This window comes from Bradyrhizobium sp. Leaf396 (assembly GCF_001424605.1).
GTDB lineage: Bacteria > Pseudomonadota > Alphaproteobacteria > Rhizobiales > Xanthobacteraceae > Bradyrhizobium > Bradyrhizobium japonicum_C.
Map to the genome: position 1 here is coordinate 113745 of NZ_LMQJ01000002.1, position 113836 is coordinate 227580.

General features: G+C 62.7%; 109 protein-coding genes and 1 pseudogene. 62 read left to right on the forward strand and 48 right to left on the reverse strand.

Features of this window, described 5'->3' with window-relative positions; translation table 11 throughout:
- Positions 1-260: 260 nt before the first annotated feature.
- Complete coding sequence (locus ASG57_RS02945; RefSeq protein ID WP_024338497.1) at positions 261-1355, forward strand: HD-GYP domain-containing protein; 1095 nt, start codon at positions 261-263, stop codon at positions 1353-1355.
- Positions 1356-1449: 94 nt separating this feature from the next.
- Here ASG57_RS02945 and ASG57_RS02950 read toward each other — a convergent pair whose 3' ends face one another.
- Complete coding sequence (locus ASG57_RS02950) at positions 1450-3030, reverse strand: AMP-binding protein (protein WP_057195652.1); 1581 nt, start codon at positions 3028-3030, stop codon at positions 1450-1452.
- 217 nt (positions 3031-3247) lie between these two features.
- Entirely contained in the window at positions 3248-3658 is a 411-nt protein-coding gene (locus ASG57_RS02955) for a VOC family protein (RefSeq protein WP_057195653.1), read from the reverse strand.
- 125 nt (positions 3659-3783) lie between these two features.
- On the opposite strand from ASG57_RS02955, the gene ASG57_RS02960 reads away from it, so the two are divergent.
- From ASG57_RS02960 to ASG57_RS02970, 3 genes are all read left to right on the forward strand, one after another.
- Positions 3784-4758, forward strand: a complete 975-nt coding sequence (locus tag ASG57_RS02960) for a Bug family tripartite tricarboxylate transporter substrate binding protein (protein ID WP_024338494.1) — start codon at positions 3784-3786, stop codon at positions 4756-4758.
- An 80-nt stretch (positions 4759-4838) separates the two neighbouring features.
- On the forward strand, positions 4839-5108 hold the full coding sequence (locus ASG57_RS02965; protein WP_057195654.1) for a DUF3551 domain-containing protein: 270 nt from the start codon (positions 4839-4841) through the stop codon (positions 5106-5108).
- Positions 5109-5199: 91 nt separating this feature from the next.
- Positions 5200-5478 (forward strand): DUF3551 domain-containing protein, encoded by a 279-nt coding sequence (locus ASG57_RS02970; RefSeq protein WP_082528881.1) that lies wholly within the window; start codon positions 5200-5202, stop codon positions 5476-5478.
- 12 nt (positions 5479-5490) lie between these two features.
- Here the strand turns inward: ASG57_RS02970 and ASG57_RS02975 are convergent, their stop codons facing one another.
- On the reverse strand, positions 5491-6732 hold the full coding sequence (locus ASG57_RS02975; protein ID WP_057195655.1) for a S1C family serine protease: 1242 nt from the start codon (positions 6730-6732) through the stop codon (positions 5491-5493).
- 195 nt (positions 6733-6927) lie between these two features.
- Here ASG57_RS02975 and ASG57_RS02980 point away from each other — a divergent pair, with 195 nt between their 5' ends.
- The 4 genes from ASG57_RS02980 to ASG57_RS02995 all read left to right on the forward strand — a co-directional run bounded on the left by ASG57_RS02980 (position 6928) and on the right by ASG57_RS02995 (position 9261).
- Positions 6928-7545 carry a hypothetical protein gene (locus tag ASG57_RS02980; RefSeq protein ID WP_057195656.1) on the forward strand — a complete coding sequence of 206 codons (618 nt, stop codon included), beginning with the start codon at positions 6928-6930 and terminating at the stop codon, positions 7543-7545.
- On the forward strand, positions 7532-7906 hold the full coding sequence (locus ASG57_RS02985) for a transcriptional regulator (RefSeq protein WP_024338489.1): 375 nt from the start codon (positions 7532-7534) through the stop codon (positions 7904-7906). The genes ASG57_RS02980 and ASG57_RS02985 overlap by 14 nt, the downstream gene beginning before the upstream one ends.
- 31 nt (positions 7907-7937) lie before the next feature.
- Positions 7938-8678, forward strand: coding sequence for a di-trans,poly-cis-decaprenylcistransferase (locus tag ASG57_RS02990; protein ID WP_024338488.1), 741 nt, complete (start codon positions 7938-7940; stop codon positions 8676-8678).
- Between the two features lie 97 nt (positions 8679-8775).
- A complete protein-coding gene (locus tag ASG57_RS02995; RefSeq protein ID WP_028145878.1) occupies positions 8776-9261 on the forward strand; it encodes a Crp/Fnr family transcriptional regulator in 486 nt (161 codons plus the stop codon).
- On the opposite strand, the gene ASG57_RS03000 is transcribed toward ASG57_RS02995, so the two are convergent.
- Positions 9200-10027, reverse strand: a complete 828-nt coding sequence (locus ASG57_RS03000; protein WP_024338486.1) for a metallophosphoesterase family protein — start codon at positions 10025-10027, stop codon at positions 9200-9202. The two genes, ASG57_RS02995 and ASG57_RS03000, sit on opposite strands and share 62 nt — an antisense overlap.
- 209 nt (positions 10028-10236) lie before the next feature.
- On the opposite strand from ASG57_RS03000, the gene ASG57_RS03005 reads away from it, so the two are divergent.
- From ASG57_RS03005 to ASG57_RS03015, 3 genes are all read left to right on the forward strand, one after another.
- Complete coding sequence (locus tag ASG57_RS03005) at positions 10237-10923, forward strand: DNA-3-methyladenine glycosylase I (protein ID WP_024338485.1); 687 nt, start codon at positions 10237-10239, stop codon at positions 10921-10923.
- A gap of 28 nt (positions 10924-10951) precedes the next feature.
- Complete coding sequence (locus ASG57_RS03010; RefSeq protein ID WP_057195657.1) at positions 10952-11245, forward strand: DUF1330 domain-containing protein; 294 nt, start codon at positions 10952-10954, stop codon at positions 11243-11245.
- Positions 11246-11449: 204 nt separating this feature from the next.
- The gene (locus ASG57_RS03015) at positions 11450-11743 is read left to right on the forward strand and encodes a hypothetical protein (protein ID WP_024338483.1); all 294 of its coding nucleotides are present in this window, start codon (positions 11450-11452) and stop codon (positions 11741-11743) included.
- A gap of 97 nt (positions 11744-11840) precedes the next feature.
- Here ASG57_RS03015 and ASG57_RS03020 read toward each other — a convergent pair whose 3' ends face one another.
- The 3 genes from ASG57_RS03020 to dinB all read right to left on the reverse strand — a co-directional run bounded on the left by ASG57_RS03020 (position 11841) and on the right by dinB (position 15518).
- The gene (locus tag ASG57_RS03020; protein WP_057195658.1) at positions 11841-13253 is read right to left on the reverse strand and encodes a sensor histidine kinase; all 1413 of its coding nucleotides are present in this window, start codon (positions 13251-13253) and stop codon (positions 11841-11843) included.
- A gap of 242 nt (positions 13254-13495) precedes the next feature.
- Complete coding sequence (locus ASG57_RS03025) at positions 13496-14242, reverse strand: DUF421 domain-containing protein (RefSeq protein WP_024338481.1); 747 nt, start codon at positions 14240-14242, stop codon at positions 13496-13498.
- 175 nt (positions 14243-14417) lie between these two features.
- A complete protein-coding gene (gene dinB / locus ASG57_RS03030; RefSeq protein ID WP_024338480.1) occupies positions 14418-15518 on the reverse strand; it encodes a DNA polymerase IV in 1101 nt (366 codons plus the stop codon).
- Between the two features lie 43 nt (positions 15519-15561).
- On the opposite strand from dinB, the gene ASG57_RS03035 reads away from it, so the two are divergent.
- The 3 genes from ASG57_RS03035 to ASG57_RS03045 all read left to right on the forward strand — a co-directional run bounded on the left by ASG57_RS03035 (position 15562) and on the right by ASG57_RS03045 (position 17927).
- Positions 15562-16005 carry a TspO/MBR family protein gene (locus tag ASG57_RS03035; protein WP_028145880.1) on the forward strand — a complete coding sequence of 148 codons (444 nt, stop codon included), beginning with the start codon at positions 15562-15564 and terminating at the stop codon, positions 16003-16005.
- A gap of 95 nt (positions 16006-16100) precedes the next feature.
- On the forward strand, positions 16101-16310 hold the full coding sequence (locus ASG57_RS03040; protein WP_024338478.1) for a hypothetical protein: 210 nt from the start codon (positions 16101-16103) through the stop codon (positions 16308-16310).
- A 255-nt stretch (positions 16311-16565) separates the two neighbouring features.
- A complete protein-coding gene (locus ASG57_RS03045) occupies positions 16566-17927 on the forward strand; it encodes a tyrosine-type recombinase/integrase (protein ID WP_006023603.1) in 1362 nt (453 codons plus the stop codon).
- Between the two features lie 306 nt (positions 17928-18233).
- Here ASG57_RS03045 and ASG57_RS03050 read toward each other — a convergent pair whose 3' ends face one another.
- From ASG57_RS03050 to ASG57_RS03100, 11 genes are all read right to left on the reverse strand, one after another.
- Positions 18234-21338 carry a DEAD/DEAH box helicase gene (locus tag ASG57_RS03050; RefSeq protein WP_006023604.1) on the reverse strand — a complete coding sequence of 1035 codons (3105 nt, stop codon included), beginning with the start codon at positions 21336-21338 and terminating at the stop codon, positions 18234-18236.
- An 11-nt stretch (positions 21339-21349) separates the two neighbouring features.
- Complete coding sequence (locus ASG57_RS03055) at positions 21350-21586, reverse strand: DUF2158 domain-containing protein (protein WP_006023605.1); 237 nt, start codon at positions 21584-21586, stop codon at positions 21350-21352.
- Between the two features lie 277 nt (positions 21587-21863).
- Positions 21864-22304, reverse strand: a complete 441-nt coding sequence (locus ASG57_RS03060) for a ubiquitination-like system serine protease family protein (protein ID WP_006023606.1) — start codon at positions 22302-22304, stop codon at positions 21864-21866.
- Entirely contained in the window at positions 22301-23473 is a 1173-nt protein-coding gene (locus tag ASG57_RS03065; protein WP_006023607.1) for a ThiF family adenylyltransferase, read from the reverse strand. Before ASG57_RS03065 ends, ASG57_RS03060 begins: the two co-directional genes overlap by 4 nt.
- Positions 23448-24194 (reverse strand): multiubiquitin domain-containing protein, encoded by a 747-nt coding sequence (locus tag ASG57_RS03070; RefSeq protein ID WP_006023608.1) that lies wholly within the window; start codon positions 24192-24194, stop codon positions 23448-23450. The genes ASG57_RS03065 and ASG57_RS03070 overlap by 26 nt, the downstream gene beginning before the upstream one ends.
- Positions 24195-24275: 81 nt before the next feature.
- Complete coding sequence (locus ASG57_RS03075; RefSeq protein WP_006023609.1) at positions 24276-27677, reverse strand: UvrD-helicase domain-containing protein; 3402 nt, start codon at positions 27675-27677, stop codon at positions 24276-24278.
- A 1-nt stretch (position 27678) separates the two neighbouring features.
- Entirely contained in the window at positions 27679-28257 is a 579-nt protein-coding gene (locus ASG57_RS03080) for a hypothetical protein (RefSeq protein ID WP_006023610.1), read from the reverse strand.
- Positions 28254-29111 carry a response regulator transcription factor gene (locus ASG57_RS03085; RefSeq protein ID WP_006023611.1) on the reverse strand — a complete coding sequence of 286 codons (858 nt, stop codon included), beginning with the start codon at positions 29109-29111 and terminating at the stop codon, positions 28254-28256. The genes ASG57_RS03080 and ASG57_RS03085 overlap by 4 nt, the downstream gene beginning before the upstream one ends.
- Positions 29108-30187, reverse strand: a complete 1080-nt coding sequence (locus ASG57_RS03090) for a nucleotidyl transferase AbiEii/AbiGii toxin family protein (RefSeq protein WP_006023612.1) — start codon at positions 30185-30187, stop codon at positions 29108-29110. The genes ASG57_RS03085 and ASG57_RS03090 overlap by 4 nt, the downstream gene beginning before the upstream one ends.
- The gene (locus tag ASG57_RS03095) at positions 30184-31014 is read right to left on the reverse strand and encodes a DUF6088 family protein (protein ID WP_006023613.1); all 831 of its coding nucleotides are present in this window, start codon (positions 31012-31014) and stop codon (positions 30184-30186) included. The genes ASG57_RS03090 and ASG57_RS03095 overlap by 4 nt, the downstream gene beginning before the upstream one ends.
- Positions 31015-31089: 75 nt before the next feature.
- Entirely contained in the window at positions 31090-31719 is a 630-nt protein-coding gene (locus tag ASG57_RS03100; protein WP_006023614.1) for a DUF6088 family protein, read from the reverse strand.
- A gap of 256 nt (positions 31720-31975) precedes the next feature.
- Between ASG57_RS03100 and ASG57_RS03105 the strand changes: the two genes are divergently transcribed.
- The 26 genes from ASG57_RS03105 (at position 31976) to ASG57_RS03220 (ending at position 57316) form a co-directional block, all read left to right on the forward strand.
- Complete coding sequence (locus ASG57_RS03105) at positions 31976-33169, forward strand: hypothetical protein (protein ID WP_024338475.1); 1194 nt, start codon at positions 31976-31978, stop codon at positions 33167-33169.
- 151 nt (positions 33170-33320) lie between these two features.
- Positions 33321-34439, forward strand: coding sequence for a DUF3800 domain-containing protein (locus ASG57_RS03110; RefSeq protein ID WP_006022621.1), 1119 nt, complete (start codon positions 33321-33323; stop codon positions 34437-34439).
- A 187-nt stretch (positions 34440-34626) separates the two neighbouring features.
- Positions 34627-36765 (forward strand): ParB/RepB/Spo0J family partition protein, encoded by a 2139-nt coding sequence (locus ASG57_RS03115; protein WP_006022620.1) that lies wholly within the window; start codon positions 34627-34629, stop codon positions 36763-36765.
- Between the two features lie 166 nt (positions 36766-36931).
- Positions 36932-37345, forward strand: coding sequence for a hypothetical protein (locus ASG57_RS03120; RefSeq protein ID WP_006022619.1), 414 nt, complete (start codon positions 36932-36934; stop codon positions 37343-37345).
- A 149-nt stretch (positions 37346-37494) separates the two neighbouring features.
- Positions 37495-41808, forward strand: a complete 4314-nt coding sequence (locus ASG57_RS03125; protein ID WP_006022618.1) for a strawberry notch family protein — start codon at positions 37495-37497, stop codon at positions 41806-41808.
- Positions 41808-42845, forward strand: coding sequence for a DUF7146 domain-containing protein (locus ASG57_RS03130; RefSeq protein ID WP_006022617.1), 1038 nt, complete (start codon positions 41808-41810; stop codon positions 42843-42845). Before ASG57_RS03125 ends, ASG57_RS03130 begins: the two co-directional genes overlap by 1 nt.
- Positions 42846-43153: 308 nt before the next feature.
- Positions 43154-44077, forward strand: a complete 924-nt coding sequence (locus ASG57_RS03135) for a DUF2493 domain-containing protein (protein WP_006022616.1) — start codon at positions 43154-43156, stop codon at positions 44075-44077.
- A 133-nt stretch (positions 44078-44210) separates the two neighbouring features.
- A complete protein-coding gene (locus ASG57_RS03140) occupies positions 44211-44615 on the forward strand; it encodes a hypothetical protein (RefSeq protein ID WP_137903083.1) in 405 nt (134 codons plus the stop codon).
- A gap of 178 nt (positions 44616-44793) precedes the next feature.
- Positions 44794-44961, forward strand: a complete 168-nt coding sequence (locus tag ASG57_RS38555) for a hypothetical protein (protein WP_006022614.1) — start codon at positions 44794-44796, stop codon at positions 44959-44961.
- A 142-nt stretch (positions 44962-45103) separates the two neighbouring features.
- The gene (locus ASG57_RS03145) at positions 45104-45544 is read left to right on the forward strand and encodes a hypothetical protein (RefSeq protein WP_006022613.1); all 441 of its coding nucleotides are present in this window, start codon (positions 45104-45106) and stop codon (positions 45542-45544) included.
- 581 nt (positions 45545-46125) lie between these two features.
- Entirely contained in the window at positions 46126-46449 is a 324-nt protein-coding gene (locus ASG57_RS03150) for a DUF736 domain-containing protein (RefSeq protein WP_006022612.1), read from the forward strand.
- A gap of 184 nt (positions 46450-46633) precedes the next feature.
- Positions 46634-46888 carry a helix-turn-helix domain-containing protein gene (locus tag ASG57_RS03155; protein ID WP_006022611.1) on the forward strand — a complete coding sequence of 85 codons (255 nt, stop codon included), beginning with the start codon at positions 46634-46636 and terminating at the stop codon, positions 46886-46888.
- Between the two features lie 101 nt (positions 46889-46989).
- Positions 46990-47256 carry a DNA -binding domain-containing protein gene (locus tag ASG57_RS03160; RefSeq protein WP_024343455.1) on the forward strand — a complete coding sequence of 89 codons (267 nt, stop codon included), beginning with the start codon at positions 46990-46992 and terminating at the stop codon, positions 47254-47256.
- 111 nt (positions 47257-47367) lie between these two features.
- Positions 47368-47676: a transcriptional regulator domain-containing protein gene (locus ASG57_RS39000; RefSeq protein WP_006022609.1), complete on the forward strand. Its 309-nt coding sequence runs from the start codon at positions 47368-47370 to the stop codon at positions 47674-47676.
- Complete coding sequence (locus tag ASG57_RS03165) at positions 47576-48142, forward strand: DUF2285 domain-containing protein (protein WP_024584489.1); 567 nt, start codon at positions 47576-47578, stop codon at positions 48140-48142. Before ASG57_RS39000 ends, ASG57_RS03165 begins: the two co-directional genes overlap by 101 nt.
- Before the next feature lie 139 nt (positions 48143-48281).
- Complete coding sequence (locus tag ASG57_RS03170; protein WP_006022608.1) at positions 48282-48563, forward strand: helix-turn-helix transcriptional regulator; 282 nt, start codon at positions 48282-48284, stop codon at positions 48561-48563.
- A gap of 18 nt (positions 48564-48581) precedes the next feature.
- Positions 48582-49742 carry a replication initiator protein A gene (locus ASG57_RS03175; protein WP_006022607.1) on the forward strand — a complete coding sequence of 387 codons (1161 nt, stop codon included), beginning with the start codon at positions 48582-48584 and terminating at the stop codon, positions 49740-49742.
- Entirely contained in the window at positions 49739-50377 is a 639-nt protein-coding gene (gene parA, locus ASG57_RS03180; protein ID WP_006022606.1) for a ParA family partition ATPase, read from the forward strand. The genes ASG57_RS03175 and parA overlap by 4 nt, the downstream gene beginning before the upstream one ends.
- Positions 50374-50628, forward strand: a complete 255-nt coding sequence (locus ASG57_RS03185; protein ID WP_006022605.1) for a hypothetical protein — start codon at positions 50374-50376, stop codon at positions 50626-50628. The genes parA and ASG57_RS03185 overlap by 4 nt, the downstream gene beginning before the upstream one ends.
- On the forward strand, positions 50625-51146 hold the full coding sequence (locus ASG57_RS03190) for a DUF2840 domain-containing protein (protein ID WP_006022604.1): 522 nt from the start codon (positions 50625-50627) through the stop codon (positions 51144-51146). The genes ASG57_RS03185 and ASG57_RS03190 overlap by 4 nt, the downstream gene beginning before the upstream one ends.
- Positions 51143-51688, forward strand: a complete 546-nt coding sequence (locus tag ASG57_RS03195) for a S26 family signal peptidase (protein ID WP_006022603.1) — start codon at positions 51143-51145, stop codon at positions 51686-51688. The genes ASG57_RS03190 and ASG57_RS03195 overlap by 4 nt, the downstream gene beginning before the upstream one ends.
- A gap of 70 nt (positions 51689-51758) precedes the next feature.
- Positions 51759-52106, forward strand: coding sequence for a DUF736 domain-containing protein (locus ASG57_RS03200; protein WP_006022602.1), 348 nt, complete (start codon positions 51759-51761; stop codon positions 52104-52106).
- A 3-nt stretch (positions 52107-52109) separates the two neighbouring features.
- Positions 52110-52883: a lytic transglycosylase domain-containing protein gene (locus ASG57_RS03205; protein WP_006022601.1), complete on the forward strand. Its 774-nt coding sequence runs from the start codon at positions 52110-52112 to the stop codon at positions 52881-52883.
- A gap of 244 nt (positions 52884-53127) precedes the next feature.
- Positions 53128-54867 carry a relaxase/mobilization nuclease domain-containing protein gene (locus tag ASG57_RS03210; RefSeq protein ID WP_033965849.1) on the forward strand — a complete coding sequence of 580 codons (1740 nt, stop codon included), beginning with the start codon at positions 53128-53130 and terminating at the stop codon, positions 54865-54867.
- A gap of 24 nt (positions 54868-54891) precedes the next feature.
- Positions 54892-56880 (forward strand): conjugal transfer protein TraG, encoded by a 1989-nt coding sequence (locus tag ASG57_RS03215; protein WP_006022599.1) that lies wholly within the window; start codon positions 54892-54894, stop codon positions 56878-56880.
- Between the two features lie 7 nt (positions 56881-56887).
- On the forward strand, positions 56888-57316 hold the full coding sequence (locus tag ASG57_RS03220) for a hypothetical protein (protein WP_006022598.1): 429 nt from the start codon (positions 56888-56890) through the stop codon (positions 57314-57316).
- Between the two features lie 81 nt (positions 57317-57397).
- Here ASG57_RS03220 and ASG57_RS03225 read toward each other — a convergent pair whose 3' ends face one another.
- The 3 genes from ASG57_RS03225 to ASG57_RS03235 form a co-directional block, all read right to left on the reverse strand.
- Positions 57398-58036, reverse strand: coding sequence for a response regulator transcription factor (locus ASG57_RS03225; RefSeq protein ID WP_006022597.1), 639 nt, complete (start codon positions 58034-58036; stop codon positions 57398-57400).
- Entirely contained in the window at positions 58033-59052 is a 1020-nt protein-coding gene (locus tag ASG57_RS03230) for a sensor histidine kinase (RefSeq protein ID WP_197057830.1), read from the reverse strand. The genes ASG57_RS03225 and ASG57_RS03230 overlap by 4 nt, the downstream gene beginning before the upstream one ends.
- Before the next feature lie 165 nt (positions 59053-59217).
- Positions 59218-59496 (reverse strand): metal/formaldehyde-sensitive transcriptional repressor, encoded by a 279-nt coding sequence (locus tag ASG57_RS03235; protein ID WP_006022595.1) that lies wholly within the window; start codon positions 59494-59496, stop codon positions 59218-59220.
- Positions 59497-59836: 340 nt separating this feature from the next.
- Between ASG57_RS03235 and ASG57_RS37510 the strand changes: the two genes are divergently transcribed.
- The 5 genes from ASG57_RS37510 (at position 59837) to ASG57_RS03260 (ending at position 63489) form a co-directional block, all read left to right on the forward strand.
- Complete coding sequence (locus ASG57_RS37510) at positions 59837-60052, forward strand: hypothetical protein (protein WP_124810155.1); 216 nt, start codon at positions 59837-59839, stop codon at positions 60050-60052.
- Positions 60053-60129: 77 nt separating this feature from the next.
- Entirely contained in the window at positions 60130-60648 is a 519-nt protein-coding gene (gene hisE, locus ASG57_RS36150; RefSeq protein WP_006022593.1) for a phosphoribosyl-ATP diphosphatase, read from the forward strand.
- A gap of 32 nt (positions 60649-60680) precedes the next feature.
- Positions 60681-61052, forward strand: a complete 372-nt coding sequence (locus tag ASG57_RS03250) for an SLOG family protein (protein ID WP_230646592.1) — start codon at positions 60681-60683, stop codon at positions 61050-61052.
- Positions 61053-61098: 46 nt separating this feature from the next.
- The gene (locus ASG57_RS03255) at positions 61099-62865 is read left to right on the forward strand and encodes an NRAMP family divalent metal transporter (protein WP_006022591.1); all 1767 of its coding nucleotides are present in this window, start codon (positions 61099-61101) and stop codon (positions 62863-62865) included.
- A 171-nt stretch (positions 62866-63036) separates the two neighbouring features.
- Positions 63037-63489 (forward strand): hypothetical protein, encoded by a 453-nt coding sequence (locus ASG57_RS03260; RefSeq protein ID WP_006022590.1) that lies wholly within the window; start codon positions 63037-63039, stop codon positions 63487-63489.
- 362 nt (positions 63490-63851) lie between these two features.
- Here ASG57_RS03260 and ASG57_RS03265 read toward each other — a convergent pair whose 3' ends face one another.
- Entirely contained in the window at positions 63852-64058 is a 207-nt protein-coding gene (locus tag ASG57_RS03265) for a hypothetical protein (RefSeq protein WP_006022588.1), read from the reverse strand.
- A 373-nt stretch (positions 64059-64431) separates the two neighbouring features.
- Between ASG57_RS03265 and trbB the strand changes: the two genes are divergently transcribed.
- The 11 genes and pseudogenes from trbB to ASG57_RS36155 all read left to right on the forward strand — a co-directional run bounded on the left by trbB (position 64432) and on the right by ASG57_RS36155 (position 74297).
- Positions 64432-65448, forward strand: a complete 1017-nt coding sequence (gene trbB / locus ASG57_RS03275; protein ID WP_024343194.1) for a P-type conjugative transfer ATPase TrbB — start codon at positions 64432-64434, stop codon at positions 65446-65448.
- Positions 65445-65777 (forward strand): TrbC/VirB2 family type IV secretion system protein, encoded by a 333-nt coding sequence (locus tag ASG57_RS03280; RefSeq protein WP_006022586.1) that lies wholly within the window; start codon positions 65445-65447, stop codon positions 65775-65777. The genes trbB and ASG57_RS03280 overlap by 4 nt, the downstream gene beginning before the upstream one ends.
- The gene (locus ASG57_RS03285; protein WP_006022585.1) at positions 65777-66058 is read left to right on the forward strand and encodes a VirB3 family type IV secretion system protein; all 282 of its coding nucleotides are present in this window, start codon (positions 65777-65779) and stop codon (positions 66056-66058) included. Before ASG57_RS03280 ends, ASG57_RS03285 begins: the two co-directional genes overlap by 1 nt.
- 13 nt (positions 66059-66071) lie before the next feature.
- A pseudogene (trbE, locus tag ASG57_RS03290) lies at positions 66072-68526 on the forward strand (conjugal transfer protein TrbE).
- The gene (gene trbJ, locus ASG57_RS03295) at positions 68523-69284 is read left to right on the forward strand and encodes a P-type conjugative transfer protein TrbJ (RefSeq protein WP_006022583.1); all 762 of its coding nucleotides are present in this window, start codon (positions 68523-68525) and stop codon (positions 69282-69284) included. The pseudogene trbE and the gene trbJ overlap by 4 nt, the downstream one beginning before the upstream one ends.
- A 10-nt stretch (positions 69285-69294) precedes the next feature.
- Complete coding sequence (trbK-alt, locus tag ASG57_RS03300) at positions 69295-69696, forward strand: putative entry exclusion protein TrbK-alt (protein WP_006022582.1); 402 nt, start codon at positions 69295-69297, stop codon at positions 69694-69696.
- A 1-nt stretch (position 69697) separates the two neighbouring features.
- Entirely contained in the window at positions 69698-71053 is a 1356-nt protein-coding gene (trbL, locus tag ASG57_RS03305) for a P-type conjugative transfer protein TrbL (protein WP_006022581.1), read from the forward strand.
- Between the two features lie 2 nt (positions 71054-71055).
- Positions 71056-71739 (forward strand): conjugal transfer protein TrbF, encoded by a 684-nt coding sequence (gene trbF / locus ASG57_RS03310; RefSeq protein ID WP_006022580.1) that lies wholly within the window; start codon positions 71056-71058, stop codon positions 71737-71739.
- On the forward strand, positions 71736-72803 hold the full coding sequence (gene trbG / locus ASG57_RS03315) for a P-type conjugative transfer protein TrbG (RefSeq protein ID WP_006022579.1): 1068 nt from the start codon (positions 71736-71738) through the stop codon (positions 72801-72803). Before trbF ends, trbG begins: the two co-directional genes overlap by 4 nt.
- Positions 72800-74056 (forward strand): TraB/TrbI/VirB10 family type IV secretion system protein, encoded by a 1257-nt coding sequence (locus ASG57_RS03320; protein WP_006022578.1) that lies wholly within the window; start codon positions 72800-72802, stop codon positions 74054-74056. Before trbG ends, ASG57_RS03320 begins: the two co-directional genes overlap by 4 nt.
- 1 nt (position 74057) lies before the next feature.
- The gene (locus ASG57_RS36155; protein ID WP_006022577.1) at positions 74058-74297 is read left to right on the forward strand and encodes a DUF2274 domain-containing protein; all 240 of its coding nucleotides are present in this window, start codon (positions 74058-74060) and stop codon (positions 74295-74297) included.
- On the opposite strand, the gene ASG57_RS03325 is transcribed toward ASG57_RS36155, so the two are convergent.
- From ASG57_RS03325 to mgtA, 6 genes are all read right to left on the reverse strand, one after another.
- Positions 74230-75189 (reverse strand): LysR family transcriptional regulator, encoded by a 960-nt coding sequence (locus tag ASG57_RS03325; RefSeq protein ID WP_057195660.1) that lies wholly within the window; start codon positions 75187-75189, stop codon positions 74230-74232. The genes ASG57_RS36155 and ASG57_RS03325 overlap by 68 nt on opposite strands.
- Before the next feature lie 312 nt (positions 75190-75501).
- Complete coding sequence (locus ASG57_RS03330) at positions 75502-76134, reverse strand: response regulator transcription factor (RefSeq protein WP_006022575.1); 633 nt, start codon at positions 76132-76134, stop codon at positions 75502-75504.
- Positions 76134-77198 carry a sensor histidine kinase gene (locus ASG57_RS03335; protein WP_006022574.1) on the reverse strand — a complete coding sequence of 355 codons (1065 nt, stop codon included), beginning with the start codon at positions 77196-77198 and terminating at the stop codon, positions 76134-76136. Before ASG57_RS03335 ends, ASG57_RS03330 begins: the two co-directional genes overlap by 1 nt.
- A gap of 90 nt (positions 77199-77288) precedes the next feature.
- Complete coding sequence (locus ASG57_RS03340; protein WP_006022573.1) at positions 77289-77987, reverse strand: MgtC/SapB family protein; 699 nt, start codon at positions 77985-77987, stop codon at positions 77289-77291.
- An 87-nt stretch (positions 77988-78074) separates the two neighbouring features.
- Positions 78075-80234 carry a carbohydrate porin gene (locus ASG57_RS03345; protein ID WP_006022572.1) on the reverse strand — a complete coding sequence of 720 codons (2160 nt, stop codon included), beginning with the start codon at positions 80232-80234 and terminating at the stop codon, positions 78075-78077.
- 561 nt (positions 80235-80795) lie between these two features.
- Positions 80796-83510, reverse strand: coding sequence for a magnesium-translocating P-type ATPase (mgtA, locus tag ASG57_RS03350; RefSeq protein WP_006022571.1), 2715 nt, complete (start codon positions 83508-83510; stop codon positions 80796-80798).
- A gap of 969 nt (positions 83511-84479) precedes the next feature.
- Here mgtA and ASG57_RS37515 point away from each other — a divergent pair.
- Positions 84480-84956 (forward strand): hypothetical protein, encoded by a 477-nt coding sequence (locus ASG57_RS37515; protein WP_124810153.1) that lies wholly within the window; start codon positions 84480-84482, stop codon positions 84954-84956.
- 145 nt (positions 84957-85101) lie between these two features.
- Positions 85102-85347, forward strand: a complete 246-nt coding sequence (locus ASG57_RS39905) for a PilZ domain-containing protein (protein WP_080655009.1) — start codon at positions 85102-85104, stop codon at positions 85345-85347.
- Positions 85348-85895: 548 nt separating this feature from the next.
- Here ASG57_RS39905 and ASG57_RS03360 read toward each other — a convergent pair.
- The 3 genes from ASG57_RS03360 to ASG57_RS03375 all read right to left on the reverse strand — a co-directional run bounded on the left by ASG57_RS03360 (position 85896) and on the right by ASG57_RS03375 (position 91697).
- Complete coding sequence (locus tag ASG57_RS03360; RefSeq protein WP_006022566.1) at positions 85896-86591, reverse strand: VIT1/CCC1 transporter family protein; 696 nt, start codon at positions 86589-86591, stop codon at positions 85896-85898.
- Between the two features lie 598 nt (positions 86592-87189).
- The gene (locus ASG57_RS03370) at positions 87190-90420 is read right to left on the reverse strand and encodes an efflux RND transporter permease subunit (protein ID WP_006022564.1); all 3231 of its coding nucleotides are present in this window, start codon (positions 90418-90420) and stop codon (positions 87190-87192) included.
- The gene (locus ASG57_RS03375; protein WP_244490925.1) at positions 90417-91697 is read right to left on the reverse strand and encodes a TolC family protein; all 1281 of its coding nucleotides are present in this window, start codon (positions 91695-91697) and stop codon (positions 90417-90419) included. The genes ASG57_RS03370 and ASG57_RS03375 overlap by 4 nt, the downstream gene beginning before the upstream one ends.
- A gap of 113 nt (positions 91698-91810) precedes the next feature.
- On the opposite strand from ASG57_RS03375, the gene ASG57_RS03380 reads away from it, so the two are divergent.
- Positions 91811-92464: a response regulator transcription factor gene (locus tag ASG57_RS03380; RefSeq protein ID WP_024343199.1), complete on the forward strand. Its 654-nt coding sequence runs from the start codon at positions 91811-91813 to the stop codon at positions 92462-92464.
- On the forward strand, positions 92464-93810 hold the full coding sequence (locus ASG57_RS03385) for a sensor histidine kinase (RefSeq protein WP_006022561.1): 1347 nt from the start codon (positions 92464-92466) through the stop codon (positions 93808-93810). Before ASG57_RS03380 ends, ASG57_RS03385 begins: the two co-directional genes overlap by 1 nt.
- 31 nt (positions 93811-93841) lie before the next feature.
- On the opposite strand, the gene ASG57_RS03390 is transcribed toward ASG57_RS03385, so the two are convergent.
- From ASG57_RS03390 to ASG57_RS03445, 12 genes are all read right to left on the reverse strand, one after another.
- Positions 93842-94288: a tetratricopeptide repeat protein gene (locus ASG57_RS03390; RefSeq protein WP_209612057.1), complete on the reverse strand. Its 447-nt coding sequence runs from the start codon at positions 94286-94288 to the stop codon at positions 93842-93844.
- Positions 94289-95617: 1329 nt separating this feature from the next.
- Positions 95618-97063 (reverse strand): NAD-dependent succinate-semialdehyde dehydrogenase, encoded by a 1446-nt coding sequence (locus ASG57_RS03395; RefSeq protein WP_057195705.1) that lies wholly within the window; start codon positions 97061-97063, stop codon positions 95618-95620.
- Positions 97064-97081: 18 nt separating this feature from the next.
- Entirely contained in the window at positions 97082-97456 is a 375-nt protein-coding gene (locus ASG57_RS03400; protein ID WP_057195661.1) for a dehydroquinate synthase/iron-containing alcohol dehydrogenase family protein, read from the reverse strand.
- 13 nt (positions 97457-97469) lie between these two features.
- Positions 97470-98744 carry a 4-aminobutyrate--2-oxoglutarate transaminase gene (locus tag ASG57_RS03405; RefSeq protein ID WP_057195662.1) on the reverse strand — a complete coding sequence of 425 codons (1275 nt, stop codon included), beginning with the start codon at positions 98742-98744 and terminating at the stop codon, positions 97470-97472.
- A gap of 63 nt (positions 98745-98807) precedes the next feature.
- Positions 98808-99812 (reverse strand): ABC transporter permease, encoded by a 1005-nt coding sequence (locus tag ASG57_RS03410; protein ID WP_057195706.1) that lies wholly within the window; start codon positions 99810-99812, stop codon positions 98808-98810.
- Positions 99813-99847: 35 nt separating this feature from the next.
- On the reverse strand, positions 99848-101365 hold the full coding sequence (locus ASG57_RS03415) for a sugar ABC transporter ATP-binding protein (protein ID WP_057195707.1): 1518 nt from the start codon (positions 101363-101365) through the stop codon (positions 99848-99850).
- A 63-nt stretch (positions 101366-101428) separates the two neighbouring features.
- Positions 101429-102493, reverse strand: coding sequence for a TMAO reductase system periplasmic protein TorT (torT, locus tag ASG57_RS03420; protein WP_057195663.1), 1065 nt, complete (start codon positions 102491-102493; stop codon positions 101429-101431).
- A 58-nt stretch (positions 102494-102551) separates the two neighbouring features.
- Positions 102552-103523, reverse strand: a complete 972-nt coding sequence (locus ASG57_RS03425) for a 5-oxoprolinase subunit C family protein (RefSeq protein WP_057195664.1) — start codon at positions 103521-103523, stop codon at positions 102552-102554.
- Positions 103513-104388, reverse strand: coding sequence for a 5-oxoprolinase subunit B family protein (locus ASG57_RS03430; protein WP_057195665.1), 876 nt, complete (start codon positions 104386-104388; stop codon positions 103513-103515). The genes ASG57_RS03425 and ASG57_RS03430 overlap by 11 nt, the downstream gene beginning before the upstream one ends.
- Positions 104388-105770, reverse strand: a complete 1383-nt coding sequence (locus tag ASG57_RS03435; RefSeq protein ID WP_057195666.1) for an acetyl-CoA carboxylase biotin carboxylase subunit — start codon at positions 105768-105770, stop codon at positions 104388-104390. The genes ASG57_RS03430 and ASG57_RS03435 overlap by 1 nt, the downstream gene beginning before the upstream one ends.
- Entirely contained in the window at positions 105767-106012 is a 246-nt protein-coding gene (locus tag ASG57_RS03440) for an acetyl-CoA carboxylase (RefSeq protein ID WP_057195667.1), read from the reverse strand. The genes ASG57_RS03435 and ASG57_RS03440 overlap by 4 nt, the downstream gene beginning before the upstream one ends.
- Complete coding sequence (locus tag ASG57_RS03445) at positions 106009-106806, reverse strand: 5-oxoprolinase subunit PxpA (RefSeq protein WP_057195708.1); 798 nt, start codon at positions 106804-106806, stop codon at positions 106009-106011. Before ASG57_RS03445 ends, ASG57_RS03440 begins: the two co-directional genes overlap by 4 nt.
- A gap of 276 nt (positions 106807-107082) precedes the next feature.
- Here ASG57_RS03445 and ASG57_RS03450 point away from each other — a divergent pair, with 276 nt between their 5' ends.
- The gene (locus tag ASG57_RS03450) at positions 107083-107988 is read left to right on the forward strand and encodes a LysR family transcriptional regulator (RefSeq protein ID WP_057195668.1); all 906 of its coding nucleotides are present in this window, start codon (positions 107083-107085) and stop codon (positions 107986-107988) included.
- Positions 107989-108054: 66 nt separating this feature from the next.
- Positions 108055-108720, forward strand: a complete 666-nt coding sequence (locus ASG57_RS38920; RefSeq protein WP_210169286.1) for a hypothetical protein — start codon at positions 108055-108057, stop codon at positions 108718-108720.
- A 317-nt stretch (positions 108721-109037) separates the two neighbouring features.
- Here ASG57_RS38920 and ASG57_RS03460 read toward each other — a convergent pair whose 3' ends face one another.
- From ASG57_RS03460 to ASG57_RS03480, 5 genes are all read right to left on the reverse strand, one after another.
- Positions 109038-110105, reverse strand: a complete 1068-nt coding sequence (locus ASG57_RS03460) for an ABC transporter ATP-binding protein (RefSeq protein WP_057195670.1) — start codon at positions 110103-110105, stop codon at positions 109038-109040.
- A 20-nt stretch (positions 110106-110125) separates the two neighbouring features.
- On the reverse strand, positions 110126-110794 hold the full coding sequence (locus tag ASG57_RS03465) for a pyroglutamyl-peptidase I (RefSeq protein ID WP_063996981.1): 669 nt from the start codon (positions 110792-110794) through the stop codon (positions 110126-110128).
- Between the two features lie 4 nt (positions 110795-110798).
- On the reverse strand, positions 110799-111686 hold the full coding sequence (locus ASG57_RS03470; protein WP_210169287.1) for an ABC transporter permease: 888 nt from the start codon (positions 111684-111686) through the stop codon (positions 110799-110801).
- A complete protein-coding gene (locus ASG57_RS03475; protein WP_162250033.1) occupies positions 111674-112489 on the reverse strand; it encodes an ABC transporter permease in 816 nt (271 codons plus the stop codon). The genes ASG57_RS03470 and ASG57_RS03475 overlap by 13 nt, the downstream gene beginning before the upstream one ends.
- A gap of 77 nt (positions 112490-112566) precedes the next feature.
- Positions 112567-113736: an ABC transporter substrate-binding protein gene (locus ASG57_RS03480; RefSeq protein ID WP_057195674.1), complete on the reverse strand. Its 1170-nt coding sequence runs from the start codon at positions 113734-113736 to the stop codon at positions 112567-112569.
- Positions 113737-113836: the final 100 nt, after the last annotated feature.

The window sequence follows — 113836 nt, forward strand, 5'->3', positions numbered from 1 at the left end:
TACTGGGTCGCCCGGTCAAGCCGGGCGACGACAGCGGAGGGTGTGCCGAGAGCATCCAAAATTCCCCTTTGTTATCAGTGCCAGTTCTACTGTGCATGGGGTTGTTTTCGCGCCTTGGTTCGGACCCCCTGCTGCGGGACCAGAATTCCCTAAAATTGAGCACAATCCCCCAAGGTTCCATTGAGCACGCCTCTTAAGACCCGGAGAACCTGATCCGTCTTAGGCTGCTGGCAAATCCCGTCCCGTGCCTTGGGGAAGTCATGAACGCCGCAGCCAAACCCGCCGCCAAACGTCGGCTTCTTCTCGCCTCCGATCGCAGCGACGGAAGCAGCGAGCTCGCCAGCATTCTGACGGCGGTCGGCGACGTCTCCACGGTGAAGACGGAAGACATCCCCGCCCAGCCGGCGCGCGATCTCTCCGGCCTCGTCGTCGACATCAACCTGCGCTCGCCCGATAGCGTGCAGCGGGTTCGCAACAAGCTGCGCGGCGATGCCTACCGTTCGATGCCGCGGCTGTTCGTGCTCGCGGACGCCCTGCATCATGGCACCATGCAGGCCTGGGCGCTGGGGGCCACCGATACCATCTCGCGGCCGCTTCAGGCCGAGGCCATCCTGCAGCGCATTCGCGCCGCCTTCCCGGACACCGCCGCCTATGACGCGACCGATCGCGGCAAGACGCTCAACCGCGGCGTCGAGGCGGCGCACGCGGTGCTCACCAAGATGTTCGAGAAGCTGCCGCTCGGGGTGCCGCTGACCTTCGACGACGTCATTGCAGCCGAGAGCAAGATCCTGAAGGCGATCAAGCATTCCTCGCTGCGCGAATGGCTCACCACGGTCGGTTGCCACCATGTCGGCAGCTATCGTCATTGCCTGTTCGTCACCGGCTTCGCGGTCGCCTTCGCCCAGCATCTCGGCATGCGCGAGGACGACCAGCGCCGCCTGACCCGCGCCGCGCTGCTGCACGATGTCGGCAAGGCCTTCGTTCCGGCCTGGCTGCTCGACAAGCCGGGCAAGCTCACCGACGAGGAGATGGCCGAGGTCCGCCAGCATCCGCGGCGCGGCTATGAGGCGCTTGCCGAGCAAGGCGGTTTCCCGCCGGAAATGCTCGACGTCGTGCTGCATCATCACGAATTCCTCGACGGCTCCGGCTATCCGAACGGCCTGTCGTCGAACCAGATCAGCGACATCGTGCGCCTCACCACGATCGTCGATATCTACGCCGCGCTGGTGGAGAAGCGCGCCTACCGCATGCCCTTCACCCACTCTCGCGCCTTCACGATGATGGAAGGCATGGGCGGCAAGCTCGATCAGCAGCTGCTGCAGGCGTTCCGGCCGGTGGCACTGGGATCGTTCTGACAATCTAATCCGTCATTCCGGGGCGCACGAAGCGCGAACCCGGAATCTCGAGGTTCCGGGTTCGATGCTTCGCATCGCCCCGGAACGACTGTGGCTACCCCAGCATCTTCCGAAGCTCCGCCTTCGCCACCTTCTCCAGCGTGGAACGGGGCATGTCGTCGACGAGCCTGATCTCGCGCGGCACCTTGAAGTCGGCGAGGCCTGCGCGGCAGGCCGCCATCACACGATCATGCAGATCCGGCGCAGCGCCCGCGACGCCGCCCTGCGGGATGATGAAGACGACAGGCACCTCGTCCAGCATCGGATGCGTCTTCGCCACCACGGCCGCCTCGCGCACGCCAGGCACCACCGCGATCACCTGCTCGATCTCGGAGGCCGCGACGTTCTCGCCGCCGACCTTCAGCATGTCCTTGGCGCGGTCGCCGAACTTGATGAAGCCGTTCTGAAGCCGCTCGACCCGATCGCCCGTGAGGAAGAAGCCGTGCTCGTCAAAGCTCTCGCGCGTCGCCTTCTCGTTGTGCAGGTACTCGGCGAACAGCGACAGACCGGGAATTCCCTTGATCGCGAGATTGCCGGTGCCGCCGACTTCCGTCGGCCGGCCGTCGTCGTCGGTGATGCGGATCTGATATTCCGGCGCGGCCCGGCCGATCGACATCGGGATGTTGGGCTGGTCGATCTCGCCGACGATGCCGTGGGTGATGGTTTCGGTCATGCCCCACCAGCCGATCATCTTGATGCCGAAGGCGGCGAAGGCCGGCGGCTCGTTGATCGCCGTGCCCCACAGCCGGAACTTGTGGTCGTTCGGGATCTCCTGCTCGAGCAGCGCTTTCATGCAGAACGGAATCGTGGAGGTCCAGGTCGCGCCGTGCTCGCGCGCGACGCTCCAGAACCGGCTGGCGGAGAAGCGCGGTTGGATCACGCAAGTCGCCCCGACCCACAGCGTCGCCAGCATGGAATAGGCCAGCGCATTGGTGTGGAACAGCGGCAGATAGGTCTGGTGCACGTCGCTCGCATGCAGATCCTCATGCGCGGCATTGATCTTGGCGCCCCACAGCGCATTGGCATGGGTCCACAGCACCGCCTTCGGCCGCGACGTCGTTCCCGACGTGTATTGCACGCTGCACGGCGCCAGCGGATCAGTCGCGCGCCTGGGTCGGTCGGCGCTGTCGGCGAACAGGGATTCGAAACTGTCACCGCGCGAGACCGCTTGCGCCGGCGCAGCGCCTGCGTCATGCGCGATCACCGCCATCCATCGGATGTTGCGGCAGTTCTGCGCAACGAGGTCCGCATAGGACGGCTGCGTGATCGCGGCGACCGCGCCGCAATGATCGGCAAAGTACTCGATCTCGGCCGGCGCCGACCGCGTGTTGGTGGTGACCGCGATCGCCCCTAATTCGACACAGGCAAACCAGGCCAGCATCGCCTCGATGCAATTGTCGAGATGAATGAGCACGTATTGGCCCGGATTGACGCCGCGCCTGGCCAGCCCCGCCGCGAGCGCACCGACCCGCTCGTGAAATTCGCCGTAGCTCCAGCGTCGCGCCGGCGCGTCGAACGGAGCCCAGATCAGGAACGGATGATCACGCCGGACCTCGGCGCGCAGCTTGAGCAGCCAGGGCACGTCGAGCCCGTCGAACGGGCTCACGATTCCGGCGGCGGTCTGTTGAACTGGCATGGCTCCTCCCGGTGCGGCCCTGCATCTTGCTGCGGGCTGTCTATCGATTATTGCGTCTTCCTGCCACCGGATGGCCCGGGGCGCAATCGCGGGGCACACCCTATCTCCCCCGTCATTGCGAGGAGCCCTTGCGACGAAGCAATCCAGCCTCGCTCAGCGAAGACAGTCTGGATTGCTTCGCTACGCTCGCAATGACGGTGGGTGGCGCCAGAGTGCCTCAACCCTCGTATGACGATATCTCGATCAAGCTGCCATCCGGATCGCGGCAATAGACCGAGCGCAGCGTGCCGCGGGCGCCTTGCCTCGGGCCCGGCCCGGCCTCGATCGCAACGCCATGTGCCTGCAAATGCGCCACCACCTCATCCGGTGTCGCGGAGGTGAGGAAGCACAGATCCTCGCTGCCGGCAGTCGGGTGGCCGGCGGTGAACCAGTCCACCTTGTCGGCATCGCGTTGCCGGACGTTGATCCTCTGGTTACCGAACTCGAGGAAAGTGCGCGGCGCTTTGCCGCCGCCGGGGTCGAACAGCTTGACTTCCATGCCGAGAATCTTGCGGTACCACTCAGCGGTCACCGCGACATCGCTGACATTGATCACGAGATGATCCAGGGCATGAACCTTGATCGGCATGTCTCATCCTTTCGTCATGACGCGCCCGCGCGCACTTTCCGCCCGCGGCGAGCTTTGTTACAACCGCATCGACGCGACCTTCAAGCCAATCGGCCTTCAAGAACAACACTGGGAGAACCCTCGAGATGATCACTCGCCGTACCGCGCTGGGCCTGCTTGCCGCCAGTCCGCTTGCAGCCACCCCGCTGTCGAAGGCCCTGGCCGCCGATTATCCGGCCCGTCCGGTGAAATGGGTGGTCGGCTATCCGCCGGGCGGGGCCACCGACATCCTGGCGCGGCTGATCGGCCAGCGGCTCTCGGAAAGGCTCGGCCAGCAATTCGTGGTCGAGAACAAGCCTGGCGCCGGGAACAATATCGCGACCGAATCGGTCATCAACGCCGAGCCGGACGGCTACACGCTGCAGCTGGTCAACCCCGCCAACTACATCAACGCCTCGCTCTACAAGAACCTCAAGTTCAACTTCGTGCAGGATATGGCGCCGGTCGCCTCGTTCCAGCGCGTGCCGAACGTGATGACCGTGAACAAGGACGTGCCGGCGAAGACTGTCGCCGAGTTCATCGAGTACGTGAAGGCCAACCCCGGCAAGGTGAACATGGCCTCGTCCGGCAACGGCACCTCGGTGCATCTGTCCGGCGAGATGTTCATGGCCATGACCGGCTGCAAGATGCAGCACGTGCCCTATCGCGGCGCCGCTCCCGCGCTCACCGACATGCTCGCCGGCCAAGTGCAGGTGATCTTCGACAACATGCCGTCGGTCATCCAGCACGTCCGCTCCGGCGCGTTGCGCGCCATCGGCGTCACCACCACGGAACGCTCGCCGCAGCTGCCCGACGTGCAGCCGATCGCCGACACCGTGAAGGGCTACGAGGCGAGCGCGCTGTTCGGCATGGGGGCGCCGAAGAACACGCCGAAGGAGATCATCGCCAAGCTCAATGCCGAGGTCAACGCGGTGATCAAGGAGCCCGACATGGCCAAGCGTCTGGTGGAGCTCGGCGGCGAGCCGCGGGCGCAGACGCCCGAGGCGTTCGGCGCGGAGATCAAGGCCGAGACCGAGAAGTGGCGGAAGGTCGTCGAGTTCGCGGGCTTGAAGGTCGAGTAGGCCGGATAGCAACCTGGCGGCCTTGCCGGCGTTCTCCGGAGGAGACTTCATTCGTGGAGCGTCCGGCAAGGAGCACGCAGATGCGCAAGGCAATGCTCGCAATGATCGCACTGGCTGGATTGGGAGTCGGCAGCCTCGCCGGCACCGATCCAGCCGCGGCCTATGATTATCCCTGGTGTGCCCAGGGAAGAGGCTACGGTTACCCCGGTGAATGCGCCTACCGGACCCTGCAACAATGTCAGGCGAGCGTGTCCGGGCGCCTGCTGACCTGCGGGATCAATCCGCGCGCGGCGTACAACCAGCAGCGGCCGGTGCGCCGGCATCGGCATGATTACTACGCGCCCTATTAGGGAGGCGACTGGCTCCACGATCCGGAGAAAGTGACTTGACGCGACCTGGCAAACGGGGACGCTCTATCCTCGTTGCACTGAAGGACGGCTCGTGAGCAGGATTCAATGCGCTCTGGCGGCGCTGGCCGCCATCTGTCTGCCAGCCTTTGCCGGCCTTACGCCGACCGCGGCCCGCGATTATCCCTGGTGTGCTCAGGGCGGCGAGTACGACTATCCCGGCGAATGCGCCTACAGCACCTACGAGCAATGCCAGGCCAGCGTGTCGGGCCGGCTGCTGTTCTGCGGTCGCAATCCTCGTTTCGCTTACGGGCTGAATCGGCCGCCTCAGCCGCGGCCGCACCGGCACGTGCGGGCCGTCGCGCCATACTGAGGGAATCACGGCCTACCGCTTGGCATCGGCTTGTCCCGTGCCATTGCATGAGATCAGCATTGTGTAGGCCCGGGCGTTGGCAGCGATCTCGGTGGTTTTCAGTTCGCCCTTCGGCTCTGCGGTCTGGTAGGGCACTACGGAATTGTCGAGGAAGTCACGCAGCGCGCCCGTCTTGATGGCGAAGTTGATGTTCTCGGGGATATTACCGGTAGCGACTGCAATCCGCAGATTGTCGAGTTTTCCCGTGACCACGCCGACGATCTGGCCGGTGGTGTCGAACAGCGGGCCTCCGCTGTTGCCGGGCTGCACGGGCGCGCTGATCTGCAGGAAACGCGAATCGTTCCGCATGCCACTGAGCGAACTCACGATCCCGGTGGTCACGGTGAAGTCAGAGCTCAGCAGTCCGCGGTAGGGAAAGCCGATCGCGACGACCGAGTCGCCAGAGCGTATCGAGCGGTCGCGGATTCGAGCAAAATCTCTGAACGTCGCCGTCGACGGCGCCTGCAGGAGGGCGAGATCGTTGATTGCATCGATCGATACAACGCGCAACGCAACCGCGGCCTCGCCGGTCAGATTGCCCTTGAGGTCGCTGCAGCCGTCGATCACGTGATGGTTCGTGACGACGTGTCCATTGCCGCTGACCACGAACCCAGTACCACTCCTGGACTTGCCGGACTTGCTGGCCGGCGGTGACGCCGCCTTGTCCGCCGTGGCCGCAGGCTTCGCACTGCCCTTTGCGAAATCTCCCGCCTTGTTGAGCCCATCGGCTTTCACCCGCGTGACGCAATTCGCCAGCGCAGCGACCAAGGGCGCCGTCGATGTCAGCACGAATTGGAGCGGCTTGCTGCCATTGGTCGTCACCACCATCAGGCTTGCCTTCTGGAAGGTGCGAGCGACGCTGGGGGGCAGGATGGTCGTCACCATGTTGGGTGCATTGGAGGTCGCGAACAGTCTGGCCTGCTCCTGCCCATCGAAGATGAAGTCGATGGGCGCCGTATCGCCCTTGTTGAAGCGAAAGCTGGGGCTGGCAAAGCTTAGCAGCCATGAGCCTGCCGCATTCTGCGCAACGACGAGACTCACCCCGTTGGCGTAAGGTGCCGTCGCCGCGCAATGGGAGAAGGCGCCCGTCTCATCATTGCTGAAAGCGCCGCCGATCCAGTTGCCGACATTGACGGTTCCGAACGGACCCGCCGCGTTGGCCGCGGAGACACTCACCTGCAAAACGAACGCAACCACAAACGATCTCAGCCACATACCAGCCCCCAGAACGCCCTTGGGTTCATCTTATCCGTCAGGGCGGGGTACGCGCAACCTGCAGTTGTTACTGCAATTTCGATCCGGCCGGCGCGACATTCGGCCTTGCCTTTGCTTTGCCGCGCCATATACTTTGCATTACAAAGTAACCTGCATCCCGCAATGCCGGGGGCGGAACGAGGTTTGGCATTGCCAATGCGCGATCTCGACAAGGCACTTTCCGACATCGTTGCGATCCGCAGCCAGATCGCTGCGGGCACTGCATTCCGCGGGTACGGCCCGGCGACCATGGCGGCGACCGGCGCCGTCGCGCTCATCACCGCGGTCCTGCAATTCTGGCTCTTGGATGATCCCACCGGCGAGCCGCTCGGCTTCTTTCTCGGCTGGTTCGTTGCGGCCGCGCTCTCGGCACTGATGATCGGGATCGAGATGCGCGCGCGCTCGCGCCGTCACCATTCAGGCCTTGCCGATGCCATGATCCATCAGGCGGTCGAGCAGTTCCTGCCGGCCGGCGTTGCCGGCGTGCTGCTCGCGGTCGTGACGTGGAAGTTCGCCAGCGAGACGTTGTGGCTGCTCCCGGGACTGTGGCAGATCCTGGTTTCGCTCGGCATTTTTGCCTCGATCCGCTCGTTGCCGCGCACCGTCGCGCTCGCCGGCGCCTGGTATTTCCTGTCCGGCTTCGCGGTCGTGGTGCTCGCGAGCCAAACCCACACGCTGTCGCCATGGACCATGGGGCTGCCCTTCGTGATCGGGCAGGCGGTGATGGCGGCCATCCTGCATGTCGCGTCCGGAGATGACGATGCCGAAGACTGACAGCGCGCCCTTCTCTTACGAAGGACTCGATCGCGTGATCCACGAGAAGGCGAGGCTCGGCCTGTTGACCTCGCTGATGGCGCATCCCAAGGGGCTTGCCTTCGGCGATCTCAAGCAGCTCTGCGGCCTGACCGACGGCAATCTCAGCCGGCACCTCGCCGTGCTCCAGGAGGCCGGTCTGGTCGAGGTGACCAAGGGCTACGAGGGCAACCGACCGCACACGACCTGCCGCCTGACCAAGGCCGGCCGCCGGCGCTTCCTCGACTATCTCGCCGTGCTTGAGCGGCTGGTGCGCGACGCAGCGAAAGCCGCCGGCCGCGAGGCGCCGCCGCTCGGGCGCCTCGGCATCGCATCGACCTGATCATCCCCCTTTTTTGCCCGGAGACTTTGTAATGCAAAGTGAAACAACGTCCCGCCACGAGAAGCTTCATGTCGGCATCATCATGGACGGTAACGGCAGATGGGCGACGCGGCGCGGCCTGTCGCGCGTGCGCGGCCATGAGGCGGGCGTCGAGACCATCCGCCGGATCGTCGAGGCAGCACCCAAGCAGGGCATCGGCGCACTGACGCTTTACGCGTTCTCCACCGACAATTGGCGCAGGCCGAAGGCCGAGGTCGCCGCGCTGATGACCTTGCTGCGCTTCTACCTCGCCAACGAGGTGCAGAGCCTGGTCAAGAACGGCGTGCGTCTCACCGTTATCGGCCGCCGCGATCGCTTGCCTGAGGGCATCGCCACCGCGATCACCCGCGCGGAGGAGGCCACCGCCGATGGTGGCACGCTGCATTTGCGCATCGCCGTCGATTATTCCGCGCGCGACGCCATCCTCAATGCCGCGGCAAAGGCGGCTGCGCTCACCAGCCTCACCCGCGAAGCCTTCTCCCAGCTCGTCACCGGCGAGGCCGGCCTGCGCGATGTCGATCTCATCATCCGCACGTCCGGCGAGAAGCGTCTATCGGACTTCCTGCTCTGGGAGGGTGCCTATGCCGAGCTGCACTTCACCGAGCGGATGTGGCCCGAATTCGACGCAGGTGATCTTGCCGAGGCGCTCGCCGCCTTCCATGGCCGCGAGCGCCGCTTCGGCGGCCTGCGGGCGATCGTGCCGGAGGAGGTGCCTTCGCTCTCTCGGGTGTGATGTCGCGGCCGCCGCGGCCACGTTGATTTGCCGCGTGGCACGGATCGTGCTCTAGTCTCTCGCGATGGAGTGTCCGCAGCGATGGGAGCTTCGCAAGATGCGCGCGGTTCTGGATTATTGCACCGGCGGAACGGAACGGCAGCTTGCCGCCGGCACGACAATCGTCGCAGAGGGCGGCACCACCGGCCATCTCTACGTGCTGATGCAAGGCAGGCTCGAGGTGCTCAAGGGCGAGATGGTGGTCGCCACCGTCACCGAACCCGGCGCCGTGCTGGGTGAAATGTCCGTGCTGCTCGGCCAGCCGCATACGGCAACGGTGCGAGCCTGCTCCGACGCAGTCGTCTACGAATTCGAGGATGCCGCCGCCTTCCTCGAGAGGGAGCCGGGTGTGGCGCTGCTGATCGCGAAGATGCTGGCGCAGCGCCTCAATGCCGCCAATACCTACCTCGCCGATCTCAAGCGCCAATATGCTGGCCACGGCACGCATCTGGCCATGGTCGGGGAAGTGCTTCAAAGCATGATCAACCTGCCGCCGCTTGAGGTCTCGCCAGGCTCGGATCGGCAATCCGATCCAAGAATGTGAGCCAGGCCGGAGGCGCCTCGATGGCAGCGGCGGGGCGCTGTAGCGGAGCATTCAGGTCGATCCATTGCGCCTCACCCGCCGCAAGCCAGAACGCCTTGTCCGCGTCGAGGTCCAGCACGATGTAGGTCGGGGGGCGGCCGGGTTGCAGTCCGGTGTTGAAGACCCATGTCTGGCCCAGCCGGTCGAACCACGATCCATCGCCGATGAAGGGCGATTGATGCACATGACCCGAGATCACCATGGACGGCTGATATTGCTTGATCCACTGCACCAGCTCGACGTCGCCGAAGAAGCGCTTGCCGCCCCAGCTTGTCGGCGAACCCGCCGGCGGCGCATGATGCGCCCAGATCCAGCGCTGCTTCCGGCCTGCGGCGGCATCGCGCAACTGCTCGACAAGCCGTTGCTTGACGAGCGGTCCGTCCCACCACGGGCACACCGTGAAGCTTGTGTCGCCGATGCTGAAGCTGTCGCCGTCGCAGGCAATGCCGAGCTCGCGCATCTCCGAGATCCAGCGCGATACCTTCTCGCCCTCCGCGTTGCGCCCGTCGAGGTCGTGATTGCCGGAGCAGAGGATCACGCGGGTCGTCGCGGCGAGAAGCGCAAGGTATTTCTTCACCACCAGGATTTGGGCGCGGAAATCCACGATCGAGCCGATGTCGAGCGCATCGCCGGCGAAGATCACGAGGTCGAATTGCGGCGCCGCGCTGACCAGCCAGTCGAGCTGAGGCAGCGAATAGTGCAGGTCGGCCACGACCAGGCAGCGCATTGGAGAACCGTCCGCGAGCGATCGAGAATGTCCGGGAATTTCAAACGACACAAAGCAAGAAGCAGACCAATACGACTGCTCGCTTCCTCATTCCACCGCGCGACAGCATGCTTGGACGCGTGGCACAGGCAAGGCTCAGGCAGTGCGAGGGCTGGACCGGATCGCCGAACTCTGATGTCCTTGCATACCCTCAACCGCTCGTGCCCCCAATGACTCCCTTCAAGACCATTCGCGCCCGCGCCGAGAAACGAAAGGGCGGGCCCAAGGCGCTCGAGAAACTGCTGCCGGCAAAGCCTGACCTCAAGCGGTTGGCGAGGCTCGGCGATGACCGCATCCTCGCCGAAATGACCAAGCGGGTGTTCTGCGCCGGTTTTGCCTGGAGCGTGATTGATTCCAGATGGGACGGCTTTGAAGACGCCTTCCTGCATTTCCAACCCGCCACGCTCACCTTCCAGCCCGAAGACTATTGGGAGGGCCTGCTGGCCGACGCGCGGATCGTACGCAACGGCGCCAAGATCATGTCCGTGCGCGACAACGCCGCCTTCGTGCAGGACATCGCGAAGGAGCACGGCAGCTTCGGCAAGTTTCTGGCGAAGTGGCCGTCGTCCGACGAGATCGGCCTGCTCGATCTGCTCACCAGGCGCGGCAGCCGGCTGGGAGGCAACACCGGCCAGATGTTGCTGCGCTTCGTCGGCTGGGACGGTTTCGTGACGTCCAAGGACGTCGTGGCGTGCCTGCGCAATGCAGGTCTCGATATCGCTGAAGAGGTCAAGTCGAAGGGCGATCTCGCCAAGGTGCAGGCGCAGTTCAACGCCTGGGCCGAGGAGACCGGCCTGCCTTACACTTATCTTTCGCGCATCTGCGCGCTGTCCGTCGGCGAGGTCAAAGGCAAGTAGCAGTCGATGTAAACCAAGGAGAACGAGAATGGCAAAAGCCTATTGGGTTGCCACGTATCGCGCGATCAAGGATCCCGAGTCCATGGCGGCTTATGCCAAGCTGTCGCGCCCGGCCATCGAAGCGGCTGGTGGCCGCGTGCTTGCGCGGGGAATGCCGGCCGCTGCCTTCGAGCTTGGCCAAATGGAGCGCGTGGTTCTCATCGAGTTCGACAGCGTCGAGAGCGCCAAGGCGGCGTATGCGAGCCCGGCCTATCAGAAGGCACACGATCTGCTCGGAGACGGCGCCGACCGCGACATTCGGGTCGTCGAAGCTGCTGAATAGCGCGACATCGGCGAATCATGGGCATCCTGTGGCGATCCCGTGCCTTGAACGCGGCAGATGGCGCGCCCTTATCACGAAATACATTTCCCAGGAACATTTGTGCGCAGCACCTGTTCGGGAGGTGAGCCAGGCAGATACCGTCGCAGGGAACACCGTCCTGGCTCGGCTTAATGGAAACCCGCCACGACAGAAACGGAGCAGCTCATGAAGCTCACATCCGAACAGGTGAAGCAGACCGTCAACCAGCTCGGCGCTCAGGTGCTGCCCGACGAGCATCCCGCGATGCCGCAGCTCAACAGCATGTTCGGCGAGCACACCTTCTTCGTCGACGAGATGGGACTCAAGGTCCTCGAGCCGACGGGATCGCCCGATACCGAACGCCACAGCGGCGAGGTCGTCAGCCTGGCCGATTGGGGCGATTCCGATTTGACGCGCCTGATGGCACACGAGCCCGAGCCGACTGGCGTGATCGTTGTGTTCGAGCACGTGCGGCATTGAGCGGCCCGGCGAATCGCTCTCAATGGTGGCGGGGTCCGAGAATCCGTCACCGTCAGCCGTGCGGCGCGCGCTGAGGGCTCCAACGTAGCTGCCGGGATCATGCCTGGAGCGGGATCTCGATGGCGATCCGGGTCCCCGGATGCTTCGTGCGCTCGAGCCGCAGCCGGCCGTTCAACGATGAGGCGACCAGATTGAAGGCGATGTGGAGCCCGAGGCCGGAATGACCACTGTCCCGACTTGTCGTGACGAACGGATCGAAGATGCGCGCCTGCAATTCGTCCGGGATGCCGACGCCATCATCAGAGCAGACCAGACGGACTGATTTCGGGTCCGGCTGGCTGACTGTGAGGATAAACCTGCCGCCTCTTTTGCCGGGATACGCATGCCCTGCCGTATTCAGGGCGAGATTGCTGATCACCTGAGCAAGCGCTCCGGGGTAGCTGTTGAGCCTGATGCCCGCTGGGCACTGGACCTCGACCGCCAGGCCATTGTGCGACAGCAGCGGCCCGAGCCTGGACATCAACTCCGAGAGCCAATCCTTGAGTTCGAACTCGCGCCGGTCCTCATCGGCTTGATGGACGGCGACCTGCCTGAAGCTGTGCACCATCTCGGATGCGCGATGCAGATTTTCGAAGGTCAGATCGAGACCTTGCCTGAGCCGGTCGATCCCTTTCGTCAGGTCGGAGCGCCGGACGGATGCTCCGCCCAGTGCATCTGCCATCGTCTGCAGATCGGTCTGCATGGTGGTGGAGGTCGTCAGGGCGAGGCCGAGCGGCGTGCTGACCTCGTGAGCGACTCCAGCGACCAATTGCCCGAGCGAGGCGAGTTTCTCCGTCTGCACGAGTTGCTCCTGGGTCGCGCGCAGATCGCGCAGCGATTTCTCGGAGCGTTCCTTCTCCCGCTGCAGCGCTTCGGAGGTTTGGAATTGCTTCCGCGCCCGGTACTCGCGCGCGGCCACGGCGTAGAGCGACAATGCGTAGGCGTTGCCGACGAGGGTATGATTGATGAATCTCAGGCCCGCCGGCATCGTCAACGCGAACGACTCGGCGACCAGCAGCGCAACCCATGACAGCAGGCAGAAGATCGCAAGCGAGCCGATCCGCAATGGCAGCATGGTCGAGACGAACAGGATGATCATCATCATGCCGGGCGCGGCAAAGGTGAAGCCGGACGGCAGCACGAGATAAATGCTCGGCAGGATGCAGCCGGGAATGACGCAATAGACGAGAAAGATCGTCTCGGCCCACGGCTTCATCCATCGTCGCGACAACAGCGCCGTCAACGGCAGCAGCACGAACAGCGCCGTGCCGCCACGGATGGCCAGCGTCGTCGGAACCACTTCGGGGTAGAGCACCCAATCCCAGAGCGTGTAGCCCGCATAGGTGGCGGCGCCGAGCAGCATCGCGATCTGCGTCCAGCCGAGGCTGCCTCGGACGTATTGGTCGACAAACCGCCGCTCCTCGATGCGGTCTTCGAAGCGCAGCCCGAGGCGGATCAATAAGCCAAGCATTCCAGCTCAATCGCGAAAACGTCGTGATGGGTGTCTGTACGACAGGATTGCAGCTGCGTCGCGGATAAAGATGTCGCGTCGGTTGGTCTCTCGGGCCTCGTTAAGGCACCGCATCGCCGCCGAGAGGGGGGCTGCGGCCGTCCCAAGCAGCCCTCACGCGGTCGGCGACCAGGCCGGTACCATGGGGACGTCAAAGTACGAAGAGCCGACATCGTGGTCGGCCGAAATGTCTTCAAACTAGATCAGGCAAGCTCCTTCGCCTTGCTCGAGCGACCGGAAGCGGGTTCAGCCTTGTCGTATGTGATCACGCTGATATCACCGCTGCTTTCGAGACAGGCGAGTTTCACCATGTTGAGGTCTTCTACGCCCTGCGTCCTGAGCAACGATTTCAACTCATCTTCCGTCACCAGTTCTTTGCGCATATTACGGCGCAGCATTCGACCCCTCTCGACCAGTTTGACCTTGGGAGAGGTTGTCAGGATCTCCAAGGCGGGCACATGATAGGCGAGCCATTGCAGGCCGTAGCTCCAGAACATGACCGTGGAGATCAGGATCGCCGCTTCGGTGACCGATTCGTTGCGCCCTAGTGCATCCGTCGTCGCCTCGACGATGAGGACAACCACGAGTAGGTCCGGGATGCCGACGGCACCGGACTGTCTGTTGAGGAAGAGGCGAAGGATGAAAAAGAGCAGGAAATAGATCAGCGTCCCCCGCAACACGACTTCGGCGATGGAATTCTGCGGAATGAGAATGGAGGACCAGTCGATCATTGCGGGATCTCGGCATGTGTCGGCCGAACTGCCGGAGCAGGCTTGTAACAGCGCGAGGACGCGCTGGGTTCCCTGCGCCACGAGGCCACACAGCGCGGTCAAAGACCTGCCATTGCTGCGTTCTGCGGGCTTGGTCCTGCCGCCTCTCGCCGCGGTTGCTGCGGCCGTTGCAAGTCCAACGATCGCGACAATGGTGAACAGGACGACCACCGCCTCCATGCTCAGCTGAACAGGGAGAGTGCCGGCACAGATCACTGCTTCGGCGGAGTAGAGCGACGTGAGATGAATGAACCGGATCAGCGGCGGCGCGGCGTCCGCTCTTTGCGCGGAGTGGCTGTTGTGGATGTCAGACCTCGCGCCTGCCGCGTCCGCCGAAAGGACGCGCCAGCCCGGTTCAGATGCCCAGCGTCAGCTGCGGTTCCGGAGCGTCGCCGGCCTTGAGCGAAGACAGCGAGACCCCGAGCAGCCGGACGCGCTTGGGCAGCGGCATCTCGGCTTCGAGCAGGCCGCAGGCCAGCCGCTCCAGCTCGTCCCGGCCTGCGACGGCCGCTGCGACGGACCTGCTGCGCGTGATGATCTCGAAGTCGGCAAACTTGATCTTCAAGGTCACGGTGCGGCCGCGATTGCCGGTCGCCTCGCAGTGACGCCAGACCTTGTCGACGAGAGGCCTGAGCTCTCCGACCAGCGCATCAAGTTCGGCGAGATCGACGGAGAACGTGTTCTCCGCGCCGATGGATTTGCGGATCCGATTGGCGCGGACTGGCCGCTCGTCGACGCCGCGTGAGATCCAGTAATAATAGGCGCCCGACTTGCCGAAGGTCGCGTTCATGAACTCCAGTGTCTGGTTGCGCATGTCGAGGCCGGTGAACATGCCTAGCGCGTTCATCTTCGCGGCAGTGGCGGGGCCTATGCCATGAAACTTGCCGACCGGGAGCGTCTCGACGAAGGCCGGTCCCATCTCCGGCGAGATCACGAACTGGCCGTTGGGCTTGCGATGGTCCGACGCGAGCTTGGCCAGGAACTTGTTGTAGGAGATGCCGGCCGACGCGTTGAGACCTGTCTCGGCCTTGATCTTCTCGCGGATGCGCAGGGCGATGTCCCGCGCCAGAGGAATGCCTTGGAGATTTTCCGTCACGTCCAGATACGCTTCGTCGAGCGACAGCGGCTCGATGAGCGGTGTGTGCTCGGCAAAGATGTCGCGGATCTGCCGGCTGATGGCCTTGTAGACCTCGAAGCGCGGCTTGACGAAGATCAGATCGGGGCATTGCCGCTTCGCCGTCACGGACGGCATGGCGGAGCGCACACCGAACCTGCGGGCCTCGTAGCTCGCGGCCGCGACGACGCCGCGTTGCGCGGAGCCTCCGACGGCGACCGGCTTTCCGCGCAGCTCCGGATTGTCGCGCTGCTCCACCGACGCATAGAAGGCATCCATGTCGATATGGATGATCTTGCGCACCCGCGAGGCTTTGCCGGTCACCCTGTCGGATTCGCTCATGGAAAGATGATACAATCGGGTGAAGAGAAGCGCGAGGTGATGGATGTTTCACTTGTTGGTCTTCGTGGCAGGCGTGGTCGGCATCGGTTGGCTCATCGGCGCAACCAATCTGCCTGGGGAATGGTATGCCGGTCTTGCCAAGCCGGGCTTCGTGCCGCCGAACTGGGTGTTCCCGATAACCTGGACGATTCTCTACGTTCTGATCGCGATTGCGGGCTGGCGGACATTTCGTCGCGAGCCCCGGGGCAAGGCGATGCTGGCTTGGGCCGCGCAAATGGCGCTCAATTTCGTCTGGTCGCCGGTCATGTTCACCATGCACCAGATCGGGGCCGCGCTCGTCATCCTCATCTGCCTGCTCGTCGCGATCGTGACTTACATCAGTCTCGAGCTGTCACGCGACCGTCTGGCCGCCGCCTTGTTCGTGCCCTACGCCGCCTGGGTAGCGTTTGCCGGCGTGCTCAATGCGGCGATCTTGCGTTTGAACTGAGACGTTGAGTCTCGACCGATTCAAGAAACAATCTCGGGCTTGTGAGTGGCAAGCATGGACACGCGATCCAATATGAGCCGGCGGGAGGACAGCCCATGCAATACAGCTCCGAGCTCATTCACACCATGCGTCAAGCGCTGGAAACCGTGATGGCAAGCGTTCCGGCCCATCAATCCGTGTTCGGCCTTAAGGCGGCCGTCGCCGAATACATCCTGCACGCCGCCGCACACGGCCAGACGTCATATGACGGACTGGTGACGGCCGCGTCCGACCAGCTCCACGTGATCATTGCGATGCTGACGTGAGGGCCGGCGCCTGAACGGCTGGCAACTGGCGCACCCGACACGATTCGAACGTGTGACCTTTGCCTTCGGAGCAATTTAGCCTGCCTATCCTAAATGCACGACAGGGCACGCTACAATGCGATATGTAACTGAAGATACTAGACAATTCGTATTTCCGCGCCGAACTGTCTATCCAGAATTTCGCTCCGATATCCATCCGGTTGCTTCCGTGGTGCTTCCGCGGAAGCAGCCCCTCACTAGCGAGGGGAACACCTCATGGCAAAGCTGACCAAGCGGATCGTGGACGCTGCCGATGTTCGCGAGAAGGACTATTTTATCTGGGACGACGAACTGCCCGGTTTCGGCCTCCGCGTGTTCGCCTCCGGCAAGCGCAGCTACCTCATCCAATATCGCGCTGTTGGACGCACGCGACGCTACACCATCGGCCTGCATGGCGTGTGGACGCCGGAGACAGCCCGGCAAGAAGCGAAGGTCCAACTCGGGCGCGTCGCGCGCGGCGACAACCCTTCCGAAGAACGTCAGCTCGATCACAAGGCCATCACGGTCAAGGAGCTTTGCGCCCTCTATACCGCTGATCTGAACGCGGGCCTCATTCTGGGTAAGGGCGGGCGACCGAAAAAGCCCACCACCATCGTCACCGACACTGGCCGTATCGAGCGGCACATCATCCCGCTGATCGGCGCGCGCCGGGTCAAGGATCTCACCAAGGCCGACATCAACAAGGTCTTGAAGGACATCATGGCCGGCAAGACGCGCGTCGCCGTCAAGACGAAAAAGCTGCGAGGAAAGGCCATTGTTCGTGGTGGCGCGGGCACCGCCACGCGCACCGTCGGCCTATTGGGCGGAATCCTCACCTACGCTGTCGATGCTGGGATTATAGAGGTCAATCCGGCGCACGGCATCAAGAAGCCCAAGGACAATGTTCGGAATCGTAGGCTGACCGAGGCGGAGTATCGCACCCTCGGGCAAATGCTTCGCGATGCCGCGGCGAACGAAAAATACGCCATGACCGTGGACATCATCCGGCAGATCGCGCTCACCGGCTGCCGCCGCTCGGAAATGATCTCGCTAATGTGGATCGAAGCTGACACCGACGCGAGCTGCATGCGCCTGGTGGACAGCAAGGAAGGTGAGTCCATTCGTCCAATCGGATTGCCCGTCGTCGAGTATCTGGAGGAACGGCGCAAGACCGCAGCGGGCACCTATGTCTTCCCAGGTCAGGGCGAGGACCATGCGTTCGGCAGCTTCCCGAACCATTGGGAACAGATTTTCAGCGACAGTCCGCTCGCCGGCGTCACCCCGCATGTCCTGCGTCACAGCTTTGCCAGCATCGCCAACGATCTCGGTTTCACCGAGGTGACCATCGCGGCGCTCGTCGGCCACTCCAAGGGCTCGGTGACGAGCAAATACATTCACACGCTCGACACTGCGCTCATCATGGCCGCCGACACGATCTCCGGTTACATCCAAGGGCTACTCGAGGGGATCGAATTCAAACAGACGGCCTACGCATTGGATCGTGATTCTCGTCGAGCTGCGCTTGACCTCTTCCTGACCAAAGCGGTTGGAGAGCCGGGGAACGAAGCCGAGGACGAGGAGCGTCGCTTGGCAGCTTGAGGCTTGCGATCAGCCACTGGTCGGCGAGCAATTCATCGCCGCCCACGATGCAGTCGAAAAAGCTTTTTGAAGAAATCGACGATCTTCGGTTTGGCGCCATCGGCGACCAGGTCATTTGCTCCGAACCGGCAGACCATCCTGACACTCCTGCACACCGAGCGCAGCCGTAGCGGCGCGTTGTCTCGTTCGACCGCTTGATCGCCCGCTGCCGCATTGGCTCCGCCAGCATTGGAGACTTTCTGAGGCAGGAACGTCTCGCAGAGGGGGCATCTGACGCAATCGCCTCACGCCCCCGTTGCGCGCAATTTAGGGCACATATACTTCAAGGATCGGGGCGGAAGGCGCCACCGCTTCGGCCCGACGCTTGGCAACGCGCTTCGCCGCATCGCGGACAAGTGCAAGCTTGCGCCTGTCCTTGTCCACGCATGCCAGAATTTGGTCATCAGTTGCGGCGTCGATCTGTTCGGGCTCACAGAGCTGCGCGGCGGCCAAGCGGCAATAGTCGCCCCGCAGCAAATCGGCTCCAGCGAATTGGGCGAGGTCGACGGCGGCGCTGGGCACGCCATATGTCAACCGGATCGCCAGACGTCTCACACGGTCACCGAGATCGAGCGTGGGGTGCAGGATCTCGGCGACGCGAGCCGCGACCGGCATCAGATCGCAAGTCCGCGCTGCGACCGCGCGTATGGGGCCGGCGGCGCCGCCAAACGCACCACCGAACTGCGTCAGCACGCGCTCGATCTCGCTCATGGCACGACCGGACACGAACAAAAGACAAGCGACCGCCTTCTTCGCACGCAGGGTCGCCTGATGATCTTCTGTTGTCCCGCGCTGAAGCGCGTTCAGGACGTGCCACGGCACATTCTGCCTCTGCAGCTCGTTGGGCCATAGCTGAGGCTCTTTCTGCGTGCTTTTTCGGTTGATCGGAAAAAGGAGTTGATCGACCTCGACCGTCGTTTGAGCTGCGGCAATCAGGACGGGATCGCTGATTTCTTGGGGCTGAAGCGAGCCGAGGCAATCTACGAGCGCGACGATGGACCCGACCTCTGCCGCGCTTTCGCCAGCGAGACGGCCCAGCTTGGTCAATTCATACGCGCCTGTAGCGTTCTTCTGCACCAGGCCGTGGCGTTCCAAATCCGCTAGGGCCGAAAGCAGATCCGGCCGGCTCCACTGCCACGCGCTATGGGCGCGCCGGGCTTGGAACGCGCCGAAGCTCGATTCCAGAAATTCGACAATCTCCTCGCTCGGCACGCCTTCGCCGGCCGCTCGTTGTGCCGCGACTAGGACGCGGATAATCAGGGAGCGTGGGTCGGTTGTACCGTCGAGGAAGCGGGACACCAAGTCTTCCGGCTCCGCGGTCACGTATCGCGACCACAGATCATGCTCGGCGCGCGGATCGAGCGCCAGCAGATACGAAGCTCCCTTCTCGGCGAAGCCAAGCCTTCCCGCGCGACCGACTAGGTTCTTGTATTCGGCTACCGAATAGGGCTCGTCGCCGGGATGATTCAAGCCGGCGATGATGACCGATGACGCGGGCGTGTTCACGCCCATCGCCAGCGTCGTCGTGGCTGCGATGACGCGCAGGCCCGAGCCGCTACGGCGAAATTCTTCCTCGATGACGCGCCGCTCTTCGCGGTCGAGATCCGAGTTGTGGAAAGCGACGCCGCGCCCCAGCGCGCTCCGCAAGTCGGCGCTGGCCTGCGAGGGATCGCCGCCGGGCATCTGCGTCAGCGCCTCGGCAGCCGGAGGCAATCCGAGCGACTCTGCGAGATAGTTGGCGCAGCCGCGGGCTTCGCCCTTGGTTTCGCGAAACACGATCACCTGCTGGCCTTCGGCGACAAGCTTGCGCACCAGCGGGATGATCCAATCCTGGCTGGATCCTTTGCCGCCGACAAGACGCCGAACGAGCGGCCCCTCAACCTGCTCATTGCCATTCTCCGGGTCAAGAAAGCGGAAATGCCCGGTGCCGAGCAACAAGCCCTCCTCAAGCGGAACGGGCCGCTCCGTGCGCCGCAAGAGCCGCGCGCCGAGCCATTGCTCAAGGCCGTTCGTGTCCCCGATCACAGCCGAAAGCGCGATCAGTTGGGGCTCGATCCCCTCACGCCGGCGCATCCGGATGAGCGTCAAAATGAACTCCAGATTCGCGCCGCGGCCACGGTCGGCGATCATCTGCGCTTCGTCGATCACGATCGCGCCGACCTGCGCCAGCACATGAGGGAATGTCAGCGCGATCGCGGCGAACTTCTCATAGGTCAGGAGACCGACATCGTATTGGCCCCGCAGCAGAGGCGCGATGTCGTCCGTCTCGCCCGTCGCTTCCACCGTGCGGACCCCGAAACCGCCATAGACGCTCTCGAAGTGCCGCCGCTTGTCTGCCACAAGGGCCTTAAGCGGCAGCAGAAACAAAGCCCGTTTGCGATCCAGCACGTTCCGGAGCGCCGCGAGCTCGCCCACCATCGTCTTGCCCGAGGATGTCGGGGCCGACACCACCAGGTTCTCGCCGTCCAGCACGCCGAAGTCGGTGATGGCGGAGATCTGAAGCGCATTCAAGGACGGGATCGCTCCAGCCCAGGCGGTGACAAGCGCGTCGGGGAAACCGGCCGACGAGAGGCTGGCAAGATCGGACGTCACCTTGGCAGGCAGACGCGCCGGGAAGGCCGCCCGATACTTAGCGCCCGGCACGAACACGGGCCACGCGACATCGCCGTCGATGCTCCCGCGCATGGTCGGGTTCTGCTCTTTGCCGCCCTGCAGCGCGGCCGCCCGGACGCGGCTCGTGACATGCTCGAGGAGGCGGTAGAGCGAGAGCTTGCCGCCGCTCACGACTTCCTCGGCGCCACATAGCGCCTCAAGCAGAAAGTGGGTCAGAAAGCCGTGCCCGAACCGGCGGTGCTCATAGGCGGGCTCGGTCGCCGCGGAGGCGGTGAAGATGATCCGACCAGCGCCGCCAAGCTGAGCCAGGCGCGCTTCGGCGGACAAAAGGCTGCGCGGCTTCGCATCGACGTGCAGAACCTTCGCCCCAATGCCGCCGGAAAAACAACAGTCGAGGAACAGGATCAGGCGCTTTGCCGGTATCCGCGAGAACCATTCCTGCAACAGCTCGAGCGGGATCGCGGAGCCGGCGAGATCATCTGGATTCGCGTCGTGGGTGACGAGCTCATGTGTCTCCGACCCATGGCCGGAGAACGCGATCACCACCGTATCCTCGGGGCCGCAGCCGGCCAGGTCGGCAAATGCGTCCTCAATCCGCTGCCGCGTGGCCTCCGCATCTGCCAGCAAGACTGTGCTGCCGCCCAGCGTGTCGAAGAACAGTGCCTCCAGCGCCGTCGCGTCGCGACGCGCGCAGGTCAGCTCATCAATGCCGGTCGAGCTATAACGGTCGATGCCGATGAACAGGCCGCGAAACGGCATGAGGCACCACGCTACGCCCGAACGACGCCGACGGAGAACGCGGCTCGTGGCTTCTCAGCCTTCTCCAGCACGACCGGCGCGAACGTGTCTTTCCGCGCGACCTGCTTGTTGCCCACCTTCTCGAACCAGACACACCAGACGGCATCCTCCTCCAGCATGGCCGTCTTCCCGACCTGCTCGACCGTCATGATCGGCCCGCCTGACTTCACCCGCACAAGATCGCCGGGCTTGAATTCGGTAGCATCCATTCTCCACGCTCCTTCTCGATGCCTATCTGTCCTCGCCAGGCACCGGAGGAGGTCGCAAGAAGCTCGCCCACGTCCCCACCACCATGAGTGGAGACGCGCACGTGCTAGGAGATCGCCCCATGCCTAACATCAATATATGGTGTGTCGGTCATTCCTTGCACAAGGATTTCGGCGAAGACCGTGTAAGCTCCTGATAGATGTTCTTGATTTGTCTCTTAGGGCTGCGCTGCGTTCCGAAGCGGGATAGCCCGACGGCAACCTGCCGTCGGGCCTATCGTCACGATCTGCCAGATAGCCAACGCCAGGCGCGGCGCCAGAAGCCGGGAGCCGCCTTGACGGGAGCGGGCTGAACGGCAAGTTCGATCGCTGGCGTCTGCCCGTAGAAGCGCGCTTTGGCAGCGCGGTCACGACGACGCTCGGCTTCGACCTGCTCGTCACTCCAGGGGCCGGCCTCGATCACCTTGCTGCGGTCGATCACATAGTGTGACCGGCATTTCAGCGTCCAATTGCCGATCGACGGCCGAAGGGAGACGGTCTCGCCATCGAACGTCATCTTCCAGTCCGTCGGCGTGAAGGGGGCGACGACCTCCTCGCCGCAACCGCAGCAGCAGCTGTGGGCTGATGTGGCATATTCCATCGAAACATAGAGAATGCCTGCCTCAAGGCGCTCAGGGATGTGTTCGACGAAACGATGTTCGAGTCGCTTGTGCCGTATCACGCGAGATCCCCGTTGATCAGCATGTTGCCGTCGGTGGTGTAGGTGCAGTGATGCTCGCGCTCGAGGTCGCGGTAGAAGCCGCGAATCTTCTTCCACTTGACGACCGCGAGGACAGCATTCAGGGCGTTGAGATCCGCGACCTGGATGTTGGAGGCGTAGATGTCCTTGGCGCCGCCGCCGACGAAGGAAATGCGCTGCCGCGCGTGATCGCGCTTCTCCGGCGTACTGGCGGTGACGCGCAGGATGCCGCCCAGCGACCCCTCGTCGAGCTCGAGCCCCATGCCAACATCGACGAACGCGGCGCCGATCGCCTCGAGCTTCTCTACGATCAGCCGCTTAGCGTCACCCGCATCGAGGGACAGGAACGCGAAGGTGACGCCGTCGAGAAGGTGAATGTTGTCGACGCCGAGCGCGACATCGTGCGCCACGATGTTCCGGTGCATCCGGCTGTAGATGCGCTTCAGGTATTCGACCTTCTTGGGCGCTTCCCGCAATTCCTCCAGGCTCGGAGCGCCCGGCGCGCGAAACGCGTTATGGGTCAGGAACTCGTCGCTGTCGAACAGCCGGATTTCCCGGACAGGCGTCTTGGCGACGAAATCCAGGATGTAGCCGCCGGTCCCCCCGACGCCGATGATGGCGACCCGCTCGTTGACGAGTCGCTCGGTCAGGACGCCGATCCCGACACGGTCGGAGGCGGTCTCGACATAGTTGAAGACGCTGTCCTCCTCCTCTTCCGGTTCGCGGAAGGTGCGAGGCGTCGCGCCGGACTTCAGCACTGCGGCCGGGCCCGCGAGGATATTCGCGTAGCTCGTCATCTTGTGGTGGTAGTCCGAGTAGCCGCCGTCTGGCTTGCTGGAGAAGCTGTGCGTCGCCTTCAGGCCGTGGCCGAGATCGAAGGCGCCGGCCGCATGCGAGATGCCCTGGATGGGCCTGCCGTCGGCGTGGCACGGGAAATCGCCGTCCCAGTGGATGACATGGGTGTCGGGCGGGCGCGTCTGATCTCCGGCCAGCGTGAGGCTGGAGATGAGGGTGCCGATGCGCACCTCCCGGCGCGCATCGACATACGGCACCTCGCGCATAACGAGATACCCGCCCTGCTGCTGGACGAAGTAGCCTTCGTCCCGCAGCCGCTTGAGGTCCGGATTACGACTGAACAGTGCGCGTGACATTGAACACCGTGCCCTTCTTCTTGACGTCGACGGAGCCGCCAACCCCGAGCTCACCGGCGGGCGGCGTCGACGCCGCGTGCCGATAGGTCATCGAGAAGACGACGTTGGGTTCGTGCTGGCCCGGGAAGGCGAGCTGGACGATCTGTTCGAACGTCACCGTGCGGGCGTTCACCGTGCGCGGCCGCGAATTGACGATGATCTCGAACGTCAGCCGCGCGGTGATGAACCGCTCGATGCCGGGCTGGACCAGATCGATCAGCTCGCCATGCTCGATCAGGCGATCTTCACCGCCGGGAACCTCGAGGAAGACGGCCTCCCCCTCGCCGGGCTTGGCGAGGCCGTAGAGCACCGTGCCGCTGATGACCGGCTTGCCCCAGAGCAGCTCGTGGTCGTTGAGGGTCAGCTTGAAGTCGCGGTCGGTCTGGAAGGCGATGAACCGCTCGGCGCCGCGCTCACGCAGGTCGAACGGCTCGTTGAGCCTCACATCCTCGAAATCGCCCGAGGGCAGGATCGCGATGAGGCTGTAACCGTCCCGCGGGTCGAGTGCCGCGGCTTCCAGCAACTGGCGGCCGAGCGGCACGGGATCGCTCACCACACGGGACTGGAAGTTGAGATCGCCCTGCGCGAGGAGAAAGCGATACCCCCGCGCCGGACGCAACGCCCGGCCTTCGCGCAGGGCGTTGCCGAGATCGTCGTAATCAAGAAGTTCTTCGGTGTTCATAAGATTGGGTCCTTAGGTTCGGCCGAGGCAGCGCCGCGGCTCTAAGGGTCCAATCGGAGCGAGGGAGGCCGACCGGTAAGGTCAGACGAACTTTTTTTGCAAGGGGCCGTCGGGGGTCTGCCCGCAGATGAAGAAGGCCGGGCAGTTCGGGCAGGTGCGCGACGAAACCTCGGCCGGAAACCGTCCGGCGCGGATGTCGCCGAGAAACTTTGCGAGCTTGTCCTTGCGCCCCTTCAGCTCCCGATCGGACAAGGCAAGCGCATGTGCCTCGCCGTCGGAAAGATGGACGAGCTCTGCGACCGCGCCGGGAAAGGACTGCCTGACCGCCAGCATCAGCGCCGCCGCGCCGACATCCTTGCCCTCGGCCGACCGCATGTGACCCGTGCGAATGCGGCGCACGGCGCGGATGCCGTCCGGCCGCACCAGCACCTCGTCCGGCCGAACGATGATCTCCTCGCCGCCGAAACTGAGGCTGAGCGCGACCGGCGCTTCGGGGACTGCTTCGGCGCGGTTCGCCAGGAAGAAGCGCAGCATTGCCAGCGCCAGATCGCGGAATTCCGCGCGATAGCCGTGCTCGCCGAGCCCCTCGCCGGCGAGCGCCGCATCGATGCGATCTTGCAGCGCCTGCTCGGACACGGGTCCATCCGACGCGATCACCGCCTCGACCACCACGCGAACCGCCTCATGCAGATGCATGAAGGCGGTCGCGGTTCGCCGGCCGCCGACCTGCAGGACATGCGTGTAGAAGAAGCGACGCGGGCAGGATTCATAAAGAGCGATCTGCGGGGCGCCTAACCGCAGCCGTCCGTCGACCACCAAATCGATATCCCGAGCTTCCGCGGCCACGGGAAGCGGCCGTGCCGGCACGAGCGAACGGCGTGTTAAGGTCGCCCCGAGACGGTCGAGGAATGGCGAAAGCGGTCGGTTGTGGCCGTTACTCTTCTCGGTCGGCGCATAAAGGATCAGGCGATCGCGGGCGCGCGACTGCGCCACGTAAAATAGGCACTCCTGCTCCTCGGCCTGACCTGCGCGGAATGCCTCCAGCGCACTGCCCTCCGCCCCCGCGATCATCCCGTCGGGCGCCGGACAGGGCGGCGCCGGCGGCGTGCGTGGGATCGTGTCGCTGTTAAGCCCAGGAATATGGACGCCACCGAACTCTAGGCCCTTGGCGCCATGGATGGTCATCAGCCGCACGGCGTCGAGATGCTGGGCGGCCGCCGGCAATTGGCGCAGGTCGCGGTCGTCGCCGAGCCGCACGAGCCTGCGCACACGATCGAGCAGGCGCGTGATGGGCAGCCCGCGTCCGGCCGGTTGTACCCGCACAAAGTTGAGGAATTGCCAGATCGCGATGCCCCGTGTGCGGTCGGCGAGATCCTCCGACGCGCCCAGGCGCGCGGCGATGCGTGTGCGATCGAGCAACAGCGTCGCGAGCACGGTCCAGGGCGAGGCCGTCTGATCGAAACCATCGAGCGCAGTCGCGAGCTTGGCAACGGTCTGCCGCCCCCTGTCGCTCAAACCGGGGATCGCCTCGCCATGCCGCAGCCAGCCCGCCGGCGCGTGCTCGGCCGCCCGCAGATGGTCGAAGACCGCGACCACATCGGCAAAGGAGGTGGCGAAGTCTCGCCAGCAGGCAATGCGCACCAGGCCCATGGCGCGCCGATCGACCAGGATCGAGAGGAGAGCCAGGAGATCCTTGACCTCACCCCGCTCGAACAGACTTCCCAGGAAGAGGACCGGCACGCCGAGCCGTTCCAGGTCCTGCCCGATCGTCGACAGCTTTTCGTTGCCGGTGCACAGGACCGCCTGGTCACGATAGGCGTAGCCGTCACGCCGCAGCTCCTCGATAGCGTCGGCCAGGGCGACCTGCTGCTGCTCGGCGCGCTGGACCGTGCGCAACTCGGGCCTATGTCCATTGGCGTCGCGGTCCGCGTCGAGGCCACTATCCGCATCGCCGGCGCGCATCGTGATCGCGAAACTGGAGAAGCTGGCGACAATCTCCGGCACCGAACGATAATTACGCTTCAATCGACCGCGATTGCCACCGGCGAAGTCCTCCTTGCCGAACCGGGTTATGTTGAAGGATGAGGCACCGCGAAACCGGTAGATCGACTGCTTGGCGTCGCCGACCATCCAGAGATTGCGGCCGTCGGGCCGCAGTGCGCTCAGCAGCCGCACGCTGCTGCGGTTCACGTCCTGATACTCATCCACCAGGACATGATCATATTGCGCCTGCAGCGCCGCGCAGATGGCCGCCTCCTTTTCGAGCAGTTGCACCGGCAAGGCGACAAGATCGCCGAAGTCGATGCAATGCGCGTTGCGCTTGAGCTGTTCGTAGGCCGCGTAGACGCGGGCAACCTCGCCGGCGCGTTCCGCCGCCTCGCGCGCATCCGAGTCCTGGGCTTTCGCCTGCATGGCGTCGGCGAGCGCGGCGTAGGTTTCGGCGTCGACCACCTCATCCTTCGCCCGCGATACGGCGGCCAACATGTCGGCAATGATCTGGGTCGGATCGTAAAGATTGCGGTAGTACGCGAGCCTAAGCCGCGGGAACTCCCCCTCGAGGAGTTCGACCGCTTCGGTCCGGTCCATCATCCGCGGGTCCTTCGGCAGGCCGAGCTCCGCATGGAAACGACGGATGATATCGAGGCCGAAGGCATGGAACGTGCCGATCCACATCGCGGCCGCAGCCTCGGGCCGCTTGCGCGCGATCCGCTCGGCCATCTCGCCCGCTGCCTTGTTCGAAAAGGTCAACAGCAGTATGCGCCGTGGATCGACGCCCTCGCCTAGAAGGCCCTCGACGCGCGCGATCAGCGTCTGCGTCTTGCCGGTGCCAGGCCCCGCCTCAAGCAGATAGGCTTCGCCGCGATGCGCCGCAGCGGCCGCTTGCAGCGGATTGAGCGGCCGTTCGACATGCGCCGCAGTCGCGGCGGGAGGCACGGGCGGCAGCAGCAAAGCATCGAACAACTGCTGCGCGACGACCTCGAACGGCGCGCCGAGCTTCGCGGCGATGGCGGACGCGGCGAGCCCTTGGTCGACATGGAGCGCCCGCGCGACGGTGCGCGGAAGCAGCAGTTCGCGCGCGAACAGGTCCATCTGGACTTCGCGGCGTTGCCGGCGTCCATAATCGACAACCCGATCCATTCCGACTGGTGAGGGCTCGGCCGGGCGTGCCGGATCAATCATCGGCGCCGCTTCGCCACCAGGATCGTCGCCCAGCTCGACATGGCCGATCTCATGCGCCACGAGGAAAGCTTGCTCGAACGGAGAGCCCATATTCTCGTGAAGAATCAGATCGTCGGCGGCGACGAAAGTCGCGCGGCCGCCATTGAGGACGGCTGCGCCGGCGGCAGTCCGTTCGACATCAATCCCCCGCCGCTTGGCCTCGGCGACAGCAAAGTCATAGGGCGACCAGGGATCGGCGCCGGATGCAACGAGGCGAGCGTGAAGCTCGGCGGCGACTTGCCTGGCGAGCTCCACACTGTCCATGTCAGTCCGCCTCCGCCAACAGCCGGGCGCGCTTCTCGGCCGGGACGCCGGCATCGATCAGCACTTGCTCGAAGGTGACCTGCTCGCCGGCCACCGGTTTGCTGTCGGCCTTATAGCTGCGCGCGACAATCAGGTGCGCTGGCCCCCAGGACGACTCCAACTGTGCGACAGAGCTGCGCATCGCATCCGCCAATATCGCCAGGAAGCGTCGCGGGATACTGACGAGAGAGACCCGCCGTTCGCGCAGTGCGGTCACGACCTGCCGGGGCACGTCCAGACGCTGCGCGACGGCGCGCCAGTCATCGACCGTCAGCGCCGCGAAAGGGTCGGCTGCTGCCGCCGGCATAACCTTCGCGTGTTGCGACCAGGCAGCGTCGATCAGCGCCCGATCGGTAGCAGAGAGGGGTGCGGCATCTTCATAAGCCTCGCGGCTGAGTTCGCGCGAGAGGTCGATGAGCTCCCCGGCATATTCCGGGTATAGCCGCAGATAGCGTTCCAAGGTCGACCGGCCAGGCTCGCTCTCGACCGCGAACGCGTCGAGCACGGCCTCGCGGGATGGACGTCCGCCGCCGGGGCTCACCGCTCGTCTCCGTCGGCCATGGCAGCTCGCAGGGCGGCGAAGGCCTTGTCGCGGTAGGTTCGGACGGTCTTTTCGGAGCGGCCCAAAGCCTTGGCGATGGTCATGACGTCCGGCTCCTTGGAGTCGATGGGGAAGCCCTGTCTCAACATGTGAATGATCCTGCTTTGTTCTGTCGGTAGAGCTTCAATCGCTGCATCCAGGCGCGACCGGTAAGACGGGTCGTCGAAATCCGACACGGCGAAGGGATCGTGGGTCCCTGCGGCCGCCTCGACCTCCGGTGACAGTTCTCCGCTCTCCTCGTCATATTCGAGGGGCTGGGAACGGTTTTCGTCGCGCCAGGCCTTTTCCTGCGCATCGCGCCGCAGGCTCGCTAGCGCGCCATCGAAGCGCACCTCGAAGTAGTCGACCTTTTCGTCGTAGGCGGCGCGGTCCGCCGAAAAGAGCTCGACGAACCGGCCGAACACCTTGTCGCGCACGACCCCGCGCGTCAGCGATTCCGTCTTTCCATCGGAGCTTTCCGCCCTGGGCAAACTGCGCAGCACCCGTTCGGTCAAGATCCGATAGAGGCGCTCGAACCACACCTCGTTGTTGTCGCGACGGCTCGCGCGAATGAAGTAAACGAGACATTCGCTCGGGACGTAGCCCGGGTCCGAGCGCTTGGTGATTTCCGCCCTGGCGATCAAGCCATCACGCGGCAGGACTGCCAATTCGGCGATGAGGGCTTCTATCTTCGGGTCGCGCTCGTAGAGTTCGCCGCTGAGGCGGCGTTTGCGCAGCGGGGTTACGATCGCTTCGCCCGCGCCACGCGCGTCTGCCTTTTGCCCGGTGTCGAAAGCTCCCTCCAACTGGTTCATCGCGCGGCCCCGCCTCCCGTATCGCCCTTCTTGTTGAGACGCGTCTCGAGCGAGCCGATGCTGTCGAGCACCGCCTCGAAATCCGGTGGATCGCCAAAGATCATGCCCTGCATGGCCCTGTAGTCGACGCGCAGTTGCTCGATCATCGCGTCATGCGGGGCGAGTGCAAACGAGCCAGGCGCAGCGCTCGCGAGATCGAAGTCCGGTCGATTGAAGAACATCCGGGCGTGCGCGACGCAATCCGCACCGAGCGCCGGATCAGCGATGGCGGCGGCGCCGACGCGGGCCGCGGCGAGCTGGTGCAGGTCATAATAGTGACGGGAAACGCGTTGGCCGCCCCCGCGCAGCTCGCCGCGCTTGTCGAACCAGCGCCGCAGCCCATGGAGGATGACAACCTTGTCCCAGAAGGTACGTTCCGGATCGACCGTGCGGACGGCCGGCACGGTCAGGTCGAGCGCCGGCAGATCATCATCGACATAGGGTTTGATCGGCACTTCGCTGTTCGGATCGAGCGCGGATTTCGCGCCCGACTCGATCTTGATCGCTGCCCGCACATAATCCGATCGCGGCGTCGCCGCGGGATACCAGATCAGAAGCGTCTGCCCGTCGGGATCAGCGTCATCGGCTTCCACTCGGGCCGCGCCGGCATCGAGGCCGGCAGCCTGAAGCCGGTCCTGCAGGATCTGCGTCAACTCAGCCCGCAGCGGGCCGTTGATGTAGGCTTGGCAGGCGTCCTTGATCGCATCGAGGCGCGCCCGGCGCTTTTTGCTACTCAGCGCTTCGAGCTCCTCGATGGTCGCCGGCTCGCCGATGTCGTCCCGAAACACCGTGACATCAATGTCTTCGGAGAAGCGATTGATCAAACCAAACCCTTTGGACAGGGAGGTTCCACCTTTGAAGAGGAGGCGGGGTCCGCCCTCTTTCAAGCCATTGAACAAGGCATCCAGCGTCCAGCAGACCCAGAAGTCCTTCTCGATATTCTGAGACGCCGTGCCGAGGCGTAGCGCCGTCGTATCGAAGGCGCTCAACATCGCGTCCGACCCGGCCGCGAGAACCTCGTCGAAAGCCGGATTCATGTCTTCACCGCCCGGGCTGCACCGCGCTTGGCAGTTTGTGCCTTCTGCGGGGAGAGCGGCTTTCGCTTGGGCCGGGCGACGGCAGCATGACGCTGATCATCGGCATCGTCCGCCGTTCTTTGTTGATGACGATCATGATCAGCATCATCACGATCATCATCGACGTGCCGACGACGAACGCCGGCGTCGCTTTCAACGAGCGGCTTGAGAAACACCCACATCCATGTCGGAAGAGCTGTCATACCGGCAGTGAGATCCGCTTTGAGGGGCGGTCCCACCGTGGGATCTTCGAAAAGATTGGCGAGCTTGCGCCTAACCTGATCACTTTCTCCTTCACGAACCAGGAGATCGCGCAGCCAGTGAAGCGCTTGGACGACGCGCATCGCTGGTCGTCCGGCCCAGAATAGCTTGCTGGCCGCGGTTGGACGGAAGGTGATCGTTACGTTGCCGAGCTTGATCGCGCGGCGCCGAGCGTCGGTGTGCACCACGATTTTGGCGGGGACGGCGTCAGTTAGGCCCAGATCGTTCGCCGCGGTCATGCCGTCGACAAGCATCCGGGTTTGGTCACGTCGCCCGACGGCGTCGATGACTGAGCGCGGATCAGGCGGATTGGGTTTCTGGGTGAGTTTGTTGAAGCCAGGCTGATCGTAGAGCCCACGATCAATCCGCCTAAGGATTTCGACCTTCGTCAGCCGCTGCAACGCCTTATCGACCGCGTCCCGCGAGGCGAGATCGACGAAGTCACTGGGCGTCCAGACCTTGCGTGGCGCATCCGCACGGATGCGCTCGAGCATGGCTTTCTTCAGATCGGGCGAGTCGGTGTTCATGTCCGAAAATTGTAGTCCTTTTTCGGACGCGAACCAAGTGGATTGTCCGAAATAAATATACAAATTTCGGACAATCTAAATAGGTAGGCCGCCCACCTGAGAATGGCTCCTTCGGCCGTATGCAACTTTGCCGACCGTCCTGGCGAGCCAGCTCGGTAGCTGGGGCGCGACCGCGACGAGTTCGCCGAACGTGGAAGACGGCAACTTGCGCTTCAACGTCATCAAGGCGGCTTCTGCCTTTTCCGGCCCCAGCCAGGCGAGCGCTCGCACCGCCTGTCCGGCGGGCCGATCGGCCAGCGCCAACTGCCAGCGCGGCGCATGCCGCAGCTCGACGACCTGCTGGCCCAGATTCATCGTCCGGCTACGGCCCGATGTCAGATAGACCGACCGGACCGGCACCTGTGTCGTGAGGCCGAGCGCGTTAGCGGCCGCGGCACCGTTCGACACGATGGTTTCGCCGCGCTGGAGCGCGAGGGCTTCGACGGCCTTCTCGACGGAGGGCGCGCGGACGCCGAACCGACTCGAAACCGGGCGCAGATAGACGCCGCGCCCGGCACGCATCAGCCGGCCACGTTCAGCCAGTCGCGACAAGGCTTGATCCACCGCGGCGCGATTGCCGAGATGGAGCAGGCTCTTCGCCGCGATCGGAGCGCCCTCGGGCAAGCCCTCGGTGTGCGCCAGAATCTGTTCGGTCAGTCGTTGCACGGCACTTCTCCTGTCAGAAATATATGCGGTTTTCTGACAGTTTTCAATCTCCCCCAAACCGACTGGAAGGGCCAGCGATTGAGAGGGGGCCTGGAGGGGAAAGCCTTCCCCTGCGGCCGAGCCCAGGGTCTCGGCCGACCCCTTCTGCGGGGAGACCCCGCAACGCCCTCATTAGAGTGAGAGTGTGGACCGGATTTCCGTGACGGGTTGAGGGTCGGGAGAGAGTCTTCCGGCGCCCGTCATGGAGTTTGATCCCATGAACATGCAGGTTCTCGATGCCCGGCGCGACGTGAGTGGCGGCTGGAAGGTGGACATCAACCGCGGCGAGCGCATCGGTCGGGTTTCCTCGGAGTGGTTCTCGCGACCCGACGACGAGCGCTATCTCTCGCTCGCCGAACTCGGCCGGACCGTCCGCGAGCGCACCGAGCGCAGCCGAACGCGCGTTGTCGAATCCGCGCTTATCCATGTCGAAGCCAGCCGCACCGATCCCGAACGGCTTGCCCTGATCCTACCAGGCGCCGACAAGCCCATCGCTCCGACGCACTGGAGTTTCGGTCAGCTCGCGAGCCAGGTCGGCGCGCCGGCCGCCTATCTGCGGCAGCTCCCCGCCGCGCTCGCCGGCATCAACCTGCAATATGGGCTGACCGCCCACCGCGCCGAGCAGATCAAGACCCTCGAGACCGACGACGGCCGCGTCGAGCTGCGCGCCGTGACCGGCCCCGACTACGGCCGGATCTACGACCACGAGCTGGTCGAAGCCGTGCAGCGCATCGCCGGCAACGGCACCGGCGACACCCGTTGGAAAGTGCCCGGTGTCCTCGACTGGTCGACCGGCGTCTATAATCCGCGCGTCGACATCACCAAGGACACCACGACGCTCTACGCTTCCGATCGCGACGTCTTCCTTTTCCTCGTCGACGATCTGAATCCGATCGAAGCCGGCAAGCTCGCGGATGGATCGCCCGATCTCTATTTCAGGGGCTTCTATGCCTGGAACAGCGAAGTGGGCGCCAAGACCCTTGGTATCGCGTCCTTCTATCTCAGGGCCGTGTGCCAGAATCGCAATTTGTGGGGCGTCGAAGATTTCGAGGAGATCTCCATCCGCCATTCCAAATACGCCGCTTCGCGCTTCGCCCATGAGGCGGCGCCGGCCTTGCTCAGCTTCGCGGACTCCTCACCGCAGCCGTTCATCACCGGCATCAAGGCGGCGCGCGAACGCATCGTCGCGCACAAGGACGAAGAGCGCACCGAATTCCTGCGCCGCCGCGGCTTCTCGAAAGCCGAGACGGGCAAAATCATCGACGCGGTGCTGGCCGAGGAAGGCCGCCCGCCGGAAAGCATCTTCGATTTCGTCCAGGGCATCACCGCCGTCGCGCGCGACAAGCCCCACCAGGACGCGCGGCTCGAGCTCGAAGGCAAGGCCAAGAAGCTGCTCGATCGCGCCGCCTGATCCCCGCAATGCCGGAGATGCGGTTGTCCGTGTCTCCGGCTTTGCGTCCCCTAGCCATACTGTTTCCGGGCTGTCTTGTGGCCCAGATCCAGGTCACCTATTCAGTGGTGCGGCATGGAGCACAATCGCCAAACGAGCGACTGGATACAGAATGCTAGAGCAGGCGCCTGCGGAATATTACATCGATGAAAGCGGCAATACCGGCGACCTGAGCACGGTCAAAATCGACTCCTACTTCGTCGAACAGCGCATGTTCGCCTTGGCTGCATTCGGCTGCACGCTCGACCAGGACTTCACCGATAAATTGGGCGCACTAAAAAAGGCGCACCGCATCCAGTCGTCGGAGCTCAAATCAAAACAGGCTTATGACAAGCCGCGCTTCATCTTTGATCTTCTGGACCTCCTTGAGACGCGCCGCGCCCCAATCTTTATCGAGCTTGTCGACAAGCACTTCTTCGTTGTCGTGAACATCATCGAGCGAATGGTGGTGCCCTATGTGGGGGAATGCGACACTCAACCTGGCGCCCTTTGGATGAAGGGCGTTATGGCGAACTACATGGCGCTATATGCACCTCCCGAGCTGGCTCACGCCTTTGCCGCATGTTGCCAAAGCAGAGACCACGCGGAAATACGCGAACTTTACAAGCAAATAATTCGGTGGGCGCAGGGAAGCGGAGTTCCGCCTACTGACGTGGCGGCGGGGATCATCCGTTTTGCGCGCGACAGCTTGAAGGACTTCCGCAAGCTGCCGAAAGCCAAGGCCGTCGAGCGGGCATTACCGATTCCCGACAAGAATCCCGCCGGGAAGCTGCTCTGGGTTCTGCCGAACCTGACATCGTTCACCAACATCTACGCCCGGATCAATCGCTTCGCGCGAAAGCAGGTTTCCGGCGTGACGCTGTTCCACGACGAGCAATTGCAGTTCGGAGACATTCTTCTGCACAACAAGAAGCTCGCAGAGGACCTGGCGCAGCTTGGCGTGAAATTGCCCCTGCAGACGGCCGACTTCGAATTCTCGCAGGCGGCCGACCTGCAATTCCAGCGATCGCACGATTCTATCGGCATTCAGGTCGCCGACGTCCTCGCCGGTTTCATCGCGCGATATGTACAGGACGCTGTGTGGGGCGGCGCCCCCATGCATCCTGACAAGGTAGCGATTTTCCGCCGCCTCGTCGCAACAGGCGACCGCAGCTTGGGTTCGGGTGTCAACTTCGTCGCGCCCGACAACATGATCCGCTTCCTCGGCATCGAACCGCGCTCGAATTTCTAGGGCGGCATCAAGCCGTCATGGGCGAATACGAAGGACTGGCGCGGGATCATCGCCGGTTCTGGCAGTGACCTTACCGATGGCGTTTGATGGTGTCGCTGCCCTCCTAGAGTGAGAGGGCGGTGCTTCGCTTCGTGACGGGTTTAGGGTCGAGAGAGAGGCTTTCGGCGCCCGTCGCGGAGTAAGTCTCATGGCAACTGCCATTCAGAAGATCACCCTGTCGTCGGCGCAGGACATCCCCTTCAACAAGCTGGTGCTGAGCCAGTCGAACGTCCGCCGCGTCAAGGCTGGCGTCTCGATCGACGAGCTGGCCGAGTCGATCACCCGGCGCGGTCTCATCCAGTCCCTCCACGTCCGGCCGGTGCTCGATGCCGACGGCCAGGAAACCGGCATGTACGAAGTGCCGGCGGGCGGGCGTCGCTTCCGCGCGCTGCAGCTCCTCGTCAAGCAGAAGCGCCTCACCAAGACCTCCAAGGTGCCGTGCGTGGTGTCGGACGCCAATGCCGACATCCTCGTCGACGAGGTGTCGCTGGCCGAGAATATCGAACGCGCCCCGCTGCATCCTCTCGACCAGTTCCGCGCGTTCCAGGCGATGCGCGAGAAGGGCATGACCGAGGAGGCGATTGCGGCTGCATTCTTCGCGTCCGTCCAGGTCGTGAAGCAGCGGCTTCGCCTCGCGGCCGTCTCGCCGTCATTGCTCGATATCTATGCCGAGGACGGCATCACGCTCGAACAGCTCATGGCCTTCACCGTCACCAACGATCATGCGCGTCAGGAGCAGGTCTGGGAGTCGGTTCGCAATAGCTGGCAGAGGGAACCCTACCAGATCCGGCGCATGCTGACCGAGACCGCCGTCCGCGCATCCGACAAGCGGGCCGTATTCGTCGGCATCGATGCCTATGAAACCAACGGCGGCTGCGTGCTGCGCGATCTCTTCCAGGATGACGACGGCGGCTGGCTGCAGGATCCTGCGCTGCTCGATCGCCTGGTCGCCGACAAGCTGAAAGCCTCCGCCGAAGCGATCGCCGGCGAAGGCTGGAAATGGATCGAGGTGGCGATGAGCTTCCCCTATGGCGCCACCCACGGCCTGCGCGAGATCGTGGGCACGCCGCTCGACCTGACGGCTGACGAACAGGCGACCATCGAGGCGCTCAACGCCGAGTGCGCCAAGCTGGAGGCCGAATATGAGAACGCCGACGAGTTGCCGGACGAGATCGATCAGCGCCTTGGCGAAATCGAAACCGCGCTCGCCAGCTTCGACGAGCGGCCGGTCCACTACGAACCCGCCGACATCGCGATCGCCGGGGTCTTCGTCAGCCTGGACGCCGACGGCACGCTGTCGATCGACCGCGGCTATGTCCGACCCGAGGACGAGATCGCCAACCAGGCGGGCGATGGCGAGGGTGAAGAGCAGGATGGCGGCGACGATGACGCTGACTATCCGGCGTCGCCTTCGGTCCAGCGCGCGGTCATCACCATCTGCGGCAAACCTGCCGAGCCCGAGGAGGAGGACGAGGACGACACGATCAAGCCGCTCCCCGATCGACTGATCACGGAGCTGACCGCCGATCGCACCCTCGCGCTCCGCGACAAGCTCGCCACCGATCCCTCGGTCGCCTTCGTCGCCGTCCTGCACAAGTTCTGCCAGGACGTGTTCTACGGCGGCAGCCAGTACGGCTTCGCGATGGAGGTCAGCGTGCGGGGCACGACCTTCCATTCGCAGCCCGAAGGGCTTCGTGACAGCGTCTATGCCAAGGCGATCGAGGCCCGGCACGATAGCTGGCGCAAACGGCTCCCGGCCAAAGTCGCTGATCTCTGGGATGGGCTGGCCGCACTGACTGGCCCCGAACAGGCCGAACTCTTCGCCCATTGCGCTTCGTTCGGCGTCAATGCGCTTTATGAGCGGGCCGATCGCTACGGTGGCCGTGTCTCGGCGCATAGTGTCGAACAGCGCATCGCCGAAGCCGATCGCCTGTCGCTGGCGGTCGGGCTCGACATGGCCGAAGCCGGGTGGCGGCCGACCGTCGCCAACTATCTCGGCCGCGTCACCAAGCCCCGCATCCTCGAAGCGGTGCGTGAAGGCGCCGGCGAGCGCGCCGCCCAACTCATCGCACATCTGAAGAAGGGCGACATGGCGACCGAAGCCGAACGTCTCCTCGCCGAGACGGGCTGGCTGCCCGAACCGCTGCGCAATTCCGGCGCCGATGCCGAAAGCACCGAGGCGGACTCTGGCGAGGGCGACGAGGCGTTGCCGGACTTCCTCGACGGCGATGACGAGGAGACCAACACCGATGATGAGGAGGAACGGCACCTCGCCGCCGCGGAGTGACGGCGGTCCTCATCTGACTTGACGAGCCCGGCGTCCCTTCGGGGGCGTCGGGCTTTTTTCATGCGCGCCGATCGAGAGGGAGAGTTTGGCCCGGACGTGGCGAGCCGGACATGGAGGAGAGAGCGCCTGCCGGCTCTCCCGTTCCCTGCTCTCCGGGAGTGGCCTCATGGCCGACTATTTCACCCATTTCTCATGCCTGCTCGATGTCGGCACGCCCGAGACCGCAGCCCGCGCGCTCGATCTCTACAACCAACTGTCCGAGGACGGAGCATCCGAGGAACCGCCGTCCGATGGCTTCCTCCTGTCCATCCAGCCCGAGCATGGCGGCTCCAAACTCTGGATGCGCGACGATGTCACCGGCGATCCCGAACGGCTGATCCAGTTCGTCATACGCTGCGCCGCCGAATTCCACCTCACCGGCCGATGGGGCTTTCAGTACGCCAACACCTGCTCCCGGCCGCGTCTCGATGGCTTCGGTGGCGGCGCGCATGTCCTCGATCTCGCGACCGGCGAAACTGTGGCGTGGATCTATACCAACGGTTGGCTCGCCGAGGTGATCGATGGCGGCGATGGTGCCTGACATCATCGAGACCATTGTCTGTCGCTTGATGGCGCGGCCGGGCCGCGCCCCTTGAGAGCGAGAGGAAGGCCGGGACGGGTTTGAGCCCGTCCGGTCCGAGAGAGAGCGCCGGCGGGCTTTCCCGCTCCGCTCTCCCGAGGACGTCTCCCATGAATGCTCACACCCTTGCGGCGGCGCTGCCGACCGCCGCCGATCAGCCGACCGACGCTGCCGCCATCCATGCCGCGGCACTTCTCCTCCTTCCTCACATCGAGCGCGGCGAGCGCATCGACGCCGCGGTCTTGCGCACCGCCATGGAGACCGCCTTCGGCGCGTCCGATACTGCCGGCGCCTGGGACTGGAAGGACGCCTATGACGCCTGCGAAGCCGCAACCGTCCTCATGCTCCGCAAATACGGAAAGGCGCTTTTGCGCAAAGCCGGGTCTCCGGCTGCGGCGGTTCCTCTGTTCGGCAAGATCGCGGGACTTCTGCCCACCCACACGCGCCGCTCCGAGGAGGCGCAGGCCTTCCAGCAATTCTCGACGCCGATCCCGCTCGGCCTGGCCGCGATCACTGCGGCCGCCATCACACCCGCCGATCGCGTGCTCGAACCATCGGCCGGCACCGGCCTGCTCGCCATCCTCGCCGAGATCGCCGGCGGCACGCTTGTCCTCAACGAACTCGCCGAAACCCGGGCCGCACTCATCTCCTCCCTCTTTCCGGCCATTCCCGTGACCCGCTTCGACGCAGCCCAGATCGACGATCATCTCGACCCGGCGACCGTCCCAACAATCGTGGTGATGAACCCGCCATTCTCGGTCCTCGCCAATGTCGAGGGGCGTGTCGCCGACGCAGCCTATCGCCATCTCGCATCCGCGCTCGCGCGGCTCGCCGATGGCGGGCGCCTGGTCGCGATCACCGGCGCGAATTTCGGCCCCGACATACCGGCCTGGCGCGACGCCTTCGTCCGCCTGCAGGAGAGGGGCCGCGTCGTGTTCACCGCCGCCGTCCATGGCTCAGTCTATGCCAAGCACGGCACGACCGTCGAAACCCGGCTGACCGTGATCGACAAGATCCCGGCCGACGAGCCATCCGCATTTCCGGCGTCCCCCGGCACCGCTCCCGACATCGCCACGCTGATGACGTGGATCGCCGAGCATGTGCCGCCGCGCCTGGCTGTCGCGCCTGCTGTTCAGGTCATGCCGACCGGCGCCACGCCGCGCACCGTTCGCGGCTATCTCGCGCGCACCGCGGCGACATCGGCGACCCGCGTGGGCCTCGCCGATCCCGAGGGCGTGCCGCTCGCCTATGAGACCGTCGACTGGACCCCGGCCGAGGGCGCCCGCCTCAGCGACGCGATCTACGAGCAATACGGATTGCAGACGATCCGTATTCCCGGCTCTCAGGCCCATCCCACCAAGCTCGTGCAATCCGCCGCCATGGCCTCGGTCGCCCCGCCCAAGCCGAGCTATCGGCCGACGCTGCCAGCGACCATCATGGACTCGCTCTCAGACTCCCAGCTCGAAACCCTGATCTTCGCGGGCGAAGCCCATTCCGATTTTCTCGCAGGTTCCTGGACCATCGACGACACTTTCGATGTCGTGGCGGCCGCCGCCGATGATGCAAACGGCGTCGTCCGCTTCCGCCGCGGCTTCTTCATCGGCGACGGCACCGGCGTCGGAAAGGGGCGCGAGTCGGCCAGCATCGTGCTCGACAACTGGATGCAGGGCCGGCGCAAGGCGGTCTGGATCTCCAAATCCGACAAGCTGATTGAGGATGCGCAGCGCGACTGGTCCGCACTCGGCATGGAGCGCCTGCTGGTCACGCCGCTCTCGCGCTTCCCGCGGGGCAAGCCGATCGCTCTGCCGGAAGGCGTCCTATTTACAACCTATGCCACGCTGCGTTCCGACGACCGCGGCGAGAAGGTTTCGCGGGTCAAGCAGATCGTCGAATGGTTGGGCTCCGATTTCGACGGAGTGATCATTTTCGACGAGGCGCACGCGATGCAGAACGCTGGCGGCGGCAAGGGAGAACGGGGCGATGTCACGCCCTCGCAGCAAGGGCGCGCGGGGCTTCGCCTGCAGCACGCCTTGCCCAATGCCCGCGTCGTCTATGTCTCCGCCACCGGCGCCACCACGGTCCAGAACCTTGCCTACGCGCAGCGCCTCGGTCTGTGGGGTGGCGACGATTTTCCCTTCTCGACCCGCGCCGAGTTTGTCGAGGCGATCGAGGCCGGCGGCGTCGCGGCGATGGAGGTGCTTGCCCGCGACCTTCGCGCGCTCGGCCTCTACACCGCCCGATCGCTGTCGTTCGACGGCGTCGAATATGAGCTGGTCGAGCACGAGCTGACCGCCGAGCAGCGGCGCATCTACGATGCTTATGCCGGCGCCTTCGCCATCATCCACAACCATCTCGATGCGGCCATGCAGGCGGCCAACATCACCGGCTCGACCGGGACGTTGAACCGCCAGGCCAAATCCGCCGCGCGCTCCGCCTTCGAAAGCGCCAAGCAGCGTTTCTTCGGTCATCTGCTAACATCGATGAAGACGCCGACGTTGATCCGCTCGATCGCGGCGGACCTGGAGGCCGGGCATTCCGCGGTCATCCAGATCGTCTCGACCGGCGAGGCGCTGATGGAACGGCGCTTGGCCGAAGTTCCGACCGAGGAGTGGAATGACATTCGCGTCGACATCACGCCCCGCGAATATGTCCTCGATTATCTCGCCCATTCCTTCCCGGTGCAGCTCTACGAGCCCTTCAGCGACGGCGAGGGCAATATGTCCTCGCGTCCGGTCTTTCGCGACGGCCAGCCGGTCGAGAGCCGCGAGGCGGTCGCCCGCCGCACCGAGCTGATCGAGAAACTCGCGAGCCTTCCGCCGGTGCCGGGCGCGCTCGACCAGATCGTCCAGCATTTCGGCGCGGACGTGGTGGCCGAAGTCACCGGCCGCTCGCGTCGTATCGTGCGCAAGGGACAGCGCCTTGTGGTCGAGACCCGCGCGGCGTCCGCCAATCTCGCCGAGACCCAGGCCTTCATGGACGACATGAAGCGCGTGCTCGTGTTCAGCGATGCCGGCGGTACGGGCCGCAGCTACCATGCGGAGCTGTCGGCACGGAACACGCGGCTTCGCGTCCACTATCTGCTTGAGCCGGGCTGGAAAGCCGACGCCGCGATCCAAGGCCTCGGCCGCACCCACCGCACCAACCAGGCGCAGCCGCCGCTCTTCCGTCCGATCGCGACCAATGTGAAGGCGGAGAAGCGCTTCCTATCGACCATCGCGCGCCGGCTCGACACGCTGGGCGCGATCACGCGCGGACAGCGCCAGACCGGCGGCCAGGGCCTGTTCCGACCCGAGGACAATCTGGAGAGCCACTATGCGCGCGATGCGCTTCGCCAGCTCTACATCCTGATCGTCCGCGGCAAGATCGAAGGGTGCTCGCTCCAGCGGTTCGAGGACACGACCGGCCTGAAGCTGATGGACGACAACGGCATCAAGGACGAGCTCCCGCCGATCACAACCTTTCTCAACCGCCTGCTCGCGCTCACCATCGACCTGCAGGACGTCCTGTTCGCCGCCTTCGAGCAGCTTCTGACCGCCAAGGTCGAGGGCGCGATCGCCGCCGGCATCTACGACATCGGACTGGAGACGCTGCGCGCGGAGAGCTTCGTCGTCACCGATCGCCAGACCATCTACACCCATCCCGGCACCGGCGCGGAAACCAGCCTGCTGACCATCCAACAGCGCGAGCGCAACCGGCCGATGACCGCCGAGGAGGCGATGGCTTGGCTCGACGATCCGGTCGCCAAGTTGCTGGTCAACGAGCGCTCCCACCGCGCCGCGGTTCAGCTTCCAGCGCCTTCGCTGATGCTCGACGACGGGGAGATCGAACGCCGCGTGCGGCTGATCCGGCCGATGGAGCAGCATCACGCCTCCATCCGCATGATGGACGAAAGCCATTGGATCGCCGCCAGTCGCGCCGAGTTCACCGCCGCCTGGAACGCCGAGATCGCGGAGGTGCCAGCCTATTCCGATTCCACGATCCACATCGTCGCTGGCCTGCTGCTGCCGATCTGGAAGCGGCTGCCCAACGAGTCGAGCCGTGTCTATCGGCTCCAGACCGATGACGGGGAACGGATCATCGGCCGCCGCGTGTCGCCCGCATGGGTCGCCAACGCCACGACAGTCGGAACGACGAACCTGTCCGCCGACCATGCCTATGCCGCGCTCATCGAGGGCAAGACAATCCTCGATCTCGCCGAAGGCCTCCAACTCCGTCGCGTGCGCGTCATGGGCGCCGATCGCATCGAACTCTCCGGCTTCACCGACGCGATGCGCGAGCGCCTGCGCGCCTTTGGCCTCTTCAGCGAGATCATCTCGTGGAAGCTCCGCTTCTTCGTGCCCGTCGGCGCGGACGGCGCGACCATCATCGGCAAGCTGATCGGCACCTACCCGATCCAGCGCGTCGGCGAGCGGGAGGCAGCGTGATGGCCCGTCTCGACGCATCCGATCTCGCGCAACGTCTCGGCCGACAGGCCGAGGCGGTGTGCCGCCATTATCTCAGCAATGGCCACCGTCAGGGCAACTACTGGCAGGTGGGCGACGCCCGTAACACTAAGGGCCGCTCGATGTACGTCCGGCTCAAGGACTCGCCCAAAGGCCCCGCCGGGAAATGGACTGACGCCGCTACCGGCGAGCATGGAGACCTCCTCGACGTCATCCGCGAGAGCTGCGGCCTCATCGACTTCAAGGATGTCGCCGACGAGGCTCGGCTCTTCCTCAGCATGCCACCACCAGCGCCGGAACCCTCCGCCTTCCAGCCGCTGGCGCCCGCACCACATGGATCGCCCGAAGCCGCACGGCGCCTCATCCGCATGTCGCAGCCGATTGCGGGCACAATCGTCGCGGCGTATCTCCGGCAACGCGGCATTACGGATCTCCGTGGAGCCGGAAATCTGTATTTCCACCCGCACTGCTATTATCGCCCGGACGAGCATGCGCCGACCGAGACTTGGCCGGCCATGATCGCCGCTGTCACTGACCTCGACGGCATGATCACCGGGGCGCATCGCACCTGGCTCGACTCACGACGCCACGACAAGGCGCCATTCGAAACCCCGCGCCGGGCGATGGGCGATCTCCTCGGCAACGCGGTCCGCTTTGGCGCTGGTGGCGAAGTGATGGCAGCCGGCGAAGGCATCGAGACGGTCCTTTCAATCCGCCAGGTCGTGCCCAACATGCCGATGGTGGCGGCGCTCTCCGCGGCACATCTCGCCGCCATCCTGTTCCCGGACACGCTGCGGCGGCTCTACATCCTGCGCGATGACGATCCGGCAGGCGATGGTGCGCGTGACAGCCTGATCGAACGGGCGAACGCGGCCGGGATCGAGGCGATCGTGATCTCTCCACAGCTCGGGGACTTCAACGAGGATCTCCGCACCCTCGGCATCGCGACATTGCGCAGTCAGACTCGGGTACAGCTCGGGCCGCAGGACGTCGCACGCTTCATGGCGCTGGCGGCATAGCCGGTAAGGAAGCGGCAGCGGCCCCGCCGCCGTACTCGCTCAGACGCAGCGGATCGGAGAGGACCGCGCCTCGGCCTTCGAGAGGGCGATCGGCCCACAGGCAGGCCGGCCCGGCAATGGCTGCGGCCGACTATTTTCCGGCGCGGCCCCAAGGGGCCGCTTTCCATCGCGAAACAAAATAGCCGGCCTCCGCCATCCTCCGCTGACGCTCCGGCCCTCGCTCGCGCTCCGGGTGCAGGGCCGCCCCGCCGGTGTGCTTCGTCGCCATGAAGGCCGCGACGGTCGCGGTCCATCCGACGGAGCATCCGATGCGCGATCTCGACGACTACGAACCGCACCACGAATCCTCACCGACTGACCACGTCCTCAACGAATTGCAGCTCCACGGCTACCGGCCTTTCGCCGACGAACCCGATCAGCGGCTTCTGCCGGACGGCAACGCGGTCGCGGGCGCGGTCGCCGACATCTTCGACGCCCTGATCGTGACCCTGGAGGACACGCGCCTCGAACCCGACCTCGACGATCTCCTCTGGTCGACCGTGAACGTCTTTCATCGCGCCGCCGAACGGATCAACCGCGAGCTCGACGACAACGAGCAGGCCCAAAAGCGCTCCCAACGCGAACAGGACGGCAGCGAGGTGAAGTCGGTCGATCTCGAGCGCCTGATCGCCGAGGGCAAGACACAGGTCGAACGCCAGACCGCCTTCGAACTGATGCGCGACCAGGCCGCCGAGCACTACGAACGCCAGGTCGGCAAAGCCTGGCTCCCGCGGTCAGGATCGAAGGTCAATCATCGCAACCTCACCTCGGCGATGATCGACAGCCGCGACTTCATCATGGCGAAGAAGCGTGCCGAGCAGGAAGTGCTCCTGCCGCCTGGACCGAAGATCGCCGTCACCGGCGGGCTCGATTTCGACAACCATCACCTCATCTGGGCCAAGCTCGACCAGGTTCACGAGAAGCACCCCGACATGGTGCTGATCCACGGCAAGTCGCCGAAGGGTGCCGAGAAGATCGCTTCTCTCTGGGCCAGGAATCGCAATGTCCCACAGATCGGCTTTGCACCCGACTGGACGAAGCACGGCCGGGCAGCACCCTTCAAACGCAATGACGAGATGCTGCAAATCCTGCCGAAGGGCGTGCTGCACTTCCCCGGCACCGGCATCAATGACAACCTCGCCGACAAAGCCAAGAAGCTCGGCATCCCGGTGTGGAAATTCGGCGGCGCGTAAGCGCCGCCGCATCGGGCACCTGCTAAACGGCCAAGCCTATGGCATAACGCAACGAATGCAGCGACTGAAGCCACTCCCGAAACCGGCACGTTCGGACGCCGTTCTCGCTGCGGTTTTCCTGGAGAATGCCACCGTGAAGGCTGCAGCCGCCGAATGGGCGGCGGATCAAGGATTCGACAATCAAGCCCTTCATGCGATTGCAATTGCCATCGAACTCCTCCTCAAATCCTATCTGCTTAACGTCGCGACCGATGATGTTTGGAACCGCGCGAACATCGGGCACGATCTCGCCAAGGCACTCCATTATTCGGCTCAAGCCGGCTTGGTGCCTCCTTCACGCATCGAGTGGATTATCAGCCACCTCCATCCGCATTTTCAGCGTGGCGGGTTTCAGCGCGAGCCGTCGAGGAAATGGCCACCAGGCTTTGCGGATGACGCAGGTGAGGTCGCACGGCAGCTCGCGCAGACAGTACGGCTTCACCAACGTCACGGCCACATCGACTCGGCTTCCAGCCCGGAGAAGACCACTCCCCGCTGAATGGCGCTGGTCCTTGGTCCAGCCGATGGCCTGACGCCATCAACCCGTAAAGGGTCGGACTACGCATAGCGTGCCGCCGCGCCGGCGTTGCCTGCGCGGTGATTGCGGCCATCGGCCGAACACATCGGGCGCCTGTCAGCGGGGGGATGGTCCTCCGCTCGAAACAGGAGCCGGATCGATGTCCTTCCCCGACGCACACGCCTTCGCCTTCAGCCTCGCCACCACGCTGATGGCCGTCATCGTCATCTTCCGCGCGGGCGACGGCACTCTCTCGGTGACACCCGCAAACGAATACGACGGCGACGTCTCGGAGATCGTCCACGAGGTCGATCCCTTCGCGCCATGACGGCGCGCCACCCTTCCAGGCGACGCGGAGACCCCTGCGGTTTCCGCTCCCGACGGAGCACAGCTTTTGCTATGCTCCCGAATGCGCCGTGGTGGTGGTGGAAGGCGCGACCGTCAGAATTTGCTCTTTCGGAGACACCACCATGATTATCCTCGGCATTGTCCTATCCTTCGCAGCCATCGGCATCTTGTGCTGGTTGCTGTTCACGCTCGCGGTGTTCGCACTGCCATTCTTCGCGGGCGTGACCGCCGGCACCTGGGCCTATGACACTGGCGCGGGCTGGCTCGGCGCCATCCTTATCGGCATGCTCGGCGCCGGCCTGACGTTGGGCGTGGGGCAGCTCTTGCTTGGAATTGTCCGCCCGCTCTGGGCACGCCTGCTGATCGCGCTGGCATTTGTCGCACCCGCGGCGATCGCCGGCTTCCACGCCACGCATGGCATCGTGAAACACACCATGCCGTCGGAGACCTGGCAGCTCGTGTTCTCCGTCATCGGTGCGGTCGCGGTCGGCGTCACCGCGTTCGCGCGCGTCGCTGGGATGGCAAGCACCGGCCCGTCCAGCCAGGGCATTGCACCAGCCTGACACCACGACGGAACCGTCGCCGGGACGACCAGTCGGGGGTTTCAGCCCTCAGCGTTGTGCAGTTGGAGAGGGAGCCGCGTCACCGGAACCTGACTGAAGCCCATCGTGCGGCCGCCTCAACAGCGCCCGGATTTCTGCTCGGCGCCTCTGTGCGCGGGAACGGTGCAACACGAAGTCGAGGGCGTCATCTCCACTGGCCGACTTCGAAACGAAAGCTCGACCCTCGCCTGTACAAGGGGAGGACGGGTCGCAGATGATCTTCAGCTTGCGCCGTCTGCTGGTTGCGACCGGGTCGCCATGATCTTCCGTTCCTGATTGTCTCCAGACCGCTCCGAACGGCCTCTCCAATGGCCTGATCTGACCGAAGGACGGCTGCGCCTCGACCGCCTATGCCGCAACGGCGCGTCCCGACTTTCTTCCCCTGCCGGCCAAGGCCGTCATTCCTCGCGAAACAACAAAGTCGTTCCTGCCATCCTCCGCGTTGCTCCGGTCGCAAGCGATGCGGCGTCGGTCGCCTCCGGCCTGTCGATCGCCATCGAGGCCGCAATGGAGCGGTCCCGAAAACGAAACGGAGACTTACAATGGCGACCATCGGCACCTTCAAGAAGACCGGCTCGAACGAGTTCACCGGCGAAATCGTAACCCTCAGCGTCCAAGCCAAGGGCGTGCGCATCGTCCCCGACACCCGCGCCACCGGCGAGAACGCCCCCAGCCACCGGGTTCTGGTCGGCCGCGCGGAAATCGGCGCCGCCTGGTCCAAGCGCTCCAACGAGGGCCGCGACTATCTGGGCCTCAAGCTCGACGATCCGAGCTTCAACGCCCCCATCTACGCCAACCTCTTCGACGACGAGGACGGCGACACCCACTCGCTGATCTGGTCCCGCCCGACCCGCCGCGGCGACTGAGCCCCGAGCAAGGCCCCGGCCGAACAGGCCGGGGCCTTTCCACTGCTAGCGCGAATCACTTCGGCCGCCCGGCGAGGGCACCGCCAGCCCTGAGACGCCGATTACCCTCGCAATGGGCGCAAAGAACGACTATTATAGTCGTAGTTCTGGCAAGCGTGTGTCCGTCGGTGGGAGGTGATCATGCATGATCACCGCCCGACAATCGCGGGCCGCACGCGCGTTGCTGGGGTGGACACAGGAGACGCTCGCTGACAAGGCCCGGACATCGCTAACCGCGCTCAAGCGCCTTGAGTCCGAAAGTGGATTAGAGGTGTACGAGTCGACGCGCGATCAGGTGCGAAGGGCGCTTGAAACAGCCGGTATCGTCCTGCTTTCCACCGACAAGGGCGAAGGAGTGCTGCTGCTCCATGAGCGGGACGACCGGCCGACGAGGCGTTAGCAGCGCCGTGATCGCGTGGCGCACACCATCCATCGCACGTTGTCACAGTAATGCCGGGCACGAGTGTTAACGAATGCTTTCCGCGCGAATATAGTCGCCTGATGGAATCCGCGATGCCGCCGTTTCTCGATGCGCCTCCGATCAGCCAGACCCTCACGGCCTATGACCGCGAGCATATGGTTCTCTATCTGCGCCTGCTCGATTCCTCGCGCGACGGAGCTGATTGGCGCGAAGCCGTCCAGATTCTCTTTGGCCTCGATACGGCACGTGAGCCGCAGCGGTGCCGCCAGGTCCATGACACGCATCTCGCCCGCGCGCAGTGGATGACCGAGCACGGCTATCGAGACTTGGTCCGCTCCGCACAGTGATCGCCGCGATGCCGTTTCGGCACCACCCTTTGCCGGCCCTCTGACTTCCACTGAACAACCCAGCCGGGAATCCTGACTCTCCCACAAATTCAAAGACTAGGGAGGATCGCGATGACACCAGATGCTTCCGGCTGGCGTTCATCGGAACGCTATGCGCACGTCGCCGACATGACCGCGTCCGACGTCGCGTGGGAATGGCTGCGCCGCAACGAAACCTACGACAGGGATTTTCAAGCGCTCGGCGACAGCGAAAGTGATCTGCGCACGCTGACCGACGGGATCGGGCAGCGGTGGGGGTTGCGATTTCCCCGTAGACCCGATGCAGGCACCTCCCGAAGCGCAGGTGATCTGGCTTCCCCAGGAAGACACAAGCGCCATCGTTCTTGGCCCACCTCCGGATATTCCGTCCGCAAGCGCTGATCCCCAACCGACGATCGACGCCGCCGTAAGCGTCGATGTCGGCAGCGAGACCCATCTGGTTCTCGATCTCGGAAACGGTCAGCGCGTAGCGCTTGTTCATCCGTCCGAGACACGACCCGCCAAATCTCTTGGCGCCTTCATCCCGCTCGGCCTGGAAGGCTTCGACCGGCTCCAATCGGTCGCCCGCTTGCTCTCCGCCCTCCATGGCCGCGCCATACCGCCCGACACCCGACTGACACGGCAGCAACGTGCTCGGCTGTGCCGGATGCTGCAGGCCTTCGACGGTCATCGCGCGGGCGCGACCCAGCAAGAAATTGCGCAGGTCATATTTCGGATCGGCGCTCTCGGTCGCGACGACTGGCAGGCATCTTCCGCCCGCCACGCCACCAAAGCCCTGCTTCGAGATGCCCGCGCGATGATGGTGGGTGGGTATCGCACGTTGCTTCGTCATCGGCGGCAACTTTAGCCGATCTCCATCCGACTCTTGGTGGGCGAATTTAGGCCCCCCTGAATTCGCCCTGCATCTCGCCGGCCCTGCTTCGCCAACGTGGCCTTCGTTACCCGCCGCTTCCCGGCGGCCCCAACGAACCCACGGAGGCCCTCCCATGCGACCTGATCTCGCCGTTCTCCCGCCGCGCTACCTGCGCACCAAGGAAGCCGCCGAATTCCTCAGCCTATCGGCCCGCACCCTCGAAAAGCATCGGACTTACGGAACGGGTCCGGCCTATCGCAAGCTCGGCGGTCGCGTCGTTTATGCGGTCGACGATCTTGAGGCCTGGGCCGAGCGCGGCGCCGTCACCTCCACCTCCGATCCGCGCGGCAGCGTGCTTCCGGCCAAGCGCCATACGCCTGCGCCGCCGGCACATGCCGGACGATACGCGCGCTGATCGCCCCCGGATTCCCGAATGGCGGCGCGACACCAGTCCCTCTCGGAGCGCGGGCAGCTCGATCTGTTCCGTGCGCTCCCCGGCGAGTTCGCAGCACGAGACGCACAGGATCTCATGGCCTATCCGTTTTTCTCCCTCTCCAAATCGCACCGCGTCGCGCCGATCGACTTCGCCGCCGGCAATGTGTCGATCCGCGTCGAGGCCGTGCCCGATCACGGCATGGCGACCATTTGGGACGCCGACATCCTGATCTGGGCGGCGAGCCAGATCGTCGAGGCGCGTGACGCCGGCCTGCGCACGTCGCGCCTGATGGTCGCCACGCCCTATGAAATTCTCAAATTCATCGGCCGCGGCACGTCCTTACGCGACTATCAGCGCTTGAAGGCCGCGCTCGATCGTCTGCAATCCACGACGGTCTGCACCTCGATCCGCCAATCCGCCGAGGGCCGGCGTCATCGCTTCTCGTGGATCAACGAGTGGAAGGAGCGCACCAACCGCAACGGCAAGCCGGACGGGATCGAGATGATCGTCCCGGACTGGTTTTATCAGGCCGTTCTCGACGATGCGCTCGTGCTGACGATCGACCGGGCCTATTTCGATCTCACAGGCGGGCTCGATCGCTGGCTCTATCGCCTGGTGCGCAAGCACGGCGGGCGCCAGCGCAATGGCTGGCGATTCGACTTTCGCCACCTCCACCAGAAATCCGGCGCGTTGTCACCGTACAAACGCTTCGCCTTCGAGCTGCGCGACATCATCCGTCGCCAGCCGCTTCCCGGCTACACGCTGTTCCTCGAGATCGAGGCCGGCGGCCGAACGTTGCTCGCTTTCGAGCGGACGCCGCCCTGTGGAAAAGCTGTGAAAGGCTTCGTGCCATCGGGAACCCGAAAGCGCGTGCCATCAGGAACCGGCCCCTCGTGCCAACGGGAACCGAAACACGGCCTAACCCACGACAGCAGAACCGAAAATCGCCTCGCTAACTTAGAATCTAACAGAGAATCTAACTTTGAAGAGCGCGCGCGAGAGGTGGAAAACCTCGTCCGGCAGGCCGCGAACGCGCTAAGCGCCGCTGGCAAGCGGCGCACCAGCAGCGCCGCTCTTACCAACGCTGGCGCGGCGAGAAACGGGACCTCCGGCCCTCCGCAGCTTCCCTTCGGTCCACGCCCGGGAGGCCGCCGATGATCGTGGCCTTCCTCAACCAGAAGGGCGGCGTCGGCAAGACGACGCTGGCGCTGCACCTAGCCGGCGAATGGGCCGGTAGGGGAAAGCGGGTCACGCTCGTCGATGCGGACCCCCAGGGTTCGGCGCTCGACTGGTCGCAGCAACGCGCCCGCGAGCACGCGCCGCGCCTGTTCGGCGTCGTCGGCCTGGCGCGCGACACGCTCCACCGTGAGGCGCCCGAGCTGGCGCGCGATGTCGATCATGTGGTGATCGACGGGCCGCCGCGCGTCGCCGGGCTGATGCGATCCGCGCTGCTCGCCGCCGACCTCGTGCTGATCCCCGTGCAGCCGTCGCCGCTCGATGGTTGGGCCTCGGCCGAGATGCTGGCGCTCCTGTCGGAGGCGCGCATCTATCGGCCGGAGCTTCGCGCTCGCTTCGTCCTCAATCGCTGCGGCGCGCGCACCGTGATCGCCCGCGAGACGGCCGAGACGCTCGCCGACCACGATCCGCCAGTGCTGCGCACGGCGATCGGACAGCGCGTCATCTACGCCGACGCCGCGCAATCGGGCCGGCTCGCTTTCGAGATCGACGACGACGGACCCGCCGCGCGCGAGATCGCGGCGCTCGTCACCGAGCTCGAAAGGATCTCACCATGAGCGAGCGATCCGAACGGCGCGGCTTTGCGGCACGTCCGACCAATCAAGAGGCCTGGATCAAGGCCGCAGATGCCACCGCGCCGCGCGCGCCGGACGATGAAGCCTTCACCGCCCGCATGACGATCGACGTCACGCCCGCCTTACGTGGACGGATCAAGATCGCTGCCTTCCGGCGCGGCGTTACCGTTGCCGACATGCTGCGCGAGATGCTCGCGCGCGAATTCCCACACATCGAAGGAGACCCCTCATGACCGGCGCCGCGGCCCCCCGCGCGCGCGGCGGCCCGACGCCGACCGCACGCCACCAAGACAATCTCACCCATGTCGAACTGACCTGGGTTGAGAAGAAGATCGAGAACTGGATCCGCTTCGGCACGCACGCCCACGAACAGATTCTCGATCGCCGTCGGCGTGTCCTGTCTTTTCGCCCCGGCGCGGTCTTCGCCTTCGTGCGCTGGGCCTCGAATGACTTCGGAACGATCATCTCGCGCATCGACGTCGTGCGCTCGGTTGCGCGCGGCGAGACGTACCAGACGCTGCCTTTCGTTCGTCCTGGCGGCGAAATCCTGCTGAAGGTCGAGAGCTGGCCCAGGGTCGAGCGCGTGCTGCAGGCGATCGACGCCATCGAGCGCATCGGCATCGATCCCGAAGCGGTTTCGCCCGATCATTGGCGTCACGTCCACAACCGGCTCGCTGCTGGACACGAGCCGCGCACCTACACGCTCGACCATCATCGCGCATTCCTGCTGCGCCGAAAGGCCGAGTCGTGAGCCGCGCCGGACTTCTCCTGGCGACGACGCTCGCCGCGCTCAGCGTCGGCTATCCCGGCCTCACGCCGATGCCCATCAAGCTGATCTGGAACGCATCGGCGAGCGCGCCCATCGGGTTCTATTCGATCGACTTCGACGGGCCGCTCGACGTTACCGATCTCGTTGCGGTCGATGCGCCCGAGCCGCTCGCGACATTCCTCGCCGAGCGCGGCTACCTGCCCAAGGGCGTGCCGCTGATGAAGCGCATCCTCGCCGTCTCCGGGCAGACCGTTTGCCGTTCGAACCTCACTATCACCGTCGATGGTGTGGAGGTCGGTGCGGCACTGGAGCGCGATCGCGCAGGCCGCGATCTTCCCGTCTGGCAAGGCTGCCGCCGGGTCCAGACTGGCGAAGTCTTCCTCATGAACTGGCAGGTCCGCGACAGCCTCGACGGCCGCTACTTCGGCCTGATCTCGACCGACCAGATCATCGGCCGTGCCGTCCCACTGTGGACCGATGAAGACGGCACCGGCCGCTTCGAATGGCGTGCGCCGACACGCTGACCGCCTTCCCATTCGGCGGGAGCGGTGCTCGCCGATGGCTGTCCCAATCCCCACCGCGAAGGAGACTGACATGCCCCAGATTGGCGAATTCACGCGCGACGAGACCGGCTTCGTCGGGCATCTGACGACGCTGGTTTTGAACCAGGACGTCATAATCATCGCAGCCGAACCGACCGAGGTTGAGAACGCACCGCAGTATCGCGTGCATGTCTTCGACGGCATGAACAATGAGCCGGGCGCGGAGATCGGCGCCGGATGGAAACGCTCCGGAGAGAAGGCCGGCGAATACGTCGCGCTGCTGATCGACGATCCGACATTCCCGCACCCGATCCGCGCCAACATGTTCCGCGACGACGATGGCGGCTCGGCCTGGTCGCTGCATTGGTCGCGTCCGCGCGATCGCGGCGAGAAGGACTGAGCGATGCTTGGCTCTCGTCAACCGAGGAGCCGTTCGATTGCGTCCGGGCCGCGCTGCGCTGCCCGGCGCATGGCTCTCCTCCTCCTTTCCGGCCTTAGCCTCGCGAGCATCATGCCGGCGATCACGATGGCGCAGGACTTGGGCGCCGATCGACCGTCGCCACGCGATCCCTATGGCGATCATATCGCCGAGGCTTCGCGGCGCTTCGGCGTTCCGATCGCATGGATCAGGGCGGTGATGCGTGCCGAAAGTGCAGGCGATCCACGCGCCCTTTCGCCGAAGGGCGCGATGGGCCTGATGCAGATCATGCCGCCCACTTGGGCAGGCTTGCGCCTTCGCCACCGTCTCGGCGCTGATCCTTATGATCCGCATGACAACATCATCGCCGGCGCCGGCTACATCCGCGAGCTGTTCGATCGCTACGGATCGCCCGGCTGGATCGCGGCCTACAATGCCGGTCCTGGTCGTTACGAGGACTCGCTGAAGGGCCGGGCGCTGCCCGCGGAAACGCGCGCCTATGTCGCCATCGTCGCGCCGTCGGTGACCAGCGGCGATGCGACTTGGCCGATCGTGGCCGCCGCGGCCGATGCACTCGCCTGGACACGCGCGCCGCTGTTCATCGCGCAAGCTGAGCGCATATCGATACCCGTTCCCGTACCGGCCGAGCGCGCTTCCGATGCCGCGATGACGACATCGTCCGTGCGCGATGTTTCCGCCATCGAGCCGCAGTCGGGCGGGCTGTTTGTCCCGCGTTCGGGCCAAAGGAATGCGCCATGAGCAGCCCGGTTCCTGATCGCACGATAGCGTGCTCAAGCGCGTCATGGTGTGCGTTGAGGGTAGAGGCAGGCAACACGACCGGACGATGGCAGGATAAAAGGCCGCGAGGTGCGGCTTGGGTCGGTTGTGGTTTTTCAATAGGTTATGAGGCGATTTCGCGATGTGCGGGATTTCCCCGCACCTCACGACTACGCCGATTTTCCTGCGATTTCCTGTGCTTGGCGCGATGTGCGAGGCATCAGCCATGACCGGCGACAGTGATTTCCGCATCCGGCCGGGCCGCATCCGCTCGACCCGTGCGCAGCAGGCTCGTCCCTTCATCGCGCAGGCTCTCGCCGCGGCGAAGAAGGCCGGGGCCGGCGTCTCACGCTCCGGCCGGATCGTGTCCGGCAACCGCTCGCGCTTCGGGCGGGGCCAGCGTGCGAGCATCCAGGCGAACCGGCTGCTCACCGCGCGAACGCGCGGCGCTGTCATCAAGGCGCGCGTCGTGCGCCAGACATCGCGCTCGGCGCCGCTCGCGACCCACCTCAATTATCTGCGCCGCGAAGGCGTGACCCGCGATGGGGAGAAGGCCCATCTCTTCGGTCCCGGGGGCGACGACGCCGATCCGAAGGCCTTTGCGGAACGGTGCCAGGACGACCGCCACCATTTCCGGTTCATCGTCTCGCCCGACGATGCGCCCGACATGGCCGACCTGCGGTCCTTCACCCGCGATCTCGTCACGCAGATGGAAAAGGATCTCGACACCCGCCTCGATTGGGTGGCGGTCGACCACTGGAACACCGAGCATCCCCATGTCCACCTGATCGTGCGCGGGGTCCGTGACGACGGGCAGGACCTCGTCATCTCACGCGACTACATCAAGGAAGGAATGCGCGACCGCGCGCGTGACCTCATCACGCAGGAATTAGGGCCGCGCACCGACCTCGACATCCAGCGCAGCCTGAAACGCCAGGTCGATGCCGAGCGCTTCACGCAGCTTGACCGCCAGCTTATCCGCGATGGCCATGCCACGGGCGTCATCGAGACGGCGATCGATCCGAACGTCCGGCTCGACGAATTTCATGCGCTGAAGGTCGGACGGCTCCGCAAGCTGGAAACACTCGGCCTCGCCGAGCAGGTCGGCCCCGGTCAATGGGCGATCGACACGAAGGCCGAGGCGACTCTGCGTGAACTCGGCGAGCGCGGCGACATCATCAAACGCATGCACCGGGCTTTGACGGATCGCGGCATCGAACGCGGCTCGGCGGGCTATGTGCTCGCGGCCGAAAGCCTCGATGCGCCCGTGATCGGCCGATTGGTCGATCGCGGTCTTGATGACGAGCTGAAGGGCTCCGCCTACGCCGTGGTCGACGGCGTCGACGGCCGCACCCATCACATCAAGCTGCCCGATCTCGAAGCCGCCGGTGACAGCGCGGCGGGTTCGATCGTCGAGTTGCGTGCGTTCGATGATGCACAGGGACAGCGCCGGGTCGCAATCGCCGTCCGCTCCGATCTCGATATCGATCGTCAGGTCACGGCAACCGGCGCGACTTGGCTCGATCGGCAGAACATCGCGCGCGAACCTGCCGCCCTGTCCGAGGCCGGCTTCGGCGCCGAGGTACGGCAGGCGCTGGATCGACGCGCGGATCATCTGGTCGGACAGGGCTTCGGCGAGCGACACGGCCAGCGTGTCACCTTCAATCGCGGGCTGATCGACACGCTGCGCCGTCGCGAGCTGGAAGCGGCCGGCGAAAAACTCTCCGCCGAAACAGGCCAGCCGTTCAATCGCGCGGGAAGCGGCGAGTATGTTGCCGGCACCTACCGCCAGCGTTTGGCACTCGCCTCCGGCCGCTTTGCCATGCTGGACGACGGCCTCGGCTTCCAACTCGTGCCCTGGTCACCCTCTCTGGAAAAGCACCTCGGCAAGCATGTTTCCGGCGTCGCCCGCGATGATGGCGGCATCGACTGGAGCTTTGGCCGCAAACGAGGGCTCGGCCTCTAACCTCTCTCCGAAAGGACCGTTCCAATGTCCGCCACGAAGATCCTATGGGGCCAGATCCTCACCGTTTTCCTGATCGTCCTCGCCACCACTTGGGGCGCAACGGAATGGGTGGCTTGGCGATTGGCGTTCCAGCCGGAGTTGGGCGCGCCGTGGTTCACGCTGTTCGGCTTTCCTTTCTATCTGCCACCCTCCTTCTTCTGGTGGTGGTACGGCTTCGACGCCTACGCACCCGCGATCTTCGTCGAAGGCGCTTTCATCGCGGCGTCCGGTGGCTTCATCTCGATCGCCGTCGCCATCGGCATGTCGGTCTGGCGTGCACGCGAGGCCAAGAAGGTCGAGACCTATGGCTCGGCGCGTTGGGCCGAGAAGAAGGAGGTGGAGACGGCCGGCCTTCTCGGTCCCGATGGTGTCGTGCTGGGACGCTACGAGCACGCTTATCTGCGCCATGATGGGCCTGAACATGTTCTGTGCTTCGCGCCCACCCGAAGCGGCAAGGGTGTTGGCCTCGTTGTGCCCTCGCTGTTGACCTGGCCGGGCTCGGCGATTGTTCACGACATCAAGGGCGAGAACTGGCAGCTCACCGCCGGCTTCCGCGCCAGGCACGGCCGCGTGCTGCTCTTTGACCCGACCAACACAAAATCCGCTGCCTACAATCCTCTGCTCGAGGTGCGCCGCGGCGAATGGGAGGTTCGCGACGTCCAGAACATCGCCGACATCCTGGTCGACCCAGAAGGGTCGTTGGACAAGCGGAACCATTGGGAAAAGACGAGCCATGCGCTGCTAGTCGGCGCGATCCTCCACGTCCTCTATGCGGAAAAGGACAAGACTCTGGCCGGCGTCGCGGCGTTCCTCTCTGATCCGAAGCGACCAATTGAATCCACCCTCGATGCGATGATGAAGACGGCGCATCTCGGCGACGCCGGACCGCATCCCGTGATCGCCAGCGCCGCACGCGAGCTCCTCAACAAATCCGACAACGAACGCTCAGGCGTGCTCTCTACCGCCATGTCGTTCCTGGGACTCTATCGCGATCCCGTCGTCGCCGAAGTGACGCGGCGCTGTGACTGGCGGATCTCCGATATCGTGGGCGGAAAATACCCGGCAACACTCTATCTCGTCGTGCCACCATCCGACATCAACCGCACCAAACCGCTTATCCGACTGATCCTCAATCAAATCGGCCGACGCCTGACCGAGGATCTGCAAGCAAAGGGCGAACGCCATCGTCTCCTGCTGATGTTGGACGAGTTTCCGGCGCTGGGGAGGCTCGACTTCTTTGAGTCAGCACTGGCCTTCATGGCCGGCTACGGTCTGAAGAGCTTCCTGATCGCGCAATCCCTAAACCAGATCGAAAAGGCCTACGGGGCGAACAATTCGATCCTCGACAATTGCCATGTGCGCGTCAGCTTCGCGACCAACGACGAGCGTACCGCCAAGCGCGTTTCGGACGCCCTCGGCACCGCCACCGAGATGAAGGCCATGAAGAACTATGCCGGCCACCGGCTGTCCCCCTGGCTTGGCCATCTGATGGTTTCGCGCTCGGAAACAGCTCGGCCACTGCTCACACCTGGCGAAATCATGCAGCTCCCTCCCACCGACGAGATCGTCATGGCGGCGGGCACGCCGCCGATTCGTGCGAAGAAGGCGCGCTATTACGAGGATGCTCGGTTCAAGGAACGCCTGCTGCCGCCGCCCGCGCTCACAACGTCGCAGCAAGGACAGCCCGACGATTGGACCACGCACCAGTTGCCAGCCCGACCACAGATTGCCGAGGCCACCTTGCTAGCGCAGCCCGCCGATGAAGATCCAACCGAGTCGGAACGCCGCCAGCAACCGGAACTCAATCGGGTGAACCCCGTCGAGAAGAAAGTGCCAATCGACAACCCGTTCGAGATCGATACCGATCGGGACGAGTCTGACGACGATGCCGTGCGCACCAGCCGTATGAACCGGCTCATGCAGGGCGTCGCGCGCCAGGTCTCGCTCGACCCCGGTGACGGCATGGAGCTGTGAGACGCCCGTGACGAAACCACCCCGCAAGCAACGCCTCTCCGTCTATCTCGACCCCTCTGTCATGAACCGGCTCGCAGATCACGCCGCGCGCCGCGACCATTCGCGATCGTTGGTCGCGGAGGCGGCGATCGAGTCATTCCTCTCACCCGATGCCGCCGAACGCCAGGAGGCCGTCATCACGAAACGCCTCGACCAGCTCGACCGACGCATGTCGCGGATGGAGCGCGATATCGGAATATCGGTCGAGATGCTCGCAGTCTTCGTGCGCTTCTGGGTGACCACCACACCGAGTTTGCCAGAACCTGCTGCGCAGGCCGCGCGCGCCAAAGCTGGCGAACGCTATGATCAGTTTGTCACAGCTCTCGGCCGCCGTCTCGCGAAGGGCCCGAAGCTTCATCAGGAGATTTCTGAGGACGTTGATGGCGAGGCAGAATAGCTCGTCAGATCGCGCACGCTCCTGCGTGAGCCCAAGCTGCTCTCCAAGGCCGCATTGAAGTCAGCAATAATCGACTGCCTCTCAATCCCTTATTCTTTCCAATCTCTCGGACATCCGCCCGAGTTCAAGCAAGGATGCCGCCTCCATCTTCCGCATGATCTGCGCCCGACACACCTTCACCGTGATTTCGCTGAGTGCAAACTTCGCAGCAATTTGCTTTGTGAGTTTTCCATCAAGTATCATGTCCATAACTTGGCGCTCGCGAACAGAAAGCGAATCGTACCGCGCGCGAAGATCAGCTGTCATTGTCTTCTCGTTTCGTCGGATTTGCGAAGTCTGGAGACCGAGATAGATCGCATCAAGTAGGTCTTGGTCCCTAAACGGCTTGGTCAGAAATTCGATCGCGCCAAACTTCATAGCCCGGACCGACATCGGGATATCCCCGTGCGCCGTAATGAACACGACCGGGATCTCCACACGCGTTCTGAAAAGCTCTTGTTGGAAATCCAAGCCGTTCTGACCCGGCATTCTAACGTCCAATACCAAGCAAATCGGCGTATCAGGAATCGACCACGCCAAAAACTCGTGCGTAGACGCAAAGGTGTGAATATCAAGTCCGACAGAACTCAGGAGATTTCTGAGCGCTTCACGCACGGAAAGATCATCGTCGACGACGGCTACCGTGCCGCCCACAACGACGGGCTGTTTCGACTGTCTCATAGTATTTTCTCCCTGTCGCCAGGCAGAGTAAAACAAAAGGTAGCGCCGCGCGGATTGGTCGGCTCAGCCCAAATATTACCGCCGTGAGATTCAATAATTGATCGGCATATTGAAAGTCCAATTCCCATGCCATCGCTCTTGGTGGAGTGAAAGGCATCGAAAAGATGCCTTACGAAGCCAGGATCGATACCGCCTCCCGTGTCTTCTATCGTGATCATCACGCCGGACGCGCTTGATTTAGCGGAGTTTATTCGAATCTCACGAACACTGCTCTGCAGCGTACCCATCGCATCTATCGCGTTCACGAGAAGGTTGAGTGCAACCTGTTGAAGTTGAATACGATCACCGAAGATCATGGGCAGATCACTCGACAGGTTCGTATAAACGGAAACTCGGCTTTCTCGGAAACGGCTTTGCAAAAGCCCCAGCACCTCTCTGATTACGACGTTGATCTCAATCCAGGACCTCTTTGGTTCTGCACGCATAGACAGCGCTTGGACGCGCTTGATGATTTCACTTGCTCGGTTTGCGTCGCTGACGATGCTATCTATCGAAGACGCGGCTTTTTCTAGGTTCGCGGGATCTCCGTGAATCCAGCGTGTACATGCATTGGCGTTGGTCACGATTGCGGCGAGCGGCTGATTGACCTCATGGGCGATTGAGGCAGCGATCTCGCCGAGAGTCGTGATCCGAGCGACGTGCGCAAGGCGGGTCTGCGCCTGTTCGGCCGCCACACGAGCGGTCTCCATCTTGACAGCGAGATAGGTCGTTGCCGCGATCGCCAGCAGGCTGATCGAGGTGTTGACGACTCCGGTTCCGAAGCTTCCACTCGGCGTCAGGATGTAGCTCGCGATCGTCAACGCGATGCATATTCCAGAGACCGTGCCCATGCCCCGCGTGTGGCTGAAGCGAGCCGACAATAGAACGACAATCACATAAAACGTCGCAGCGGATATCTCGTAAGGGGTTATGGTGTCGATGATGAAGATGCCGATAGTGAGGATGCCGATCAGCAAGGGAAGCGTTCCAGACCTAACGAGGCGCCATAGCCCATCGATGAACGTCAGTAGTTCCCTTGAACGGGTGCCGAGCGGGTATCGATGCGTCAAGTTTGCCTCGTGATCTATAGGATCGACGTGGGCAGGCTGATTGACTGGTGTTTTTTGTGGAGCCATCGCAGTTCACTTGATGTAGGTGTGCAAAACGTCGACTAATTCGAGCGCGGCATTACGTTCAGCTTCTGTGGGCGTGCGGTTCGCATCGACCATATGCGCTTGAATGTGCCCATTGACGACTTCGGCCATGATTCCGTTGATCGCACCGCGCGTGGCCGTGACTATCCGCATCACGTCGCCGCAACTCTCATCCGCGATGAGGGCCCGTTCAATCGCATCGACCTGACCTCGAAGGCGTCGGACCCTATTCAGCAGCTTCTGCTTCTCAGCCACCGCATGCGCCATCGCGTCCCTCCGCTATACCCGGGTATAGTTGTAATATACCCCCCAGAGTATATATGAATGTCGCGCGAAGTGAAGACCGGCAGGGTTGTTCGCGTCGTGGTCCAGTTCGTCGTGAATTGGATCCGGATTGGCACAGCAGAGGATCATATGAACCCGCGATCTAGCAACGACCCCTCGGAGGGAGATAGTAGGCGTCAGTCACCTGCTATCGACGCTCCGCTGGGTTGCATCATCGCTCGGGTCGGTTCTGCCGACGTAACTGCGCCAGCACTTCGACGCTGAGCACCGTCCGTCCAGGCCACCCGGGTTCGAGCAACTGCTTGAACAGACGGAGGTGGCCATGGCCGCTCATCTCAACATCGACACACGTCGGGCGCCACCGGTGGTCGCCCATGATGATATTCAATTCGCCGGGGTGTTTCCCGGCTTGAAATTGGGCGCTCGCAACTTGGCGAGACCAAAGCTTCTTGCCCATTGGCATCAGGAATCCGATGGCCGGCTGATTGGGGGCTGGCAATTGGAGACATCCGCCACTCTGAAGAATCCTGACGATTGATCATAGCGACACACGGCAATGCCGTGCGCAGCGTAGCGCTGCTGTTGGCAGCAAAGTTCAAACGAAGGGATTAACTAATGAATGCAGTGGTGGCTTTGCTGCCTGCGCGCCCCGCAGGCACTAATACGACTTGCGCGAATACTATCTTCGCCAACGATTTAGAGCAGCTCTACAACGCGCTGAATGATGTGACATTGACGGAGCATGCTCGCACGGCAGAGCTGATGAATGCCGGATTGCGGAAGATCTCGCAGAAGGTTGTCGAGGAGGCTGCCGAGGTCGCTCTCGAGGCGGTGAGGAAGCGGACCCAAAAGACGGTCAGCGAAAGTGCCGATCTTCTCTATCACTTGGTCGTTCTGTGGCACGCACTCAATATTGAACCCAGCGAAGTCTGGGCCGAGATGCGGCGCCGCGTGGAAAGCATGGGCATTGCCGAAAAGCTTCCTAAGCCGCGTCGGGGAACGACTGATCCCGCCCCGGTCAACGACAGCTCGGAAGGAAATCGCGTACCTGCGCCCTGCATCACCGCCAACTCGCGCGCACCAGCACCGTGTCCCGAAGAGCAGCCCGAAAGGACACGGCCATGCGCCTCCTAGTCTGTGGAGGACGTCACTTCGAGGACGCCGAGATGGTGCATCACGAACTAACTGCACTGCATTGGCGAAAGCCAATCAGCGTTGTGGTCCACGGCAGCATTGCAGGCGTCGGCATCATCGCTGAGGCGTGGGCGCGTCGCCATGGGATCGCTGTGGTGCGTTACCCGCCAAATTGGGAGTTTTACGGCAAGAAGGCCGAAGGGCTGCGCTGCGATTTCATGCTGACAGACAGCCGACCCGACTTTGTCGTGGCTTTCCCAGGGGGGCGCCACACCGCCGATCTCGTCCAACGGGCAATCAACGTCGGGCTCGCCGTGCTCGCCATTCCGCCCAACACGGCTGGAGCTTGCCCAGTCGCAAAGCATCCGCCGCAGCGGGGCCAGCCAACAACCGCTTCGCTCTGATCCAGTGAATTCACCCAAAAACGAGCAAAACTCAACGGAGTTTGAAATGTCCGATACCTCTGCGACATCGCTTGAACAAATCGAATTGGCCTCAAGCGCGCCCGCTGTCCTGGATAGCGCGCATATTGGCGACATCCACGGCGCGTTCGGCACCATCCGGCAGCACGACACCGGTGTACGAAAGACTTGGCGGGCTAGGCTGGCGACCTTGATGGCAATCGTCGGCCCGGGACTGATTGTCATGGTCGGCGACAATGATGCCGGCGCTTTTGGAACCTATACGCAGGCAGGTCAGAACTACGGCACCTCTCTGCTGTGGACGTTGATGCTCTTGATCCCGGTGATTTACGTGAATCAGGAGATGGTGTCACGGCTAGGTGCTGTGACGGGCGTTGGCCATGCACGACTGATATTCGAACGTTTCGGAAAGTTCTGGGGTGCCTTCAGCCTTATAGACCTAGTTCTTCTCAACGGACTAACCATTGTAACCGAGTTCATCGGCATCGTATTCGCACTCCAATATTTTGGTTTGCCAAGAGTTCCGGGACTGATTGTCGCGGCGGTGCTCATAGTGGCCGCCGTCAGCACCGGAAGTTTCAAGCGGTTTGAACGCTTCGCGATGGTTTTGGTCTTTGGCAGTCTGTTGCTAATACCTGTGCTCCTCGCCATCCATCCACCAATCGGTGAGATCGCCCATGGACTGCTCGTGCCGCAATGGCCCGCTCACTCCGACATGGCGGCAGTCATGCTGCTTGTCATTGGCATCGTTGGCACGACCGTCGCACCTTGGCAGCTCTTTTTCCAACAAAGCTATGTTGTCGATAAGCGGATCACGCCCGCCTTCAACGGCTACGAGAAAGTCGATCTTTGCCTCGGGATCCTCCTGGTAGTAATCGGCGCCGTTGCCATGATGGCGTTCTGTGCCGCATTGTTTGCCGGACGGCCGGAATTCGGCAATTTCACGGATACAGGTGCGGTGCTTACGGCGCTGGACAAATATGTGGGTCCATATTCGGCGACGATTTTTGCAATCGCTCTTTTGGATGCTTGCCTCATCGGCGCAGCAGCCGTCTCGCTCTCGACGTCTTATGCGATCGCCGACGTCCTCAGGGTGAGGCACTCATTGCATCGCAAAGTCACGGATGCCATCGGATTCTACGTTGCTTACGGGATTCTCATATTCATTGCCGCAGGCCTTGTTGCCTTCGCAAGTGATGCGCTGCTGGGCCTCTTTGTCAGTGCCGTGCAGGCTCTCGCTGGCGTGCTGCTACCAAGTGCCACGGTCTTCCTGCTCCTCCTTTGCAACGACAAGGCGGTTGTCGGCCCCTGGTCCAACGGTCCTAAGCTCAATGTATTCACCGGAGCAATAATCTGGTCCCTTGTGTTGCTCTCGATCATCCTCACCGTGGCGACCGTCTTCCCAGATGTGGCTGACAGCACAATTCTGAAAATACTGATTGGCGGCTCTTTGCTGGGGCTTTGCGGGTTCGTCTTTTCGTTCGCAGCACGCAAGCGTAGTTATGACGTGCCCGCTGCCGCATATGGCAACGATCAAGATCACCGCTTCGCCAAGATGACGATGCTCGAGCGCCGGAACTGGCGCATGCCGCCGCTTAATCGGCTGCCTGCCCTGCATATGACGTTGATGACGAAGGTCTGGATGGGCGTGCTACGCGGCTATCTTCTGATTGCTGTCGCGCTGATCGGCTTCAAGGTCTTCGTCGCCGCGACCGGCGTCGAGGTCAGCATCCCCCAGATCGGCGGAACGCCAACCAGCAACGACGCTGCTACAAGCAATACCGGCTCGAAGTAGCACGCAAGAAGGCGGGTGACGACGTTGACGCACGGGCGCGAGCACCGACATGTCCGCAATAGCCTCGCGGACGTTGCTATACCCCGCGTCGTCGCCTGCCAACCAAAACGAAAAGGAAACAATCTGAATAGACAAAACTCTTTTGTTCTAACTAGCTGATGGGGGCGCCTCATGTCTGAACAATTCAAGACTCTTCCCGAACGCATCCAGGCGCTTTCCGATGCAACTTCTTGTAGTTCTTTTTCGCTGACCTCAGTCGAGCAGACCAAGGGCTTTCAGATTATCGCTTTTGTCGACAGCTGTTTCGGCGATTCTCAATGCGAGATCGATGCTTGCGGATTGATCGCCGCTATGCTGATCGCTTTTGCCAAAGCGCGCAGCGATCCGTTCACGTTTCATTATTTTGCAACGCGTGCTCTCCATGACGGACTAGAACGTTGCATCGCTATCCTTGTCCAACGCGGCGAAAGGCTGCCCGTTGTCGCCTATGCGCTCATCGCAAATTATATCCGCTGGACGGCTCGACGCCGAGAGATGGCTTTAGCCGCGGCGTTTGAGCGTCTGCGCCTTTATCCGACACTTCCAAACATGTTGATCTGGCCGCCGAAGCGCACGCCAGGATAGCGTGCCAGCGCCTGAGATTCATCGAACAAAAAAAAGCCGTGGCAGATTTTCTCAAAGGAGACGCAAAACAATGAGTAATCAACTATCGCATTGGCCTCCGCCACTTCGGATCCGCCTTCTGCTTTTTGTGGTGTCTCGCATCGAACACTTTCTCCTCTTAAGGTGTCCGAAAGGTCGCATCAGGCGATTGGGATTGGCTTGGGTCGACCAGATTCATGCGCGCGTGCGCAAAAAGCTCAGCCGTGCAGAGCTACCCGAAACGCGTTGATGTTTCTTCCGCGTTCGATCGCGCGTCAAATAGCCTTGAATCAGCGCTGAATGGTGAGGAAGCCTACAAATCTCTTTCCGCGCCGATCGGTCCGTCACCGTGATCTATAATCGACGAGGGCTTCATTGCGCCGCGCCGGTGTTAAACTGTCAAGGAGGGCGTTGGCCTTCTCAATTACCTTGCTGCCGATCTCGCGCTGTTGCCCTTGATTGGCTTTTCGGGCGCCCTCGGCGAACACCGATTCCGCGGGGAGTACCGCCGCAGCAAATGCGGCGGCGGCCAAAACCGATCTAAGAAACATAGGCTACTCTACTCGGCTGGGGTTCATGGCTGCAAAGATGCTATCGTACGTACCGTCCCGTTCAGCCTAACGCCGTGCATGATCCCGATTAAGAAGGATCTCACCCCCCGGATGATCTCCGCGATCGAGGATGTCCATCACCTCCACAACAAATGCATTGAGCGGTCATTGTGCGAGGATCAGACGCTTGCGCAGAGCCGGTCAAGCTCCGCGAGCGTATTGGCGTATCGTGCGTCCGACACCGCCGTTCTCCTGTATTTGCACGCTACACTACTACGTCGATGAATCTTTGTTGAATCGCCCCGAAATCTGGCCCCTTTAATCATCCCCGTCTGGGGAAGGACTGTATCGGCCCCGATAGAAACGGGGCACTATGACAGCATCACACCACAATTCGGAAGGCCTCGCGCGCGGCGCAAGGATGCTGCGCACTGCGCTCGGTCCTGCAATCGCGCGCTATCTTGATGACGCCAGCATCGTCGAGGTGATGCTCAATCCCGATGGGCGCCTCTGGATCGACCGACTCTCCGAAGGACTTTCCGATACCGGTGAGCGGCTGTCACCAGCGGACGGCGAACGTATCGTTCGCTTGGTTGCGCACCATGTCGGAGCCGAGGTTCATGCTGGTGCTCCTCGGGTATCCGCAGAGTTGCCTGAAACCGGCGAGCGGTTCGAAGGCCTGCTGCCACCCGTCGTCGCTGCCCCCGCATTCGCGATCCGTAAGCCCGCTGTCGCGGTGTTCACGCTCGACGACTACGTCGCGGCCGGCATCATGTCAGCGACGCAGGCCGAGATACTCCGCCGGAGTGTCTCCTCACGCGCCAACATCCTCGTCGCCGGCGGGACATCCACCGGCAAGACGACGCTGACAAACGCGTTGCTCGCCGAAGTTGCGAAGACCGCCGATCGCGTCGTCCTCATCGAAGACACCCGCGAACTGCAATGCGCCGCGCCGAACCTCGTGGCGATGCGAACAAAAGATGGCGTTGCCTCACTTTCCGATCTCGTTCGCTCTTCGCTGCGTCTGCGGCCCGATCGCATACCCGTTGGCGAAGTGCGCGGCGCCGAAGCGCTCGAACTGCTCAAGGCCTGGGGCACCGGCCATCCTGGCGGGGTCGGCACCATCCACGCCGGCAGCGCGATCGGCGCACTGCGCCGCATGGAGCAGCTCATTCAGGAGGCAGTCGTCACGGTCCCGCGCGCATTGATCGCGGAAACGATCGACCTCGTTGCCGTCCTCTCCGGTCGCGGGTCCGCGCGGCGACTCTCCGAACTCTCGCGCGTCGAAGGCCTCGGTCTCGACGGCGACTACCGCATCGCGCCGGCCACCACGGATGGCGACGGCAGCTCGAGCTTGTTCGTCCCAGCACCTGAAGGAGAAAGCCTGTGATCCAACGCCTGCGGCGCGCGCGCCATCATCTCGTCTTGACCGTTTCCATCGCCACTCTGTCGGCGGTGATGGCAGCCCCCGCTCACGCTTCCGGTTCGTCGATGCCGTGGGAACAGCCTCTCCAACAGATCCTGCAGTCGATTGAAGGTCCCGTGGCGAAAATCATGGCGGTGATCATCATCATCGTTACCGGCCTGACGCTGGCCTTCGGCGATACCTCCGGCGGCTTCCGCAGGTTGATCCAGATCGTGTTTGGTCTCTCGATTGCCTTCGCCGCGTCGAGCTTCTTCCTGTCGTTCTTCTCGTTCGGCGGCGGGGCGCTGGTCTGATGACGGGCGCTGTCGATCAGGGCGGCGACGTCCCAGGCTATACCGTCCCCGTTCACCGGGCACTGACCGAGCCGATCCTGCTCGGCGGCGCCCCACGGGCTATCGCCATCATGAACGGGACGCTCGCTGGCGCGGTCGGCCTAGGGCTTCGCCTCTGGCTGGTGGGGATCGCGATCTGGGCGATCGGCCACGTCACCGCGGTGTGGGCTGCCAAGCGCGATCCGCTCTTCGTCGACGTTGTGCGCCGCCATCTGCGCGTCCCCGCACACCTTTCGGTCTGAGGGGAGCGCGGCCATGATGAACCTTGCCGAATATCGCAATCGCAACAGCCGCCTGGCCGACTTCCTCCCCTGGGTCGCGCTGGTGGGCTCCGGCATCGTCCTCAACAAGGACGGCAGCTTTCAGCGCACCGCGCGGTTTCGCGGCCCCGATCTCGACAGCGCCGTACAGGCTGAGCTAGTCGCCATCGCCGGCCGCCTCAACAATGCGTTCCGTCGCCTTGGATCAGGCTGGGCAATCTTCGTCGAGGCGCAGCGGCAAGCTTCGAACCTCTATCCCGACAGCCGCTTTCCCGATCCCGCCTCGGCGCTGGTCGACGCCGAGCGCAAAGCGGATTTCGAGGAAGCTGGCGCACATTTCGAGTCGAGCTATTTCCTGACCTTCACCTATCTGCCGCCGGCCGAGGACGCCGCGCGCGCGGAATCCTGGCTCTATGAAGGCCGGGAAAAGTCGGGCCTCGACCCCAACGAGGTGATGACCGGGTTCGCCGATCGCACCGATCGCATCCTGCGCCTGGTCGAAGCCTTCATGCCCGAATGCCGCTGGCTTGATGACGCGGAGACGCTCACCTATCTCCACGGCTGCGTCTCGACCAAACGGCACCGTGTCCGCGTCCCCGAAACGCCGATCTATCTCGACGCGCTGCTCGCCGACCAGCCGCTCACCGGCGGGCTCGAGCCGCGCCTTGGCGCGTCGCATCTGCGCATCCTCACCGTCACAGGCTTTCCAACGGCGACGACACCTGGCCTGCTCGACGAGCTGAACCGTCTCGCATTTCCGTATCGTTGGTCGACGCGGGCGATCCTGCTCGACAAGACCGACGCGACCAAGCTGCTGACCAAGATCCGCCGGCAATGGTTCGCCAAGCGCAAGTCGATCGCCGCGATCCTCAAGGAGGTAATGACCAACGAGGCGTCCGTCCTCGTGGACACCGACGCCGCGAACAAGGCCGCCGATGCCGACATGGCGCTCCAGGAACTCGGCGCCGACTATGCCGGGATGGCCTACGTCACCGCGACGGTGACGGTGTGGGACGAGGATCCGCGCGCTGCCGACGAGAAGCTGCGCCTCGTCGAGAAGGTCATTCAGGGCCGCGACTTCACTGCCATGGCCGAGACGATCAACGCGGTGGACGCCTGGCTCGGATCATTGCCCGGCCACGTCTATGCGAACGTCCGCCAGCCGCCGATCTCCACGCTCAATCTCGCCCACATGATCCCGCTGTCGGCGGTGTGGGCGGGGCCGGAACGGGACGAGCATTTTGCAGCGCCCCCACTGCTCTTCGGCAAGACCGAAGGCTCCACCCCGTTCCGGCTTTCGCTTCACGTCGGCGACGTCGGCCACACGCTGATCGTTGGCCCGACCGGCGCGGGCAAGTCGGTCCTGCTGGCGCTGATGGCGCTGCAGTTCCGACGCTATGCTCGCGCCCAAGTCTTCGCCTTCGACTTCGGCGGCTCGATCCGCGCGGCGGCGCTCGGCATGGGCGGCGCTCGGCATGGGCGGCGATTGGCATGACCTCGGCGGCGATCTCAGTGACGGCGCGACCGATAACGTCAGCCTTCAACCGCTCGCCCGCGTTCACGACGTGCCCGAGCGCGCCTGGGCGGGCGACTGGATCGTATCGATCCTGACCCGCGAGGGCGTGGCGATCACGCCCGAGGTGAAGGAGCATATCTGGACGGCGCTGACCTCGCTGGCATCGGCGCCCGTCGAGGAGCGCACGATCACCGGCCTGGTCGTGCTGCTCCAGTCGAACGATCTCAAACAGGCGCTCAGGCCCTATTGCGTCGGCGGTCCCTACGGCCGGCTGCTCGACGCTGAACGCGAGTATCTTGGCTCGGCGTTCGTTCAAGCGTTCGAGACTGAGGGGCTGATCGGCACCGGCGCGGCGCCGGCGGTTCTCTCCTATCTCTTCCATCGGATCGAAGATCGGCTCGACGGTTCGCCGACTCTTCTCATTATCGACGAAGGCTGGCTGGCGCTGGACGATGACGGTTTCGCCGGCCAGCTCCGCGAATGGCTGAAGACGCTGCGCAAGAAGAACGCCAGCGTCATCTTCGCCACGCAATCGCTCAGCGACATCGACGGCTCGGCCATCGCGCCTGCCATCATCGAAAGCTGCCAGACCCGGCTTCTGCTGCCGAACGAGCGCGCGATCGAGCCGCAGATCACGGCGATCTATCGGCGCTTCGGCCTCAACGACCGCCAGATCGAGATCATCGCGCGGGCAATGCCCAAGCGCGACTATTACTGCCAGTCGCGGCGCGGCAACCGCCTCTTCGAGCTCGGTCTGTCCGATGTCGCGCTCGCTCTGTGCGCCGCGTCATCGAAGACCGACCAGGCGGCCATTGCCCGCATCGTCGCCGAACACGGCCGCGACGGCTTCCTCGCCGCATGGCTCGATCACCGTGAGGTCGGTTGGGCCGCCGATCTCATCCCCACGCTCACCAACAAGGAGACGTCCCAATGAAACTGCGCAATTCCCGCGCAGCGCGTTTTGCTGCCGCGCTGCTGACCGCTCCCGTCGCGCTCGCGCCCATGCTGGCGACGCCCGCTCACGCCATCATCGTATTCGATCCCTCGAACTATGCGCAGAACGTGCTCACGGCGGCGCGATCGCTTCAGCAGATCACCAACCAGATCACCTCGCTTCAGAACGAAGCGCAAATGCTGATCAACCAGGCACGCAACCTTGCGAGCCTGCCGTTCTCGTCGCTGCAACAGCTTCAGCAGTCCGTCCAGCGCACGCAGCAGCTTCTCAACCAGGCGCAGAATATCGCCTACGACGTCCAGCAGATCGACCGGATGTTCCAGCAGAAGTACGGGAACGTCTCGCTGTCCGCTTCGGATCAGCAACTCGTCACCGATGCCCGCTCGCGCTGGCAGAACACGGTCGGCGGCCTGCAGGACGCAATGCGGGTGCAGGCGGGCGTCGTCGGCAACATCGACACCAATCGCACGCAGATGTCGGCGCTGATCGGCCAGAGCCAGGGCGCGACCGGCGCGCTGCAGGCGACGCAGGCCGGCAACCAACTCCTTGCGCTCCAGGCGCAGCAACTCGCGGATCTCACCGCCGTCGTGGCGGCCAACGGCCGGGCGCAGGCCTTGCAGTCGGCCGAGCAGGCCGCCGCCGCCGAACAGGGCCGCGAGCAGCGCCGGCGTTTCCTGACGCCGGGCTCGGGCTACCAGCCCGGCAATGCCCGCATGTTCCCGAACAGCGGCAACTGAGGCTGGCACGATGGACGGCAAGACCCTCGCTCGCGTCGGCGCCATCGTCTTCGTCGCGGTCGCCATCACGGCGACCGCGATCGAGATGAACCGCAAGGACGTTTCGACGGACGTCCTCGCGACGCAGGGCCGTCCGGTCACAACATCGGATCCTCTCGCCGCCGAATTGCTTCGTTGTTCCGAGATCGGCGAGGCCGGCACGCGCGATCCCAATTGCCTGAAGGCATGGGCAGAGAACCGGCGCCGCTTCCTCGGCCAGCCGGCCCCCGTTTCATCACCATCGCCGGTTGCGCCGACCACGCTGTTTCCAAGCGCGCCCGCGTCGGCCGCTCCCATCCACAAAGACAGTGCGCCAGCGGACGTGACCGGGCCTGCGATGCAGGCCGAGCCCGCTCAGCCAGAGGTTCGCTGACATGGGCGGCACCGGTGTCATCGACCATTTCCTCGAGGTCTTCACTCGCTACATCGACGGAGGATTCGGGCTGCTCGGCGGCGAAGTCGGTTTCATCGCCACCACCTTGATCGTCATCGACGTCACGCTCGCCGCGCTTTTCTGGTCATGGGGCGCCGACGACGACATCATGGCGAGGCTGGTCAAGAAGACGCTCTTCGTCGGTGTCTTCGCCTACCTGATCTCCAACTGGAACAATCTCGCCCGCATCGTCTTCGAGAGCTTCGCGGGCCTCGGCCTGAAGGCTTCGGGAACGGGCTTTGCCGTGAGCGATCTCATGCGCCCCGGCAAGGTGGCGCAGACTGGTCTCGATGCCGGCCGGCCGCTGCTCGACTCCATCTCCAGCCTGATGGGCTACTGGTCGTTCTTCGAGAACTTCATCCAGATCGCCTGCATGTTTTTCGCCTGGGCGCTGGTGCTGCTGGCGTTCTTCATCCTGGCGATCCAGCTCTTCGTCACCCTGATCGAGTTCAAGCTGACCACGCTCGCCGGCTTCGTCCTCATTCCCTTCGGCCTGTTCGGCAAATCGGCGTTCATGGCCGAGCGCGTGCTCGGCAACGTCATCTCCTCCGGCATCAAGGTGCTGGTGCTCGCCGTCATCATCGGCATCGGCTCGACGCTGTTCTCCGAGTTCACCTCGGGCTTCAACGGCGCAACGCCATCGATCGACGATGCCATGGCGATCGTGCTTGCCGCGCTGTCGCTGCTTGGTCTCGGCATCTTCGGTCCCGGCATCGCTAACGGCCTCATCTCCGGTGGCCCGCAGCTCGGCGCCGGCGCGGCCATTGGCACTGGTCTTGCCGCCGGCGGCGTTGTCGCAGCAGGCGCGGCCGCTGCCGGCGCCGTCGTGACAGGCGGCGCTGCACTTGCTGGCGGCGCTGCCGCCGCCGCGCGTGGCGGTGCAGCCCTCGCCGGTGGCGCCTCCACCGCCTACAGCCTCGGCGCGGCCGGCCAGGCCGGCGCATCCGGCGTCGCGTCGGGTCTTGGCAGTGTTGCCAGCACCGGCGCGAAGGCGGCCGTCTCACCGCTGAAGCGCGCAGCCGGTCGTGCCGCCGACAGCCTGAAGCAGAGCTATCAGGCCGGTGGCCAGGCCGCGACGGAGATCGCCACCGGCGCATCCGGTGCTGCGACGACCGCCACCGCGGAGGCCGCATCTCCCGGAGCTGCGTCTTCCACCAGCGACGGGCCGCCGGCCTGGGCGAAACGCATGAAGCGCTCGCAGCAGATGTCCCATGGCGTTCAGGCCGCCGCCCACGCCGTGCGTAGCGGCGACAGCCATGGCGGCGGCTCCTCCGTCAACCTCTCCGAAAGCGACTGACCATGTTCAAGCGACCATCCACCCACTACGGCAAAGCCCCTCAGCCCGAGACTCCCTATCAGCGCGCCGCTCAGGTCTGGGACGATCGCATCGGCTCCGCCCGCGTGCAGGCCCGTAACTGGCGCTACATGGCCTTCGGATCATTGGCCCTCGCGGGCGGCCTTTCGGCCGCGCTGGTCTGGCAGTCCGCCAACGGCTCGATCGTGCCTTGGGTAGTGCAGGTCGACCGGCTCGGCCAGGCGCAGGCGATCGCGCCGGCGACCGCCGACTATCAGCCAAACGATCCGCAAATCGCCTTCTACCTCGCGCGCTTCATCGAGCAGGTCCGCTCGATCCCGTCCGACGCCATCATCGTGCGGCAGAACTGGCTGCGCGCCTACGACTTCACGACACAGGGTGGCGCGCTCGCGCTGAACGATTATGCGCGCGCCAACGACCCCTTCACCAAGGTCGGCAAGCAGCAGATCGCGATCGAAGTGTCGTCGGTGATCCGCGCCTCGCCGTCGAGCTTCCGCATCGCCTGGATCGAGCGACGCTATCAGGACGGCTCACTGGCCTCCACCGAACGCTGGTCCGCGATCCTCACCGTCGTCGTGCAGCCCCCACGCGACGCCGACACGCTGCGGAAGAACCCACTCGGAATCTACATCAACGCCATCAACTGGTCGAAGGAGCTTGGACAATGACGCCCGCACTCCGCAAAGCCGCCCCTTGGAGTGCAGGGCTCCCGGCTTTGCTCATCCACGTAGTTCCGGTTTTCCGCAAATCCGCTTTGCCGGGAATCTTGCTCGCCGGTTCGGCGCTGGCAGGGTGCGCCACTCACACCCCGCCGCCGGAGATTTCCTACGACAATGCGGTGCCGGCTGTGCAGACCTCCGATCCGCCAGCGCCCGTCCGGGTGGTGGAGCTTCCCAAACCGCTCCCGCTGCCTGGTCAGTTGAAGCCCATCGGCAAGGACGGCAAGCCCGAGCCGGAACCGTCCGATCCCGCCGCGCGCGTCAACCAGGCCAATGCCGCAGCGCGCGTCCAGCCCGTCCGCAACGGCTTCATCAACTCGATGCAGGTCTATCCCTTCGTCGATGGCGCGCTCTATCAGGTCTACGCCTCGCCGGGGCAGATCACCGACATCGCGCTTCAGCCCGGCGAGCAGCTCGTCGGCTCCGGTCCTGTCGCCGCTGGCGACACAGTGCGCTGGATCATCGGCGATACCGAGAGCGGCGTTGGCGCGGCCAAGCAGGTCCATATCCTCGTGAAGCCAACGCGGGCCGAGCTGATGACCAATCTCGTCATCAACACCGACCGGCGCACCTATCACATGGAGCTGCGCGCGACGCCATCGACCTATATGGCATCGGTGTCTTGGCAATATCCGCAGGACCAGCTCATCGCGCTGCGCCGCCAGAACAGCCAAGCCGAGGCCGCGCAGCCGGTGTCGGGCGGCATCGATCTCGCCCGTGTCAATTTCCGCTACGAGGTGACCGGCGACCGCGCACCGTGGCGGCCGCTGCGCGCCTTCGATGACGGCAAGCAGGTGTTCATCGAATTCCCCCGCGGCATCGGACAGGGCGAGATGCCGCCCTTGTTCGTGGTCGGACCGGAGGGCGACACCTCCGAGCTGGTGAACTATCGCGTGCGCGGCAACTACATGATCGTCGATCGACTGTTCGCCGCCGCCGAACTGCGGTTCGGCGCGGGCAAGAACCAGAAGCGTGTCCGCATCTCCCGCACCGACGGGAGGCCGGCATCGTGAGCGACGAACGCGATCCCGAAAAGGAGGAAGGCCGGACGCCCGGTTCGGCGCCCCAGCCTCAGCCGACCGACGACGACGCTCGGCCGCTGACCGGCGAGCCGGCCGCGACCATGCGGCTGCGCGCCGAGCCGCCGCGTGTGACCCGCCTGTCCCGCAAGGTGCTGGCCGGTCTGGGTCTTGCGGCAAGCCTCGGTGTCGGTGGGGCGCTGATCTATGCGCTCCAGACTCGTCACAGCGGCCAGGGTCAGGAGCTTTACTCTACGGACAACCGCTCGACACCGGACGGTCTGGCTGGATTGCCGAAGGATTATTCCGGCGTCCCGAAGCTCGGCCCGCCGCTGCCCGGCGACCTCGGTCGCCCGATCCTCAACGCGCAGAACGGTGGCACAGTGCCGCCGATCGGCGCACCGGCATCAGGTCCGACGGGACCGAGCCCCGAGGAACAGCGCCGGGCGCAGGAACTGGAGGCGGCTCGGACCGCACGGCTGTTCGCATCCACCGAGACTCGGCCCGCTACGGCTGGAGCTTCGACACAGCCGACTGCGACCGCCACGCCGTCGGCCGATCTCGCCAGCCTCGGCCTTGCGCCGCAGCCAGCGACACCCTCCGCGCAGGATCGTCAGCTCGCATTCCTCAATCAGACGCCCGACAAGCGCACTGTCTCGCCGGATCGCGTTGCCGCGCCAGCGTCGAAGAACGTCCTGCAGGCCGGCGCCGTCATCGCGGCCGCGCTCATCACCGGCATCCGCTCCGACCTGCCGGGTCAGATCACCGCACAGGTGACGGAGAACATCTATGACAGCCCGACCGGCAAGATCCTGCTTGTGCCACAGGGCACGCGCGTTATCGGCCAGTATGACAGTGGCGTCGGCTTCGGTCAGAGGCGCATACTTCTCGTCTGGAACCGGCTGATCTTCCCCAATGGCCGCTCCATCGTTCTGGAGCGTCAGCCTGGTGCGGACGCCGAGGGCTATGCGGGCCTTGAGGATGGCGTCGACTATCACTGGGGCGAACTGTTCAAGGCCGCTGCACTTTCCACGATTCTGAGCATCGGTGCGGAGGCGGGCTCGTCTGGCCAGGACAGCGATATTGTGCGGGCGCTGCGACAGGGTGCCTCCAATAGCGTCAGTCAAACCGGCCAGCAGATCGTCCAGCGCCAGCTCAACATCGCACCGACCCTCACCATCCGGCCAGGCTTGCCCGTCCGCGTCATCGTCACCCGCGATCTCGTTCTCGAACCCTACGGAGGCTGACATGACCAAGCTGAAATTGGGAGCGATCGTCGACGACAAACCGGTGAAGGTCACGGTGGAGTTACCGGCAAGCCTGCATCGCGACCTAACGGCCTACGCAGAAATTCTCGGCCGCGAAGCGAGGCAACCGCCGGCCGATCCCGTTCGCCTCATCGCTCCGATGCTGGAGCGGTTCATAGCCACGGATCGGGGATTTGCGAAAGCGAGGAAGTCAAAAGAACTGCCGAAACCGTCTGAATGATTGTGGCGGCAGCCGAGCGCGACATTGAACGCGCAAGACTGAGGAGGCGGCGCCAGGCCGGGTTATCATTCCGCGGCGACCACACCGCGCAGAACGGCAGAACCTCGCCGGCAAGCTGCCGATAGGCAGTTCCCGGAAACTGAGCCGCCGTCCCGGCCTCGCTCATGACCGTGACGCCTTGGCCGATCGCCACAAGCGACAGGAGATTGTCCCTCCCGACGTATTGGGTATCGATTTCTGGGTGACGCCCAAGATCGGCGAGGCGTTGAACCAAATAGTCGTGAATTTCCGATCCAGGGGCACCGTCACTTACAATGAATCTCTCGTCCACAAGATCACGCCAGCCAAGCTCCGATTTCTCAGAGAGAGGATGATCGCTGGGAAGTACGGCGAATACTCGCTCGGACCAAAGTTGCTCTGTTTCACAGTCCGACCACTGTGTGGTTCCCGTGATAAAAGCCACATCGAGTTGAAGTCGCCGGATCGAGGCAACGTGATCCGCAGGATCGCCGTCAAAAAATTCGACCCGTACACTTGCATGCTCCTTGCCGTAGGCTCCCAGCAGATCGGACAGGAATCCAGACGCGAGCGACGAAAAGATGCCGACCTTGATATGCCCCCGCTCGGAGCGACCTATGGCGGCCACATCCTTCGCGCCGCAGTCGATCTGTTGAAGTGCTTTGCGTGCTCGACGCACAAACTGCTGTCCTGCCAACGTCAGGCAGACGCCGCCGTTGTGCCTCTGAAATAGGGAAGCGCCGAGTTCGTCTTCGAGATCGCGAACGCGACGGCTGATCGCCGATTCCTGTATTCCCAAGGCCAAGGCCGCCTTTCGGAAGCTGCCATATTCGGCCGCCGCAAGAAAATACCAGATCTGGCGGAATTCAAGCATCGGTCAATTGCGACCGAGATCTATTCGAAATGATTCCTGGCCTCGCGACGGTCCATCGTCCGCTCGTTGCGAGCATCGCTCTGTAAGCACCATCTACCACGACCATCGCGCCCCGACCGCAGCTAAGGCAAGACCTCCCGATTCTCACCCTAGAATAGACGGCTACAGACGCTCATTGGCCGATGATCTTATATAGATTCGATATACCAACGTATCTTCGAAATATACCGTGTTCTGAAAGGGGGGGGGGTGGCACGCCCGCGCAGATCGCGCACCAGTTCGCGGTGCAGGGGCTCTCCTCTCAGTCGAGATTCAAACGCTCAAACTGTCCGACATTCTAACAAGGTCAATAATCGTCTTGGCCTGCATCTTCTGCATGAGATGGCTACGGCGAACCTTCACCGTGATCTCGCTAACATTCAGGTCGGCGGCGATTTGTTTATTGAGGAGGCCCTTTACAACGAGCTTGAAAACGTCTCGTTCGCCGGGCGTCAATGTCTCCCAACGCGCATTCAAATCCAGCGAACGCGCTTCGCTCTCGCGCCTTCGCCGGTCTTTTTCGATCGCTTGTTGGATAGCATCCAGCAGGTCTTGGTCGCGAAACGGCTTGGTCAAGAACTCGAAGGCGCCATTCTTGATGGCGTTCACGCCCATCGTGATGTCCCCATGTCCCGTGATGAATATCGTCGGCAGATGAATGCCGTATTCAGGCATTTGCCGATGAAAATCGATCCCGCTTTGTCCGGGCATTCTCACATCGAGCAGCAGGCAGCCGGGCGCGTCCGGCATGGAGCTTTCCAGAAATTCGGCAACCGAGCTATACGAGCGCACCTGTAGCCCAACGGATGCGAGCAAATCTTCGAGCGCGGCGCGAACGGACCGATCGTCATCGATGACATAGACGATGGGCTGCGGCCGCGAATCCGCCGTCGGTTCATTTTTCATCAGGCTGCCTCCATGTGGCGCGGCAGGCGCACCTCAAATACGGTCCCGCCTCCAGGGACTGGAGCCGCGGAAATCTGTCCGCCATTCGCTTCAACGATCGTCTGACTGATGGTAAGGCCAAGACCCATGCCTCCCTCTTTCGTCGTCCAGAAGGCGTCAAAGAGGTGCTCACGAGCTCCCGGCGCCAGACCGGTGCCGGAATCGGCCACCGCGAGAACGATCGCATCCCGTCCATCCTGCGAGGCGGCAATTCGCAGACGACGCTCGGGCAATGCGCGGTCCGACATCGCCTCGGTCGCATTGAGGACGAGATTGCTGATGACCTGCTGGATCTGGACCCGATCGGCAAAAACGCGAGGTAGGCCGTCATGCAGGTCCAGTTGCAAGGCGACGCCGCCACGCTCGATCTCGCCGCGCGACAAGGTCGCGATTTCCATGACAGCTTCCCTGAGGTCGAATGGTTGTCGGCGCGGCGCCTCGCCCTTCGAAAGGGCGCGAATGCGCGCGATGACCTGGCTTGCCCGGTTGGCATCGCTGACGATGCGGTCGAGCGCGAGGCGGGCCTTGTCGAGATTTGGCGGCTCCTGGGCAAGCCATCGGGTGCACGCGCCGCCGCTGGCGACGACGGCAGCCAGGGGCTGGTTGACTTCGTGCGCGATCGACGCCGACAGTTGACCGAGCGTCGTGACCCGCGCAATTCGCAAAAGCCGATCGCGCGCCTCCAGCGCCTCGGCCTTCGCAGCCACCATCCTTAAACTGAGATAGGTTGTAACGCCGATCGCAACGATACTAATCCCGGTATTGACGATGCCGACCTCATACGCACCGGAGTGGGTCAAGAAAAAACTGATCAGGGTCAGCGCGACACAAATGCAAGCGAGGGCCACTACAGCCGTGCCAGACAAGATGCGTGTCGCAACGAGAATGACCGCTGTGTAGAATACGGCCGCTGCGATGGCGTAGTCCGTGACCGTATCGGCGATAAAAATGCCGGCCATCGCAACGCCCATCGCGATCAACGTCAGCGCCGATCCGGGACGTATATCATTGGCGATCTTGAGCATTGTTCACCTTCTCGATCAACTTACCTACTTTCAATATTCTTCCCTGGAGAATCTACTCCGCCGTGTACCTAGATAACTATTGCTTCTCGGTCACTCGCCTGGCTCGAACCGCCACCGAGCAGATGTTACCAGCGGCTCCAGACTGAGACGACCGATAATCTGTTCCAAAAGGCGATCCTGCCGAGTGTCGGCTCGCACTGTCGCGCTCACCTGGACTCGGTTTGTGTCCTCGATATTCGTGCTTTCGAGGTCGCGGATGTGCAGCGCACCGGCGAGATCGCGAAGAAGAAGCGCCCGAACATGCGCCTCAGCCTCTCCATGGCAGATGATGCTGATCGCATATGCGCTGTCCAACGGGCTTGCGGCGAATGACTGGCGCTCAACGAGGCGCACGAGCGGGCGCAGAACTGCGTTGACGGCGATGACGAACGTCGTCGCAATCAATGCATGAAAGAAAAATCCGGCCCCACACAGCGCGCCGATCGCGGCGGAGCACCACAGCGTCGCGGCGGTGTTGAGCCCGCGCACATTCAACCCTTCCTTGAAGATGATGCCGGCGCCCATAAAGCCGATGCCGGAAACAATCTGGGCCGCAACGCGCGTCGGGCTCGCCTCGCCGGGGAACAGCCCGGCAAAGAGGACGAAGATGGCCGCGCCGAGCGCGACGAGGGTATTGGTTCGCAGCCCGGCCAGGCGCTGGCGCCATTGCCGTTCGAAGCCGATCAAGCCGCCAAGAAGGAATGCGCCCCCGAGCGTGAGTGCGGTGTGGCCAAGGCTTTGCCAATCCATCTGAATGTGTTCCCATCTCGTTGCGTCGGTCGCGCCCTCCCGAGGCGCAAGCCCGCGCTATTGCTGGAATTGCCACTCCACTCGCTGTCAGAATTCGGCGTGGGCGCGAAGCGACAGAATCGAGGCTGGTCCGCGGTCGGCGTTGTAGGCGGGGTTTGCAACAAACTGATAGTCGAAGGTGACGGTGCTCCAGCCGTTGACCCGCAAGGCGTAATACGCCTCGACGATCGACTCGTGGCCGTAGCGCAGTCTCCCATCACCGATCAGCAACCCCGTGCCTCCGGCGGCGAGGAAGTTACGATGTGCACTCGAGAGGCCGTTGACCGCAGCACCGACTCCGATCGTGTCCGCAGGCCGTCCCCATGCAGAACCCTTTAGGGAGAAACCACCGGAAATGCTGCGGTCGATGTCCGTGAAGGAGAGGATTTCGGTGCGGCCGTCGTTCCAGCTTGCACGGGCGAAAAGCCCGAGGTCAGCTGTCAAAGCCTGTTCGATATTTCCATAAAAGCCATACTTATTCTGATTGCGGCGCAGGGCCGTCATCGCATCGTTGATATCTGTTTGAGGGCTCGCTTGCGCGAGGTTGATAGCGTCGCGATACGCGCCGGTGTAACCACGGTTGATGAAAGCGCCGATCCGAACCTTACCCGGCTGCCCGAACAGGCTGTGCCGTTCCTCGAACTCGACGGCGCCACCGCCGCCCCCATTGAAGACCAAAACATCACTGTTCGGCTCCCTGGGCACTTGGAAGGCCCCGGCTCGCACAGCCCAATCCTTACGATTCAGCTCGATGACCGCACCGCGCGTCATGCCGGGAAGGTCGGCGGGGAAGTCATAGGCCCCCGACGACCAGATTGCCCAATTCATGAAATCCGCGCGCGGATCCTTGGCATAGGCATTCGCGTCGAAGAAATCGCCAACCGCGAAACGACCAACCGTGACAGTGACGCGATCGATATCGCGTCGCCCCGCCAGTTGCAGGGGGCCGTCTGCGACATCCTCCTGCTCGCCACCAAGACCGAATGTCTGCTGAAGATAGTAGCGCTGTGGCCGAAATTTCGGAAATTCAGCGCCGCCTTTTTGCGCTTCTCCATTTGGAAAGCCTGCGAGTCCGAGCGTCCCGTTCAGCCCGAAGCCTTGGGCTAGCTCGGGATTGAAATAGAACGCACCACCGTCCCAAAGCCTCACGCCAAGAAATGCGTCCGCGGTCCACGTCTCACGAACTTGCCCACCACCGGGCAGGCTGGCGCTGGAAGCGTAGGGGGAACGAATCGCGGGATAGCCTTGGGCGATGAATGTGGTCTGGCCATGAATATTCCAGTCCGGCGACATTTCGACAGTTGCCGGTGGTCTTGGGAGTGTCGAGGCCACATCGCCCAGTCGGTAGTTCAGGCCAAGCGTGAACCTCTGGGTTCGGGGGCGGACGGACACATCGCGCAGTCCGGCACCATCGAGTCGATAGGTCGAGGAAGCCAGATCGAGGTAGTCGTACTGGACGCGTGCCGTCCATGGTCCGCCCAAGGCCATTTCGACACCTGCGCCTGCCGTCCACCCAGCGTGCCAGCGCCCCAGTTTTGACAAAACGCTGCCGTCATCGCCATTGATGTCGACGTTCGTTCGTGTCCAAGCGAGGCCTCCCGTTGCATAGGGGAGGAATGGGCCAAAAGCATAGCCGATCCTGCCACGCACCGTCCCCACGACATCCAGGGATGTGTTGAAGGGAGCCGGTATCCGTCGCGTCTCATCGGGCGGGCTCACAAAAGTGACATCGGCTTCCGCGCCGAGCACCCAACGATCGCTGGCCTGAAAGTTGTAGCCTCCCTGAAAGCCGCCGATCATTCCTGTCACCGTAGGCGGCAGGCCAACGGACTGATTCAAGACGGGGTTCGTTCCCGGGCCAAGGCTGCCAGCCCCGAAACCGGTGTGTCCGCCAAAATAGACGCCCGACCAGTCGGGCCCGCCCGATTCCACCTTATTGTCACGCGAGGCCCCCGGTGCCTTCGTTGGCATCGCCAGGATGGGTTGCGGTCCACTAGTGTTGAGCCGTGCCGCATCCGGATGGCCGGGAGTCGTTTGAAGTTCTTGCGCGTGCGCTTTGGTTACCTGAAGAACCGCTACAAGACCGAGCGCCAGCAAGTAGAAAGCGATCACCATCAGTCGGCAAAAAAGAACCCGACGACGCCTGAAAACCTTCAGTCCGGTGGTGATAGTGAAATTGGGAAGTCCGTGGGTCGTAAAATAAGTCATGGGCTACTCCTGGCGTCGGGTTGCGAGAGCGCCCGGCGCCAATAGCCGCGAGCTGCCCTCCTAGTTTTCTCGTGAATTCAAGCGGCGCGAGTTGTTGGTCGCGCCGCGACTAGATGGGTCGTCCATTTGAAGCTCCTTGCTGATCGAAGTCCGGTTCAGGTCCGGGCCTCGTGCTTTGGTTCCATGCAAGCGATCGTTTTGCGCTTGTGTGGCTCACCAGCGGCAACGCCGCATTCGCGATATCGCCGCTCTGTTCAACCGTGCGCCGCAACGCAGCAGGAATCTGAGCTTGAAACCGTCCAGCAGACGGCGACGAGCAAGGTGAACGGCCGCATGCGTCACGAACATCGCCAAAACCGCCAAAGCCCAACACAAACGTCTGTCCAACCGATTCCGAAGCGACGACCTGGCATCGCCCGGCTCGCGATTGTGGGGCGGACGCGGCGCTTGTCGCCTCGGCGGTGGCGGCCCTTGTCGCGGGCAGTCTCCAGCCTGCGGCGGCGCAAATCTCAGGATCAACGGTGATGTGGACATGATCAGGACCTCTCATGCGCTTGGCCGTCAGAACCATTGTCCGAACCGGCGGATGTAGACGGTCTTCATCAGTTGAGCGACGAGGCAGTAGCAGAGCAGCGTTCCGGCCAGCCACGGGAAGTAGGCGATAGGCAGGGGCTGCAATCCGATGGCTGCTCCCAGCGGAGAGAACGGCAAATAGATCCCCAGTACGCAGATGACGCTCGACATCAGCAAGACCGGCAAAGCCGCTGTGCTGTTGACGAAGGGAATCTTCTGGGTACGCAGCATATGGACCACGAGCGTTTGAGAAAGCAGGCCCTCGATGAACCAGCCCGACTGAAAGAGCGATTGATGCTCCGGGCTATTGGCGGCAAAGACGAACCACATCAGAGCGAACGTCGTGATGTCGAAGATCGAGGACGTCGGCCCGATCCAGATCATGAAACGACCGATATTCTTGGCATCCCACTTCCGCGGTTTGCTGAGAAACTCCTTGTCCATGTGATCCCAAGGCAGCGCCAATTGGGAAATGTCGTACATCAGGTTTTGCACGAGCAAATGGATCGACAGCATCGGCAGGAACGGAATGAATGCGCTCGCCACCAGCACTGAAAACACGTTTCCGAAGTTCGAGCTGGCGGTCATGTTGAGGTATTTCATGATGTTGCCGAAGGTTTCGCGCCCCTTCAGCACACCCTCCTCAAGAACCATCAGGCTCTTCTCGAGCAGGATGATATCGGCCGACTCCTTCGCAATATCGGCGCCGCTATCGACGGAAATGCCGACATCGGCATCGCGCAGCGCCGGGGCGTCATTGATGCCGTCACCGAGAAATCCGACGGTATGACCGTTAGCCTGAAGCGCCTGCAATACACGCGACTTCTGGAGCGGAGTGAGCTTCGCGAAGATCGTCCGCTCCTCGACCAAAACGCGAAGCGCGGTGTCGTCCAATTTTTCTATGTCGCGCCCGAGTACGGCTTGGCCCGGTTCAAGTCCTACTTCACGGCAGATCTTGGCACTCACGACCGCATTGTCGCCCGTAAGAACCTTGACCTTGACGCCATGCTCCGCGAGCGCAGCGATTGCTGGTCCAGCCGTCTCCTTTGGCGGGTCGAGAAAAGTAAGGAACCCCTGAATCGTGAGATCGGCTTCGTCCGCGATGGCATAATGCGTCTTGGCCTCGGACGCCACAAACCCTCGGGTGGCGACGACCAGCACACGGAATCCGTCCTCGTTGTACGCCCGAGCCATCGCAGCCAGATTCTTGCGCTCAACGTCACCAAGGCGGATCAGATCTTTGCCTCTTCTGACGTGCGTAGAGATCGACAGCATCTCCTCAACCGCGCCCTTGCAGATGAGCAAGTGATCTCCGTCCTCGCCCTCGACGACCACTGAGAGTCGGCGGCGCACGAAGTCGAACGGAAGTTCATCGACTTTTCGGTAGCTCGCGGCCGTGTTCGTGATGGCTGGCTCCGCCCCGGCGAATCGCACGACGGCCTGATCCATCAGGTTCTTCACGCCGCTCTGGTGGTAGCTGTTCAACCAGCCCAACCGGAGAACGTCAGCGTTGGGTTGCCCGGTAACGTCGACGTGGTGCTCCAGAATGATCTTGTCCTGAGTCAGCGTGCCGGTCTTGTCCGTGCAGAGAACATCCATCGCGCCGAAGTTCTGAATGGCGTTGAGTCGCTTCACGACGACTTTGCGCCGCGCCATCGCTACGGCGCCCTTCGCGAGGTTCGAGGAAACGATCATCGGCAGCATTTCGGGGGTAAGTCCGACGGCGACGGCAAGGCCGAACAACAGCGCTTCCACCCAGTCGCCTTTGGTCAGGCCGTTGATGACAAAGACGACAGGAACCATGACGAGCATGAAGCGGATGAGCAGCCAGCTCACACTGTTGATGCCGCGATCGAACGCCGTTTGAGCGCGCGATCCGACGATCGCCTTGGCTAACGATCCGAAATAGGTGCGAGCACCCGTGGCAACGACAAGCGCGGTCGCCGTGCCGCTCACGACGTTGGTGCCCATGAAGCAGACGTTGGGCATGTCGAGCGCGTTCATTTCGCTGGACGCTACGCTCGCCGCGGACTTCTCGGCGACAGACCCGAGCGTGTCATACTTCTCAACAGGGATGGCCTCACCGGTGAGCACTGCCTGGCTCACAAACAGATCGCGGGATTCGATCAGCCTCACGTCTGCCGGGATCATATCCCCTGCTGAAAGACGCACGATGTCGCCGGCGACGATCTCTCGCATCGGGATTTCGAATGCTTCGGGATTTGACGTTGCCGATCCTCGACGAAGAACCGTCGCCGTCGTGCGGACCATCGCCTTCAGAGCTTCGGCCGCAGCGCTCGATCGGTACTCCTGAACGAAGCGCATCAAGGCGCTGGCAAGCACCATCACGATGATGATGGTGACTTTTGTCGGATCCGCATCCTCGCCATGTTGAAGCCGAAGCCAGATGTCCGTTACAGCGCTGATCCCAGCCAGGATCAGCAGCACTGCAATGAACGGATTCTTGAAAGCGCCAAAAAACTGAACAACCGCTGGCAGGCGTCGCTCTTGCGCAACCTCATTGGGGCCGTCTTTTGCCAGCCGTTCGATCGCATCTCGGGCAATCAGGCCGTTGCGGTCGCCTTTGACGTTTTCGAAGGTGTCATCCAACCCATTCTGGGCTTCACGGACCGCCTTCATCGACAGCTTGCGTTCGTCTTTTCCGCGCGGCTTGAGAGCCGCCTTGAGGATGGGGGCATTCATTGGATGAATCTCCTGCCGCAAGCGCCGAGACCATGCGCCTCTCGGCACGGTCTTCGGCGCTTGGGGTCTTGGTCGGCTGAGGGGATAATGAAACCGATGCATCTTCACGACGCTCGGCATTCGGACCGCGCTTGAGCAGCGCAGCCGCTCTTCACCAGGGAGGGTCCGCACCTTCGCGCGACCGTGCGATTCTGCGCGAGTACGGATTGCCGCCCCGGCGGGGGTGAAGCCCGTCCAGGCCGGCGGACACCAGAACCATCGCCGTGCTGGCCTTATGCAGCGTGAGGGAATGCATCACACGCCTCACGCCGCAAAGCGACCATGCTGGTAAACTGCAAGAAGGAGTCCGGCGCGCTCGATCAATCGGCGCAACCCGCCGCCCGTGTCTGGTTCGGCGTCAAGCATCCAGATGCATTCGAGCCGACCGGTCTCGCCATTGACACGCCACGCCGCGACCAGTCGAGTCCGGTTCGTGCGGGGAGACTTCGTGAAAGGACGGTCACGCTCGCATCGCGGGTCGGCGAATGCGGGATTGCGTTTCGGCGAGGCGATCCGCGAAACGCGGAGCGAAGCCGGCAGAGTAAAAAATTGGAGAGTCATGTCTCACCTCCGTGACGAGCCGCTCGGCCGTCACAGGCGAGACTGATGATTCAGACTCGCGAGAACGACCTGAGCGGCACGCTTGCTCGACTACTGTCGCTTGGCATTGCTCGTTGATCCTCATGCGTCGGCAGCGGGTTGGAGCCGCTAGATGACATTGGCTGGATATCACCGTCATTCCTTGAGTGACAGTGTCTTGCGGGGTTGATCCGATATACAAAACAATATCCGGGATATACCATCGTATATTGTAAGGTCTTCGGCGATAACTACCTGCGCAATATCAAGCCGCTTAGACTCACCGGACACGGGCGCGTCGACTTCACTAGCGATGTGATCGCTCTGATTTATTTCGATCCGAGGTCTAGTGTGGGTATCGATATGGTTCTTGTCGAGCGCATCGTCGCGCGAAGCCCTCGTCTTCGGCGATTGCTTTATTCGTTGTCCTTAACCTTTCTGAAAGCGGCGTTTCGGTTTCGCCGCACGGGCTTGGATGCCTTTGCCCGACCGACATTGCGTTTATCGCAGTGTCTCTTTCGTACTGCCTCTTCGCGGATACGACGTCGTTATGCAGCCGAGCCGAAAATGACGTCGGACTCGCGCTTTGTGCTCCGTCGCCTTTCTCTCAAACTTTTGATCGTGCTGATCTTTGCCGGTGCTCAAAGCCCGCTGCCCTGGGGATTCGGGAAAGCGCTTACGATGATGCTGTTTATGAGCGCGGCTATCAGCTGTGCCTTGGCCCTCATGAACCACCAACGATTCAGATTGGGAGTCTTGAGCTACTGGGACGAATCTTTGGCCTTTGTCCTGCTCGGCCAAACCGCGCGGATGGTGTTTCTACGTTGAAGTATTGCGAGTGCGCTATGCCGGGGGCTCTCGTCTTCAAAATACTCGCCAATAACCTGCCACGCGATACGGGAATCGCGAAGGTGGCCGTCGAGGCGAGACGCGGGGCAGCGACAACCGCCTGCGGCGTCGTTTGGTATTGGTTATGACGGAGCGTCGCACCACTCGCCGTCGCCGCACGCTGTTGACGGGGAAGATCATTCTCAATCAGCGATCGTCCGTGATAAGTTGCGTCGTCCGAAACTTGTCGGACACAGGCGCCTGCCTCGAAGTTCCTGCTGCCCTGAACATTCCGGATGCCTTCGAGCTGAAAATAGAACCTGGCGGCGCTTGCTCACAGTGTCGAATAGTCTGGCGGAGCGCTACGCGCATCGGCGTGGCGTTCGATTGACACAAAGCTAGAACGCGCCTTCACTTTCAAGGGCGAGTGTAAAGGCGCTGGCCCGAGATACTGGCCGCGCGCACGGCGCTGCAGGCGTGACGGCTGATATGGCCGGACGGCAGGCTACAGAAATAACAAGGACAATGTGTGGGGGAAAGAGCCAATCTCACAAGGAGAATGGCGCGCCGTACTGGATAAAAGTGCGAACGCATATGTGATTGAATCTGCGATTAATTTATTTTGGGGCATCGTGATCCTCTCATCTTTCAGCGTTCGCCGGCTGCCGCCAATAGCCCCACCCAAACGGGTGCGCCGAACCGAACGCGGAGCTGATATCGGACCAAGTACAAGGTATCCGGTATTTTGCTTCTCCCGGGTCTATGAGGAAATGACTAGCTCTTTCCAAATCTGGGCCGCGTACGCAGTGGCTCTCTCCTAGTCCTGAAGTCCGCGGCATGTGTGATTGGGTACCGCTGGAATACATCGCAGAAAATCCCATTCTGCAGCGATGCAAATATCGAGTGCAAAATCGATTAAAAAATAGAGAGCTCCGCGAACTAGACGGCTCGACCGATGAGGGCACCAATGGTCGCAGTTGAGGCCATGGCGACTGCTCCCCAAAACACGACCCGAAGAGTGGGTTTCCATATGCTGGCGCCGCCAGCGCGAGCGCCGATCGCTCCGAGAACGCCAAGTCCGATGAGGCAGGCAATGGAGACGGTCCAGGTGGCGGTCCAGGCCGGCGACAGGAGAGCGACGGCCAGCGGCAAAGTCGCGCCAGATGCGAAGGTGACCGCCGAAGTGAAAGCCGCTTGAACTGGCTTCGCCATCACATGACTGGTCAGTCCGAGTTCATCCCGCGCATGGGCCCCGAAGGCGTCCTTTGCCATCATCTGCTCGGCGACCTGTCGCGCCAGTTCGGGCGTTACACCACGCTGCTCGTAGATCGCGGCGAGTTCGGCCAGCTCCGCTTCAGGTTGCGTGGCAAGTTCGCGGCGCTCACGCGCCATGTCGGCTTCTTCCGTATCGGCCTGGGAACTGACCGACACATATTCGCCTGCAGCCATCGACATTGCTCCGGCGACGAGCCCCGCTACGCCAGCAACCAGAATTTCGTGGGAAGCGGCGGTCGCGGCGGCAACACCGACGATCAGACTCGATGTTGAAATCAGCCCGTCATTGGCGCCTAGCACCGCTGCGCGAAGCCAACCTATTCGTTCGATCAGATGGTTCTCTTTATGAAGGGCTCGCATGGAACATGGTCCTGAATTACATTTCTAAGGCTTTGTAACGCGGCGCTGAGCACATAGGAAAAGGCGCCTTGCCTTCGAGATCGATCTGGAAACTTGGCCGGTCAGGCTGATCAATGATGCTATCTTCCGATGAAACGCCTACCGTTCCATCGCCACATACGCTGTAGTCCAAAGCCGCATTCAACTTCAATCGCCGGAGTGTTGTCCAGGCCTCTCAACGTGACTTCATTTGCCCTGACACTCATCACCAGATGATATCGTCCGTGGTGCGACATGTAGACCTGATGGAGGCATTTTCCGCTGCTACAAAACGTAAGGCGGTCGCCACATCTGAGTTCATGAAGATGAAGAGCGATGAGACGAACGTTCCCAACGTCAATGAAGCGGCTGAAGCCACGCGTTGTTGTCAATTCATCGCCACATACCTTCCTGTATTTTTGAAGGCCTGCCCGCACTTCCGCCGGCAGGTTTTGCACGTAGAAAGGACTGGGTTGATTGTCATGGACAGGAGAACTTGCGAGCGAGAGGGCCGGCGAGACAAAGAAAAGTGACGTCATAGCGGCTAAGATTGCCACGTCACGGAGCCGATTCGATCTTTTCATGCTGAAACCTCCACTTCCAACGGCTGTTTCTCTCGTTCGACGACGGCTGCGGAGCGGCGCTCCATCCATCGGTAGATCGCCGGCAACAGCAGCAGCGTCAGAACGGTGGACGACAGGACGCCGCCGATGACGACAGTGGCGAGCGGTCGTTGCACCTCCGCTCCCGCGCCCTGTGAAATCGCCATCGGTACGAAGCCGATTCCCGCGACCATGGCGGTCGACAATACCGGACGGAGCCGATCCGTGGCGGCTTGCCGGACTGCCTCGATAACAGGCAGCTTCCGCCGCAACGCATTGATATGATCGATCAGAACGAGACCATTCAGCATCGCGATGCCGGAGACCGCGATAAAGCCGATCGCGGCGGTGATCGAGAATGGCATGTCACGTAGCCAGAGTGCCAGCACGCCACCGGTGATCGCAAACGGAATACCGGTATAGACGACGGCGGCATGACGGACGCTCCCCAACGCCGAATAAACGAGCAAGAAGATCATCAGCAGCGCCGCCGGCACGACGATCATCAGACGGGCTCGGGCCGCTTCTAGCTGACGGAACTGGCCTCCGAACTCGATGCGATAGGATTCAGGCAGCGCAAGCTTGCCGTCGAGGCGTGCACGCGCTGCGGTCACATAACCTTCGATGTCGCTGGTGTTGAGATTGACCATCAAGGCGGCGCGGCGCTTACCATTGTCGTGCAGGATCGGTTCGACCGTTCTCATCTCGCGCAGACTTGCAACGCGGTCCAGCGGCACAAGGCCGGACGCGCCGACGCGCAATGGAAGGGAGAGGATCGATTTTGTGTCCGCGCGTAAGGACTCGGGCATACGAACGACGATCGCGTGTCGATGCTCTCCGTCCGCGATGAAGCCGACCTCGTCCCCACCGATCGCTGACGCAATGGCACGGTTGACCTCGGCGGTTCCCAGCCCCAACCGCACCATCGCGTCGTGATTGATCTCGACCACCACACTGTGGGTGCGGCTGGCCGCTTCGAATGCGGCATTGGCGGTGCCGGGCACGCCTTGCAATTCCTCTCGCGCCTGCGCGGCGAGCCGCTCAAGCACGTCGTAGTCGTCTCCGAATATCTTGACCGACAGATCCGCCCGCGTGCCCTCCAACATTTCGTTGAAGCGCATCTCGATAGGCTGCGCGAAAAGGAATGACTGCTCCGGCGCCAGCGCAGTGGCAGCCTTTTCGATCGCCGCAACCAGCTCGCTCTTGTTGCGCGGCATGTCCGGACCTTGCGGCCATTGGTCGAGCGGCTTGTAGAAGATGTAGAGGTCGTTCTCATTCGGCGGCATCGGGTCGGTCGCAACCGCGCTGGTGCCGATGCGGGAGAAGGTTCGGGTCACTTGCGGAAAGCGACGCAAAATTTCACGCTCGGTTTGCTGCTCGATCTCAAGGCTACGGTCGAGCGACATCCCCACGGGCTTGTAGACCATCGCCGTGATGGAGCCCTCATCGAGGCGTGGCGTAAACTGCGAGCCAAGGGTCAGGAATATCCTCAATGCCACGGCCAACAGGACTGCCGATGGAACGAGAAGGGCAGCGGGATGACGGAGGGCGAAGTCCAGGACGGGACGGTAGCCCCGGATCACGAGGCCGGCGAAGCCACCGTTATGCGTGATGTGGTTGTCGGCGGTTATCTCCGGGAGAGAATCTTCCTTTTCACTGACGCTCGGCTGACGCACCTTCTCGCCTCGTAGCAGCCGGGCGCACAGCGCCGGCACTAGCGTAAAGGTAACGATCAGCGCCGCTGCCAGCGCCAGCATCACGGCTTGCGCCATCGGCTGAAACAGCTTCCCCTCGACGCCGCCCAGGCTGAGTACCGGCACATAAACCAGCGCGATGATGGCCATGCCGAAGAACACGGGCCGCGCCACGCCCCCCGCAGCGTTGATGACGATGCGACGGCGTTCATCGGCCGTCAGCTCGCGCCCCTTGAGGCGCTGTGCCTCGCCCATCAGACGCAATGTGTTTTCCACGACGACGATCGCGCCATCTACGACCAGGCCGAAGTCGAGCGCGCCGAGGCTCATCAGATTGCCCGATATACCGAGCGCATGCATGCCCGAGATCATCATGAGAAAGGCCAGCGGGATGACCGACGCGACGATAAATGCCGCGCGCCAGTTGCCGACCACGATCAGCAATACGACGGCGACCAGCAACGCTCCCTCGCCAAGGTTGCGCTCGACCGTCGCGATGGTGCGATCCACCAATTCTGAACGATCGTACTGAACCTGAAGGATCATGCCTTTGGGCAGCGCGGCGCGCAGGTTCGGCAATTGCGCATCGACGCGCCGGGCAACGTCCCGGCTGTTCTGCCCGACCAGCATCATCACTGTGCCGAGCACGGTTTCCTTGCCGTTGGTGGTCGCGGCGCCATCGCGTGGAGCATGGCCGATGGTCACGGTCGCCAGATCCGCTACAGTCAGCGGCCGCACGCCACCTGCGAATTTCACGGGTAATGCGCGGATCATCTCCGCCGTCGTGACACGCGCTTCGGTTCGGACGGTGAAGCGTTGGCCGTTCTTGGTGATGGTCCCGCCGCCGGCATTGGCGACGTTGGCGCCAACAGCCTGGGCAAGCTCGCTCGGCGTGATGCCCGCTGTCGTGAGCTTCTTCAGATCAGGCTCGATGACAAACTGACGTTCGAGGCCGCCGTTGGAATTGACGTCGGCGACCCCCTCGATCGCGCGCAGCATCGGGCGCACGATATATTCCTGAGCCTCGAACAACTCCATCAGTTGTTGCCGCTCGTCCAAATCGGACGGCGGTTGCGCCCATTCGAGTGTGTAGTACCAGATTTCGCCAAGCCCGGTGGTGATCGGAGCGAGGCGCGGCGATGATCCGGCTGGCAGCATGTCGCGCACTGCGGAAAGCCGCTCGTTGACGAATTGGCGTGCGCGAAGCTGGTCCGTGCCGTCCTGATAGATGAGCGTGACCTGTGACAGTCCGGTCTTGGTGAGCGATCGCATTTCCCGCAGGCCCGGCTGACCACCCATGCTGCGCTCGATGGGCAGCGTCACAAGACGCTCGATTTCCTCTGGCGCCAGGGCAGGAACAGTCGTGTTGATCTGCACCTGCACGCCTGTGATGTCGGGAATGACATCGATTTGCAGATTCACGAAAGACCAGATTCCAAGACCAGCGATCAGCAAAGCGATGATCATCACCGTGGCTGGTCGACCGGTTGTCCATTCCAGAATCCGCCGCGTCATCGGGACACGCCGTCGAAGCTGCGGCCGCCATTGAGCGCCCGAAGTTGAAGCATCGCTTCCATAGCCTCACGTCGCGTGTCGAGCAGAGCCGACAGCGCGTCCAGATACTGGCGCTGCATCTCGACGTAAGTTGCGATCGGGATCGCTCCCTGGCGATAACTATCGGCGGCGGCGGTAGCTGCGGCCGCAAATTTCTCGGTGGCCCCGGCTGGCCAGCCCGCAAGGGCTCGACGCTTCGCCTCGTAGTAGGCTGCCTGTTCGTAAACCTGCCTCGCGATCCGTCGGTTGGCGGCGAGCAGGGCCGCATCGCCCTGGGATTGACGGCTCAACTCCTGTGCGAGGCCAGCAGCCTGGCTATTCCAAAGCGGCAACGTCGTCGTCAGCCGTATGCCGAAATTGGTCTCGCGGCTGTCTGACTTCGCGCGATTGAAGTAGGGACCGACTGAGACGTTCGGCACACGCGCTGCTTGTGCGAGGTCAACGCGCAACCCTTGCTGCTGCAATTGCGCGCGCAGCGACTGAATCTCGAAATTGTTGATGCCAGCTTGTTGCGCCATGCGCTCGACCGACGGAAGGCCGGGCAGCGTGATATCGGGCGGAGCAATGCGGAGCCGCGCTTTGAGCGGCGCGCCGCGAAGTTGATTCAGTTCGTAGACGATCGTGCTGGTCTCGGAATCAGCCATCGCGGCATTTCGCTCCGCCGTGATGGCACCCGCATCCAGAATGGCCGTGTCCAGCGTGGTGGCGATGCCCGCCGGATCCCGCTGCTCCACAACGCGTGCAAGCTCGCGCATCCGCGCGGCAACGTCGCGTGCCGCGGCGGCTTTCCGCTCGGCCGCGAACAAGGCATATCCCAAAGAGCGTGCCCGGCTTGCGAGCGTTGCGTCGAATTGCGCAAGACCGAGCCGCGCCAGCGCGATCTGATGCTCGGCGATGGCGCGACGGAGCGCCCCGCGTCCGGCAAAGTCGAGCGGCTGCATAATCGACAAGCCATATGTCGGCCCGGCGCCTTTCGGTGCACCTGTCAGGCCGTCGGCCATCCGGCGTTCGCCTAACTCGAATGCAGCTTCAGGGTCCGGCAGGCGATCAGCCGCGTCGCGCTCAACACCTGCAAGCCCGATCTGCTGGAAATAAAAGCGTCGTTCGGGGTTACTTGCCACGACGGAATTGGCAAGTGCATCAATCGACAGCACGGCGGCCTGCTGAGCGAAGGCTGGGGTCACCAAGATAATTGTTGATATGCGAACGATTATCAGGAGCAATTTTAACATTGGCACGAGTCTCAACACTGACTTCTAGACGCCTGATTGCCACGCTAGTCTGAACACAAGCTGTCAGCGTAAATGCAGGTTGATCCAGTATCGGACTGCAGCAATCAGGAGACATGACCATTCGCATTCTTCTTGTCGAAGACGATCAGGACATTGGCGCCCGCCTGAAGGAAGGGTTGGCCAGCTTTGGCTTTGTCGTTGAGCATGTGGAAGATGGTGAGCACGCCCTTTCCTTCGCGCTGCAAGAAGAATTCGACGCGATCGTTCTCGATCTCGGTTTACCCGGCCTGTCAGGCATCGAGGTCTTACGGAGGTTGCGACGTACCGGGGCCGCCACACCGGTCCTGATCCTGACGGCGCGCAGCAGCTGGACTGAGAAGGTGGAAGGTCTCAATGCAGGGGCTGATGACTATGTGGCGAAGCCGTTTCACGTCGACGAAGTCGCAGCTCGCCTGCGCGCGCTGATGCGGCGCGTCGCGGGCCAAGCCACCTCCGAATTGCGCCACGGAGATATCGTGCTTGACCCCGTTGCCGGCACCGCCAATGTTGCGGGCCAGCCGATCGAATTGACGGCACAGGAATTTCGCCTGCTCCACCTCTTCCTGCATCGCGTCGGCCGCGTCGTGACGCAAGCCGAGTTGCTCGACCATCTCTACGGCCTGAATGAGGAACGCAGCTCGAATACGATCGAGGTCTATGTCGGTCGGCTGCGACGCAAAATCGGCCGCGATACCATCAGGACCCTGCGCGGTCTGGGCTACAGGTTCGGCTGATGGTCAGAAGTCTGCGCGCCCGGCTGCTGGTTGGCGTTATTCTCACGACCGTGACAGGTATCGCTGTCGCTGGCGTTTCGATTTCCGCGCTGTTCCGGGCGCACGTCACGGAGCTTGTCAATGCCGAGCTGATCGGTCATCTCGACGAGCTCGAAGGTCTGTTGGCCCGCACGGCCGACGGACATGTCGCTCTGGCACAAAGGCTCAGTGATCCGCGCTTCGCGCAGCCCGGGACTGGCTATTACTGGCAGGTGAGCGATCGCAACGGCATCGTCCTACAATCAGCCTCCCTCGAACCGCAACGGCGTTTTCCGCCACCCGCGCGGGGGGCGGATCGGCAGCTTACTCGCTCAGTCGAAGCTGGCCCGGCTGGTGAGCCGATGATCGCATATGAGCGACCGTGGCAGACCGCTGAAAACGGTTACGTGCTTCAAATTGGCGCCGACCAGCGGATCGTCGATGATGTACTGAGACATTTTAATCAGGCGCTGGCCCTGTCACTCGGCACACTGGCAATAGCCCTAATTGGGGCCGGCACGTTGCAGGCCTGGTTTGGTCTGCGTCCCATGCGCCGTCTGCGCGACGCGCTGGGCGACATTCGCGCGGGCAAAGCAGAAACCCTGCCTGGTGACTTCCCGTCCGAAGTTCGGCCGCTGGTCGATGATCTCAACGCTCTGATCGACGCCAATACCCAGATGGTTCGCCGCGCCCGCACGCAGGCGGGCAATCTCGCGCATGGCCTGAAGACACCATTGGCCGTGCTGACGGACGAAGCGCGCCGGCTGCTCGCGAGAGGTGATACCGAGGGCGCCGCGGTCCTGACTCAGCAAACAGGGCGGATGCAGCGCCAGATTGATTTCCAGCTTGCCCGAGCCCGTGCCGCAGCCAACGCCGGCCTGCCTGGCGTCATCACGCAGGTCGAACCTGCCTTCGCATCAATAGCCGCGGCGATGCGGCGGCTCTATGCTCATCGTGAGCTGACGATCGTCCATACAGCCGAGACGGAATTGCTTGCCGCCGTCGATCCCAACGACCTTGACGAGATGGTCGCCAACCTGGTCGATAATGCCTGCAAGTGGGCTCGTGGTGTTGTCTCGATCAAGGCTACGCGCGATACCCCGACGGGGCAGCTCCTTATTACGATCGTTGATGACGGGCCAGGCATCCCGGCTGATGCACTAAACCGCGCGTTCGCCCCAGGCGAGCGGCTCGACGAGGCCAAACCGGGAAGCGGGCTCGGACTCGCAATCGTCCGCGATCTCGCCACACTGCACGGCGGCTCTGTCGAACTATCCAATGGCAGAAATGGAGGCCTTCACGCGGAGTTGCGGCTCCCATCAGCCTGACAAGTTCAACGGCGTCTAGGTTGGGCGAGTTTCATCGTGGCCGCGTCGTCCGCGCACCATTCGACCTGAGCGATTCGGCGCGCTCGAAATCAGCATCCGCGCCGCTCTGATCTCCAGCGTTCGCTTTCATCGTTCCGCGTTCGAACAAGAAGGTCGGATTCTTCGGATCAGCCTTGATGACCAGATCATAATCCGCGATGGCACGATCAAAGAGTCCTTTACGCCCGAGTGCCTTCCCGCGATTATAATAGGCACCGAGGTAGTCAGTCCTCAGTTGTACGGCGCGATCGAAATCAGAAATCGCGCGATCAAGCTCTCCCTTGCTCATTAAAGCAACGCCTCGGTTGTTGAGCGCGACATAGTAGTCGGGGGACAAACGAAGTGCTCGATCGTAATCCTCCATGGCACGGTCGATATCTCCACTCGACCGCAGCGCGACACCGCGATTGTTATAAGCCGCCGCCAACTGGGTGATCATCCGCTCGCCTGCCTGGATAACCGCTGTGCATCCCCGGATCGAGCGATCGGGTACGATTTCGGCCGCATGCACGCACGAGTCCCAATCCTCGTCGCTCAAAGCTGATGTGGGCGACGAGTTAATTGCAAAGTACGCAATAAATATCGTTGTGCTCAATAACGTAAGAGCACAACGCTTCCAGCGGGTGGTTCGCGCTAGGATCGATGCAGTTCGTGTTCTCGTATACAGCGGCGTAATGCAAATGAGCAAAGAGTAGCCTCAAGTACGTGCATTATATTATTCCCAGTTTGTTCTCTAACAATCCTGTCTGAATTTTCCCTGACAATCGACGTTTGAGACATCCGATCTGGTCGCTTCCCGAACGAGAGTACACCCGTCGAGTGCTATAGAGATTACCAAGCGAGCGCCGTGCGTGCCATCCGACAGGGACAGATCCAAGACTCCCGGACTAAGCCTCAGTCTGGTAGCATGAAGACATCAGCGGTGTTTGATGTACTAGCAGCGGCAATCGACGGGACGGGATGGATCCGGACTCGGTCACGGGAGGGCAACGAGGAGCCGCTATCCGGAAGAAATCGTCCTGCAAGAATTGAACATCGCGCTCTGCGGCGCTGCCAACTTGAATGACCTCTGAAATATCTGGAGGTCAATACGGCGAATTGCTCTGCAACGGCGCTCCGCAAATATGCAAGATATCAACCTAATATTAAGTTGGCGCGCCATTCAGAATAAAACCACGAACTCATATGCCATTGAAATTGCTATATAATTGTTTGACGTGCATAAGCTGAAGCCACCGCTGGTGATGTACTGAAGGACCGTGATCGACCGTCGCAGGCTCGACCAGGTGGCCATGCAAGCGGCTTACAGTTCAGCTGTCAGGATGAGGCCTCCTGCGTTCCGTCGTTGAAGAGGGCTCGGCCATTGGCACTGGTGGCCAATACAGTGCTGTCGTCCGCTCGCGGACTGCGAGCTCTTTTCCGAGAGAGGCGGTGGTACAAAGAGGGTTGCGACCTTGCTGTGGATGCTCACACCATCAGCTTTTGTCGCGATTTGCAGGTTGAACATCGTGCGGAATACGCTGGTGGTTCTGATTGCTTTGGCAAAACGTCCCGAGGGACGAGTGACTCCCGATGAGCTCGATGACGAAGTGGCACGGCTCATCGCAGAGTCAGACGAAAAACTCGAGAATCCGGAACAGTCGAGCCGATAAAACAGGCCTTTGCCGGCTGGCCGCCCGACTGCCCTAGTCGTTTCCCAGCGTCATCGAGCATCCCGCTCTGCACCGATCGTGGCAGCCCCTTTGATTCCTGTTCGGGGGTTGCGGTGTCAAATGCTCAGGCAGAGATATTTGATCTCAAGATATTCATCGATGCCGTATTTCGACCCCTCACGGCCGAGCCCGGAAGATTTGATGCCGCCAAAGGGCACTTCTGCGGTCGAGATCAGACCGGTGTTGATGCCGACCATGCCGTATTCGAGCGCTTCGGCCACTTTGAAAATGCGCGACAGGTCACGCGCGTAGAGATAAGACGCCAGACCGAACTCCGTGTCATTCGCCATGGCGATCGCCTCGTCGTCGGTATCGAAGGCAATCAGCGGAGCGACGGGTCCGAAGGTTTCCTCCTTGAGGATCTTCATTCCGGGCTTGATGTCGGCAAGCACGGTCGGTTGGAAGAAAGTTCCTCCCTTCGTCGAACGGCGGCCACCGGTAACGACGCGCGCCCCCTTCGACAGCGCGTCCGCGACATGCTCCTCAACCTTGGCGAGGCCCTCGGAATCGATCAATGGTCCGATGCTGACGCCGTCCTCAATGCCGTTGCCGACCCTGAGCTTAGCCGTTGCGGCGGCCAGCTTTTCGGCGAAGGCATCAAGAACGGAACGCTGGACATAGATGCGGTTGGCGCAGACGCAGGTCTGTCCGGAATTACGATATTTCGCGATCAGCGCTCCTTCGACTGCCTGGTCGAGGTTCGCATCATCGAACACCAGAAACGGCGCGTTGCCGCCCAGCTCTAGGGACAGCTTTTTGATGTCGTGTGCGCATTGACGCATCAGGATACGGCCAACTTCGGTCGAACCGGTAAAGGTCAGCTTCCGAACCTTCGGATTGGTGCAAAGCTCGAGCCCCATCCCGGACGCATCCATCCCGGTCACAACGCTGAGGAGGCCTGCGGGCAAGCCTGCCCGCTCGGCGAGAACCGCCATCGCAAGCGCGGAAAGCGGCGTCTTCTCCGCCGGCCGTGCGACCATGGCGCAGCCGGAGGCGAGCGCCGGACCAATCTTGCGCGCAATCATCGCGTTCGGAAAATTCCACGGCGTGATCGAGCCGACGACGCCGATCGGCTGCTTCAGTACGATCACGCGCTTGTCTGCCTGGTGGCCGGGGATGACGTCACCATAGACGCGCCTTGCTTCCTCGGCGAACCACTGGATGAAACTTGCGCCGTAGGCGATCTCGCCGCGCGCCTCGGCGAGCGGCTTGCCCATTTCGGCGGTGAGGATGCGGGCGAGATCCTCCGTGTTTTCCAGCATCAAAGCCTGCCAGCGCAGCAGGATCGCACAGCGTTCCTTGACGGCGCGCGCCGCCCAAGACTTCTGCGCGTCGTAGGCGACATCGATCGCCGCCCGAATCTCCTCCGCGCCCAGGTCGGCCACTTCGGCGATCAACTCGCCCGTGGCCGGATTGATGACCGGAAACATCTTCCGCCCTTCGACCCATTTCCCGGCAAGAAAGGCGCGGCGCTCCAGGAGGCTTGGATCACGTAGATTAATCGTCATGGCTGGGTTCTCTCAATAAGCGGCGCGATAGATGGCCAGGGCATCCTCTTGCGTGACAGGGCGAGGATTGTTGACCAGAAGTCTGGTCTGATTCATCGCGTCCGAGGCGAGACGAGGCAAGAAGTGCTCGGGGATGTCCATGGCGCGAAGAGTTTGCTGCAACCCGCAGACGCGCGACAGCGCGGCAAGCTCGCCGCAAAAGGCGGCCGCCCTCTCCTGTCCTTCGAGCCTCGCCAGATCCGGGAAAACAAAAGGAGCAAGTTCAAAGTAAGGCTGGGGAGCGGTGATCGTATTGAAACGCAGGACATGCGGAAGCACCAGGGCATTCGAAAGCCCGTGAGGGATGTGGCTAGGTCCGAAGGACACCTGAAGGTTCACTGGTGGCATGGCAGTGATACACTCATGCTTCAGCGTGTCTGATGGCGATCTCAAGTATGTCGAGCGCCTCGTGCATCACGCTGTCCTCGATAGTAATCGGTGAAAGAAACCGGATGACATTACCGTAAACGCCACAGGTCAGTAGGATTAGCCCCTTCTCAAGGGCCTTCAGCCTGACGGCCGCGGCGAACTTTTCCGAAGGCACTCCTTTCACCGGATCGTTGAATTCGATCGCGTTCATGAACCCGGGCCCGCGAATGTCGGCGATCTCGGGCACGTCCTCGCGCAGCGATTCGAGCCGTTGCTTCAGTCGTGCGCCAAGCAAATTGGCGCGGTCGCACAGCTTCTCTTCCTCGACGACGTCAAGCACAGCATGCGCGGCGGCAATGCCGACGGGATTGCCGCCATAGGTGCCGCCAAGCCCGCCTGGGCCCGGCGCATCCATTAGCTCGGCGCGGCCGGTAACTGCCGCGAGCGGAAATCCGCCACCAAGGCTCTTTGCCATCGTGGTGATATCGGCCACGACGCCGTGGCGTTCCATGGCAAACATTCGACCGGTACGCGCAAATCCGGTCTGCACTTCGTCGGCGATCAACAAGATACCGCGCTGGTCGCAGATTTTGCGCAGCGCCACCAGGAAGTCACGCGGCGCCTCATAGAATCCACCCTCCCCCTGAACCGGTTCGACGATGACGGCCGCGACCCGGGCGGGGTCCACGTCGGCCTTGAACAATCTCTCGAGTGCAGCGAGCGAGTCGGCTACCGAGATGCCGTGCAATGCCACCGGGAACGGAACATGGAAGACATCCCCCGGCATCGAGCCGAAGCCGACCTTGTAGGGGGCGACCTTCCCCGTCAGCGCCATGCCCATGAACGTGCGGCCGTGGAAGCCGCCCGAGAAGGCGATGACCGCCGACCGCCCTGTGGCGGCTCTCGCAACCTTGACGGCATTTTCGACGGCTTCGGCACCGGTGGTCACAAAGATCGTCTTCTTGGCGAACGATCCGGGCACAAGCTGGTTCAGGCGCTCGGCCAAACGCACGTAGTTCTCGTAGGGGACGACCTGATGGCACGTATGCGTGAACTGATCGAGCTGTGCCTTGGCTGCGGCGATGACCTTGGGATGGCAGTGGCCGGTATTCAGCACGGCAATGCCCGACGCGAAATCGATGTACCGGCGGCCTTCGGCGTCCCAGATCTCGGAATTGCGCGCGCGTGCCGCATAGATCTGCGTCGTCACTCCGACCCCGCGTGAAATGGCTTCGCTGCGCCGTGCGGCGATTGATGCATTGCTCAAGTTCAGTCTCCTGGTATGTGCGGCGATCTCGAACCTGGACGACCGTCCGGACGCCCCCTTGTGTTAGCGGTCCCCGACCAGCAGGCGGTAGCGGATCTGGTCGAGGATGACGGCCAGCACCAGCAGCGAGCCCAGCAGCACCATCTGCATGTACGAGCCGATCTGGGCAATGTTCATCCCGTTCTGCAGCAGCGTGATAAAGAACGCGCCCAGAACCACGTTCTCCACGCGGCCGACGCCACCGCGCAACGAAACCCCGGCGATTACGCAAGCCGCAATCGACTCGAGCGCGATCTTGCCGCCGAGATTAGTTTCTCCCGATCCGACGCGCGCGGTAAGAAGCAGGCCGGCGATCGACGCCAGCAGCGCGCACAAAACGTAAGCGATGAACAACACACTTTTGGTATTGACGCCGGACAGGTGCGCCGCCTTCACGTTGCCGCCGACCGCGTAAATGTGCTTGCCGAGCCGAGTCCGGTTCATGAACATCCAGGCCACAATCGAAGCTACGACTGCGACCGCCACGGGAATGGGGATATCGAAGACGCGGCCAAACCCGAGAACGTCGCCGAACTGATACGGGATTCCGGACACTGGCACGCCCCCGGTCAGAAACAGTGCGACACCGGCACCGATCGACTGCACGCCGAGCGTCATGATGAAGGGAGAGACGCCGAACTGCGCCACGCCGATTCCGTTAAGGCAGCCAACGGCCAATCCGGCGCCCAGGCCGGCGCATATTCCCAGAATGACAACCAACCAAACCATACCCGGCATGAGGGGCGTCAACGCCACCATCGCGATCGCAGACACTACGGAGGTCAGCGCAATGGCAGTGCCGACCGACAAATCGAAGCCTCCTGTCACCAGCGCCAGCATCTGCCCGATCGAAACCAGGATCAGATACACGGCCTGGCGCGCGACATTGGTTAAGTTCTGCAGCGCCAGAAACTCCCGCGATATCAACGTGAAGGCAATCAGCGTCGCGACCAGGAAGAACGGCAGCACGCCGACCCGCACGAAAACATAGGTGACCGCCGAAACAATGACGTTCGAGCGGCGAGGCATCGTGCTCTCTTCGATCCCCGACGTGCTCTGAATGCTCACGCTGAGCCCTCCGTTTCGGCAAAGAAGTATTTCAGGACGGTTTCTTCAGAGATCTCCGCCCCCTGAAGCTGGGCGGAAATCTTGCCCTTGGCGAACACGACCAGGCGATGGGCCAGGTTCATGACCTCCGCCAGGTCGGACGAAATGACCACCACGGCCTTGCCCGCCTCGGCGAGCTCCTTCATGAGTTGATAAAGCGCCACGCGGGTCGACATGTCGACACCCACGGTCGGCTCATCGAAGATGTAAACGTCACGTGGCTCGCCGAATCCCTTACCGAACAGGACCTTTTGCTGATTTCCGCCCGACAGCTTGGACACCGCACGATCCATTGCCCCCTTCGCGACTCCTACTTTTTCAGCAATAGAATCGGTCAGCGTCCGGCTGCGGCGCGAGGATACAATGCCCATCCGCCCGACGACGTCCGGCCGGTCGAGCAGGCCGAGTTCGATGTTCTCTCGTGCAGTCGCTGTCATCTGCAGCCCATCGGTCTTGCGATCGGACGGCAGGAAAAAGACGCCACCGTTCAGGAGATCACGCGTCGAGTTGTGGGTGAAGTCGCGGCCCTTCAAGGTGACAGACCCCGCGGTAATTGGCTGCAGGCCGAGTGCTGCCCGCCAGATTCGGGACTTGCCGCTTCCTACGAGGCCTGCAACCCCGAGCACTTCGCCACTGCGTATGTCCAGATCGACTCCATGCACCCCGGCTGTGTGGATTCCGCGGAGCGTCATCACCGCCGGTTCGTCCGGCCGACGCTCGATCCTGGGATAGATCATGTCGATCGGACGGCCGGTCATCAGTTCGATCAGCTTGTGTTCCGAGATGCCCTTGGCCGGAACCGTGGCGATCAGTCGACCGTCGCGCAGCACGCTGATCCTGTCGGCGATCTTTTCGAATTCATGAATGCGGTGCGAAATATAGATGATGCCAACTCCGGCGGCGGATGCCTTGCCGATAAACGCGAACAGCTTTTCGGTCTCGCGTTCGGTCAATGACGCGGTCGGCTCGTCCAGGATAAGAACGCGCGCGTTGCAGAGGAACGCCTTCGCAATCTCGACCATCTGCTGCTGGGCGCGGGATAGGCTGGAAGCCGGACGGTGAACATCGATGTCGAAGTCAAGATCCCCGAACAGCTTGCGCGCACCAGCGATCATGGCGGAACGATCGATAATCGGACCGCGCATGAGTTCGCGGCCAAGATAGAGATTTTCGAAGACCTTCAATGTTGGAACGAGTGAGAATTCCTGGAATACCGTGCCGATGCCGGCATTCGTCGCGTCGAGGACGGAGTGAAATTGAACTTCCTCGCCGTCGAGGCTGATCGAGCCGGCGCTTGGGCGGTAGACCCCGGAGAGGATCGAGATCAGGGTCGATTTCCCGGCGCCGTTCTCACCGAACAGGACGTGGACCTCACCCCGCTCCACCTTCAGGTGAACGCCGCTCAGCGCTTTGACGCCGGGAAACTCTTTCGAGATTCCCGTCATCTCAACGAGAGGTGCTGCTGCGGCGCTCATTATCTCTGCCTCGATCATCCGGCTGTGTTCGGCTGAGCACGGCCGGATGCTAATTGCGTGGGATCAGTTGCTGAAGACCGGCTTGAAGCCCTCGGGCGGCAGGATGTTCACCTGCGGCACCGTGTTGATGTTGGAGGGATCAACCACGAAGATCTTCGGGCCCACATGCTTGACGTAGTCCTTGCCCTCCAGGAGGCGGACCGCCTGGTCGACGGCAATACGGCCCTGGATCACCATTGAATCGGCGGGTGCGGCAAGAATGAAGCCGCGCTTGATGCCCTCGTAGACTCCGGGTGTCATGTAGAAGGCCAGGAGATCGACCTTGCCCTTCAAGCCGCGCTCACGGATCACGCCCTGTGCGGCTTCAGCGGTCACCGCCGTTCCGACTACATAGCGAATGCTCGGATCGGCCTGCAGCGCATCTTCAACGAGCTTCTGCTGCACTTCCTTGCCGGTGTCGCCGTATTTCGGCTGCAACACCTTGATGGCCGAGCCCTTGACCGCGTCGAGGAAGCCCTTGTTGGCGGCTTCGACCCAGCCGGCACCCGCCGGTCCCGGGAACCAGCCCACCGTCACCTCAGGCGAACCCGAGGGATGCTTCTTGGCGAGATACGCACCCGCCTCCGCGCCCATGGTGTAGAACGAGACCAGCGACTTGGCCGAGATGTCAGGAGACGAAATTCCGTTGATGACGTCGATGACCGGAATCTTCTTCTTGGCGATCTCGCCAATCACCTTGTTCAATCCGTCGGCGGAAATCGCGCCGATGATGACTGCGTCGGTGCCGCTCGCTACGCAATCCTCGATCTGCGAGATCTGCTTGTTGAGCTCGGTATATCCGCCGGCTTCCACCAGGTTCATCTTTACGCCGAGCCGCTTGCTCTCTTCGGCAACACCATAGTCCACGCCGAGCCAGTAGGCGTCCTTCATGTGCGGGAAGGAGACACACACCTTCCAGGGCTTGGAAGCCTTCTCGAGCGGAATGTACTTCACGTCGACGGACTTCCCGTCGGACGAAAAGGGCGGCTCGATCTTCGCCGCATCGTAAGGAAACCAATCCGCAGCGCACGCCGCGCCGGCAAACAGCGTTGCCGACGACGCCAATAGCAGTCGTACAAGGTACTTCATCTCAACTCCCCTTCTATGATTCTAACCGTCGTATCGACTCGCTCCACGCCCCTGAAAGTCAGGCGAGAACGCTTCGAATTTTTTCCAACAACTGGGCCCGCTCGGCCCGAGCACGGAGCGCGCTGTCCATGTCGACTTCGACAAAGCGCGTCGGCATATTCGGCTGAAGCTGCCCGATCAAATCCATGTCGGCCGAAATGACCGTGCCAACCATGAAGTAGCCGCCGCCGGACACCGCATCGCGATGAAGAATGATCGGCTCCTTGCCCCCGGGTATCTGGATCGAGCCGTACGGGTAGCAGCTGTCGACGATGTTGGACGGATCCGATCCCGCGCCGAAAGGCTGCTCGCGCTCGACGAAGTGCATCGGCTGGCCGCCACGGAAGCGGTAGCCCATGCGGTCGGCTTCCGGCGCAACCTTCCAGTGGTCGCTGAAGAAGCTCTTCTGCGACTCGGGGGTGATGCGGTGCCAGTACAGTCCGGTCAGCACCCGCAGTTCAGCTGGAGTGCCCGGCCGCCGACGCAAGGCCTCCGGCACGCTCCGTCCGGCTTTCCGCACCGGGGCTTCCCCGACGGGTAGTGCGTCGCCCGGGGCGATGGCTCGCCCCTTGAACCCGCCGAGCGCGCCGATCGGATAAGTCGAACGACTGCCGAGCGCGAGCGGCACGTCGATGCCTCCAGCGATTGCGATATAGATGCGCGCGCCGGCCTGGAGATAGTCAAACGCCAACACTTGCCCCGCCTTGACCTCGAGTCCGGTCCAGCCTGGCCTTTCCTCACCATCGATCTTGATCGGCATGTCCGCGCCGGTCACCGCGATGAGTGCGTCGCGGGTAAACTCCAGCTGCGGCCCGATGAAGACGGCCTCGAGACACGCGGCGCCATCGTCGTTGCCGACAAGCATGTTTGCCGCGCGAAGCGCCAGGCGGTCCATAGCCCCGCCGATCGGGATGCCAAGATGGAAATATCCGGGACGGCCGAGATCCTGGACGGTGGTCGACAGACCGGGATTGATCACCCTAATCGGCATGGAGCGCACCCTCCAGTTTCGCGTTGTAACCCTTCATGTCCTTCTGAAATTCGCGGAAGTCGAACGTCACCTCGCGAATGATCGGGGCGAACCGCCCGGCAGCAACGTCTTCGACCGCCTGATCATAGGCATCGCGGCCGATCGGCTTGAATTTCACGATGTCGCCGGGCCGGAAGAACACCATGAAGTTGCGAAGGTATGAGATCTTCTGCTCGGGATCGAAGATCGGCATCGGCGTGATGCCGAACATCTGGTAGCCGCCCGCGCCGCGCACGGAGTAGATGCACGAGAAACAGCCGCCGTGGCCGATCGTGAGCTTGGGCGTATCGGTGCGCGGCCGCAGATATTTGGGTACTTGCAACTGCCGGGCGCGCTCAACCATCTGATACATGAACGGCAGCCCCGCCACGAAGCCGACCATCGACACGAACCAGGGCGACCCGGAATGCGCCGCGATGAAGGCGTCGACGTCGGGCAGGCCATTGACCCGCGCGGCATATTCGAGATCGGTCGCGGTCGGATCCTGGTGCCGTTCGCGGAAACGCATCAGAGTCTCGTGTGTCCACGGATCGCGATAGAACACCGGAATCTCGATGATGCGGGTCTTGATGACCGGTTCGTGCTTCTCGGCCGCGCTTTCGATCGCCTGCACTTCCCGGAGGATGTCGTTCGGCTTGATCACGTCCGGATCGAACTTGATCTGGAACGATGCGTTGGCGGGACAGATTTCGGTGACTCCTGCGATGCGCGACTCGCGCACCGCGTTGGTCATAGACAGGCTCTTGAAGAAGGCATCGAGCGACATCGCCTCGTCGCATTCGACAAAGAGGTGTTCGTCACCTCCGAAGGAGTAGCGTGTCGTCATCAGGCCTCCTCTTTGGCGCACGTCAGCGCCGCGAAATCGGTTTCGAGCCAATGCTCGAGAAAGCGCGTGTGGGTCCGTCCGGCCCTCACTTGAGGATCGGCAGCAAGCGCTGAATGAAGCGGAATCGTGGTGGGGATGCCGGTGATCACCAGCCGATCAAGAGCGTTACGCAGCTTATCGAGGCAGCTTGCGCGGCCGTCGTCGTGCACGATGAGCTTGCCAAGGAGGGAATCGTAGAACGGCGGCACCGCATATCCGGGAAACAGCAGCGTATCGAAACGAATCCCGCAGCCATTGGGGACCGACAGCGTCTCGACTGTTCCGGGCCAAGGCATGAAGTTCTTTGAAGGATCCTCGGCGTTGATGCGGCACTCGATAGCGTGGCCCTTGATCCGGATGTCCTCCTGCCGGACCGAAAGCTTTTGGCCACCGCTGATCCGCAGCATCTCCTGGACCAGATCGAGCCCGGTGATCATCTCGGTCACCGGGTGTTCAACCTGGATCCGCGTGTTGACCTCGATGAAGTAGAACTGCTGCGTTGCGTCATCGTAGAGATATTCAACCGTGCCGGCACCGCTGTAGCCGACCGCGCGAGCCAGCGCCACCGCGCTTTCGCACAACCGCGCCCGGACGTCCTGGGGCAAGCCGACGGCAGGAGCTTCTTCCCACACCTTTTGCCGACGGCGCTGCAACGAGCATTCGCGCTCGAAGCAATGCACGAAGTTCTCACCGTCCCCGAGAATTTGCACCTCGATGTGGCGCGCCCGCTCGATCACCTTTTCGATGTAGAGCCCGCCGTCGCCAAACGCCGCGGCCGCCTCGGCTGAGGCCTGGGGAAACTGGCGCTCGAACGCTTCAACGCCGTCGACTATACGGATGCCGCGGCCACCACCGCCCGCAGCCGCCTTCAGCATCACGGGAAAGCCGATGCGGGAGGCGATCACCGCGGCTTCGGAGAGGTCCGTGACGCGACCCTCGCTGCCTGGCACGGTAGGCACGCCCGCCTTCTCGGCGACCTGCCGCGCCATGACCTTGTCGCCCAGCAATCGGATAGCCTGGCCGCTCGGGCCTACGAATGTCATTCCGGCCGCGGTCACGGCGTCGGCAAAATCAGCGTTCTCGGCAAGAAAACCGTAGCCCGGATGCACCGCGTCGACGCCGGCGGCCTTGGCTGCCGCAAGAACCGCTTCGATGTTGAGATATGATTTCATTGCCGCCGGCGGCCCGATCTCGATCGCCTCGTCCGCGAGCTGAACCGCAAGCGATTGCGCGTCGGCCTGGCTGTAGACCTGGACGGTTCGGAGCCCCAGCGCTTTCGCGGCACGGATGATCCGCACTGCGATCTCGCCCCGGTTGGCTACCAGAACCGAGCGGATCTTCATTGCTGAACCTCCGCGAGAGTCTGACCTGCCATCACTGCATCGGCATCATCCACCACGAAACGAATGCCGGCCCCGGCGACGCCGGCCCGGACTTCGTGGAACGACTTCATGACCTCGATCAGGCCAACGACCTCGTCTGCGACAACGGTATCTCCGTCATTCTTGAACGGCGGGCTCTCCGGCGAGGGCTTGCGGTAGAACACGCCGGGGAGAGGCGACCTGATCTCTGCTGCTTTGCTCATTGCGAGGCCTGTTCCTTCTGAGGAATGATTTCTGACACGGGAGCGATCCTGATTCCGCTCGCGATCAAAGCTGAGCGCATCGCGGTGGCGATTTCCAGCGCGCCCGGCGTGTCGGAGTGGAAGCAGATAGATTCGAATTCGATATCGATGTCGTCACCCTCGACCGTGCGAACCTTGCCGGTCCGACAGGCACGCACGACCTTCTCCGCCACCGCCTGCGGATCGAGCTTCTTGCCCTGCCTGGTGAACACGATGGAGCCAGACCGATCATAGTCGCGGTCGGCGTAGAACTCGCGGATCACGGGCTGGCCCGCTTCGACGGCGATGCGGTACGTCTTGGAGATGTCCATGCAGAACACGAAGGCGCTGGGCGCGACCGTTCGCATCAGCCTGATAAATGAGCGGGACAGCGCTTCGTTGGCTGCAAACTCCATGTAAAGGGCGCCGTGAGGCTTCACATGCTGCAGCTGCGCGCCGTGCCGGCGGGCAAACTCGCGCAGCGCGCCGATTTGGTAGACGACGTCGTTGACGATCTCCTCGCTCGCGCCGTCAATCCTGCGGCGCCCAAAACCTTGAAGGTCCCGGTATCCCGGGTGAGCGCCGATCCCCACGCCATGCTGGGTGGCCAGGCGCACCGTTGTATCCATCAAATTGGGATCGCCGGCATGAAATCCGGTTGCTACGTTGGCTGAGCTGATCACCTGCATGAGCTTGGCGTCGTCGGCGTCGCTGAGCCGCCAAGGGCCGAAAGCCTCACCCAAATCGCAATTAATATCGACGGCATTGACCGGCACCGGCGCGCCCTCCCCAAGTCCCGCGGCTCCAAATCCGAAGACGCGGCGGGACATTAAGTCGCCGGCCTCGCATATGAAATTACTATTATTTGAACGTCATGTTTAGTTTTTTCTATGCCGCACTGCCCGCTTTCGAGGCAAGCCAATCCATTAACTAACTGATTCTATAAGGTATCTTACACGACTAACTCATGTCAGCGTTGCACAACCAATAGGCTGCTCGACAATAAAGAATTGACGCTGTATAGAAATCTGTTTTTTCGAAGGGAGCGTCTGGTGTCGATTAGTCTGCGGCAGATCCGTTATTTCGTGGCCACCGCCGAGCAAGGACAGATCACGCAGGCCGCAGCCGCTCTCTCCATTTCGCAGTCCGCGATCACCACGGCGATCAAGGATCTCGAACAGTCCGTCGGCGCCGAACTGTTCAACCGCTCGCCGCAGGGAATGGAACTGACCTCTGTCGGGCGCCAATTTCTGTTTCACGCCTACGACATCCTCAACAAGGTTGAGGAAGCGACCAGCCTCAAGGTGCCGACGAGCGACGTCGAAGGCACTCTGACCGTTGCAGCGACCTACACGGTCATCGGATATTTTCTTCCTAATCACCTCGAACGGCTGAAGCGCAATTTTCCGAACCTCGAAATCCAGCTGTTCGAACTCAACCGCGAAGCGATCGAGGAAGGCCTGTTGTCGAACCGCTACGACATTGCCGTCCTGCTCACCTCGAACGTCCAGAACCCGGACCTGTCGACCGAAACACTGATCAGCTCACGCCGTCGACTGTGGGTCGCCTCCAAACACCGCCTGCTTCAGGAGGGTTTGGTCGGGCTGAAAGAAGTCGCCGCGGAACCGTATATCATGCTCACCGTCGACGAAGCAGCGAACACGTCGCTCAAATACTGGAGCGCAACGCCCTATCGGCCGACGGTCACGCTGCGCACCTCTTCAGTCGAGGCGGTTCGATCCATGGTCGCGAACGGACAAGGCGTTGCAATTCTCTCCGACATGGTGCTGCGGCCGTGGTCGCTCGAAGGCCGACGCATCGAGACGGTCGTGCTGAAAGATCAGATACCGGCGATGGACGTCGGATTGGCATGGAGGCGCAACGTCGAGTTTACGTCGCCGATGGAGGTATTTCGCTCGTACTTCAGGCAGGCGTTCTACATACCGTCGCTGCGGTAATGTGCTCGCCGCCGCATTCTCGCGCTCGTGACCTGGGCGTTAGTGCCCCCCGACCCTATCGTTTTCATGCTTTGGCAGGCTGCCAGAGGACCGATAAGTTCATCTTGCGACGGGCCGCATGTCCATAACCGCTATCTCCAGAAGAACCGGGTCTACCTCGGCGAAGTCCATCACGGCGGCAAATGGTTTAAGGCCGAGCATGACGCGGTCCTCGACCAGAACACGTTCGAACAGGTCCAATCGCTGCTCAAGGCCAACGCCATCGACCGCAAGGCCAGCTGCGCGAAGAACGGCGCCCTGCTTCAAGGCAAGCTCTTTGACGACCGCGGCAACCGTATGGGGCCAAGCTTCTGCAGTAAGAACGGCGTCCGATACCGGTTTTACGTCAGCAGGGCGCTGCGCGGACGGAAGCATACGGCGGGCACCGTCACCAGGAGTTCGGCGCCGGAGATCGAGGCTATCGTCGAGACCGTGGTTCGTGATCAAATTAACGGTACCGCAGCGACGAGAGAGGAGACATTCGCTTGCGTCGAACGTGTCGTGGCGACCGATCGCACCGTTTCGAATCGTGTTGGGGTCAAGCGCGCAAAGCAAGGATCCGATCGAGATTCCGTGGGTGCGACAAACTTCAGACATCAGCTTAATTCACCCCACCATGTCAGAAACCAAGACCGATCCGAAGCTCTTGCAGGCGGTCGTTCGCGCTCACGTCTGGTTGAACGACCTTCATGACGGCCGACATGCCTCGATCCATGATCTTGCTGCAGCCAGCAGACTGCATCCCAAAGTCGTGCGCCAAGGCTTGAGGCTAGCATTTCGTTCGCCTGCAACAACGTCCACCATTTTAGATGGTCAAACGCCTCAAATTGAAACAAATTCCGAAATCTCTGCCACTGGCCTGGAGCAAGCAAAGCCGACCGCGAGATTGACGCGCATAGTTTGGCCACTGATAAGCCTTGTATGATAAGCTTCCCTGCCGGCCTGGGGATGGGCTGGACCGCTGCCGCCATCATCGGCGTGCATCGTCGGCAAGCACCTCGACTCTGGGATCAATCCGCCAGAGGGATGATTGCATCTAGATCAAATCCTACTGAGACTTGGCTCCCGCTTGGCAGGTCCACGTGCCGGGTTGTCATTGCCAGTAGCTGCTGGCCATCTGAGAGCTCGAGCCGATAGTCGACCACCGTACCTCGGTAAGTCGACTCGATCAGCACCGCATTGACCTGGCAGTCTCGGTTCGCCGCATCGGGCCCGATGTGGATGTTCTCTGCCCGGAGCGCGATGTGGCTGCCGGACGCGGCAGCGCCATCCTCGACGGGCACACCATCGATCATCATCCCCGCGAGACGGAATGTTGCGCGGGCGTCGCTCTTTCCGACGCGCTCCGCGGTGAGCACGTTGCAGCCGCGGAAGAAGCCGGCGACGAAACGCGTCCGTGGTCGCTTGTAGAGCGGTTCCGGCGCATCGCACTGTACGCAGACGCCCCTATTGAATACGGCGATGCGGTCGCTCATGGTCAACGCTTCCTCCTGGTCATGCGTAACATAGAGGAATGTCGTACCGGTCTTGGAGTGGACGTGCTTGAGCTCCGTCTGCATCGCTCGTCTTATCTTCTCGTCGAGCGCCGAGAGTGGCTCGTCGAGGAGCAGCATGCGCGGCTGCGGTGCCAGAGCACGCGCCAGCGCGACACGCTGTTGCTCGCCGCCGCTCAGCAACGTGACGTTCTTGTCCTTGTACCCGGAAAGACCGACGAGCTCGAGCATGTCACCGACGCGGCGCTTGATCGCGTCACCCGACATTCCGCGCACCTTGAGGCCATAGCCAACATTCTGCGCCACCGTCATGTGCGGGAACACGGCGTATTGCTGGAACATCATGCCTAGATTGCGCCGCCAGGGCGGCACGGTTGAGACATCCTGCCCATCTATCAGGATCTGTCCTGAATCCGGCGCCTCAAGGCCGGCCACCATGCGTAGGATCGTAGATTTGCCTGATCCGCTCGGGCCAAGGAAGGTAAAGAATTCGCCCTGGTCGACCGTCAGCGACAGCTCGTCCGCGGTGAGGGTCCGGCCGAAGCGCTTGGTAACGGCCTTCACCTCGAGAATGGCTCTGGCCATTGCCTGCCCCATGATCGAACTCACGCGCTCGCTCTGATCGAGGTGGCGATTGCGATCTCAATGGCGCGAATGCTAGTCGCGAGATCCATCGAGGCGAAGTCACTGCGCTGGTGGAATTCAAGCTCCCCTTTGCGCCGCAGTTGCTGAAGCTGCTCAGCGACCTGCGCCGGCAAATAAGGGAGGTGAATAAAGCCGCACGCCGCTGCCGTATTTTCTGCCGCATCGGCAGCGCCAAGCAGGGTGTAAAGACAGGCATTACAGAGGAACGTCCCGGCGGTGCTGGAGATGCGCGCCGGTATTCCTGCATCAAGCAGCGCCTGCTCGATCTTGCGGATCGGCAAGGTCGATAACCGCGCAGCCAGCCCGTCGGCCTGGATCGCCTCATCGACCAGCAACTTTCCCTCGTTGTCGGGAATCTCGAAATCCGTAACGTTGACCCCGATCCGCTCGATGCGGATCACCGGCTCGCCGGGCCAGAGGCCGAGGCTGATCGCGACAGCAGGCTGGATTTCGGCGAGCAGCGCCTCGATCTCCAATCGGAGACTGGAGTAGGCGACGGGCAGAGTGCGACCGATCACCTGCGCGCCCGCCACGGTCTTGCCGTCCATCGCAAGAGCGACCTCCGCTGCGGGGTTGCAGCCACGATGACCATAAGGGGCAAAACCAGTTACGAGCGCTCGAACTTGCATCAGCCTATGCCTTCTCTGGCGGAATCCGGGAGTCAGGGGACGAGGCCGGGAGCGGGCGCGGCTGCGGAGGGGACTCGGTGGCCCGCGCGTTCGCCGACCGCCCGCCACGGACACCGGCAAGCAGATAGATGACGACCAGAACCATGCTCAGGAGAATCAGAAGACTCATCAATGCATAGAGCGTCGGCGACAGGCCGATCTGCTTGTAGGTCGACCAGATGTAGGTCTGAACAGTGTTCTCCGGCCCCTGAACCAGCGAGGTGCGGATCGTCTCGTTGAAAGAGAGAATGAGCGAGAAGGTTGCGGCTCCCGACACGCCCGACCGGATGAGCGGCAGCTCGACGTCGAGGAATGAGCGGAGGCGGTTGGCGCCGCTCATGTAGGCAGCTTCGAGATAGACCGGGTCGAAGGTTGACATCGCGGTCAGTACGACAAGGGTAGCGAAAGGCAATGCCCACAGGATCTGGACGATCGCTATTGTGAAGAGGGAGGACGGCAGGCCGAGCAGCCGGAAAAAAAGGGCGGTCGCGAGGCCCATGCTGATACCGGGGATGAACAAGGGCAGCAGCATGAGCATCAGCACGAGGCGGGGAATCTTCAGCTCGCGGATGGCCATCGCTGCAAGCAAGGCCAAAATCGGCGTTACGACCGCAACGATGATGCCGAGCTCCAAGGTGGTCCCAATTGCTGCATTGAGCTCGGGGCTATTCCACATCTCGGCATACCAGCGCAGCGTTGCGCGTCCCTCCGTCACCTCGCCAGGCGCGAAGGAGAAGATGATCGGCGGGATCATCGGGACATAAAGGAAGACCAGGACGAGGCTGATATAAAGCCAGATCAGGACTCGCGGCACCGGATTGAGCTGGCCCGTTTGCATCGTCAGACCCGCCAACGCAGGATTTTTCCTAGAAAGGTGCTCATATCGAACACGGCATACCAGCAGCCAAGCAGGACGACCATGGCGATTACCACAACGCTCGACATCGCAGCCGCAAGCGGATAGTTGAGCACGTCAAGCGTGCTGGTGATCGTATTGCCCATCAATTGGTAACCAACGCCGCCGAGAATGACGGGCACGGCGCTCTCGCCGAAGCAGCCGACGAATCCGAAGATCACTGCCGCGAACACGCCGGGGAGCGACAGCGGCAGGGTGATGCGGAGAAACGTTCGCAGCGGCGGCGCACCGAGCATCCAGCTCGCTTCGGTGAGGCGACGGTCAATTCCCGAGAGCGACATCCAAAGCGGGAAGATCATAAATGGCATGTAGGAGGAGATCAGCCCGACGAAGACCGCGAAATCGCTGAAGAGCAACCAGTCAACGGGCGTGCTAACGATCCCGAGACCGAGCAGCAGCGAGTTGATCGGCCCCGTGCGTCCCAGGAGATAGGTCCAGGCGAAGGTGCGGATAATGTAGTTAATCAGGAACGGCACTGTGAGCAGCAGCAGCACGGTGCGTGTCGTGTTCGGTCGTGCCTTGTACGCGAGGACATAGGCGATGGGATATGCAAGGAGCAGGCTTATCAGGGTTGCCTCGGCCGATATCAGAAGGCTGCGTTCGAGGACAGTCAGCCGCACACCCTGGAAGAAATCGAGATAGGAGGCGAGAGTGAAGGCGGGTCGGATACGCAGCCCGACCCGTTGCCAGAAGCTGACCACAACCATCAAGCCGAGCGGCACCAGCAGGAACACCGTCATGAAGGTGATCGGCACAGCCAGGAGCGTCAGACGTACAGGCGATCGAACGCGCATTGGGAGATCGCTTCGGCGGGGGTTCAGGACGCCTTGAACCGCGACCACTCGGACTCGTAAACCTCAACATGCGTCGGCCACCGGTTCTGCCAAGTGCCGCCCTGCTTGAATTTCCGCCGCACATTGGCCGTGATCTGCGCGACCTTTTCGGCCTCTGCCTCTGGAAACTCCTCGGGATGCTGCTTGGCGTAGTCGGGCGCCTCGGTATTGGTCATGTAGCCGCGCAGGGCAGTGATCTTGGCGCCGTACCAGCCCCCCAGCATGAAATCGAGCAGTTCGTAGGCAGCCTTCGTTTGCTCTGCGCTCCGCTGCTTCTTGACCATGTAGGCCGCCATCGCCCATAGGAGATAGCCCTCCTTGGGGTCAGCATATTCGACGTTGACGCCCTTCGCCCTGGCTGCGAAGACCATCGGCTCCCAGCAGTCGATGACAGAGACCTCCTTGCTGGTGATGAGGTCGACTGCCTGCTGGAAGCTCGACCAGATGACACGGAACTGTCCTGCCTTTTTCTTCTCGATCAGAAAATCGACGACCCGCTTGACCTCCTCGGGGGTCATGTCGTCGGGGTTATTGATCTCCGCCAGATTGGCTTTCTTGAGATACAGCGCGGTCTTCTGACCCGCTGTGGTGTAGTTGTCCTCCAGCGCAACGAAGCCCTTCCACTTCGGATCGAACAGGGCCGCGTAGGAATCGAGCTTGCCGGTCTTCTCCGGCAGATAGGCGAAGGAATCGCCCTGGAGAACCGTCGGCACGCCATAGATCTTGTCCTGATAACCAATGAAATTGAACCCGGGCTTTCCCTTCGCGAGAAACTCCGAGATGTTGGTATCCTTGCTCCAGTTCGGCATCTGAGTTGGATCAATGGGCTCGACGAGACCATTGTCGACCAGCGGCTTCTGCATGCCGCCAACGATATTGATAAGGTCGTAAGTCGCAGTACCGCCGCCGGCGATCAGCACGTTGAGAATGGCCGATGGCGCATTCCCGATCGCGACGACGTTGACCCCCCATCCTGTTGGCTTGGTGAACTTGGACCAGTCCCCTGGGTCGCCAACGCCGATATCGGCGAGATTAAGCCTGCCCCCCGCAGCAAGCGCATTATTCCGCAGCAACGGTAAGGATGTTGCGATCATGCCCGAGGCAAGCCCAAGCTTCATCAGATCGCGACGCGTCGGCGCCGGCAGCCTTTCCATGCTTTCCACCCTCGGTCGTGTGCACCCTGGAACCGTGCGGTGCTTTTCCTCCCCAGCTCACGACGCCTCGCTCGCCCGGGGTTCACTGCCACGATATCAA

Excerpts from the sequence above, each read along its gene's own strand:
- torT (WP_057195663.1), bottom strand. The coding sequence starts at position 102,493 with ATGAAGTACCTTGTACGACTGCTATTGGCGTCGTCGGCAACGCTGTTT.
- ASG57_RS03150 (WP_006022612.1), top strand. The coding sequence starts at position 46,126 with ATGGCGACCATCGGCACCTTCAAGAAGACCGGCTCGAACGAGTTCACC.
- ASG57_RS03400 (WP_057195661.1), bottom strand. The coding sequence starts at position 97,456 with ATGCCACCAGTGAACCTTCAGGTGTCCTTCGGACCTAGCCACATCCCT.
- ASG57_RS03010 (WP_057195657.1), top strand. The coding sequence starts at position 10,952 with ATGGCAAAAGCCTATTGGGTTGCCACGTATCGCGCGATCAAGGATCCC.
- ASG57_RS03105 (WP_024338475.1), top strand. The coding sequence starts at position 31,976 with ATGAACATGCAGGTTCTCGATGCCCGGCGCGACGTGAGTGGCGGCTGG.
- ASG57_RS03325 (WP_057195660.1), bottom strand. The coding sequence starts at position 75,189 with ATGCTTGAATTCCGCCAGATCTGGTATTTTCTTGCGGCGGCCGAATAT.
- ASG57_RS03360 (WP_006022566.1), bottom strand. The coding sequence starts at position 86,591 with ATGCGAGCCCTTCATAAAGAGAACCATCTGATCGAACGAATAGGTTGG.
- trbF (WP_006022580.1), top strand. The coding sequence starts at position 71,056 with ATGTTCAAGCGACCATCCACCCACTACGGCAAAGCCCCTCAGCCCGAG.
- dinB (WP_024338480.1), bottom strand. The coding sequence starts at position 15,518 with ATGAGCGAATCCGACAGGGTGACCGGCAAAGCCTCGCGGGTGCGCAAG.
- ASG57_RS03285 (WP_006022585.1), top strand. The coding sequence starts at position 65,777 with ATGACGGGCGCTGTCGATCAGGGCGGCGACGTCCCAGGCTATACCGTC.
- ASG57_RS03025 (WP_024338481.1), bottom strand. The coding sequence starts at position 14,242 with ATGGAGGCGGTGGTCGTCCTGTTCACCATTGTCGCGATCGTTGGACTT.
- ASG57_RS03215 (WP_006022599.1), top strand. The coding sequence starts at position 54,892 with ATGTCCGCCACGAAGATCCTATGGGGCCAGATCCTCACCGTTTTCCTG.
- trbK-alt (WP_006022582.1), top strand. The coding sequence starts at position 69,295 with ATGGACGGCAAGACCCTCGCTCGCGTCGGCGCCATCGTCTTCGTCGCG.
- ASG57_RS03190 (WP_006022604.1), top strand. The coding sequence starts at position 50,625 with ATGACCGGCGCCGCGGCCCCCCGCGCGCGCGGCGGCCCGACGCCGACC.
- trbG (WP_006022579.1), top strand. The coding sequence starts at position 71,736 with ATGACGCCCGCACTCCGCAAAGCCGCCCCTTGGAGTGCAGGGCTCCCG.
- ASG57_RS02975 (WP_057195655.1), bottom strand. The coding sequence starts at position 6,732 with ATGTGGCTGAGATCGTTTGTGGTTGCGTTCGTTTTGCAGGTGAGTGTC.
- ASG57_RS03205 (WP_006022601.1), top strand. The coding sequence starts at position 52,110 with ATGCTTGGCTCTCGTCAACCGAGGAGCCGTTCGATTGCGTCCGGGCCG.
- ASG57_RS39000 (WP_006022609.1), top strand. The coding sequence starts at position 47,368 with ATGACACCAGATGCTTCCGGCTGGCGTTCATCGGAACGCTATGCGCAC.
- ASG57_RS37510 (WP_124810155.1), top strand. The coding sequence starts at position 59,837 with ATGGCCGCTCATCTCAACATCGACACACGTCGGGCGCCACCGGTGGTC.
- ASG57_RS03120 (WP_006022619.1), top strand. The coding sequence starts at position 36,932 with ATGGCCGACTATTTCACCCATTTCTCATGCCTGCTCGATGTCGGCACG.
- ASG57_RS03475 (WP_162250033.1), bottom strand. The coding sequence starts at position 112,489 with ATGACGGTGTTCCTGCTGGTGCCGCTCGGCTTGATGGTTGTGGTCAGC.
- ASG57_RS02990 (WP_024338488.1), top strand. The coding sequence starts at position 7,938 with ATGCAAAGTGAAACAACGTCCCGCCACGAGAAGCTTCATGTCGGCATC.
- ASG57_RS03335 (WP_006022574.1), bottom strand. The coding sequence starts at position 77,198 with ATGCTCAAGATCGCCAATGATATACGTCCCGGATCGGCGCTGACGTTG.
- ASG57_RS03435 (WP_057195666.1), bottom strand. The coding sequence starts at position 105,770 with ATGAAGATCCGCTCGGTTCTGGTAGCCAACCGGGGCGAGATCGCAGTG.
- ASG57_RS03075 (WP_006023609.1), bottom strand. The coding sequence starts at position 27,677 with ATGGACAGTGTGGAGCTCGCCAGGCAAGTCGCCGCCGAGCTTCACGCT.
- ASG57_RS03210 (WP_033965849.1), top strand. The coding sequence starts at position 53,128 with ATGACCGGCGACAGTGATTTCCGCATCCGGCCGGGCCGCATCCGCTCG.
- ASG57_RS03095 (WP_006023613.1), bottom strand. The coding sequence starts at position 31,014 with ATGAACACCGACTCGCCCGATCTGAAGAAAGCCATGCTCGAGCGCATC.
- trbB (WP_024343194.1), top strand. The coding sequence starts at position 64,432 with ATGACAGCATCACACCACAATTCGGAAGGCCTCGCGCGCGGCGCAAGG.
- ASG57_RS03430 (WP_057195665.1), bottom strand. The coding sequence starts at position 104,388 with ATGACGACACGCTACTCCTTCGGAGGTGACGAACACCTCTTTGTCGAA.
- ASG57_RS36155 (WP_006022577.1), top strand. The coding sequence starts at position 74,058 with ATGACCAAGCTGAAATTGGGAGCGATCGTCGACGACAAACCGGTGAAG.
- ASG57_RS03370 (WP_006022564.1), bottom strand. The coding sequence starts at position 90,420 with ATGACGCGGCGGATTCTGGAATGGACAACCGGTCGACCAGCCACGGTG.
- ASG57_RS03085 (WP_006023611.1), bottom strand. The coding sequence starts at position 29,111 with ATGAACCAGTTGGAGGGAGCTTTCGACACCGGGCAAAAGGCAGACGCG.
- ASG57_RS03410 (WP_057195706.1), bottom strand. The coding sequence starts at position 99,812 with ATGCCTCGCCGCTCGAACGTCATTGTTTCGGCGGTCACCTATGTTTTC.
- parA (WP_006022606.1), top strand. The coding sequence starts at position 49,739 with ATGATCGTGGCCTTCCTCAACCAGAAGGGCGGCGTCGGCAAGACGACG.
- ASG57_RS03170 (WP_006022608.1), top strand. The coding sequence starts at position 48,282 with ATGCGACCTGATCTCGCCGTTCTCCCGCCGCGCTACCTGCGCACCAAG.
- ASG57_RS38920 (WP_210169286.1), top strand. The coding sequence starts at position 108,055 with ATGCTTTGGCAGGCTGCCAGAGGACCGATAAGTTCATCTTGCGACGGG.
- ASG57_RS03415 (WP_057195707.1), bottom strand. The coding sequence starts at position 101,365 with ATGAGCGCCGCAGCAGCACCTCTCGTTGAGATGACGGGAATCTCGAAA.
- ASG57_RS02960 (WP_024338494.1), top strand. The coding sequence starts at position 3,784 with ATGATCACTCGCCGTACCGCGCTGGGCCTGCTTGCCGCCAGTCCGCTT.
- ASG57_RS02945 (WP_024338497.1), top strand. The coding sequence starts at position 261 with ATGAACGCCGCAGCCAAACCCGCCGCCAAACGTCGGCTTCTTCTCGCC.
- ASG57_RS03040 (WP_024338478.1), top strand. The coding sequence starts at position 16,101 with ATGCAATACAGCTCCGAGCTCATTCACACCATGCGTCAAGCGCTGGAA.
- ASG57_RS39905 (WP_080655009.1), top strand. The coding sequence starts at position 85,102 with ATGACGGAGCGTCGCACCACTCGCCGTCGCCGCACGCTGTTGACGGGG.
- ASG57_RS03465 (WP_063996981.1), bottom strand. The coding sequence starts at position 110,794 with ATGCAAGTTCGAGCGCTCGTAACTGGTTTTGCCCCTTATGGTCATCGT.
- ASG57_RS38555 (WP_006022614.1), top strand. The coding sequence starts at position 44,794 with ATGTCCTTCCCCGACGCACACGCCTTCGCCTTCAGCCTCGCCACCACG.
- ASG57_RS03250 (WP_230646592.1), top strand. The coding sequence starts at position 60,681 with ATGGTGCATCACGAACTAACTGCACTGCATTGGCGAAAGCCAATCAGC.
- ASG57_RS03480 (WP_057195674.1), bottom strand. The coding sequence starts at position 113,736 with ATGGAAAGGCTGCCGGCGCCGACGCGTCGCGATCTGATGAAGCTTGGG.
- ASG57_RS02980 (WP_057195656.1), top strand. The coding sequence starts at position 6,928 with ATGCGCGATCTCGACAAGGCACTTTCCGACATCGTTGCGATCCGCAGC.
- ASG57_RS03235 (WP_006022595.1), bottom strand. The coding sequence starts at position 59,496 with ATGGCGCATGCGGTGGCTGAGAAGCAGAAGCTGCTGAATAGGGTCCGA.
- ASG57_RS03115 (WP_006022620.1), top strand. The coding sequence starts at position 34,627 with ATGGCAACTGCCATTCAGAAGATCACCCTGTCGTCGGCGCAGGACATC.
- ASG57_RS03255 (WP_006022591.1), top strand. The coding sequence starts at position 61,099 with ATGTCCGATACCTCTGCGACATCGCTTGAACAAATCGAATTGGCCTCA.
- ASG57_RS03155 (WP_006022611.1), top strand. The coding sequence starts at position 46,634 with ATGATCACCGCCCGACAATCGCGGGCCGCACGCGCGTTGCTGGGGTGG.
- ASG57_RS03110 (WP_006022621.1), top strand. The coding sequence starts at position 33,321 with ATGCTAGAGCAGGCGCCTGCGGAATATTACATCGATGAAAGCGGCAAT.
- ASG57_RS03070 (WP_006023608.1), bottom strand. The coding sequence starts at position 24,194 with ATGAACACCGAAGAACTTCTTGATTACGACGATCTCGGCAACGCCCTG.
- ASG57_RS03440 (WP_057195667.1), bottom strand. The coding sequence starts at position 106,012 with ATGAGCAAAGCAGCAGAGATCAGGTCGCCTCTCCCCGGCGTGTTCTAC.
- ASG57_RS03390 (WP_209612057.1), bottom strand. The coding sequence starts at position 94,288 with ATGATCACCCAGTTGGCGGCGGCTTATAACAATCGCGGTGTCGCGCTG.
- ASG57_RS03050 (WP_006023604.1), bottom strand. The coding sequence starts at position 21,338 with ATGCCGTTTCGCGGCCTGTTCATCGGCATCGACCGTTATAGCTCGACC.
- ASG57_RS03000 (WP_024338486.1), bottom strand. The coding sequence starts at position 10,027 with ATGCGCTGCCTGGTCGTGGCCGACCTGCACTATTCGCTGCCTCAGCTC.
- ASG57_RS03460 (WP_057195670.1), bottom strand. The coding sequence starts at position 110,105 with ATGGCCAGAGCCATTCTCGAGGTGAAGGCCGTTACCAAGCGCTTCGGC.
- ASG57_RS03005 (WP_024338485.1), top strand. The coding sequence starts at position 10,237 with ATGACTCCCTTCAAGACCATTCGCGCCCGCGCCGAGAAACGAAAGGGC.
- ASG57_RS03045 (WP_006023603.1), top strand. The coding sequence starts at position 16,566 with ATGGCAAAGCTGACCAAGCGGATCGTGGACGCTGCCGATGTTCGCGAG.
- ASG57_RS03160 (WP_024343455.1), top strand. The coding sequence starts at position 46,990 with ATGGAATCCGCGATGCCGCCGTTTCTCGATGCGCCTCCGATCAGCCAG.
- trbL (WP_006022581.1), top strand. The coding sequence starts at position 69,698 with ATGGGCGGCACCGGTGTCATCGACCATTTCCTCGAGGTCTTCACTCGC.
- ASG57_RS03175 (WP_006022607.1), top strand. The coding sequence starts at position 48,582 with ATGGCGGCGCGACACCAGTCCCTCTCGGAGCGCGGGCAGCTCGATCTG.
- ASG57_RS03035 (WP_028145880.1), top strand. The coding sequence starts at position 15,562 with ATGTTTCACTTGTTGGTCTTCGTGGCAGGCGTGGTCGGCATCGGTTGG.
- ASG57_RS03185 (WP_006022605.1), top strand. The coding sequence starts at position 50,374 with ATGAGCGAGCGATCCGAACGGCGCGGCTTTGCGGCACGTCCGACCAAT.
- ASG57_RS03055 (WP_006023605.1), bottom strand. The coding sequence starts at position 21,586 with ATGGATGCTACCGAATTCAAGCCCGGCGATCTTGTGCGGGTGAAGTCA.
- ASG57_RS03020 (WP_057195658.1), bottom strand. The coding sequence starts at position 13,253 with ATGCTTGGCTTATTGATCCGCCTCGGGCTGCGCTTCGAAGACCGCATC.
- ASG57_RS03125 (WP_006022618.1), top strand. The coding sequence starts at position 37,495 with ATGAATGCTCACACCCTTGCGGCGGCGCTGCCGACCGCCGCCGATCAG.
- ASG57_RS03425 (WP_057195664.1), bottom strand. The coding sequence starts at position 103,523 with ATGCCGATTAGGGTGATCAATCCCGGTCTGTCGACCACCGTCCAGGAT.
- hisE (WP_006022593.1), top strand. The coding sequence starts at position 60,130 with ATGAATGCAGTGGTGGCTTTGCTGCCTGCGCGCCCCGCAGGCACTAAT.
- ASG57_RS03065 (WP_006023607.1), bottom strand. The coding sequence starts at position 23,473 with ATGTCACGCGCACTGTTCAGTCGTAATCCGGACCTCAAGCGGCTGCGG.
- ASG57_RS03330 (WP_006022575.1), bottom strand. The coding sequence starts at position 76,134 with ATGAAAAATGAACCGACGGCGGATTCGCGGCCGCAGCCCATCGTCTAT.
- ASG57_RS02985 (WP_024338489.1), top strand. The coding sequence starts at position 7,532 with ATGCCGAAGACTGACAGCGCGCCCTTCTCTTACGAAGGACTCGATCGC.
- ASG57_RS03145 (WP_006022613.1), top strand. The coding sequence starts at position 45,104 with ATGATTATCCTCGGCATTGTCCTATCCTTCGCAGCCATCGGCATCTTG.
- ASG57_RS03345 (WP_006022572.1), bottom strand. The coding sequence starts at position 80,234 with ATGACTTATTTTACGACCCACGGACTTCCCAATTTCACTATCACCACC.
- ASG57_RS02950 (WP_057195652.1), bottom strand. The coding sequence starts at position 3,030 with ATGCCAGTTCAACAGACCGCCGCCGGAATCGTGAGCCCGTTCGACGGG.
- ASG57_RS03340 (WP_006022573.1), bottom strand. The coding sequence starts at position 77,987 with ATGGATTGGCAAAGCCTTGGCCACACCGCACTCACGCTCGGGGGCGCA.
- ASG57_RS03165 (WP_024584489.1), top strand. The coding sequence starts at position 47,576 with ATGCAGGCACCTCCCGAAGCGCAGGTGATCTGGCTTCCCCAGGAAGAC.
- ASG57_RS03015 (WP_024338483.1), top strand. The coding sequence starts at position 11,450 with ATGAAGCTCACATCCGAACAGGTGAAGCAGACCGTCAACCAGCTCGGC.
- ASG57_RS03090 (WP_006023612.1), bottom strand. The coding sequence starts at position 30,187 with ATGAATCCGGCTTTCGACGAGGTTCTCGCGGCCGGGTCGGACGCGATG.
- ASG57_RS03385 (WP_006022561.1), top strand. The coding sequence starts at position 92,464 with ATGGTCAGAAGTCTGCGCGCCCGGCTGCTGGTTGGCGTTATTCTCACG.
- ASG57_RS03200 (WP_006022602.1), top strand. The coding sequence starts at position 51,759 with ATGCCCCAGATTGGCGAATTCACGCGCGACGAGACCGGCTTCGTCGGG.
- ASG57_RS03265 (WP_006022588.1), bottom strand. The coding sequence starts at position 64,058 with ATGTTTCTTAGATCGGTTTTGGCCGCCGCCGCATTTGCTGCGGCGGTA.
- ASG57_RS02955 (WP_057195653.1), bottom strand. The coding sequence starts at position 3,658 with ATGCCGATCAAGGTTCATGCCCTGGATCATCTCGTGATCAATGTCAGC.
- ASG57_RS03260 (WP_006022590.1), top strand. The coding sequence starts at position 63,037 with ATGTCTGAACAATTCAAGACTCTTCCCGAACGCATCCAGGCGCTTTCC.
- ASG57_RS03225 (WP_006022597.1), bottom strand. The coding sequence starts at position 58,036 with ATGAGACAGTCGAAACAGCCCGTCGTTGTGGGCGGCACGGTAGCCGTC.
- ASG57_RS03135 (WP_006022616.1), top strand. The coding sequence starts at position 43,154 with ATGCGCGATCTCGACGACTACGAACCGCACCACGAATCCTCACCGACT.
- ASG57_RS03130 (WP_006022617.1), top strand. The coding sequence starts at position 41,808 with ATGGCCCGTCTCGACGCATCCGATCTCGCGCAACGTCTCGGCCGACAG.
- trbJ (WP_006022583.1), top strand. The coding sequence starts at position 68,523 with ATGAAACTGCGCAATTCCCGCGCAGCGCGTTTTGCTGCCGCGCTGCTG.
- ASG57_RS02965 (WP_057195654.1), top strand. The coding sequence starts at position 4,839 with ATGCGCAAGGCAATGCTCGCAATGATCGCACTGGCTGGATTGGGAGTC.
- ASG57_RS02995 (WP_028145878.1), top strand. The coding sequence starts at position 8,776 with ATGCGCGCGGTTCTGGATTATTGCACCGGCGGAACGGAACGGCAGCTT.
- mgtA (WP_006022571.1), bottom strand. The coding sequence starts at position 83,510 with ATGAATGCCCCCATCCTCAAGGCGGCTCTCAAGCCGCGCGGAAAAGAC.